Source organism: Kosakonia sp. H7A, assembly GCF_003028445.1.
GTDB lineage: Bacteria > Pseudomonadota > Gammaproteobacteria > Enterobacterales > Enterobacteriaceae > Kosakonia > Kosakonia radicincitans.
Window position 1 is genome coordinate 1 of sequence record NZ_PYTZ01000013.1, and the last position, 92810, is coordinate 92810.

The 92810-nt window shown below is 53.9% G+C and carries 82 protein-coding genes, 3 tRNA genes, 1 rRNA gene and 3 pseudogenes; 31 read left to right on the forward strand and 58 right to left on the reverse strand.

The features are described from left to right. Positions 1-267: 267 nt before the first annotated feature. Positions 268-801, forward strand: a complete 534-nt coding sequence (locus tag CWM66_RS25605) for a hypothetical protein (protein WP_107147582.1) — start codon at positions 268-270, stop codon at positions 799-801. A 232-nt stretch (positions 802-1033) separates the two neighbouring features. Here CWM66_RS25605 and CWM66_RS25610 read toward each other — a convergent pair whose 3' ends face one another. After that, positions 1034-1954, reverse strand: a complete 921-nt coding sequence (locus CWM66_RS25610) for an alpha/beta hydrolase (protein ID WP_107147584.1) — start codon at positions 1952-1954, stop codon at positions 1034-1036. 258 nt (positions 1955-2212) lie between these two features. Then, positions 2213-3205 (reverse strand): hypothetical protein, encoded by a 993-nt coding sequence (locus tag CWM66_RS25615; RefSeq protein WP_233218431.1) that lies wholly within the window; start codon positions 3203-3205, stop codon positions 2213-2215. A gap of 408 nt (positions 3206-3613) precedes the next feature. Between CWM66_RS25615 and CWM66_RS25620 the strand changes: the two genes are divergently transcribed. The 3 genes from CWM66_RS25620 (at position 3614) to CWM66_RS25630 (ending at position 5082) form a co-directional block, all read left to right on the forward strand. Continuing rightward, positions 3614-3892: a DUF596 domain-containing protein gene (locus CWM66_RS25620; RefSeq protein ID WP_233218432.1), complete on the forward strand. Its 279-nt coding sequence runs from the start codon at positions 3614-3616 to the stop codon at positions 3890-3892. Between the two features lie 312 nt (positions 3893-4204). Next, positions 4205-4561 carry a DUF596 domain-containing protein gene (locus CWM66_RS25625; RefSeq protein ID WP_107147586.1) on the forward strand — a complete coding sequence of 119 codons (357 nt, stop codon included), beginning with the start codon at positions 4205-4207 and terminating at the stop codon, positions 4559-4561. A 278-nt stretch (positions 4562-4839) separates the two neighbouring features. Continuing rightward, positions 4840-5082 (forward strand): hypothetical protein, encoded by a 243-nt coding sequence (locus CWM66_RS25630; protein ID WP_047370982.1) that lies wholly within the window; start codon positions 4840-4842, stop codon positions 5080-5082. 149 nt (positions 5083-5231) lie between these two features. Here CWM66_RS25630 and CWM66_RS25635 read toward each other — a convergent pair whose 3' ends face one another. After that, positions 5232-6050 (reverse strand): AraC family transcriptional regulator, encoded by an 819-nt coding sequence (locus CWM66_RS25635; RefSeq protein ID WP_107147588.1) that lies wholly within the window; start codon positions 6048-6050, stop codon positions 5232-5234. A gap of 239 nt (positions 6051-6289) precedes the next feature. Between CWM66_RS25635 and CWM66_RS25640 the strand changes: the two genes are divergently transcribed. The 3 genes from CWM66_RS25640 to CWM66_RS25650 are packed head-to-tail and all read left to right on the forward strand — an operon-like array spanning position 6290 to position 9871. Continuing rightward, positions 6290-7690, forward strand: a complete 1401-nt coding sequence (locus tag CWM66_RS25640) for an MFS transporter (protein WP_007373340.1) — start codon at positions 6290-6292, stop codon at positions 7688-7690. A gap of 10 nt (positions 7691-7700) precedes the next feature. After that, complete coding sequence (locus CWM66_RS25645; protein WP_035889448.1) at positions 7701-9656, forward strand: glycoside hydrolase family 127 protein; 1956 nt, start codon at positions 7701-7703, stop codon at positions 9654-9656. A 35-nt stretch (positions 9657-9691) separates the two neighbouring features. After that, positions 9692-9871, forward strand: a complete 180-nt coding sequence (locus CWM66_RS25650; RefSeq protein WP_071920263.1) for a hypothetical protein — start codon at positions 9692-9694, stop codon at positions 9869-9871. A 199-nt stretch (positions 9872-10070) separates the two neighbouring features. Here CWM66_RS25650 and CWM66_RS25655 read toward each other — a convergent pair whose 3' ends face one another. The 10 genes from CWM66_RS25655 to CWM66_RS25700 form a co-directional block, all read right to left on the reverse strand. After that, positions 10071-10946, reverse strand: a complete 876-nt coding sequence (locus CWM66_RS25655) for a GyrI-like domain-containing protein (protein WP_007373337.1) — start codon at positions 10944-10946, stop codon at positions 10071-10073. Positions 10947-11152: 206 nt separating this feature from the next. After that, on the reverse strand, positions 11153-11719 hold the full coding sequence (locus tag CWM66_RS25660; RefSeq protein ID WP_035889449.1) for a histidine phosphatase family protein: 567 nt from the start codon (positions 11717-11719) through the stop codon (positions 11153-11155). A gap of 4 nt (positions 11720-11723) precedes the next feature. Then, positions 11724-12488: a CbtA family protein gene (locus CWM66_RS25665; RefSeq protein WP_107147597.1), complete on the reverse strand. Its 765-nt coding sequence runs from the start codon at positions 12486-12488 to the stop codon at positions 11724-11726. Positions 12489-12498: 10 nt separating this feature from the next. After that, on the reverse strand, positions 12499-12708 hold the full coding sequence (locus tag CWM66_RS25670; protein WP_035889452.1) for a CbtB-domain containing protein: 210 nt from the start codon (positions 12706-12708) through the stop codon (positions 12499-12501). Between the two features lie 32 nt (positions 12709-12740). Then, entirely contained in the window at positions 12741-13175 is a 435-nt protein-coding gene (locus tag CWM66_RS25675) for a nitrile hydratase accessory protein (protein ID WP_107147599.1), read from the reverse strand. Continuing rightward, positions 13172-13831: a nitrile hydratase subunit beta gene (nthB, locus tag CWM66_RS25680; RefSeq protein WP_072438063.1), complete on the reverse strand. Its 660-nt coding sequence runs from the start codon at positions 13829-13831 to the stop codon at positions 13172-13174. Before nthB ends, CWM66_RS25675 begins: the two co-directional genes overlap by 4 nt. 36 nt (positions 13832-13867) lie before the next feature. Further along, positions 13868-14491 carry a nitrile hydratase subunit alpha gene (nthA, locus tag CWM66_RS25685; RefSeq protein WP_072438061.1) on the reverse strand — a complete coding sequence of 208 codons (624 nt, stop codon included), beginning with the start codon at positions 14489-14491 and terminating at the stop codon, positions 13868-13870. Between the two features lie 80 nt (positions 14492-14571). Beyond that, positions 14572-16086, reverse strand: a complete 1515-nt coding sequence (locus tag CWM66_RS25690) for an amidase (RefSeq protein ID WP_107147601.1) — start codon at positions 16084-16086, stop codon at positions 14572-14574. A 110-nt stretch (positions 16087-16196) separates the two neighbouring features. Then, positions 16197-17063, reverse strand: a complete 867-nt coding sequence (locus CWM66_RS25695) for a transporter (RefSeq protein ID WP_079516905.1) — start codon at positions 17061-17063, stop codon at positions 16197-16199. A 37-nt stretch (positions 17064-17100) separates the two neighbouring features. Then, on the reverse strand, positions 17101-18147 hold the full coding sequence (locus tag CWM66_RS25700) for a phenylacetaldoxime dehydratase family protein (protein ID WP_007373327.1): 1047 nt from the start codon (positions 18145-18147) through the stop codon (positions 17101-17103). A 299-nt stretch (positions 18148-18446) separates the two neighbouring features. On the opposite strand from CWM66_RS25700, the gene CWM66_RS25705 reads away from it, so the two are divergent. Further along, positions 18447-19418, forward strand: a complete 972-nt coding sequence (locus CWM66_RS25705; protein ID WP_107147603.1) for a helix-turn-helix domain-containing protein — start codon at positions 18447-18449, stop codon at positions 19416-19418. Here the strand turns inward: CWM66_RS25705 and CWM66_RS28830 are convergent. The 4 genes and pseudogenes from CWM66_RS28830 to CWM66_RS25715 form a co-directional block, all read right to left on the reverse strand. Continuing rightward, on the reverse strand, positions 19405-19590 hold the full coding sequence (locus CWM66_RS28830; RefSeq protein ID WP_139201273.1) for a hypothetical protein: 186 nt from the start codon (positions 19588-19590) through the stop codon (positions 19405-19407). The genes CWM66_RS25705 and CWM66_RS28830 overlap by 14 nt on opposite strands. Continuing rightward, positions 19577-19813 (reverse strand): annotated as a pseudogene (locus tag CWM66_RS25710) (transposase); the annotation flags it as partial. The pseudogene CWM66_RS25710 and the gene CWM66_RS28830, both read right to left, overlap by 14 nt. Further along, positions 19767-19898 carry a transposase gene (locus CWM66_RS29355; protein WP_227136066.1) on the reverse strand — a complete coding sequence of 44 codons (132 nt, stop codon included), beginning with the start codon at positions 19896-19898 and terminating at the stop codon, positions 19767-19769. The pseudogene CWM66_RS25710 and the gene CWM66_RS29355, both read right to left, overlap by 47 nt. A 104-nt stretch (positions 19899-20002) precedes the next feature. Beyond that, positions 20003-20078, reverse strand: a tRNA-Thr gene (locus CWM66_RS25715). Positions 20079-20651: 573 nt separating this feature from the next. Here CWM66_RS25715 and CWM66_RS25720 point away from each other — a divergent pair. After that, complete coding sequence (locus tag CWM66_RS25720; protein WP_107147605.1) at positions 20652-22442, forward strand: methyl-accepting chemotaxis protein; 1791 nt, start codon at positions 20652-20654, stop codon at positions 22440-22442. A 130-nt stretch (positions 22443-22572) separates the two neighbouring features. Here CWM66_RS25720 and proA read toward each other — a convergent pair whose 3' ends face one another. After that, entirely contained in the window at positions 22573-23826 is a 1254-nt protein-coding gene (gene proA / locus CWM66_RS25725) for a glutamate-5-semialdehyde dehydrogenase (protein WP_007373322.1), read from the reverse strand. Positions 23827-23837: 11 nt separating this feature from the next. After that, positions 23838-24941, reverse strand: a complete 1104-nt coding sequence (proB, locus tag CWM66_RS25730) for a glutamate 5-kinase (RefSeq protein ID WP_007373321.1) — start codon at positions 24939-24941, stop codon at positions 23838-23840. Positions 24942-25236: 295 nt separating this feature from the next. Here proB and phoE point away from each other — a divergent pair, with 295 nt between their 5' ends. Continuing rightward, a complete protein-coding gene (gene phoE, locus CWM66_RS25735; protein WP_007373319.1) occupies positions 25237-26307 on the forward strand; it encodes a phosphoporin PhoE in 1071 nt (356 codons plus the stop codon). Positions 26308-26448: 141 nt separating this feature from the next. On the opposite strand, the gene crl is transcribed toward phoE, so the two are convergent. The 3 genes from crl to gpt form a co-directional block, all read right to left on the reverse strand. Then, positions 26449-26847 carry a sigma factor-binding protein Crl gene (gene crl / locus CWM66_RS25740; protein WP_007373318.1) on the reverse strand — a complete coding sequence of 133 codons (399 nt, stop codon included), beginning with the start codon at positions 26845-26847 and terminating at the stop codon, positions 26449-26451. A 57-nt stretch (positions 26848-26904) separates the two neighbouring features. After that, positions 26905-28149: an esterase FrsA gene (frsA, locus tag CWM66_RS25745; RefSeq protein WP_035889463.1), complete on the reverse strand. Its 1245-nt coding sequence runs from the start codon at positions 28147-28149 to the stop codon at positions 26905-26907. Between the two features lie 104 nt (positions 28150-28253). Next, positions 28254-28712, reverse strand: a complete 459-nt coding sequence (gpt, locus tag CWM66_RS25750) for a xanthine phosphoribosyltransferase (RefSeq protein WP_003863205.1) — start codon at positions 28710-28712, stop codon at positions 28254-28256. A gap of 259 nt (positions 28713-28971) precedes the next feature. Here gpt and pepD point away from each other — a divergent pair, with 259 nt between their 5' ends. Continuing rightward, the gene (pepD, locus tag CWM66_RS25755) at positions 28972-30429 is read left to right on the forward strand and encodes a cytosol nonspecific dipeptidase (protein WP_043954830.1); all 1458 of its coding nucleotides are present in this window, start codon (positions 28972-28974) and stop codon (positions 30427-30429) included. A 35-nt stretch (positions 30430-30464) separates the two neighbouring features. Here the strand turns inward: pepD and dinB are convergent, their stop codons facing one another. After that, positions 30465-31520 (reverse strand): DNA polymerase IV, encoded by a 1056-nt coding sequence (gene dinB, locus CWM66_RS25760; RefSeq protein WP_107147617.1) that lies wholly within the window; start codon positions 31518-31520, stop codon positions 30465-30467. 351 nt (positions 31521-31871) lie between these two features. On the opposite strand from dinB, the gene dpaA reads away from it, so the two are divergent. Then, a complete protein-coding gene (gene dpaA, locus CWM66_RS25765; protein WP_007373314.1) occupies positions 31872-32609 on the forward strand; it encodes a peptidoglycan meso-diaminopimelic acid protein amidase in 738 nt (245 codons plus the stop codon). On the opposite strand, the gene CWM66_RS25770 is transcribed toward dpaA, so the two are convergent. Further along, complete coding sequence (locus tag CWM66_RS25770) at positions 32580-33347, reverse strand: class II glutamine amidotransferase (protein WP_007373313.1); 768 nt, start codon at positions 33345-33347, stop codon at positions 32580-32582. The genes dpaA and CWM66_RS25770 overlap by 30 nt on opposite strands. Positions 33348-33497: 150 nt before the next feature. Continuing rightward, positions 33498-34079, reverse strand: coding sequence for a D-sedoheptulose 7-phosphate isomerase (gene lpcA / locus CWM66_RS25775; RefSeq protein WP_007373312.1), 582 nt, complete (start codon positions 34077-34079; stop codon positions 33498-33500). A gap of 236 nt (positions 34080-34315) precedes the next feature. Here lpcA and fadE point away from each other — a divergent pair, with 236 nt between their 5' ends. After that, positions 34316-36763: an acyl-CoA dehydrogenase FadE gene (gene fadE, locus CWM66_RS25780; protein WP_107147607.1), complete on the forward strand. Its 2448-nt coding sequence runs from the start codon at positions 34316-34318 to the stop codon at positions 36761-36763. A 111-nt stretch (positions 36764-36874) separates the two neighbouring features. After that, entirely contained in the window at positions 36875-37645 is a 771-nt protein-coding gene (locus CWM66_RS25785) for an amidohydrolase (protein WP_007373310.1), read from the forward strand. 163 nt (positions 37646-37808) lie between these two features. Here CWM66_RS25785 and CWM66_RS25790 read toward each other — a convergent pair whose 3' ends face one another. From CWM66_RS25790 to cysJ, 11 genes are all read right to left on the reverse strand, one after another. Beyond that, positions 37809-39410 (reverse strand): gamma-glutamyltransferase family protein, encoded by a 1602-nt coding sequence (locus CWM66_RS25790; protein ID WP_035889473.1) that lies wholly within the window; start codon positions 39408-39410, stop codon positions 37809-37811. A 9-nt stretch (positions 39411-39419) separates the two neighbouring features. Beyond that, positions 39420-40295, reverse strand: coding sequence for an ABC transporter permease (locus tag CWM66_RS25795; protein WP_007373308.1), 876 nt, complete (start codon positions 40293-40295; stop codon positions 39420-39422). Next, positions 40295-41239 carry an ABC transporter permease gene (locus tag CWM66_RS25800; RefSeq protein WP_007373307.1) on the reverse strand — a complete coding sequence of 315 codons (945 nt, stop codon included), beginning with the start codon at positions 41237-41239 and terminating at the stop codon, positions 40295-40297. Before CWM66_RS25800 ends, CWM66_RS25795 begins: the two co-directional genes overlap by 1 nt. A 20-nt stretch (positions 41240-41259) precedes the next feature. Next, positions 41260-42774, reverse strand: coding sequence for an ABC transporter substrate-binding protein (locus CWM66_RS25805; protein WP_007373306.1), 1515 nt, complete (start codon positions 42772-42774; stop codon positions 41260-41262). A 12-nt stretch (positions 42775-42786) separates the two neighbouring features. Then, positions 42787-43854 carry an ABC transporter ATP-binding protein gene (locus CWM66_RS25810; RefSeq protein ID WP_071920246.1) on the reverse strand — a complete coding sequence of 356 codons (1068 nt, stop codon included), beginning with the start codon at positions 43852-43854 and terminating at the stop codon, positions 42787-42789. Beyond that, positions 43851-44864 (reverse strand): ABC transporter ATP-binding protein, encoded by a 1014-nt coding sequence (locus CWM66_RS25815; protein WP_072438051.1) that lies wholly within the window; start codon positions 44862-44864, stop codon positions 43851-43853. The genes CWM66_RS25810 and CWM66_RS25815 overlap by 4 nt, the downstream gene beginning before the upstream one ends. Then, complete coding sequence (locus CWM66_RS25820; RefSeq protein ID WP_072438049.1) at positions 44861-45577, reverse strand: FadR/GntR family transcriptional regulator; 717 nt, start codon at positions 45575-45577, stop codon at positions 44861-44863. The genes CWM66_RS25815 and CWM66_RS25820 overlap by 4 nt, the downstream gene beginning before the upstream one ends. 346 nt (positions 45578-45923) lie before the next feature. Further along, positions 45924-46802 (reverse strand): NAD(P)-dependent oxidoreductase, encoded by an 879-nt coding sequence (locus CWM66_RS25825; RefSeq protein ID WP_035889476.1) that lies wholly within the window; start codon positions 46800-46802, stop codon positions 45924-45926. A 95-nt stretch (positions 46803-46897) separates the two neighbouring features. Further along, positions 46898-47632, reverse strand: a complete 735-nt coding sequence (gene cysH, locus CWM66_RS25830) for a phosphoadenosine phosphosulfate reductase (RefSeq protein ID WP_007373300.1) — start codon at positions 47630-47632, stop codon at positions 46898-46900. Between the two features lie 108 nt (positions 47633-47740). Continuing rightward, positions 47741-49453 carry an assimilatory sulfite reductase (NADPH) hemoprotein subunit gene (cysI, locus tag CWM66_RS25835; protein WP_007373299.1) on the reverse strand — a complete coding sequence of 571 codons (1713 nt, stop codon included), beginning with the start codon at positions 49451-49453 and terminating at the stop codon, positions 47741-47743. Further along, positions 49453-51258 carry an NADPH-dependent assimilatory sulfite reductase flavoprotein subunit gene (gene cysJ / locus CWM66_RS25840; RefSeq protein WP_007373298.1) on the reverse strand — a complete coding sequence of 602 codons (1806 nt, stop codon included), beginning with the start codon at positions 51256-51258 and terminating at the stop codon, positions 49453-49455. The genes cysI and cysJ overlap by 1 nt, the downstream gene beginning before the upstream one ends. Before the next feature lie 359 nt (positions 51259-51617). Here cysJ and queD point away from each other — a divergent pair, with 359 nt between their 5' ends. Then, a complete protein-coding gene (gene queD, locus CWM66_RS25845) occupies positions 51618-51980 on the forward strand; it encodes a 6-carboxytetrahydropterin synthase QueD (protein WP_007373296.1) in 363 nt (120 codons plus the stop codon). 43 nt (positions 51981-52023) lie between these two features. Here queD and CWM66_RS29600 read toward each other — a convergent pair. Both CWM66_RS29600 and queE read right to left on the reverse strand, forming a co-directional pair. After that, positions 52024-52138 (reverse strand): annotated as a pseudogene (locus CWM66_RS29600) (oxidoreductase); the annotation flags it as partial. A gap of 197 nt (positions 52139-52335) precedes the next feature. Continuing rightward, on the reverse strand, positions 52336-53007 hold the full coding sequence (gene queE / locus CWM66_RS25855; RefSeq protein ID WP_007373294.1) for a 7-carboxy-7-deazaguanine synthase QueE: 672 nt from the start codon (positions 53005-53007) through the stop codon (positions 52336-52338). A gap of 383 nt (positions 53008-53390) precedes the next feature. Between queE and CWM66_RS25860 the strand changes: the two genes are divergently transcribed. Further along, a complete protein-coding gene (locus CWM66_RS25860; RefSeq protein WP_035889478.1) occupies positions 53391-54500 on the forward strand; it encodes an SDR family oxidoreductase in 1110 nt (369 codons plus the stop codon). A gap of 56 nt (positions 54501-54556) precedes the next feature. On the opposite strand, the gene eno is transcribed toward CWM66_RS25860, so the two are convergent. From eno to rlmD, 5 genes are all read right to left on the reverse strand, one after another. After that, positions 54557-55855, reverse strand: coding sequence for a phosphopyruvate hydratase (gene eno, locus CWM66_RS25865; RefSeq protein WP_035889481.1), 1299 nt, complete (start codon positions 55853-55855; stop codon positions 54557-54559). Between the two features lie 82 nt (positions 55856-55937). After that, positions 55938-57575, reverse strand: coding sequence for a glutamine hydrolyzing CTP synthase (pyrG, locus tag CWM66_RS25870; RefSeq protein ID WP_035889482.1), 1638 nt, complete (start codon positions 57573-57575; stop codon positions 55938-55940). A 352-nt stretch (positions 57576-57927) separates the two neighbouring features. Continuing rightward, positions 57928-58719 carry a nucleoside triphosphate pyrophosphohydrolase gene (gene mazG / locus CWM66_RS25875; RefSeq protein WP_007373289.1) on the reverse strand — a complete coding sequence of 264 codons (792 nt, stop codon included), beginning with the start codon at positions 58717-58719 and terminating at the stop codon, positions 57928-57930. A 63-nt stretch (positions 58720-58782) separates the two neighbouring features. Further along, positions 58783-61020 (reverse strand): GTP diphosphokinase, encoded by a 2238-nt coding sequence (gene relA / locus CWM66_RS25880; RefSeq protein ID WP_007373288.1) that lies wholly within the window; start codon positions 61018-61020, stop codon positions 58783-58785. A 52-nt stretch (positions 61021-61072) separates the two neighbouring features. Continuing rightward, positions 61073-62374 (reverse strand): 23S rRNA (uracil(1939)-C(5))-methyltransferase RlmD, encoded by a 1302-nt coding sequence (rlmD, locus tag CWM66_RS25885; RefSeq protein WP_007373287.1) that lies wholly within the window; start codon positions 62372-62374, stop codon positions 61073-61075. A gap of 57 nt (positions 62375-62431) precedes the next feature. On the opposite strand from rlmD, the gene barA reads away from it, so the two are divergent. Then, complete coding sequence (barA, locus tag CWM66_RS25890; RefSeq protein ID WP_007373286.1) at positions 62432-65197, forward strand: two-component sensor histidine kinase BarA; 2766 nt, start codon at positions 62432-62434, stop codon at positions 65195-65197. A gap of 140 nt (positions 65198-65337) precedes the next feature. Here barA and CWM66_RS25895 read toward each other — a convergent pair whose 3' ends face one another. From CWM66_RS25895 to syd, 8 genes are all read right to left on the reverse strand, one after another. Next, entirely contained in the window at positions 65338-66477 is a 1140-nt protein-coding gene (locus CWM66_RS25895; protein WP_007373284.1) for a glycerate kinase, read from the reverse strand. A gap of 87 nt (positions 66478-66564) precedes the next feature. Continuing rightward, positions 66565-67905: a glucarate dehydratase gene (gene gudD / locus CWM66_RS25900; protein WP_107147609.1), complete on the reverse strand. Its 1341-nt coding sequence runs from the start codon at positions 67903-67905 to the stop codon at positions 66565-66567. Positions 67906-67923: 18 nt separating this feature from the next. Continuing rightward, positions 67924-69264 carry an enolase C-terminal domain-like protein gene (locus tag CWM66_RS25905; RefSeq protein WP_007373282.1) on the reverse strand — a complete coding sequence of 447 codons (1341 nt, stop codon included), beginning with the start codon at positions 69262-69264 and terminating at the stop codon, positions 67924-67926. Next, on the reverse strand, positions 69264-70616 hold the full coding sequence (locus tag CWM66_RS25910; RefSeq protein WP_007373281.1) for an MFS transporter: 1353 nt from the start codon (positions 70614-70616) through the stop codon (positions 69264-69266). The genes CWM66_RS25905 and CWM66_RS25910 overlap by 1 nt, the downstream gene beginning before the upstream one ends. A 378-nt stretch (positions 70617-70994) precedes the next feature. Then, complete coding sequence (locus CWM66_RS25920) at positions 70995-71444, reverse strand: flavodoxin (RefSeq protein ID WP_007373280.1); 450 nt, start codon at positions 71442-71444, stop codon at positions 70995-70997. A gap of 5 nt (positions 71445-71449) precedes the next feature. Next, positions 71450-72244 (reverse strand): tRNA pseudouridine(65) synthase TruC, encoded by a 795-nt coding sequence (gene truC, locus CWM66_RS25925; protein ID WP_007373279.1) that lies wholly within the window; start codon positions 72242-72244, stop codon positions 71450-71452. Further along, positions 72244-72573: a YqcC family protein gene (locus CWM66_RS25930; protein ID WP_035889511.1), complete on the reverse strand. Its 330-nt coding sequence runs from the start codon at positions 72571-72573 to the stop codon at positions 72244-72246. The genes truC and CWM66_RS25930 overlap by 1 nt, the downstream gene beginning before the upstream one ends. Before the next feature lie 632 nt (positions 72574-73205). Further along, positions 73206-73751 carry a SecY-interacting protein gene (gene syd, locus CWM66_RS25935; protein WP_007373277.1) on the reverse strand — a complete coding sequence of 182 codons (546 nt, stop codon included), beginning with the start codon at positions 73749-73751 and terminating at the stop codon, positions 73206-73208. Between the two features lie 69 nt (positions 73752-73820). Here syd and queF point away from each other — a divergent pair, with 69 nt between their 5' ends. The 6 genes and pseudogenes from queF to CWM66_RS25965 all read left to right on the forward strand — a co-directional run. Next, positions 73821-74666 (forward strand): NADPH-dependent 7-cyano-7-deazaguanine reductase QueF, encoded by an 846-nt coding sequence (gene queF / locus CWM66_RS25940; RefSeq protein WP_007373276.1) that lies wholly within the window; start codon positions 73821-73823, stop codon positions 74664-74666. A gap of 87 nt (positions 74667-74753) precedes the next feature. Then, positions 74754-76118 (forward strand): nucleotide 5'-monophosphate nucleosidase PpnN, encoded by a 1365-nt coding sequence (gene ppnN, locus CWM66_RS25945; protein ID WP_007373275.1) that lies wholly within the window; start codon positions 74754-74756, stop codon positions 76116-76118. Between the two features lie 444 nt (positions 76119-76562). Then, the gene (locus tag CWM66_RS25950) at positions 76563-77852 is read left to right on the forward strand and encodes an HAAAP family serine/threonine permease (RefSeq protein WP_007373273.1); all 1290 of its coding nucleotides are present in this window, start codon (positions 76563-76565) and stop codon (positions 77850-77852) included. Between the two features lie 56 nt (positions 77853-77908). After that, positions 77909-79276 (forward strand): L-serine ammonia-lyase, encoded by a 1368-nt coding sequence (locus CWM66_RS25955; protein WP_007373272.1) that lies wholly within the window; start codon positions 77909-77911, stop codon positions 79274-79276. 90 nt (positions 79277-79366) lie between these two features. Beyond that, complete coding sequence (gene xni / locus CWM66_RS25960; protein ID WP_035889496.1) at positions 79367-80140, forward strand: flap endonuclease Xni; 774 nt, start codon at positions 79367-79369, stop codon at positions 80138-80140. A 187-nt stretch (positions 80141-80327) separates the two neighbouring features. Then, a pseudogene (locus tag CWM66_RS25965) lies at positions 80328-80468 on the forward strand (arginine/agmatine antiporter); the annotation flags it as partial. A 141-nt stretch (positions 80469-80609) separates the two neighbouring features. Here CWM66_RS25965 and CWM66_RS25970 read toward each other — a convergent pair. Then, positions 80610-80686 (reverse strand) — tRNA-Asp (locus tag CWM66_RS25970). 133 nt (positions 80687-80819) lie between these two features. Next, the gene (gene dnaQ / locus CWM66_RS25975; protein ID WP_090397556.1) at positions 80820-81551 is read right to left on the reverse strand and encodes a DNA polymerase III subunit epsilon; all 732 of its coding nucleotides are present in this window, start codon (positions 81549-81551) and stop codon (positions 80820-80822) included. Positions 81552-81603: 52 nt separating this feature from the next. Here dnaQ and rnhA point away from each other — a divergent pair, with 52 nt between their 5' ends. Then, positions 81604-82071: a ribonuclease HI gene (gene rnhA / locus CWM66_RS25980; RefSeq protein ID WP_035889499.1), complete on the forward strand. Its 468-nt coding sequence runs from the start codon at positions 81604-81606 to the stop codon at positions 82069-82071. Here the strand turns inward: rnhA and CWM66_RS25985 are convergent. After that, complete coding sequence (locus tag CWM66_RS25985) at positions 82068-82775, reverse strand: class I SAM-dependent methyltransferase (protein ID WP_007373268.1); 708 nt, start codon at positions 82773-82775, stop codon at positions 82068-82070. The genes rnhA and CWM66_RS25985 overlap by 4 nt on opposite strands. Positions 82776-82808: 33 nt before the next feature. On the opposite strand from CWM66_RS25985, the gene gloB reads away from it, so the two are divergent. Both gloB and mltD read left to right on the forward strand, forming a co-directional pair. After that, positions 82809-83564, forward strand: coding sequence for a hydroxyacylglutathione hydrolase (gloB, locus tag CWM66_RS25990; RefSeq protein ID WP_035889500.1), 756 nt, complete (start codon positions 82809-82811; stop codon positions 83562-83564). Positions 83565-83638: 74 nt separating this feature from the next. Next, entirely contained in the window at positions 83639-85009 is a 1371-nt protein-coding gene (mltD, locus tag CWM66_RS25995) for a murein transglycosylase D (protein WP_035889501.1), read from the forward strand. 60 nt (positions 85010-85069) lie between these two features. Here mltD and CWM66_RS26000 read toward each other — a convergent pair whose 3' ends face one another. Further along, on the reverse strand, positions 85070-85870 hold the full coding sequence (locus CWM66_RS26000; RefSeq protein WP_035889512.1) for an endonuclease/exonuclease/phosphatase family protein: 801 nt from the start codon (positions 85868-85870) through the stop codon (positions 85070-85072). Between the two features lie 228 nt (positions 85871-86098). Here CWM66_RS26000 and yafC point away from each other — a divergent pair, with 228 nt between their 5' ends. Further along, positions 86099-86998, forward strand: a complete 900-nt coding sequence (gene yafC, locus CWM66_RS26005) for a DNA-binding transcriptional regulator YafC (protein WP_071920239.1) — start codon at positions 86099-86101, stop codon at positions 86996-86998. Between the two features lie 33 nt (positions 86999-87031). Here the strand turns inward: yafC and dkgB are convergent, their stop codons facing one another. Next, positions 87032-87835: a 2,5-didehydrogluconate reductase DkgB gene (gene dkgB, locus CWM66_RS26010; RefSeq protein WP_007373263.1), complete on the reverse strand. Its 804-nt coding sequence runs from the start codon at positions 87833-87835 to the stop codon at positions 87032-87034. Between the two features lie 200 nt (positions 87836-88035). Between dkgB and CWM66_RS26015 the strand changes: the two genes are divergently transcribed. The 4 genes from CWM66_RS26015 to fabF are packed head-to-tail and all read left to right on the forward strand — an operon-like array spanning position 88036 to position 92473. After that, positions 88036-88590, forward strand: coding sequence for a helix-turn-helix domain-containing protein (locus CWM66_RS26015; RefSeq protein WP_035889502.1), 555 nt, complete (start codon positions 88036-88038; stop codon positions 88588-88590). Next, positions 88577-89620 (forward strand): HlyD family secretion protein, encoded by a 1044-nt coding sequence (locus CWM66_RS26020; protein WP_107147611.1) that lies wholly within the window; start codon positions 88577-88579, stop codon positions 89618-89620. Before CWM66_RS26015 ends, CWM66_RS26020 begins: the two co-directional genes overlap by 14 nt. After that, positions 89617-91179: a DHA2 family efflux MFS transporter permease subunit gene (locus CWM66_RS26025; RefSeq protein ID WP_107147613.1), complete on the forward strand. Its 1563-nt coding sequence runs from the start codon at positions 89617-89619 to the stop codon at positions 91177-91179. The genes CWM66_RS26020 and CWM66_RS26025 overlap by 4 nt, the downstream gene beginning before the upstream one ends. A 19-nt stretch (positions 91180-91198) precedes the next feature. Next, positions 91199-92473: a beta-ketoacyl-ACP synthase II gene (gene fabF / locus CWM66_RS26030; protein WP_007373259.1), complete on the forward strand. Its 1275-nt coding sequence runs from the start codon at positions 91199-91201 to the stop codon at positions 92471-92473. An 82-nt stretch (positions 92474-92555) separates the two neighbouring features. On the opposite strand, the gene CWM66_RS26035 is transcribed toward fabF, so the two are convergent. Further along, positions 92556-92632, reverse strand: a tRNA-Asp gene (locus CWM66_RS26035). A gap of 57 nt (positions 92633-92689) precedes the next feature. After that, positions 92690-92805: ribosomal RNA gene (rrf, locus tag CWM66_RS26040) — 5S ribosomal RNA — on the reverse strand. Positions 92806-92810: the final 5 nt, after the last annotated feature.

Genomic DNA, 92810 nt, shown 5'->3' on the forward strand with positions numbered 1-92810 from the left:
TTGCTTATATCTGTCCTGGATAATCGCCTTTTGTTCTGGTGTGTAGTAGATGCGAGTTCTTCGTTTCATGGCAACGTCCCCCTTCGATTAAGGATAGCGTTGCATCGACCTGTTGAACTCACAGCCAAGAGCGGACATTCCTAACCTATGGTGAATTAAAATATGTGAGCATGTCAGTCGTGGTAAATGACTGGCTCAATATCCGTTTAAAGTTTTATCCCTCTGAGTCGATAAGGTAAGGATCAACAAAAACGCAAGGTGATGCGCATGTATGGAAAACTGGTCATTACGGGAATAATGGTAACGTTGTTGAGTGGATGTACGGCGGGGTTTAGGCCTTCGCTGGAAGACTATAAAGGTTCAGATGCAGCGCGGATTCGTGCTGCATCTGATGGCAATACAGCTCTTCAATTTTACGAAAAACAGGCAAGTGGTTGTTATAAAAAAGTTTTAGAGCGCCGGGTTACTGCTGGTCTGGCTATTGTCGGTATTCCTGTCACAGGAAATAAAAAAATTGGAATGCCCGAGTCATCTAACAACAACGGCGTTTTCATCAATGAATTTACTATCAAGCCAGGGCAACTGGTGACGGTAATTCATTACTGGACCCAATCTGGATACAATCAAAATACAGAACGATCTGCCTCCTATAGATTCATTCCTCAGCCAAATCATGATTACGATATCATCGTTACCGGCTCAGAATTTTCCGGAGATAGCGTATCGGTAAAAGATTTGGATAAAAGCGCTAATATAGTGAGTTGGGAAGGCAAATACTGCCCCTCTGGTATGTTCGATTAATTGCATGACGCAGGCCTCTGTCTGTACGAACAAGAATCTGGTTTAAGCCCACCCAGTGGGTTTTTTCATGCGGTGCAGCGAACGAACAAAAAGGGACAGAATTAGCGGCGTGTCCAGCAAATGTCTGACGGGACAAAACGACGCCCCCAGTGTGCCAGGAGCGGAAGCTCATGCTATACATTCAAGTCCAAGAAGCAAGGAACTGCCTCATTAAATAAAGTTAATGGTGTAATCAGTTATGAGTCATAAATTGCGTAATGGCTTCAACTACCCCTGGAGCCAGTGGTAGAGATGCATTTGTATAAGCTGAATTATTCTCATACCTGTCGTCCGAGTTAACTTCTTTAAGAACGTGGTTTACATCTGGTAAAAGGACAAGGGTTGATTTCGTATTCGCTGACTTAAGCTTTCGGGCATCATTTTCTGTTACCTGGAGATCACGTTGCCCCTGTAATATAAGTACAGGTTTCGTAATACGGGCTATTAGATAGCTTGGGTTAAAGGAAAAAATATCTATAAGAAAACCTTGAACTGCTGGATGAAATATCCTTTGCAAAGCGGGGTGCATGTCCTGAACATTGGTACGTCTATTCTGCTCTAACTCATTGATAACGAAGAGTGCATCATCCAGCAGGACTGCATTTTCCGGATTGGACATAAACTGAGATCTTAACACTTCCCCCAGAGGGCGCGATGGTGTTGCAACCAGAATTAAACCATATACATCAGGTTCCCCCGCCGCGGCCAATGCAACGATGCCCCCCTCACTGTGACCGAGAAGCCAGATACACGGGCTTTCCAGATGTTGTTTCAATACCGTTATCCAGGAGCGAACATCTTCAACATAATCATTGATTGTCACAGCGTTTGCGTCCGTTACCGCCGCTGAGCTGGCAAACATTCCACGCTTGTCCACTCGCAACGTTGCGATGCCTTTTAACGCCAGATTTTCCGCAATAAGTCGATAAGTTGAAGCATTAACGCCAAGCGGATTATTGCCGTCCCGGTCAGTTGGCCCGGAACCCGGAATAATCAGAATGACATTTTCTGGATTCGGGCATGGGCTAAGTAGAGTGCCTTTGAGGGAGCCTTGCGGGCCTGGCGCCTCCAGAAATGTTTCATATGTATTGTTATGCATAGTTAAATGAACCATATAAATTATCTGTATGATAAATTACAGACTACATCATTTTAAGGTTTCAAATACATGGACTAAGCTATAGATATCCACTGTTATTTTTTCTTTATAATAAATCGAGCTTTTATTTAAAGCCTATGACGACATAATATGCCTTTCATATTGTCCTGGCATTAAGAATTGTAATGCCAAATTGTCACTGAATTTTGTTCAACTAACTCACGCAGAGTTCAAAAACGTCTGCTGTTCGCTCACAGCGGACCTTAAACTTCATTATGTTAAGAAGGTGACTGAACTCACTCGGCCTCGTAAGGAGCGTGAATAACGCCGTCGTAATTCCTGTGTTTCTCTCTGCCGTTCCGCGAGTGCATGTTTTGCTGCGCGTGATGCCCATTCATCAGATTGGTCCAGGTGTTCAATCTCGGCTTCTGCTATCGGCGTGACACGGATCAGCGGAACTGAGCCAAAAGGTAAATTATCAATCCTGCGGTCATCAAGGCTGAGAATGATTCGGGTCAATGGGTGATATTCGTCTGTAAGCGTACAAAACAGGATTGCGCCATATTTTTCAACATCGTCAGCAACCTGATACCCATCTGCAACGAGATCGCCCAGACTAATCAAGAGAGAAGCCCAGTCATCCATCGGGTGGCTGATGGTAGTATAAGCGTCTAATTCCATGAAAAGTTCGCAGCCTACGCCATTTTCCGGGTCAGCAATGCCGGCCCAGGGCGTCGAGAGTCCATCGGTGGCCAGCGTAAATGTCGTTTTGCTCTTAATGTTGAGCACTCGACGATGGGGCCCGAACCAGTTCGTCTGGTTGTGTACGTTTGCGTCATCTCGTTCAGCTATAAAGTCATCTGAGACACTGCCATACCTTTCCCAAAAGGCTCGTCTTGCCATAGAGGCGGCCTCATAAATCGGGTCTTGAGGGCCGCGCGGCACGATTGTCTTATCGAACAGTGTATCAACTGTAACGCGCCCGCGTATTAACGGTATTTTAGATCTTGTCCAGCGAACGATGACCTTATTAAAAGGCTGTAAATGTGATGCTTCAAGTTTCTCGACAACCTCCCGGACCGTTCGAAGGGCGTGGTTCCCCTCTGCAATGTGACTCCCATCTGCATACATGTAGCCTCCAGTTAGTGAGGAGACGCCAGCCTGTTCGGTTATAAAGAACCATTCTCCGTTCACAGCGCCAACGGGTGCCTTGCCTAAGGCCGGGCGTAAGTCTCTTGCCGCATCAGCGTTTGAATATGCTGTCATGTCTGTCCTTTAGCTTCACGTCTTAGGTATCTTTTGTAGTTTACATTCCAAGCCCTGCGCGCCAAAGTGGCGCGCAGGTAGTCGAGAACATGAATGAATGGCGACTGTTTATAAAAATACTCTCGTGGATGCAAAAGTACCAACGTCCGATTCTCGCTCACAGCGGACATCGATCTTCGCGCCGCTCCGCTTAGTGCCAAAGCAGACATTGATAACATTGAGATATGTTAATTTATGGGAAACAGGTCACAAACGGTAGCCAGATCGACCACTGATATTAAAAGCAATAATCAATTGGGTCAGTTAGCTAGGAAGTACAAAACAGGGGGGGGAAATCAAATTCAAGTGAATTCTATACTACATGATGCTGATTATGCTGGTCTTAATGAGGCACTGAAAGGCCGAAACCTGCAAGCTCTTTGGTGGGCAACAGAAGCGTTCTCTGCTGATTATGTTAGCAGAGTGGAAGTTTTCTTTAGTGTGCTGGAACGCCTTTTACGAGAAAAAATCAGGCTGGCTAAGCACGGTAATTTCCTTGAAGGAAGTGTTGATGAGCAGGTTGAGCGTTTCAGACGGGCGTTCCCCCTGACAGAACCCGAGATGGAGGATGGTATCTGGTTCTTTGATGAGGCATGTCCGGGGGGCGCAGTTTGGGTACTCGAGGATGGTTCACTTGAGTGGACTTAAATGTTATTGCCTTCATGGTAATTGCATCGGCATGAATAATTACCACCACAACTGCCGCGATACAGGCGGTCGCGCGCGGCGATATCAAATCTGTGCTGGCCGGGGCTGCGGCGCCGTATATTGCAGGGGGGACCTGCTCCCGTTAATTAACATAAACTGATTTAGCAGCATTCGCTCGTGCCAAGGGCGGACGTGACCAAAATCATCCTTTGTTAAATAAAGGGGAACAGGTCAGTTGGACTATTGATATACGGAATAGTCAAAAATCAGTGAATTAGGGAATAAGTATACGGGTGTGGAGATTAAATTTAAATGATTAGTGAGCTAAGTGAAAAGGAATATAAGGAACTGGCAGATGCGGCTGAGGGCCAAACTCTTGATGCAATTTTATGTTATGCAGTACCAGATCCCTGTCCACCTGGCTTTAGTTTTAGTGAACGAAGAGAATTATTTTTTTTGGTATTAAAACGGCTTTTGAATGATGGACGAATTAGACTTGCCAAGCATGGTAAGTTCCTTGAAGGAAGTGTTGAGGAGCAGGTTGAACGTTTCAGACGGGCGTTCCCCCTGACAGAATCCGAGATGGAGGATGGTATCTGGTTCTTTGATGAGGCATGTCCGGGAGGAGCAGTCTGGGTACTTGAGGATGGTTCACTGGAGTGGACCTAAATGTTATTGCCTTCATAGCAATTGCATCGGCATGAATAATCACCACCGCAACTGCCGCGATGCAGGTGCTGGCCGGGGCTGCGGCGCCGTATTTTGCAGGGGCGGCTACGGGTGAACTGGCCGGGATAATTGCCCTCGACGCGTGGGACATAAAATTTGTCAGGGTCACTTGAGACTAACGTGATCGGAATATTAACCCGCTGTATCCTGACCAAATTGTTTTTGATATCACTAATGCAAAATGTTTTGCGTCGTTGAAAAGAAGGAATTCGGATAATATGTCTAAAATTAAATTTGAACTGAGTCGTGGAAGCGACGTATTACGTGATGGCATGTTTCTGGAATTATCTGTCAGCGAGACATCTCCTTTACGGCAAATTGCTGAGGTTTTCTATTCTGACGTTACTCACGAATTCTTTTTGACCTGCTACGAAGAGAATATCCCTCTGGAAGCAGTGGAAAAACTGATTTCGGAGGCGAGGATATCTCTCCCGCCAGTAAAGCAAGAGCAATCCAAGTAGCACAGACCACATATCAATGTCTGCTCATCGCTCATTGCAGACCTCACATCCCCAAATTTCACCATCTCCATACCATAAGTGAAGCCTTCTTACGCCTGGGAATGAATTCTGGAGGAGCAGGTCAAGACGTCATTTATTTCTGCCCAGGACTACGAATTGACGTGCTCGCGACAGTAAAGACGTTTCCAGCCTGTGGGCGTCAGCCCGGTCAGTTTACGGAAGATCTGCCGAAAGTAACTGGTGTCATTGAATCCGCACTGGCTAGCGACTTCGGTTAGCGACAGCGAATTATTGATCAGCAACTTCTCCGCCATCAGTACGCGCTGGCGATGAATAGCTTCTGTCAGCGTCAGACGAAAAACACGGCGGTAGACGCGTCCCAGATAATCTGCGTTGCAGTGCAACTCCTTTGCCAGCGAAGACGTGGTGATCGGCAAATGGAATTGGGTGCGAATGAGCTGATGGGCCTTCCACGCCAGCGCCATTCCAGGGCTGTCATTGGTGCTTTCCTGCGGGCCGGGGGCGGCAATTTGTTGCAAGATCAGCAGCAAAATACACTCCATCGCCACGTTGCGGCGAATATTTTCCTGCTCGCTGAGAAACTGGCGAAACAGGGAAATGACATACTGTGGATCGCTCACCCGTGTATATTGGGGGACGCTCAGCAGCGCAGCATACCCCCTTTCTTCGGCCACGCCTTGCAGCCAGTCAAAATGCAGCCAGTAGAATTTGAGATCGGCTGGAAAAGCGCCCTCGCCCACATGGCGATGCCCCGGGCGCAGCAGCAAACTCTCGCCCGCCTGTACAATAAACAGGTGATCGTCTTCACGGATTTGCAGCTCTCCGCGCTCCACAAAGATGACTTCCCATGAGGTCAGCGTGCGCGCGGGATGGCTCCCTATCCCGCGAGAAATGAACAATCCGCCATTTTGCACACGAACCGGAAACGCTATGGATAATTCAAGCATCGATAATCAATTTTCCGCTTTTTAAGTCATATTAATAGACCTTTCCATTTGATTATTAATCAAAAAATAGTTTACTGCCCGATCCAGCTCACACTTTATTAAACAGGTCGGAATCGCTCTCTTTTTATACTTTTCCCTTCTCTTGTTGAGCGCCGTATTCCGGGCAAAATAAATCCGTACCTGAAAATAAGCCCGTCCTGATGCGGGCAATGGACTCTGACCCTGATGAGGAGTTTATTATGACTGCTAGCCCGATTACGCAAACCGAACTGACGCAGCAGGACGCGAGCGATGCCCTTTCCCTGCGCGAGAAAATCGGTTACGGGCTGGGTGACGCCGGTGGCACGGTAATCACCTGCCTGATCATGAATTTCCTGACATTTTTCTACACCGATGTATTTGGTCTTACCCCGGCGCTGGTCGGGACGCTGTTTATGGCGTTGCGTGTGTTTGATGCAGTGTCCGATCCGATTATGGGCATTATGGCTGACCGTACGCAGAGCCGCTGGGGACGTTTCCGTCCATGGCAACTGTGGATTGCGGTGCCGATTGGCGTGATCGGCGTTCTGACCTTTACCACACCTGACGTCAGCATGAACATGAAGATCGTCTGGGCGTTCGGTACCTATCTGTTGCTTTCCGTCAGCTATACCGCGATCAACGTGCCCTATTGCGCACTGATCAACACCATGACCAGCCGCCACAGCGAAGTGATTGCCTGCCAGTCCTGGCGCTTTGTGCTGTGCGGCGTGGCGGGTTTTTTGGTCTCTGTGGGCCTGCCCTGGCTGGTATCTGTACTGGGCAAAGGCAACACCGCGCAGGGTTATCAACTGGGCGTCGGGCTTCTGTGTAGCGTGGCGGTGGTGATGTTTCTGTGCTGTTTTTTCTGGGTACGCGAGCGCGTCTCACTGGACAGCCTGGGGAAATTTACCCTGCGTGAGCATCTGGCTGGGTTGCGCCGAAATGACCAGCTACTGCTGATGCTGCTGATGTCGTTCCTGCTGATCAATGTGTTCAACATTCGGGGTGGAGGCTATATGTACTTCATCACCTATGTCTTGCAGGGCAGTACTGCTTACACCTCGCTGTTTTTTACCATGGTGACGTTTGCCTCGATTCTTGGCTCGGTGCTGGTCAGCCCGCTTTCCAAACGCGTGGATACCGTCAGATTGTATTACTGGACCAACATCGTCCTGGCTGCGCTGGCAATCGTGATGTGGTTCTTGCCTACAAGCCCGGCGTGGCAGACCTTCTGGCTGGTGGTGATTTTTGGCAACGGTATTATTCTCGGCTTCACCCTGCCGCTGCATTTTGCATTGATGGCTTTCGCCGATGACTACGGTGAGTGGAAAACCCGCGTGCGCTCCTCGGGGATGAACTTCGCCTTTAATCTCTTCTGCATCAAACTGGCCTGGGCCTCAAGCGCCGGGATCATCAGCCTGGTGTTTATCTTTGTCGCTTATCACCCAGGCGCAGGGCACCAGACGACGGCATCGCTGCATGGCATTACCAGCATGGAAACCCTGCTGCCTGCTTTATTCCACTTGCTGCTGGCGTTCACTATTCTCGCCTGCAAACTCAACAATCCACTCATGGCGCGCATAGCCAGCGAGTTGCGTGTTCGCCATGCTCCGGTCTGAGGAGAACATTATGTCTGTGATGGAAGTCGATCTGCATAAGCTGAAAATTAACGATCCCTTTCTGGGTCAGTATCAGCAACTGGTAAGGGATGTCGTCATTCCTTATCAATGGGATGCGCTGAACGATCGGATCGCCGAGGCGGATCCCAGCCATGCAATTGAAAATTTCCGTATCGCCGCCGGGCTACAGCAGGGAGAATTTTACGGCATGGTGTTTCAGGACAGTGACGTGGCGAAGTGGCTGGAAGCCGTCGCCTGGTCGCTGTGCCAACAACCGGATGCGGAACTGGAAAAAACCGCCGATGAGGTGATTGAACTGGTGGCTGCCGCCCAGTGTGAAGACGGCTATCTCAACACCTATTTCACCGTCAAAGCCCCCAGCGAGCGCTGGACTAACCTTGCGGAATGTCATGAGCTGTATTGCGCCGGGCATATGATCGAGGCCGGAGTGGCCTTCTTTCAGGCCACTGGTAAGCGCCGTCTGTTAGAGGTGGTGTGTAAACTTGCCGACCATATCGACAGCGTGTTCGGGCCTGGTGAGACACAGTTGCACGGTTATCCCGGGCATCCCGAAATCGAGCTGGCGCTAATGCGCCTGCATGACGTAACGCAGGAGCCGCGTTATCTGGCGCTGGTGAATTACTTCGTCGAGCAGCGCGGAACGCAGCCGCATTTTTACGATATCGAATATGAAAAGCGTGGCAAAACATCTTACTGGAACACCTATGGCCCGGCGTGGATGGTAAAGGACAAAGCCTACAGCCAGGCGCATCAACCCATTGCCGGGCAGCAAACCGCTATCGGTCACGCGGTACGTTTTGTTTATTTGATGACCGGCGTGGCGCACCTGGCCCGGCTCAGCAATGATGAGGCGAAACGGCAAGACTGCCTGCGTTTATGGCATAACATGGCCCAGCGCCAGCTCTATATTACGGGCGGTATCGGTTCGCAAAGCAGCGGTGAAGCGTTCAGCAGCGATTACGATTTGCCGAACGACAGCGTGTATGCCGAAAGCTGCGCGTCCATTGGCCTGATGATGTTCGCCCGCCGTATGCTGGAGATGGAAGCGGACAGCCAGTATGCCGATGTGATGGAACGAGCGCTGTATAACACCGTGCTGGGCGGCATGGCGCTGGATGGTAAACACTTCTTTTACGTTAACCCGCTGGAGGTTCACCCGAAAACGCTCCGCTTTAATCATATCTATGATCACGTTAAACCGGTTCGCCAGCGCTGGTTCGGTTGCGCCTGCTGCCCCCCTAATATCGCGCGTTTGCTGACCTCGCTCGGTCATTACATTTATACCCCACACCAGGATGCGCTCTATATCAACCTTTATGTCGGCAACAGCATTGAAGTGCCCGTCGGGGATAAGGTTCTGCGGCTGCGTGTCAGCGGTAATTTCCCGTGGCAGGAAAAGGTGATGATTGCGGTTGAGTCGCCGTTGCCGGTGCAGCATACCCTTGCTTTACGCATGCCTGACTGGTGCGATGCGCCACAGGTCACGCTCAACGGCGTTGCGGTGGAAAAAGCGGTTCACAAAGGTTACCTGCATATTCACCGACTCTGGCAGGAAGGCGATACGTTAACCCTGACCTTGCCGATGCCGGTACGTCGAATATACGGTAATCCGCTGGTGCGGCACGTTGCCGGAAAAGTGGCGATTCAGCGGGGGCCACTGGTGTATTGCCTTGAACAGGCCGATAACGGTGAGGAACTGCATAACCTGTGGTTACCGCAAACCGCAACCTTCAAAACGACTGAAGGCAAGGGCCTGTTCTCGCACAAAGTTTTAATTCAGGCCGAGGGCATTAAACGCACGTCAGCGAATCCCGAACAAGCGTTGCTCTGGCACTATGACCATTCGCCATCAACCAGGCAGCCGCAGACATTAACCTTTATTCCGTGGTTTTGCTGGGCCAACAGAGGAGAAGGAGAGATGAGGATCTGGGTCAACGAAGAGTAAATCTTCTTTCCGCCGCCAGATTCAGTGGCGGTTTCATGATAGGCGGTAACATTATTATCCGCAGCGGTCTGATTTTTATGGGGGCAACTGCGGATGATTACCTGCGGGCCTTTGATGAGAAAACTGGCAAAGAGTCTTTGGACAACCTTAGCGCCGGGTTCCTTAAAGGAGTGACACCGTTCTACACTCCGCTATGTTATGAGCAAAAATGGTGAACCAGGTATCATGAAGCCATAGCCGTTGTTGTCGCTGTGCTTACGTATGTAGCTGACAGGGAAAAGAGCAATACTGCACCAATCCCGCAGAGCGTGCGCTGCGAATTCTGCACAGATCTCCCCCTGAGAAAAAACGCGCCAGGACGCTTCCCGGCGCGTCTCACACCTGAGGCGACTGTAAACATGACGCTGAATCAGTTTATTTCAACGGCAAATAGATATCCGTGAGTAATTCATGTTCCGCTACCTCATGCACAAAGTTGTGGTAATGAAAGAAAAGCGGGAAGTCGCGAAGTTCCTCGCCACTCTCAGGCAACCAGTCACGATACAGAGTTTTAGCCAACCCGGTTAATGCATCATGCGATCCCTGATGGCGCAACACCGCACATCGACCAGCAGGGATGTCACTATTTATCACCCCGAAGCGATTGTCCTCCGCAATGGGTGACGTTACTGTCCCGCAAATATGGAACTCAAATTCATCGGGCGGTGTTAAGTCCGGATCGTGTGGTGCAATACCGTATGTCTGGCTGCTGGCAACAGGCGAATAACCCGTGGTTTTTCGCCATTCAATAAAGCGGGCCGCAGTTTCGTTTATTAGCTCCGGTTGTCCATAATGAGTCAGCATTGCGACTGATGTCGCGGGAAAATGGATGATCTTGATCTGGCCTTGCATCGTTTGTCTCCTGGCTTTATAAGGTTCGGATATGCGCTTATGCCAATCGACCCAAGGGGGCTGCTGGCGAAATTGCGTCGGTGAGAGACCAAACATTTGTCTGAAAGCACGGCTAAATGATTCAGAATGCTGGAAACCGGCGTCGAACGCGATATCAGTGATTTTCTCTAACGGATTAAAAGCCAGCCGATAAGATGCGCGTTTTAAGCGCATCATCTGGATGTAACGACCAGGTGGCATCCCACAATAACTACAAAACTGACGATGGAAGTGAAATGGCGAGAAGTGAGCCACTTCACTGAGTTTCTCCAGTAATAATGTGTCATCGAGATGACAGTCAATATAATCAAAGACCTGTTTAAAACGTCTGGCGTAACTATCGGTTTTGTTATCACACATGGCTTCCTCCGTGCTGCTTAATATGCTCGAAGGCGATTCAGTTTGCCTGACCGATCTTGCCCAAAGAACGTCCGCAGAAACATTGACGAATAAAAACGTGCCAGAGCGCGTTTGAGCCGCTTATTGCAGCTTTTCCATAGATGGCTGTTTGATGAGTTGTGGCCTCACGTTGCCGGATAATGCCTGAGCACTGAGATATTCAGGATTCACACAGCCATCCTTCTTCCCAGACAGCTAAGATGCCAGCGTTTTCCATTACTACTCAGTTGCGTCATGCTTAGCGGTTGAATATCAAGCAGTTGAAAAGAACTGGCAGGCGCATCGAGCAATTGAATCACTATCGCCCTGATAACCGTAGAGGAAACAATCGCACACTGACACCCTCGCTCTGCAACTCTCAGCGAGAGCCACCTTCCTGTGCGCGCCATTACTTGCACAATATTTTCTCCTCCCGGTGGCGCGTCCCCGGAAAGCCAACACTGAAATGCGCCATGCTCCTGCTCAATAACCTTTTTAATCGGGATGCCCGCCCAACGGCCATATCCGGGTTCAGCGAGTTCCGCAACGGACTCACCACACAGCCCTAGCGCAGATGTTGTCTGCCGTGCAGGTAGATCCGGAGCGGTCCAGACTTTACTGAATGGCCCGACGCACTCCTTTAGCTGACGCAGTTGGTTCACGGAAGTTTCGGTAAGAGGATCGTCAAACGGGAACCGCGAGTTCCTGTTTGCCAGGGTTTCCCCCTGGCAAATCAGTTGCATCACGAAGGCCATGCCGTCAGCATCCTTCGGCCGGATAACGATGCCCGGGCTTGCGCAGCGTCCTTTCGGCAAATGTGCCAAACAATAGCCCCGTTGCGCACCACATCGTTAACTGAGTGCCGAAAGCACTCAGGCGAAAACGCCACAGCAGATCGGCGGAGAAACCCTCCGGAACCTCATTCACTGCGGGCATCAGCATGCAGATAGCAATCAGCATCGCCAGCCCCACCAGCCCTCCCCACAGCGCGGCATTCCACCCGCCCAGCTTCTGTCTCAGTTGATGGGCGCTCCAGGCTGCGGTCACGACAATCACCACGGAAACCAGCAACATGCTGAAGTAGAGCGCAGTCCGATAGCCAATTGTTGAAGGATCTCCCACCGCAGGAGGGTTAGGAGGATATTTCAGCCCCGGAATCATGCTCATTATCAGGAACCCGCCCAGCGACAATGACAGCGCCAGCGCTCTTGCTCCTCGCGGTCCTGTGCGTTGCCAGCACAACGACCAGACAAGGGCCAGAGCACCACCCATCGCCGCACTGAAGAGGATCATTCCGCTCAGCAGACCCGCACCAGACTGTGTTTTCCGGCTAAAAACTTCGCCGCCAGCGTCACCCTCGTGGTGATGCCCACCTTCCCCACTTAACTGCTTGTGGGAAAGGGTTTCTTCAAATGAAATCGCACTATCGACCTGCGGCTCCCCGAAGAAACGGGCGAAGCTAAAGGCGATAATGCCGGCGAGGAGCCCGGCCATCATCCCCTGTAACAGCAGTTTTCCCGTCATGGTTTTATCCTCAGTGGCAGGGGAATCCCAGCAGATGCCGGGCATCATGGAAGTATTCGTGTACCTGATTGCCGGAAAAAACGGCAGTGGCCCCCTGCTCTGCCCCGATAAAATAGACAGACAGCATCACCATCAGCGTGATAAATGCAATCCACGGCAATATGGCATTAAGCGGAATCGGCGCCTGCACGACTTCGATTTTATTAACGGTATGTTCCATTTTTCTTCCTCATAACGGGCTGTGGATAATATTCATGGTTTCATTCTGGCGGATGCCGGGCTGACCGCCACGGGAACACGAAGAGCCGGATGGTGATGATTATGGGCTGGCGCGCAGGTCGCGCTGGCCAGTACAACCGGCATCCCGTGCGGAGTATTCAGATAAGCCTGACGCCATTCATTGGTTCGCCGGGTAATATCTTCCTTTCCTGTCAGTTCCAGCGACAGGAGCATTTTTTCTGCGGCTGAGACCCACTGCCGGTAATAGGCGTCGTTGATGCTTTCGCCTTTCTGAAGCGGGCTGGCTTTTATTTCCGTGCTGAAAACATCCACCCACGCCTTCCAGCTGAACTGCCCGGCCTGATGAAGATAAACGATCAGCGAAAAAACCTGCGCCTGCCACGGATGTTCAAATGGGGCGCTCTCTTCAACAGAGGGAGCAGAGATTGTCCGGATTTCTGAACTCATAGCGCCTCCAGATAGTCGTCCCACAGATCAATTCGCACTGTGTCTTTAGGCGGTGCTTTCTCGCCCCATAGCTCAGTTGCGGCAAAGCTCACGCTGTAAACATGCTGAGGATGTTCGCCCAGGTCATGGGCCGCTGTATCCGGGGTGATAAATACGCCATGGTCAATCACAATCGTACCGATTTTGCCACGGGCATAGCGCGGCAGGCGGGTATGCCCGGCAGGATTGATATTTTTGGTTCTGACCAGGTCGCCAGGCTTAAAGCTGGCCGGCACATCCATCGCTACCCGTGCAGATCCCCCGGTACTGACAACCGCCTGCACCATATCCAGACGCAGCACCGGTGTTTCCGGCGAGGCTGCCAGCGGCTTAACCGCACCGGAAAGCTCATCCGCAGTAATAACACCCCTCTCAAGCAGAAGTGTTTCGAAAGCATGCATCCAGTGTTCGTAGTAGCTCTCTTCGAGATAATGCGCCGGTTTCATGCGCTCAATGGCATGCCGGAACATATCAACGTTGAAGTGACCTCCAACGAACAGAGAGGCAAAAAGCGAAAAGGTACGCCTCTCCCATTCATGATGGAAAGGAGGCTCGTTTTCTTCAGTGATGACGGCGCCCATACCATGCATGCCGCCCAGATCGTGTATCCCGTTCATCTGATTCTCCAAAAAAGTTGAAAGAAATACCGTGTGTTACTTATCACCCGGCTGGAGTGCCACACCCGTACCAATCATGGAATCACGGGTTACCAGTTCGACCAGTTGCTCTTCACTCCAGCCCTCAGTCCCGGCAGGTCTTTCCGGCAGAACCAGATAGCGCAACTCAGCGCTGCTGTCCCACACCCGAATTTCCCTGTCCTCGCTGATGTTGAGACCAAACTCGGCCAGAACACCGCGGGGCTCAATGACAATACGCGATCGGTATGGAGCTGATTTGTACCAGGCAGGAGGAAGGCCAAGTGTTGGCCAGGGATAACATGAGCAAAGCGTACAGACCGTTACGTTATGAACCTCGGGAGTATTTTCAACCACCATCATGTCTTCCCCCTGCACACCTGAAAAACCCAGTTCCGCAATGGCCCCGGTACCATCGGCAAGAAGACGAGCCTTATAATCAGGGTCGGTCCAGGCTTTTGCCACGACAAGCGCGCCGTTCCTCGGACCAATTCGGTGTTCATACGTGTCGATAAGCTCATCCAGCGCAGCGGGATCTACGAGGCCTTTTTCTGTCAGCAGGGACTCCAGCGCCTTCACGCGAAGCGCAATTTCCTCAGGTGGTTCAGTATGGTCATGAGGGTGTTCGTGGTCGTGTGCCATGTTAAGTCTCCGGAAAGTTTAATGTCATTGCCGGGCTCCTGGTCCGGCGGTATCGCCCTGAACAGACGGGCTACAAACGTTTACATCTCCTGCCAGTTACCACTCGCTTCCAGCGCGGCGGCGGCCTGATAGATAGTGCTTTCAGCGTAGTGCCGCCCAATCAGCATCATGCCCACCGGTAGCCCGTCAACCAGCCCGCAGGGCACAGACATGGCCGGATGGCCTGTCACGTCCTGTGCTGACGTGTTGCCAATCATCTCGAATGCTCTGGAGATATACTCGGTAATTGAACAACCCGCTTCTGGCAGCGGCTGGGCCGTCACCGGAACTGTCGGCATGACTAAAAGATCGAAATCACCGAACGCGCGGTCATAGTCCGCCCGGGCCCGACGGGCCAGGTTCTGTGCCTTCGCGTAATAACGTCCCTTATAGCGCGTCAGTCCATACTGGCCGATGAGCATGCAGATTTTGAGAGAGGGAGAAAGTGTGTCCGCGCTGTCACGCCAGGCCGCATGTTTGTCCAGCAGGGATATGTCGTAGAGTCCTTCCCAGTTAAAACCCATCCCATTGCCATGCATCATCTGCATGGTGAGCCCTTCACAACCAATAGGTGACCACAGCGCGGCGGCAAGCTGATGACCGGGCACAGAGACTTCCCCAACGACTGCGCCAAGACTTTCCAGCCGCGCCACCGCGCTACGGACCTTTTCAGCAAGCAGGGGCTGGAGATTGGGCAACTGGAATCCTTCCGTTACCACCCCGATTTTCAGCCCCCTGACCCCTTTATCAAGTGCCGCGGTATAGTTGCCCCCCCGCGAGGTGTACTGCCGCGGATCAAGCCCGTCCGGTCCAGCCATTACCTCCAGCATCAGAGCATTGTCCTTCACAGTTGCGGTAATCGGCCCGGCATGATCGAGGGTGGCTTCAATTGGCATAATTCCGGTATAGGGAACCAACCCATGGGTCGGCTTCATGCCGTAAGCGCCACAAAAAGCGGCCGGAATACGGATGGAGCCTCCCTGGTCGCAGCCTATCGCCATATCCACTTCCCCGGCGGCAACCAGCGCCGCACTACCCGATGAAGAGCCTCCCGCGCTGTACCCTCTGCGCCAGGGATTATGTACCGGAGCGGGATCTGACGTATGGCTGCCGCCTGAGAGGCAGAAATGTTCACAGGTGGCTTTACCAAGAATGGTGGCACCGGCATCAAGGAGACGCGTTACCACGGTGGCATCAAAAGCGGGTACATGGCCCTCAAGCGATGTTGCGCCGTTCATCATCGGGACGCCGGCCAGGGAAATATTGTCCTTAAGCACCACGGTTTTCCCTGCAAGCCTGCCTTCCGGTGTCCCCTGCACCTCGCTTTTGTAATACCAGGCATTCAGCGGATTTTCTTCGCCCTCAGGGCGGTATCCTTTTTTACGCGGATATTCAACTGAGGGGATCTCATCCCTTAGCCCGTCAATCAGGTCGTAGGCGTCGAGATTGGGCTGCATAAGGGCAAGATATTCTGCCGCCTCACTCTCAGAAATCTGCATATGAAGCTCTCTTGCAATCTGCTGCAACTGGCTGGCGTCGGGACGTTCAATGGACATATTTATTCCTTCTATCAAGAATGACTGACTGGATCCTGATCTGAACATATCGCACTGGCACTGCCTCGACCTGGCTGAGACGGACAGTGACATGGTCAGGAAGGACAGCGTCAGAAAACGCGTGCATAGCGGAGATTTAGCCTGAAATTCTCTTCTGCGCCGTTTTCTACGCGCAGGTCCCTGCCCAGCTGTATCTGGAACTGATCGCGGGGGGTAACAAATTTCGTGGCTGTGATACGGACGTTAGTGGTCTGTGCCGGGTTATCTTGCTTGTCACCGTCAATAGTGGTTTCACCGCCCCAGGTCTGACCAAAACCCAGGCCGAACGCCAGGGTAGGATCGGGCATGTAACGTCCCATAATCTGGGCTGCCCATGCATTGTCCTGCTGAAGGCGGGATGAGGTGGGCCCGTAATCGTTATTGTCACCGTACCAGATGGCGTCGCCGACCACGTCCAGCGCCCATTTATCAGTGAAATATTTCACCCAGGCCGCCTGCAGGTCGACTTTCCAGCGGTTCTCCCCCAGATTTAGCGCATCGTTGTGGTCATAATTGCCGCTCGGCACATAGAGATAGGGAGCAAAGCCGAAAATATCGCCCCCACTGTTAAGTTTTACCTTCAAAGGCACGGTAAGGATCAGGTCACCGGTACCGCTCGCTGAGCCGAGAGAAGACGCGTCGCCACCGCCTGATATCCGGCCAAAAGGCAGCAGGAATTGCGGGTCGAGCGTAGCTGACTCACTGATCTGCAACGTGTGTAGCAGGCGCAGCATGCCAATATCAGAGGTCAGGTTGTAGTCAGAGCTGATTTTGTCACCGCGGGAGTGCGCAGAACCGGTTGAAGCATGCTGATAATAAAGTAGCCCCACGGTGGTGCCGTCGGGAAATTGACTATAGTCGCCGGGAGCTACCTCAACGGCGAGTGCAGGCGCAGAACCAAGCAGTATGGCGGGCAGGAAAAAGCGTAGTGCGTGCATAATTTATCCCCGGAGAATTAAGTGATAGTCGTGTTGTTCAGCGTTGAGCATCACGCAGCATCCCGGTCATCGGATGGCAGTTGATATATTCGAAGGTCTGAAACCGGGCATCTGAAACAGAAACCTCGTGGTAAAGCCGCAGTTTCTGCAATCCGGTTACCACCCGGAAAAAGGTGGTGAAGATGCGAAGATGTGTGGGATGTGATTCCGCCCAGCGCTCGAGCCGGTCAAGTGAACGCCAGAAGCCGATATCGTAGGCAATATCCAGCAGATTTCCGTTGATATCCACGTTACGAACAAAGCGGTTGCTGTAACAACCCAGCGACTGACCTTCATCCCGAAGAAAATCCATACCCGCCTGCAAAGGAGGGAGCATTTCTGTGAAGTAAAGCTGACGTTCTGGCTCTTCCGCTTCCATCCAGTCCTGCCCTGAACGAATGAGCGTAATGTTGTCATGTCCTTGCACTACAACCCTGCCGCCAGCATCAGGATCGCCAGAAATAATGCGCAGTTCATTGTCAGGCTGCATCCAGTCATTCTGGGATGCAGGGATGCGGTCACGCACAGACCCCCAGTAACCATGTTCCTGGATCTCACCACTGATATTATCCATCACCGCGCCGACGCCCGGCAGATCATCCTTAAAGGCATACAGAGTCTCAAACTGTTCTGCCCGCGGGGCGATAATTTCGCGGAAATAACCGACGCCATCCTGCAGACGCTCATCTGAAGACCACCAGTTTTCGATCTCCGGCTGACGGACCCAGCGACAGTACGCAGCCGGAACCCGCCAGTACCCCACCACGATGAAATTACCGTAGCCCTGGTTGTCGGTATGAAAAGAGATGTCATGATTGCCGGGCCCGTTACTCAGGCTAAAGGTCGATACTATGTGCTGCATTGCCCGGACCGCGTTCTCACGATCCTCTTCACGAAATTGCACCCCCAGATAAGCCATAACGACCTGTGTCAGATCATCGCTGGCCCGTCCGACAAACATAGGGAAAGGTGGCTGATAGCCGTCGTGAACCCGGCGTGAAAGTGTGCGGGGGCATTGCAGGTGTTTATCAATGGCAGATTCCATAAAGTCTCCCGGATATAGAGTTTCAGCGATGGGTAAATTCCCTACTGATACTCAGGGAGAAAACTACGGGATACCTGGCTCAACCGGACATTCGCATGGTCAGGAAGGACACATCGATATTTATCATTGCGGGGGAGTCGTGATGAAATAAAACAGTGCAGCTTTGCCCGTTAATAGTGCACCGCCTCACGTTTAACACATCTGAATATATACATTACCCATGAAATATCTCTCAAAATTGTCATGGCGCAAATATTGCCTTCAGTTTGAAATAATTCATTCTGCTATGAGGTGTCGCCGTGAACAGTCATTCCACTTCCCGGGATATACGCTATTCCACCGAGCATGTTTCAGCGCATCACCGTTTCGAATACTGGAATGATGTTATTCTTCGTCACTGCATTCCTTCGGATGGTAAACCGCTCGCTGATGGCAGTTTTGACGGAGAACTTGCCGTAAGAGAAGTGGGGCTGGTGGATGTATGCACTCTCACTTCAACGCTTCACCACTGGGAGAGAAAACCACGCCATCTGAGAACAGGACCGGACGACGATTTATGGCTCGGTTATTTTCGGGGAGGATATGGACAACTGGAACAGGGAGGACGAAAAGCATGTCTGTCGTCCAATGATTTAGTTCTTTATGATGCGGCACAAACGTTTCGCTTCAGTCTGGGGGGCGAAAATAACCATCTCATACGAATACCCCGGCATCTGCTCGCAGGAAAAGTCCCCGCCAGCGAGACCCTGACCGCCACTATTCTTGATGATACCCGTCCGGGTATTATTCCGCTGCGTGAGATGATTAGCCAGGCAGCTCAAACGCCTGTGCTGATGAGTAATCCGGCTGTGGCCAGTCGCTTTTCACAAACGATGCTGGATCTACTGATTCTGAGCCTGGAGTTGCAGGATCATAATACAGCGGCTTCAGAACGCGATTTATATGCAAAAATGAGAAGCTATATCAGCAGAAATCTGACTAACCCTGAGCTTAGCGTAGAGAATATTGCTGTCGCTCATCACGTATCCGTGCGTACCGTTACCCGGACCTTTGCCCGCCATCAGAAAACGCCAGCAGCCGTTATCTGGCAAGAGCGACTTCAGGCCAGCCGTGATGCACTTGAACAGGGGCGAGTGCGCAGCGTATCTGAGGCGGCGCTTGAGTACGGATTCTCTGATTTTACTCATTTCAGCCATGCATTCCGTAAAGCATTTGGCGTCACACCGAGCTCGGTCATGAAACAACAACGTCAGTTTTTTATACTGGACTGACTCCGCCCGGTCGTGAGAACAGAAAACAACCAGAATCTATGATCTCATTCATCATTCCAACAGCGGCTTCTGCACCTTCAATTTCTTTTTTTTCTATCTCACTGCCATTGCTTTCAAAATTAATTCCTTTTCGTTCATTCCCTGTAAGCACACCCGTTTTAGTTCCACGCACTTTTTGAGGTTTCCAGGGGTTCAGCCATCAGCCGGTACTCTTCCGGCGTCAGGTTATTCAGGGGTTCATAAGCCGTTCGCTGTTATCGTTCCGCCAGCCAGCTTTCCGTGATTTCCCGCGCTTCATTCAGGGTTCTGAACAGATAAAAATTCAGAATTTCTGTCCGGTACGTCCGGTTAAACCGTTCGATAAAAGCATTCTGCGTTAGCTTTCCCGGTTTCACGGCAGACATCCTTAACGGTACGTTCGGCTTCAACAGACTTCAGAACGGCAATGAACTGATGTCTGGTGAATCGGGCTTTACGCATGGTGATCTCCTCAGGAGGAGATAATCTGTATGCCGGAAGATCGCTAAAAGTGAATGGGCCGGTTTGCAGGGATGCTTACAGGTAGATCTGAGAAGAGTTTGAAATGGTGCCGATAATAGGAGTCGAACCTACGACCTTCGCATTACGAATGCGCTGCTCTACCAACTGAGCTATATCGGCCCTGCGATGCGTTCACGAATGTGAATCACGGAGTAGAAGGTTAAAACTAAGCGAGTGATGCGTCAATGCCCTTGGGAATCAAACGGCTACTTTTGCACCACCCTGCTTCATTTGTGCGCGGTGGAGCGTGCTGTCGCAGGTAGATTGCTGGCATTTCCAGCACTCGCACCGTTTCTGTGTACCGTCATCGCGACCCTGTTTTAGCCAGGTTAAATGAACTAAAAGTATGAACAGATATATTTATATAATTTACGCAAATTATTCGTGAGTTTATTATAAATATTGCTCATCAATTATAAGTATCATTTCATTTAAAGCCGTTGTTTAAGTAAAGATAATTCTCTTAATTCACTACATTCTTATATATTAAGTAGAATCCTATAAAACATTTAAATAGGTTAAGACGATATCCCCTTATTTCTACACTTCTTTTTATTCATCAGCATGATTAGCCACATAAAAGCGCTGTATTCAACCTATATGAAGTCTTCCTTTGCTGATTGAGTAAAGTATTATATATGGGTTATTACCCCATTACGCTTAGTTGTATTCCTCGAGACACAAGGACGCTTTATGCTCTCATCTTTTCGGAATCGAATATTATTTATCGTGGTCGCAATTCTGGTGCTATCACTTTCTTTGAACACCGCAATTAACTATTTTATCAGTAATAATGCGACGACAAAGTCCATCAACTCAACCCTGACTTCCTTAGCGGAAAGTAACACTACAACAATAGAACAGTGGGTTACCACGCGAATTGCGCAAATATCAAATCTTACACCTTACGTTAATCACCCGGACCCGGTAGCACTGCTTAAGCAAGTTGCCGCAGCCGGAAACTTCTTAAATGTCGACATTGCATTTACTGACAAGCATGTTTTATCTTCCGACCCTTCAGGTATTCCTGAAGGATATGATCCTACCAGCCGGCCATGGTATATCGAGGCTAACAATGCCAGAACAACCATCATTACTGAGCCTTATCAGGATATTTCTTCCCGACGTTTGACGATGACTATCGCCACGCCTGCTTTCAACAATAATGCATTGCAAGCGGTAATCGAAGGCGATATTGCGATGGATGAAATTATTAAAAATGTCCGGGCGATACATCCAACGCCACGCAGTTTTGGCATGCTTATCGATGCGCAAGGGCAAATCATTGCGCATCCCAATGATGATCTCACCATGAAGCAGCTAAGTTCTGTCAGCCCGAATCTTAATTTATCCAAACTACTCGCTTCCGCTACTCCAGTTGAAGCAAGCATTTCCGGGGCAGATGCCTATCTGCTGGCTCGCCCGATTAAAGGTACGGCGTGGTATATCGTTGTAGCGATTGATAAAAACGAAGTCAGAAGCGGGATGAATACCTTACTGCAAACATCAGCCATTTCGCTGCTTGTCCTGATCTGTTTATCTGTGCTGACCGTCGGCTACATTACGCAGAAGAGCGTTGCGCCCCTGATTAAGATCCGTGAAGCGATGGACGAGTTCTTCTCTTCCGATAAAGGCGATCTGACGCAACGTTTACCGGTACACGGCAAAGATGAAATCGCACAAATCGCCATAGCCTTCAACGGCTTCACCGACAAACTGGTCGAAGCGATGACCAGCATCCGCAACAATAGCGGGCAGGTACGCGCCGCGGCGATAGAAATGTCATCACGAAACGATGACCTGGCTCTGCGCACGGAAGAGTCTGCTGCCAGCCTGCAACAGACGTCAGTATCGCTTGAGGAGATCTCTGCCAGCGTAGCCCACTCGTCGGCCACCTCTCGCGAGGCGAATACGGCCGCCGTTGACGCGGCAAGTGACGCACAGCAAGGCATTGATTCTGTTCATTATCTCATTAAGACAATGAAAGAGATTGAAGCCGCATCGTCGCAAATTAGCGTGATTACCAGCGTTATCAACGGTATCGCTTTCCAGACGAACATCCTGGCGCTCAATGCCTCGGTAGAAGCGGCGCGCGCTGGCGAACAGGGGCGTGGATTTGCCGTTGTCGCCAATGAAGTGCGGCAGTTGGCCAGCCGTAGCGCAGAGGCGGCGAAAGAGATCAGCAACCTCATCGATACCACGGTAAGCAGCGTCGCCTCTGGCGTACAGCAAGTAGATAATACCAGTACGACGATGCAAAAAATCGTCGGTAGCGTCTCCTCAGTAACCACCATGATTGCTGAAATCAGCCTGGCGACAGAGGAACAAACCAAAGGCATCAATGAAATCAGCAAAGCAGTGACGCAACTCGAAACCACCGTGCAGCGTAACGTGCAATTGACGGAAGAGTCCAAAAGCACCGCTTCAGGGCTGTTGCAGCAGGCAAACGAGCTTATGGATGCCATCCGGCGCTATAAAATGTAAGGCTTCGCGCCTGTAAACAGGCCGATTGTTGAAGTTATTCGCGAGAGGAATTTGCAGGCGCGCAGAAAGAGTCAGAACCAGAAATAACCAACGGGCGGTACATCCCATTCTGATGTACCGCCCGTTTTATTTATGCGCGAACGGTATTGTCGCCAAAACCAATCCACTTATAAGTGGTCAGCGCTTCTAAGCCCATCGGGCCGCGCGCGTGCAGTTTCTGCGTGCTGACAGCCACTTCCGCGCCAAGGCCAAACTGACCGCCATCGGTAAAGCGCGTGGAGGCGTTCACATACACCGCCGAAGAATCCACTTCATTGATAAAGCGATCCGCATTGCGCAGCGAACGGGTCAGGATCGCGTCGGAGTGCTGTGTGCCGTGCTGGCGAATATGATCGATAGCCGCATCGAGATCGGCCACGATTTTCACATTCAGATCCAGCGACAGAAACTCGTCGTCGTACTGCTCCGCTTTCACTGCTTCCACTTTTGCCGGGCCGTTTTTCAGCAGCACCAGCGCCTGTTCATCGGCGTGGAGCGTCACGCCGCTTTCCGCCATCTGTTTGCTCAGCGCAGGCAGGAAAGTCGCGGCAATCCCCTGATGCACCAGCAGGGTTTCGACGGTGTTGCAGGTGCTTGGGCGCTGCGTTTTGGCATTGACGATCACCTTCAGCGCCGGTTCGATCTCGGCAGACTCATCCACCACGATATGACAGACGCCAATACCACCGGTGATGACCGGGATCGTTGACTGCTCGCGGCACAGCTTGTGCAGGCCAGCGCCGCCGCGCGGAATCAGCATGTCGATGTATTTATCCATGCGCAGCATTTGATTGACCAGTTCGCGCTCCGGGCTTTCAATCGCCTGTACCGCACCGGCAGGCAGGCCGCACTCTTCCAGCGCCTGTTGAATCACTTTTACCGTGGCCGCATTGGTGCGCCAGGTTTCTTTGCCACCGCGCAGGATTGCCGCATTACCGGTTTTCAGGCACAGCGAAGCCACATCAACGGTCACGTTCGGGCGCGCTTCATAAATCACGCCGATAACGCCCAGCGGGACGCGACGGCGCTCAATGCGCAGGCCGCTGTCCAGCAAACCGCCGTCGATCACCTGGCCGACCGGATCGGCCAGTTTGCAAACCTGACGAACATCGTCGGCGATCCCTTTTAAGCGCGCCGGGTTCAGCGCCAGACGGTCGAGCATCGCTTCGCTCAGGCCGTTACGGCGGGCTTCCAGCAGATCCTGTTCATTCGCCAGCAGGATCTCTTGCGACTGCGCTTCCAGATAATCGGCGATTTTTTCCAGCACGCGATTTTTCTCGCGGCTGGAGAGCAATGCCAGTTTGTATGATGCTGCTTTCGCAGCAATGCCCATTTGTTCCAGCATACTTCTGCTCCTTAACGGGTAATCATGTCGTCGCGGTGAACGGCGACAGGGCCATATTCATAGCCCAGAATGGCATCGATTTGCTGCGAGTGATGCCCGGCAATACGGCGCAGCGCATCGCTGTTATAGCGGGTAACGCCATGGGCAATATCGCGCCCCTGCAAATTACAGATGCGGATCACTTCACCACGGGAGAAGTTGCCTGTCACGCTTTTAATGCCTTTCGGCAACAGTGAACTGCCACGTTCAAGGATCGCGGCGGTAGCGCCTTCATCAACGGCGATCTCACCCGCTGGCGGTGCACCGAAGATCCAGCGTTTGCGGTTTTCCAGCGGCGAAGCTTGCGCGTGGAAACGCGTTCCCACGGAGATCCCCTCCATCACATCTCCAATCACGCCCGGTTTGCTGCCTGCGGCGATAATAGTGTCGATCCCGGCGCGGCAGGCGACATCGGCAGCCTGCAATTTGGTGCCCATTCCGCCAGTGCCAAGGCCAGAAACGCTATCGCCCGCAATCGCGCGCAGGGCATCATCGATACCGTAAACATCTGTAATCAGTTCCGCATCCGGGTTGTTACGCGGATCCGCAGTGAACAGCCCCTGCTGATCGGTCAGCAGCAGCAGTTTATCCGCACCGGCCAGAATCGCTGCCAGCGCAGAAAGGTTATCGTTGTCGCCGACTTTGATTTCCGCCGTCGCGACCGCGTCATTCTCGTTAATCACCGGCACGATATTGTTATCAAGCAGCGCACGCAGCGTGTCGCGAGCGTTAAGGAAGCGCTCTCTGTCTTCCATATCCGCGCGGGTCAGCAACATCTGCCCGACGTGAATACCGTAAATAGAAAACAGCTGTTCCCATAACTGAATCAAACGGCTCTGCCCGACCGCCGCCAGCAACTGTTTCGAAGCGATGGTGGCTGGTAATTCCGGGTAGCCCAGGTGTTCGCGCCCGGCGGCAATCGCCCCGGAAGTCACAATTACAATACGATGCCCGGCGGCGTGCTGCTGCGCGCACTGGCGCACCAGTTCCACAATATGGGCGCGGTTCAGGCGGCGGGAACCGCCCGTTAAAACACTGGTGCCGAGTTTTACCACCAGCGTCTGGCTGTCACTCATGATTCTCTGCCGTTTTTAAGAAAAAATAAGAAATATCGATAGTCGTCAGACGTTGTAACAGGAGTCGCGGCGATTGCCAACCGTCAGTGCAATCAGGCCACTTTTTTGTTGCGCGGGATCAGCAAGCGTAACGGTAAATTTTGACGTTTTTATTGCAAACACACTAAAACACAACTTTTTAAAATTATTCTCAATTTGTCATAAATATTTAATTTCAGAGCGATAAAACCCTTCCTGTTTTTCACGGGGCATATGCCCAGCGAATATTAGCGCGTTAGTTAAATCAGGAATCAAAATGAAAAAGAGCACTCTGGCATTAATGGTAATGAGCGTTGTCGCTTCTGCATCCGTTCACGCAGCGGAAGTTTATAACAAGAACGGCAACAAGCTGGATGTGTACGGCAAAGTGAAAGCCATGCACTACTTCAGCGACGATACCAGCAACGACGGTGATAAAACTTATGTTCGTTTCGGTTTCAAAGGCGAAACGCAGATTAACGATCAACTGACCGGTTATGGTCGTTGGGAAGCCGAATTTGCCGGTAACAACGACGAAGCCACCTCTGGTCAGAAAACCCGTCTGGCGTTTGCTGGCCTGAAAATGAAAGACTTTGGTTCTGTCGACTACGGTCGTAACCTGGGCGTGCTGTACGACGTGGCTGCCGTAACCGATATGTTCCCGGAATTCGGTGGCGACGGTCTGGCCCGTACCGATAACTTCATGACCAAACGCACCACGGGCGTTGCAACTTACCGCAACACCGACTTCTTCGGTCTGGTTGACGGTCTGGATATGTCCCTGCAATACCAGGGTAAAAACGAAAACGGCCGCAGCAGCGTCATCAAACAGAACGGTGACGGCTGGGGTACTTCTCTGGCGTACGATTTCGGCGGCAGCCCGGTTACGCTGATCGGCGCTTATGCCAACTCTGACCGTACTAACGCACAGAATACTTCTCTGGCGCTGGGCCGCGGCGAGAAAGCAGAAGCCTGGGCAACTGGCGTGAAATATGACGCGAACAACCTGTACATCGCCACCATGTACGGCGTGTCTTACAACATGACGCCGATCTCTTCCAGCACCGGTTTTGCGAATAAAGCGCAGGACTTTGAAGCGGTGATCCAGTACCAGTTCGACTTCGGTCTGCGTCCGTCCCTGGGCTATGTGCTGACCAAAGGGAAAGACATCGAAAACGGTATCGGCGACGAAGATCTGGTTAACTACATCGACGTTGGCGCAACTTACTACTTCAACAAAAACATCTCTGCGATGGTGGATTACAAAATCAACCAGATCAAAGATGACAACAAACTGGGCATCAGCAGCGACGATATCGTAGCCGTTGCCGTAACCTACCAGTTCTAAGTTTTTGAACCCGCAACACCCTCGTTATATTAATGCCCTCGGCTGAGGGCATTTCTTTAACCTGATTCAGGTTACAAGCTGGCCAGTGCCAGAAACCCGATACGTGAAAGGCGATCGGGCTTTTTTTATTCAGGGGGGAATTTACGCGGTGAGTTTCAACGACTCTTTGAAATTATCGGCAGGTTCCAGCTTCAGCTCTAAGGACGCCAGCATCGTACGCGCCCGTTCGTGGAAATCACGTAGCGTCTGTTCGAGGCGATCGACCACTTCCTGGTCTTTAATTGCCGTCGGCTTCCAGTGCCCTTCTTTATCAAACAGACCAAACTGATAACGATAGGTAAAACGTGTTTCCTGCGCTTCCATTTCCATCCACCATCCCCAAAACTCGCGTTTCTCCGGCGCTGGTTTTACGTTGACGCAAACAGCCAGGCAATCAAAGAAAAAGCGGTTATCTTCGCACTGCTCTTCGCGGATATAAGGCCCAAGCGCAGTAAATTTTTTAACCAGTCTGCTTTTCGGATGTCCACTCGGTAACGTCATTGCGATCTCCTTTTGTGAAGCAACTGTTTTACCAAATCAATAGAATTTATCAATCTATTAACGGAAATGATGGTTGATCCAACCGGTTATTTGCTCCAACGCCTTATCAAAATTGCGATAGACCGGATTGAAGGGGATCTCCAACAGTTTGCCCTCACTCGATGACGTACTGATTAAACGCGACTCCTCTTCCGGGCTGAACGGATCGTTTTGCCAGAAGCCGGAAAGCATCGGCGTTGGACAACGCCGTCCGAGCAGACCCTGAGTTTTCAGGGAGTAGCGGTTCAACTCAACGCGCAACGCTTCATCGGAAGCATCATGCATCCCCAGACGGCTGGCCAGCACATCAAGATACATTTCCGGCACCCGCCCCTGGCGTAACGGCTCGTTAAGCAGCGAATGCACCACCGGCCCCAGACACGCCACCGCTTTCAGGCGCGGCGCTTCCAGATAAGCCAGGCGTACCGCCACGTTTGCGCCAAAACGGAAGCCAAACGCCGCTACTCGCGTATGATCGACCCACGGAATATTCGGCAGCGCTTTCAAAACATGCTGATGCAGCAGGCTCGAATCCTGGGTTAATTTCCATTTCGACGAAAAGCCGACAGAAGGCATATCCAGCGTCAACATCGCCATCCCCTGCGGAGCGAAGTAACGCTCATAGAGGGTGTAGTAATCGATTTGCAGGCCATCCAGCCCACCACACATTAATACCGTCGGGAAAGGGCCGTCGCCTGGCGGCATATGCAAAAAGCCGGTCACCGGCGAACCGCCCGGAATGCTGAACTGCATCTCTTTGAGCGCCCCAGGCAGACGCTGCGCCGCCTCTTCATAGGCGCGATTCGCCAGCGCCTGCGCCTGCTCGGCCAGAACATCGCCTTTGATGTGCGGATAAGCCGCCAGGCTGTACAGGCTGGAGGCATGCAGCCAGTGGCGACCGCTCTGCGTCGCGTCCTGCTCCTGCATCGCCTTTTGCTGCCAGAGCATCGCCTGCGTGGACCATTCGTAGATCCAGTTACCGCTGCGGTAACCCACCACCGTATCGTACAGTTCCGGATCGGTGTGCTCGGCCTGGCTTATCACAATGCGCGACTGCACTTCGAGGATCTCGCGGGCATCAATACCGCGCCAAATCCACATTAAGCGGTTGAGCATGCGATACCAGTGCGGGACGTTTTTACCATCCAGCGTTGATAAGACCTGCGGCTGCGTGCCAGCGTTGAACCGACGTACCAGCGTTGATGTTTCCGGATGCTTGAAACGGGGTTTGAACAGGGTTTCGCTAAGATTGGCTTGTGACATCGCGCAGCCTCCATGTATCTATCACTGGAGGTTATTGTAACCTGAGGTGCTACAAAATGAACAACGCCCGGTAGAACCGGGCGTTAGCAGAACGTGCGGGGGGATTAGCGGCCGCTGATAGGCGGAACAAAAACCACGCCCATATCCCACGGCTGTTCAATCCAGGTATCCTGCGGGATATCAATAACATAATCGTCAACCAGCGGACGACCTGCCGGTTTGGCGAAGATGGTGACGAAGTGCGCTTTCGGATACATTTCACGAATTGCCACCGCTGTACCGCCGGTATCGACCAGATCGTCAATCACGATAAAGCCTTCACCATCGCCTTCCGCACGTTTCAGCACTTTCAATTCGCGCTGGTTATCGTGGTCGTAGCTGGAAATGCAAACGGTATCAACATGACGAATGCCCAACTCACGCGCCAGTAATGCGCCCGGTACCAGACCGCCGCGGCTTACGGCGATAATGCCTTTCCATTGTTCTGAAGGCATCAGTCGGGCGGCCAGTTTGCGTGCGTGAATCTGCAACATGTCCCAGGTGACGACGTATTTTTCGCTCATGTGAAGTGTCCCAGCCCGTGTTTTACGGCTTAAAAAGTATTCCAGGGGAAAATAGGTTGCGCGAGATTATAGAGATCTGCGGCACTAAAAACCAGTATTACCCGGCATTAGCGGCGCTTTTTCCACGTTTACAGGCTCGCAGTCTGGCAAGAAAGTGTTATTCTCAACGCCATCTCGCAAGGCGCTCTTGCGATGCCTGTTTATTTAACCCAGTGACCTGCAAGGTAAGTTTCGCAGGCTCTTTGTAAGGAGACTCATCGTGTCTGAACTGTCTCAACTATCGCCACAGCCGCTGTGGGATATTTTTGCCAAAATCTGTTCTATTCCGCACCCGTCCTACCATGAAGAACAACTCGCCGAACATATTATGGGCTGGGCGAAGGAAAAAGGTCTCCACGCAGAGCGCGACCAGGTGGGCAACATCCTGATCCGCAAGCCGGCCACCGCCGGCATGGAAAATCGCAAACCGGTCGTATTGCAGGCGCACCTGGACATGGTGCCGCAGAAAAATAACGACACCGTTCACGACTTCACCACCGATCCGATTCGCCCTTATATCGATGGTGAATGGGTTAAAGCGCGCGGCACCACGCTCGGCGCGGATAACGGCATCGGTATGGCCTCTGCGCTGGCCGTGCTGGCCGATTCCACCGTGCAACACGGCCCGCTGGAAGTGCTGCTGACCATGACCGAAGAAGCGGGTATGGACGGCGCGTTTGGTTTGCAGGCCAACTGGCTGCAGGCAGACATTCTGATTAACACCGACTCTGAAGAAGAGGGTGAAATCTACATGGGCTGCGCGGGCGGGATCGATTTTATCACCACCCTGCCGCTGACCCGCGAAGCCGTACCGGCCGGTTATGAAACCTTCAAACTGACGCTGAAAGGCCTGAAAGGCGGCCACTCCGGCGCAGAAATTCATGTCGGTCTGGGCAACGCCAACAAACTGCTGGCGCGCTTCCTGGCCGGACACGCAGCGGAACTGGATCTGCGTCTGCTTGATTTTACCGGCGGCACCCTGCGCAATGCGATCCCGCGCGAAGCAATTGCCGTAGTTGCTGTTCCGGCCGCTAACGCCGCGCAGCTCAAAACGCTGGCCAGCACGTACCAGGCAATCCTGAAAAACGAGCTGGAGATGAAAGAGAAGAACCTGGTGGTGCTGCTGGAAAGCGCAAGCAGCGATAAAGCCGCACTGACCACCGCTTCCCGCGACACGTTTGTTCGCCTGCTGAACGCCACGCCAAACGGCGTCATTCGTAACTCCGACGTGGCAAAAGGCGTGGTTGAAACCTCGCTGAACGTCGGCGTGGTTACCCTGCAGGACGACAGCGCGGAAATCATCTGCCTGATCCGTTCGCTGGTCGATAGCGGTAAAGATTACGTGGTGAGCATGCTGGAATCGCTGGGCGCGCTGGCTGGCGCGAAAACGGCGCCGAAAGGCGGCTACCCAGGCTGGCAGCCAGACGCGCATTCGCCGGTAATGGCGCTGGTGCGTGAGACTTATCAGCGTTTGTTCAACAAAACGCCGAACATTCAGGTGATCCACGCAGGTCTGGAGTGCGGTCTGTTCAAAAAACCGTACCCGAACATGGACATGGTCTCCATTGGGCCAACCATCACTGGCCCGCACTCTCCGGATGAGCAAGTGCATATCGAAAGCGTGGGCCACTACTGGACGCTGCTGACCGAGCTGCTGAAAGCGATTCCGGCAAAATAAGCCCGCTGTCCGCGCCACCCGGCGCGGACATTCATTTATAACCCCAGCACCAGTTGCCGCTCCAGTTGCGGATCCAGTAACGTCACATGCAGCCCTACCAGCCGCACACCGCGCCCGCCGCGACGCTCATCCCACGTTTTCCGCGCCGTTATCAGTAGATCCTCTTTATTTAAGCGTGGCCAGACATGTTCCTGGGTGGTGAGCTGAAAATCATTAAACTTCAGCTTTACGCCCTGGCGGGCAATCAGCAAATCCGGCTTCACTTTTGCCAGCCGTCGCTCCAGCTCCGGGTATAAATGCTCAATAATCGCTTCGCACTCTTCCCAGTGGTGAATATCGTCTGCCAGCGTGCGCTCCACGCCGACCGATTTACGTAACCGCTCACTACTGATTTCCCGCTCATCAATCCCCTGGCTGCGCTCCCACAAAATACGGCCAAATTTACCAAAGCGTTTAAGCAACATCGCCAGATCGCTGCGCTGAACATCTTCACAGGTGCGCAGCCCCAGCGTCTCCAGTTTTGCCGCCGACACTTTGCCGACGCCCGGGATCTTGCTTAGCGGCAGCGTGCGGAGAAATTGCGGAGCGTCCGCTGGCGTAATCACGTACTGGCCGTTGGGTTTATTGAGATCGGAGGCAATTTTGGCGAGAAACTTCACCGGCGCCACGCCCGCCGAAGCCGTCAGTTGTGTTTCATTAAAAATAGTCTGACGGATCTCCTGCGCCATCAGCGTTGCCGAACCGTGGCAGTGCGGGCTGTCGGTAACATCCAGATAGGCTTCATCCAGCGAAAGCGGTTCAATCAACGTCGTGTAGCGGGAAAAGATCTCGCGGATCTGATTTGACGCTTCTTTATAAGCATCAAAACGGCCGGGCAGAAGAGTAAGGTGAGGACAAAGTTTCAGCGCCATCGCTGTGGGCATTGCGCTGCGCACGCCAAATTTACGCGCCGGATAATTGGCGGTGCTGATAACGCCACGCTTAACGCGGCTGCCGCCAATGGCGATGGGGATGTCGCGCAGGGCGGGGTTATCGCGCATCTCGACCGCCGCGAAAAAGCAATCCATATCGACATGTATGATTTTGCGCATGCGTACGCCCTCACAGAACACTGGATAAGTATACAGCATATTCCATTGAAATGAGAAGCCAGTGCGTAAAACCGCCGAAAAGAGGGTAATTTGATGGTTACTTCTGCCGTTTTAGTTTCATAATAACCCCAGCTAAACGGCCAGGTGTTTGAAACGCAAAACAGAACACAATTTGCGCGATGGCGAAAATATCGCCAAAAAAAGATGAAGCGTGAAAGATGAACTCTATTCTGGCTTGCGAAAAAATGCCGTAATGCTAATGTGGGCGCACCGAAACAGATTAGTCTGAATTTTGGGCATCTTTTGCCGTCCTGGCAATGTGGTACTCGCTTTATCAAGGAAACAAGTTGTATGCGCAAAATCGCATTGTTTATTGCGATGCTTCTGATCCCGTGCGTCTCGTTCGCTGGCTTAATGGGCAGCAACAGTTCAATTACGCCGGTAAGCAAAGAATATAAGCAGCAGTTAATGGGGTCGCCGGTTTATATCCAAATCTTCAAAGAAGAGCGCACCCTTGATCTCTACGTCAAAATGGGCGAGCAATACCAACTGCTCGACAGCTATAAAATCTGCAATTACTCCGGCGGTCTCGGCCCGAAACAGCGCCAGGGTGATTTTAAAAGCCCGGAAGGGTTTTACTCCATTCAGCGTAATCAGTTGAAGCCGGACAGCCGCTTCTACAAAGCGATCAACATTGGTTTTCCGAATACCTATGACCGCGCCCACGGCTATGAAGGCAAGTACCTGATGATCCACGGTGCCTGCGTCTCGATTGGTTGCTATGCCATGACGGATTCGAACATTGATGAGATCTTCCAGTTTGTGACCGCCGCGCTGGTCTTTGGGCAGCCGAACGTGCAACTGAGCATCTATCCGTTCCGCATGACCGACGCCAATATGCAGCGTCACAAATATTCGACCTATGCGGATTTCTGGAAACAGCTGAAGCCGGGTTACGACTATTTTGCCACCACCCACCAGCCGCCGGTTGTCTCGGTTGTGGATGGTCGCTATGTCGTCAGCAAGCCGCTGAACACCGCAGTTCAGCCACAGCTGGCGTCAAACTACGCGCTCCCCCAGGCAAAATAATGCCCACTCGCCTGGCATAATCTTTTGCCAGGTTTCGTTGCCGGTTAACGGCTGGGTGGCAATCACGGTAACCACATCGTTCGGTGTGGTTTCCCGCTGAAAATCAATTTCAACATCCTGATCCAGCAGCTTCGCCACACCAAACGGCGCACGCCGGGTGATCCAGAACAGATTCGTCGAGCAGAACGCCATCACGTAGCGCCCGTCCGATAACAGCATGTTGAAAACGCCCTTCTCGCGCAGTTGCGTTGCCAGCGAGGCAATGTACTTAAACACCGCCGTCATATTGCCCGGCGTACGCGGATAGCGTTCCGTAAGCTTATGCAGCAACCAGCAGAACGCTTTTTCGCTGTCGGTTTCGCCAATCGGACGAAAATTGCCAGTCTCCAGCGATTTATAGCCGCTCAGTTGACCGTTGTGTGCGTAAGTCCAGTTGCGGCCCCACAGCTCACGAGTGAACGGATGGGTATTTTCCAGCGCCACTTCGCCACGGTTAGCCTGGCGAATATGTGCCACTACCGAGCGGGACTTGATCGGATAGTCCTGCACCAGCTTCGCGATCGGGGAGTTAAAACTCGGTTGCGGATCCTTGAACGTGCGACAGCCCTTGCCCTCATAAAAAGTGATGCCCCAGCCGTCTTTATGCGGCCCGGTTCCACCACCGCGCTGGACAAGCCCGGTAAAACTAAAACAGATATCGGTCGGCACATTGGCGCTCATACCGAGCAGTTCGCACATACTCACCCCCAAAAACGCCTTAATTCTGGGAAGGCGTAATTGTTGCAGCCAGTTTGAACACGGACAGCGCGGAAAAACCGGAGCGTACACGAAGTACGGGAGGATTTTGAGCACTGCCCAGGTTCAAAATGGCAAATAAAATAGCCGTCCTTAAGCCTTAACCATCTCTTTTTCAATCAGTTGAATCAGGATATGAATCACTTTGATATGGATCTCCTGAATACGATCAGCATAACCGAAATGCGGTACACGAATTTCAACATCCGCTGTACCCGCCATCTTGCCACCATCTTTACCGGTCAGGGTGATGACTTTCATCCCCTTCTCACGCGCTGCCGCTACCGCTTTGATCACGTTGCCGGAGTTGCCAGAAGTGGAAATACCCAGCAGTACGTCGCCTTCACGGCCCACGGCTTCCACATAGCGGGAGAAGACGTAGTCATAACCGAAGTCGTTGCTTACGCAGGAGAGATGGCTGACGTCGGAGATAGCAATCGCCGGATAGCCAGGACGGTTTTCACGGTAGCGACCGGTTAACTCTTCCGCAAAATGCATGGCATCGCAGTGAGAGCCGCCGTTACCGCAGGACAACACTTTACCACCCGCTTTGAAACTGTCCGCCAACAGCACCGCCGCGCGCTGAATCGCGTGAATATTGGCTTCATCTTTCAAGAAATTCGCCAGCGTTTCCGCCGCTTCATTCAGTTCGTTACGAATCAGATCCTGGTACATGAGGATATCCTTCAGCATAGATGTAAATAACACTGCGCAGTGTACCGGATAGGATCCGGAGCGAGAAGCTAAAGCCACAGCACCTGCGCGTTTTCGTTTTCCGTGCGCAAAATCCCCCCAACAATGTGAACCAGGTTGTAATTATTTTGTAAACACATTGCTAAAAGAAATCTCATCCACTACAACCATAACATCACAAGTGGTCAGACCTCCTACAAGACAGGGAGCTTTTTTCTATGATGATTTTGAGCCTTATCGCAACAGTCGTTCTCCTCGGTGTGCTGTTTTATCACCGGGTCAATCTGCTCCTGAGCAGCGTGATTTTACTGGCGTGGACTGCCGCGCTGGGCGTTATGGGGCTGTGGTCCATCTGGGTGCTGCTGCCGCTGGCGATCATTCTGGTGCCGTTCAACCTGCCGCCGATGCGCAAGGCACTGATTTCCGCGCCGGTATTTCGCGGTTTCCGCAAAGTGATGCCGCCGATGTCGCGTACCGAGAAAGAAGCGATCGACGCGGGTACGACCTGGTGGGAAGGCGATCTGTTCCGCGGTAACCCGGACTGGAAAAAGCTGCACAACTATCCGCAGCCGCGCCTGACCGCGGAAGAACAAGCCTTTATCGATGGCCCGGTGGAAGAAGCCTGCCGCATGGCGAACGATTTTCAGATCACCCATGAAATGGCCGATCTGCCGCCGGAGCTGTGGGCGTTCTTAAAAGAACACCGCTTCTTCGCGATGATCATCAAGAAAGAGTACGGCGGGCTGGAATTCTCTGCTTATGCGCAGTCCCGCGTGTTGCAAAAACTCTCCGGCGTCTCAGGTATTCTTGCCATCACCGTCGGCGTGCCGAACTCGTTAGGCCCTGGCGAACTGCTGCAACACTACGGCACGGAAGAGCAAAAAAATCATTATCTGCCGCGCCTGGCGCGTGGCCTGGAGATCCCCTGCTTTGCGCTGACCAGCCCGGAAGCGGGTTCCGATGCGGGCGCAATCCCCGATACCGGCGTAGTCTGCATGGGCGAATGGCAGGGTGAGCAGGTACTCGGCATGCGTCTGAGCTGGAACAAACGCTATATCACGCTGGCGCCGATTGCCACCGTACTCGGCCTGGCTTTTAAACTTTCGGATCCGGAAAAACTGCTGGGCGGCGAAGAAGAGCTGGGTATCACCTGTGCGCTAATCCCGACATCAACGCCGGGCGTGGAAATTGGCCGTCGTCACTTCCCGCTGAACGTTCCGTTCCAGAACGGGCCAACCCGCGGCGACGATATCTTTGTGCCAATTGATTACATTATTGGCGGGCCAAAAATGGCCGGTCAGGGCTGGCGTATGCTGGTGGAATGTCTGTCGGTTGGTCGCGGTATTACCCTGCCGTCTAACTCTACCGGCGGCCTGAAATCTGTCGCGATGGGGATTGGCGCTTACGCCCATATTCGCCGCCAGTTCAAAGTGCCAATCGGCAAAATGGAAGGTATCGAAGAGCCGCTGGCGCGCATCGGCGGTAACGCTTATGTGATGGATGCAGCCGCCTCGCTCATCACCTACGGCATTATGCTCGGCGAAAAACCAGCGGTGCTTTCCGCTATCGTGAAATATCACTGCACCCACCGCGGCCAGCAATCCATTATTGATGCGATGGATATTGCCGGCGGTAAAGGCATTATGCTCGGCGAAGGCAACTTCCTGGCACGTGCCTACCAGGGCGCGCCAATTGCCATTACCGTCGAAGGCGCGAACATCCTGACCCGCAGCATGATGATCTTCGGCCAGGGCGCGATCCGCTGCCATCCGTATGTGCTGGAAGAGATGGCCGCCGCGCAGAATAATGATGTGGACGCTTTCGATAAACTGCTGTTTAAACACATCGGCCATGTCGGCAGTAATAAAATGCGCAGCCTGTGGCTTGGCCTGACGCGCGGTTTAACCAGCGCCACGCCGACCCGCGACGCCACCAAACGTTACTACCAGCATCTGAACCGCCTGAGCGCCAACCTTGCGCTGCTGTCTGATGTCTCAATGGCAGTGCTGGGCGGCAGCCTGAAACGCCGCGAGCGTATCTCCGCCCGTCTGGGGGATATTCTCAGCCAGCTGTTCCTCGCCTCTGCAGCGCTGAAACGTTATGACGATGAAGGCCGTCAGGAAGCGGATCTGCCGCTGGTCCACTGGGGCGTTCAGGACGCGCTGTATCAGGCGGAACAGGCGATGAGCGATCTGCTGGAGAACTTCCCGAACCGCTTCGTCGCGGGCGCATTAAGCCTGGTGATTTTCCCGACCGGTCGCCATTACCGCGCGCCGTCGGATAAGCTGGACCACAAAGTGGCGAAGATTCTGCAAACGCCGAGCGCCACCCGCTCCCGCATCGGGCGCGGTCAGTATCTGACGCCGAGCGAGCACAACCCGGTGGGCCTGCTGGAAGAGGCGCTGGTCGATGTGATGGCGGCCGATCCGGTTCACCAACGCATCTGCAAAGCGCTGGGCAAAAACCTGCCGTTTACCCGCCTCAACGATCTCGCCCAGCAGGCGCTGGCAAGCGGGTTGATCACTGCGGAAGAAGCGGCGCTGCTGAGCAAAGCGGAAGTCAGCCGCCTGCGCAGCATCAGCGTTGATGACTTTGCGCCAGAGGCGCTGGCAACGCAGCCGGTAGTCAAGGCGCCGGAAAAGCTGCGTAAACCGGAAGCGGCCTGATGCGGTAATCGCCTGAAAGCATTCTTCCCTTACCAAAACCCGCAACTGCGGGTTTTTTTCTGTCTTTGCATGCTACAGTGTGCAAATGCTGTCTTACGGGGAGTCAACACTGTGCCTGGTTTGAAAATTACACTGTTACAACAACCGTTAGTCTGGATGGATGGACCCGCGAATCTGCGCCATTTCGACATCCAGCTGGAGGGCGTTACCGGCCGGGATGTCATCGTCCTGCCCGAAATGTTCACTACCGGCTTTGCGATGGAAGCGGCAAAACAGTCCATGTCGCAGGACGAGGTAGTGGCATGGATGCAAAGTAAAGCCCGCCAGACCAATGCGCTGATTGCGGGCAGCGCCGCGCTGCAAACCGACCGCGGGCCGGTAAACCGTTTTCTGCTGATTGAGCCAGAAGGCAAAGTGCATTTTTACGATAAGCGCCATCTGTTCCGCATGGCCGAAGAGCACCATCACTACGAAGCAGGAAATGAGCGCGTGGTATTTGAGTGGCGCGGCTGGCGCATTCTGCCGCTGGTTTGCTACGACCTGCGTTTCCCGGTGTGGTCGCGCAACCGCAACGATTACGATCTGCTGCTCTATGTTGCTAACTGGCCTGCGCCGCGCTCGCTGCACTGGCAGTCGCTGCTGGTGGCGCGCGCCATTGAAAACCAGGCGTGGGTGGCGGGCTGCAACCGCGTCGGCACTGACGGCAATGGTCATCACTACCGTGGCGACAGCCGGGTGATCAGCCCGCAGGGCGAGATTATCGCCACCGCCGAGCCGCACCTGGCAACCCGCATCGACGCCGAAATGTCGCTCAGCGCATTGCAGGAGTATCGTGCGCAGTTCCCGGCCTGGCAGGATGCCGATCCGTTTACACTCGATTAACGCAAGGGTTGTAGTTTTGCAGGCCGGGTAAGCGAAGCGCTATCCGGCCTTTTTATTTACCGCGAGGTTCTGCCCGGTGGCGCGATGCTTACCGGGCCTACGGTCTGAAGATCGAAGAGAATCACAGGCCGGATAAGCCAGGCGCCATCCGGCATGATGCCCTTTAACTGACTAACGCTTGTCCATCTTTGCGGCTTTCAGTCGCCGCAACGTAGTGCCCTTCCGGCAGGCGATAGATCACCTGCGCGCCACCGAAATGATAGCCTTCCAGCGGATCTTCCACCGTAATCCGGTGTCCCCGCGCGCGCAGCCCGGCAATCAGATTGCGTTCAAACGTAGCTTCCACCACCACGTCCCTGCCCTTCACCACGCGCCAGCGCGGCGCATCGATCGCCGCCTGCGGGTTCTGCCCGTGCAACATAATGCGCAGCGCCATCTGCATATGGCCTTGCGCCTGCATCGGCCCGCCCATTACGCCGAAAGACATCAGCGGTTTGCCGTCTGCTCCCATCGCAAAGCCAGGGATAATGGTATGCAACGGACGCTTGCCGCCTGCCAGCGCATTCGGGTGTTGCGGATCGAGCACAAAACCACAGCCGCGGTTTTGCAGGCTGATACCCGTTTCGGGCACCACGACGCCGGAACCAAAGCCCATATAGTTGGACTGAATAAACGACACCATCATACCGCTGGCATCCGCCGTGGAGAGGTACACCGTGCCGCTTTGCGTCGGCGAACCGTAAACAAAATCGGAGGCCTTATCCGGGTCGATCAACGCCGCGCGGGCTTTTAAATAGTCGTCGCTGAGCAGCAAGTCGGCGGCGAATTCCAGATGATCGGTATCAGCGACGTAACGATCGAGATCGGCCAGCGCCAGCTTCATCGCTTCAATCGACAGATGCAGTGACTGCACCGAATCCGGGTCATAGCGGCCAATATCGCAGTGCTCAAGAATGCCGAGCGCAATCAGCGTCGCAATCCCCTGCCCGTTCGGTGGCAGCTCCTGTACTGAACCACCGGCAAACGCCTTCGAGAGCAGCGGAACCCAGTCGGCTTTATGGTTTGCCAGATCCGCTTCGCTCAGGTGCGCCCCATGCTCTTTCGCGAAAGCGGCGATTTTCTGTGCCAGTTCACCGCGATAAAACGCTTCGCCATTGGTCTGCGCAATCAACTCCAGCGTTTTCGCCTGCGCCGGGTTACGGAAGATTTCGCCGATCTTCGGCGCGCGCCCTTCCGGCGCAAAACAGGCGCTAAAACCCGGTTGATCTTTTAACCTGTTATAGCCGCGCTGCCAGAGCTCACCAATCAGCGGCGAAACAGGAAAACCGTTACGGGCATACTCGATCGCCGGCTGCGCCAGCGTGGTCAGCGGCAGCGAACCGAAACGTTCGGCCAGCGCCACCCAGCCGGAAACCGCGCCCGGTACGGTAACGGCATTCCAGCCGAGCTCCGGCACCGCATCAAGACCGGCAAACATATCCGCATTCCAGCTTGCCGGTGAGCGACCGGACGCATTCAAACCGTGCAGTTCTTTGCCATCCCAGACAATGGCAAACGCATCGCTACCAATGCCGCAGCCGGTTGGCTCCACTACCGTCAACGCCATCGCCGTGGCAATCGCCGCATCCACCGCGTTCCCCCCGAGCGCCAGCATGCGCATGCCGGCCTGCGCCGCCAGCGGCTGGGAGGTGGCTACTGCGTTGTGTCCCATCATCGGTGCGCGGTATGAGGCATAACCTACTTTAAAATCAATCGCTTTCGTCATCGAGACTCCTTAGTCGTGGCGTGGATCGAGCGCATCGCGCAGCCCGTCGCCGAGTAAATTAAATCCCTGTACGGTGAGAAAAATCGCCACACCGGGGAAAACAGACATCCAGGGCGCCTGCTCCAGAAAACCTTTGGCGGTATTCAGCATCGCGCCCCAGGAGGGATACGGCGGCTGCTGGCCGAGGCCGAGAAAAGAGAGGCTGGCTTCGGTGATGATCGCCGAGGCAATCGCCAGCGTCGCCTGAACGAGGATCGGCGACATCACATTGGGCAGCACATAGCGCAGGATTATCCAGCGATCCGGCAGGCCAATCGCCCGCGCCCCGTCGATATACTCTTCGTTGCGAATGGCGATCACCTGGCCGCGCGTCAGACGGGCGAAGATCGGCATCGCCGACAGGCCAATGGCGATCATTGCATTACTCAGGCTTGGGCCAAGAAACGCGCCGAGGGCGATCGCCATGATCAAAAACGGACAGGCCAGCAGCGCTTCGATAAAGCGTGAAATCACGCCATCCCAAATCCCCTGGAAATAACCGGCCAGCAGGCCAAGCGGCACGCCAATCACCACCGCAATCAGTACTGAGATACAACCGGCCAGCAACGAGGTGCGCGCTCCCCAGACCATACGCGACAGAATATCGCGCCCCAGTTCGTCGGTGCCGAACCAGTACAACTCAGAGGGGGGTTTACGTACCGCCAGAAAGTTCGCTTTTACCGGATCGAACGGTGCGATCCACGGCGCCAGCAAAGCGATCAGCACAAAGATGCCGACAATCACCGCGCCAATCACCGCACTTTTGTTGGCGAGGAATTTCTTCAGTACCCGGTTTTCCGTACGTGGCAGCGACGCCGCCACGCCCGTAGTGGTCAGTTCTGCCATTATTCGCTCCGCATTTTCGGGTTAATCAGCACGTACAGCACATCGGCCAACAGGTTGAGCAACAGGAAGCCAATCGCCACCACCAGCACCACGCCCTGCACCACCGCGTAATCACGGTTAAACACGGAATCGACAATCATTTTGCCAAAGCCGGGAATGGTAAATACCTGCTCGGTCAGCACCGCGCCGCCCAGCAGTTCACCAAACAGCAACGTGGTCAGGGTGATCACCGGCACCAGCGCATTACGAAATGCGTGCTTCATGATCACCGTTTTCGGCAGCAAACCCTTTGCCCTGGCGGTACGGATGTAATCTGCTTTCAGAACAGCAATCATGGATGCGCGGGTGTGGCGCATTAAGGTGGCCGCCAGCCCGGTGCCAAGCACCAGAGAAGGCAACAGCAAGGTGCGCAGGTTCTGCAGCGGATCTTCGCTGAAGGGGACAAAGCCCGACGCGGGCAGCCATTGCAGATTGACGGAGAAAATCAGGATCAACAAAATCCCCAGCCAGAAGTGCGGCACCGAGATGCCGGAGATGGCGACAAAGTTAGTGCCGTGATCGATCCAGCTATTCCGGTTCACCGCCGCCATAATCCCCATGCTGATGCCGAACAGCAGCGCGAAGATCATCGCCAGCAAAGACATCTCCAGCGTAACGGGCAGTTTGGTGGCGATCAGATGCGTCACCGTCTCCTGAGTGCGTAAGGAGACGCCAAGATCCCCCTGCAAGGCGCGGGTAAGCCAGTGGAAATATTGCACCGGGATCGGCGCATCCAGATTCAGCTCCGCGCGTAGCTGGGCGATCACTGCCGGATCGCGCTCTTCCCCGAGCATGGCCGTCAGCGGATCGCCGGGCAGCAGCTTTTGCAACCCGAAGACCATCATACTGACCATCAGCAACGTCGGGATGGCGAGCAGCAGGCGTTTGCATATCAATTCCAGCATGGTATCTCCTTACAACTCCGTTACTTCGCGAACGTCATACCTGCCAGGCGCACAATGCCATCCGGGTAAGGTTTAAAGCCCTCTACTTTTTTATTCAGCCCAAAAATGCGCGGCTCGAAGTAGAGATACGCAATCGGCATATCCGTTTGCAATTGTTTAACAACGTTCTCATACAGCCCTTTACGGGTAGCCGGATCGTTATGCAGACGCGCCTGGGTCAGCCAGTCATCGACCTGCGCATTGCTGTAGCGGCCATCGTTGAGGGTGCCTTTGCTGTGAATAAAGCCGAAGATGCTGCCGTCTGGATCCGGGCGGCCAGACCAGCCGGAGTAGCTGAGCTGGAAGTCGCCGTTTTGCTGGCGATCCAGCAGCGTGGCGAATTCGGTCATTTGCAGATTGACGTTAAAACCGGCTTCGGCGGTCATCGCCTGTAATACCTGCGCCACCTGCTGCGAAGTCGGGTTATTCGGCACCAGCAGCGAAACGGTGATCGGTGTCTGCACGCCTGCCGCTTTCAGCAGCGCTTTGGCTTTTTCGACATCGCGCGGCGGCACCGGCAGGTTAATGTGATACGGGCTGACCGGTGAGAACGCCTGGTTCGCCGGTGTGAAGAGGCCTTCGAATACCACCTGGTTTAACGCCTCGCGGTCAATTGCCTGCGAGAACGCTTCGCGCACGCGCGCATCTTTAAACGGATCGTTAGCCGGGACTTTGCCGTTGTTGATGTTAAAGGTGATGCCCTGATACCCCAGCCCGGTCACCTTCGCCAGTTTTAATTTGCCGTCGTTCTCCACCGTTTTCACATCGCTTGGCACAATGCCTTCGCTCAGATCCAGATCGCCCGCGCGCAGGTTCGCCAGACGCACCGAGGCATCCGGGATCGGCAGATAAATCACTTTGTCGAAGTGGTAAGCGCCTTTGTTCCAGTAGTTGTCAAAGCGCGAAAGTACGATGCGATCCTGCGAGACGCGGCTGTCAAACTTGTATGGTCCGGAGCAGACCGGATGCGCGGCGAAGTCAGGTTTTTTCGCTGCTTCTGGCGCCAGCATCGCGCCTGCGCGATCGGTAAGCTGCATCAGCAGCGCCGAATCCGGCGTTTTCAGATGCAGGGTGATTTGCATCGGCCCGGTCACTTCCACGGATTCTACCGAGGAGATCTCGCTTTTGCGCAGCGAGCCAGGCAGTGTCAGGGCGCGATCGAGGCTGAATTTCGCGGCGGCAGCGTCAAATTTCTCGCCATCGTGGAACGTCACACCCTCACGCAGGTTCATGGTCAGAGTTTTGCCGTCTTCGCTCCACGACCACTCTTTCGCCAGACCCGGCACCACTTTCAGGTTTTCATCGACGTCCACCAGCCGATCGCACAGTGAGGCGAAGACAAAGCGGCCATAGTAGGTGCGCGCCAGGTGCGGATCGAGCATGTCCGGATCCGCGCCTAAACCAATACGCAGCACACTTTCAGCCTGGGCCGGCAGCGCCGCGCCCAGCAACATAACACTTCCCAGAACGGTCAAAAGAGAATTACGCACAATCATTATTTTTTTCCTTTAAAGGGATGAGTGAGAGGCCGCGTGTTCGAACAGAGCACGGCGTCGCAGGAACGCGGCGGAGGGTGGAGCAATCTGGATGATCGTGCGGTCACGGTTGAGCTCCTGCCAGCGATGGCAGGAGACCTGGCGGCCGCCTTCAAGTACCTGAGCGATCGGTTCGCGTTGCCGACACTCATCGGTGACATGCGGGCAACGGGTGTGAAAACGACAGCCCTGCGGCGGGCTGGCCGGATTGGGTAAATCCCCCTGCAACAGCGGCATTTCACGCTTGAGGCCGGGCTGGGTTTGCGGCGCAGAGGCGATCAGCGCCTGCGTGTACGGGTGCAGCGGCGCATCGAAGATCTCATCGACGGTCGCCATTTCGACGATCTGCCCGAGGTACATCACCGCCACGCGATCGCTCATATGGCGGATCACCGCCAGCCCGTGCGCGACGATGATCATTGTCAGCCCAAGTTGCTGCTTCAGGTTTTCCAGCAGGTTCACCACCTGCGCCTGCACCGAGACATCCAGCGCGGACACCGGTTCATCGCCCAGCAGCAACTTCGGCCCGGAAGCCAGCGCGCGGGCAATGCCAATACGCTGGCGCTGGCCACCGGAGAATTCATGCGGGAAACGCCGCGCCCAGGCCGCAGGCAAACCAACGGTCGAGAGCAGTTCGGCGACGCGCGCCTGGCGATCCGCTTTGCCCATTTTCAGATGCAGCCACAGCGGTTCACCGACGATCTGCTCCACGGTCATGCGCGGGTTCAGCGAGGCGAAGGGATCCTGAAAGATAATTTGCAGTTCGCGGCGCAACTGGTTTAACCGCGCACCGCTGGCGTGAGTGATCTCTTCGCCCTGGTAGTAAACGCGCCCTTCGGACGCCGTCAACAGACGTAACAGCAGGCGGCCCAGCGTCGATTTACCGGAACCGGACTCGCCCACAATCGCCAGCGTTTCACCGGGGTAAACGGCGAGCGAAATGCGATCGACTGCCGTGACAAAGCGTTTTGGCGCGAACAGGCGCGTCGCGCCGACAAAGCGTTTGCTGAGATCGTGGGCCTCAAGGATCGGTGTGCTCATGCGGTTTCTCCCAGCGCAATATGTTGTTCAAGGGGCACGCGGAAACAGGCCGCCTGATGACCGCGGCCCAGCGGCTGTAGCGGCGGTTTTTCCGCGTGGCAGCGGCTCTGCGCAAACGGGCAGCGCGTGGCGAAACGGCAGCCTTTTGGCATCGCTTCCGGTAACGGTACGGCGCCGGGAATGGTGGAAAGCTGGCCTTTGCGTGCGCCCAGCGAGGGAATCGAGCCCATCAGGCCGATGGTGTACGGATGCTGCGGATCGGCAAAAATCGCCTCCACGCTGCCCTGCTCGACCACTTGCCCGGCGTACATTACGGCGACTTGCTGGGCGACTTCCGCCACCACGCCAAGATCGTGGGTGATCATCAATACTGCCGTGCCGGTGTCGGCTTTCAGGGTGTTGAGCAGAGCCAGGATCTGCGCCTGAATAGTGACATCCAGCGCGGTTGTCGGTTCGTCGGCAATCAGCAGACGCGGGTTGTTAATCAGCGCCATGGCAATCATCACGCGCTGGCGCATACCGCCGGAAAGCTGGTGCGGGTACGCTTTCAGGCGCATCTCCGCCGCCGGGATTTGTACCTTTTCGAGGATCCGCAGCGCGATATCCCGCGCGGCCTGGCGGGAGACATGCTGGTGGCGCATCACCGTTTCACTCAGTTGATCGCCAAGGGTGAACGAGGGGTTCAGCGAGGTCATCGGCTCCTGAAAAATCATTGCCAGTTCATTACCGCGCAGATCCGCATATTCCCTCGGCGAAAGCAGGCGCAGATTGTGGCTGCGAAACTGCATTTCGCCGCTGAGGATCTGCGCGCTGTTGGGCAACAGCCCCATCAACGCCAGCGAGGTAATGCTTTTACCGCAGCCAGATTCCCCCACCAGCGCCAGTGTTTCCCCGCTTTTTATGGTCAGCGAAATACCGTCCAGTACGCTGACCGGGCTACCGGCGAACTGGACCTTCAGGTTGTGCAGACGCAGGACGGGCGCGGGATCGTGAAAAGGAATGGTGGTCATGGCGTATCGTCCTCGAGATGAATGGCCTGGATCAGGGCATGTTGCAGGTCGAGCAGATGTTCACGCATCGCCAGGAAGGACTCCTGCGGCTGACGCTGCCGGATGGCGTGCATAATGCGGTGGTGGTGATCGTTATAACGATCGACCTTCGCCGGAGTACGCGCCAGCTCCCGCAAATGGTGCCAGGCGGGTTCGCGACGCACGGCGTCAATGGCATCAAAAAGACCGAGCATCAAACGGTTTCCCGCCGCTTCAGCGATGGCCCGGTGAAAAGCGCTGTCCCATAGCTCATTAAGATCCGGATCGTCCGGATTGACGTTATCGATGCGTTCCAGCATGCGCTGCATCAGCGCCAGGTTTTCCGGGTTGGCGCGAAGTGCCGCCAGCCGCGCAAGTCCCGGCTCAACCTGCAAGCGCGCTTCCATCACTTCCAGCATATTGGTTTGTTGCACCAGTCCCTGGAGTGCCAGCGGCGCGACCGGCGCAGCGGGGCCAATAAACGTGCCTTTACCCTGCTTACGCCAGATCCGCCCCTCTTCCTCCAGTACGTCCAGCGCGCGGCGTACTTCTCGCCGCCCAACGCCTAAGCGTTCCGCCAGTTCACGTTCCGTGGGCAGTGGAGTCCCTGGTGTTGACTCATGTTGGTGAATAAGCCCACGAAGTTGTTCAAGCGCCGTACTGGAATTTGCCAGATAGCGTGACGGTTTTTCCATATTGGTTCATCCGTATTTCGCGTTATCTTTTTCTTTAATTACATGAAGTTAATTATTTAATCCGCGATGTGTCGCCCTTATAACTAAGCAATTACCGAACCAATTAGGTATTGGTTCGGTCATATTTTTGAAATTTTTGTTAATACTTTGATTTATTAATGTTTATTTTTTACGGGCGAAACGGAGGTCTGGAAGGGCTGTGGTTCACTGAGCAGATAATGCACAATTTTAGTGCAAGGAATGCACTAAAACGGGAGGAATTGCCCGGTGGAGTTGGCGCTTACCGGCTTACATTGTTGGCTGTGGTGTAAGCCGGATAAGGCGGAGCTGCCATCCGGCAGGTTTGCTAAAGTTGTCCGGCGCGGCGGGCGGCGGTACGCGCCAGCGCGGCCCAGTCCAGATGCCCTTCATCATGGGCCAGGCTTTCGACATGCGCTGCGCGCAGCGTACCGGCAATCGCCATTGGCACATTCACCCGCTCGGCGGCATCCTGCGCCAGACGCACATCTTTCAACCCCAGAGCCAGCTTAAAGCCGGCTGGCTCGAAGGTATCGCTGGCAATCGCCTGGCCGTAACCTTTATAGACCGGCGCGGCAAACAGCGTGGAGGTGATTAAATCAATGAAATCGGTTTTACTGACCTCATGCCCCTGCACCAGCGCAACCGCCTCCCCCATCGTGCCAATGGCGCTGGCGATCATAAAGTTGACCGCCAGCTTCGCGGCATTCGCCTGCTCCGGCCGCGCACCAAGATACCAGGTCTTCTGACCGAGCACATCCAGCAGCGGCTGCACCTTTGCCAGCAGCGCGCTGTCGCCAGCCGCCAGAATATTTAACTGCCCCGCTTCGGCAACATTTACCCGCCCCAGTACCGGCGCGGCAAGATAACCGATATTACGCGCCTGGTGCAGTTGCGCCAGTTCTACCGCCAGATCGACAGAGATAGTCGCCATATTCAGGTGGATAGCCCCGGGTTTCAGCGTTGCCAGCACATTGCCCTCCAGCACGACGCTGCGCGTGGCGTTATCGTCCGCCAGAATGGAAATAACCACATCAGCATCCCTCACCGCTTCTGCGGCCGTTTCCGCTGCGGTGGCGCCCAGCGATGCCAGTTTCTCGCGCGGCCCGGCAGAGCGGTTCCAGCCCTGAACCTGATAACCGGCTTTGATTAGATTCGCGGCCATTGGCAACCCCATGGTGCCAAGCCCCAGAAACGCAATCTTCATCACAATGCTCCTGTTGTTAGGTGACTGTGTTTAACTATAAAAAAGGCAGGGATTCCTCCCTGCCTCATTGTGTTTCAAAGTTTGATGCTGCTCTGTCAGCCTTCGTGCAGCCCGCATTCGCGTTTCAATCCGAAGAAGCGCGTCTCTTCTTCCGCCATGCCCGGCTCCCATTTGCGGGTGGTGTGCGTGTCGCCTACGGACAGATAACCCTGATCCCACAGCGGGTGATAATTCAGGCCGTGCTTTTGCAGGTACTGATATACCGTGCGGTTGTCCCAGTCGATAATCGGCAGCACTTTAAATACGCCGCGCTGGATAGCCAGCACCGGCAGATTGGCGCGGCTGCCGGATTGTTCACGGCGCAGACCGGCAAACCAGGTTTGCGCGTTCAGCTCGGCAAGAGCGCGATTCATAGGTTCAACTTTGTTGATTTCATTGTATTTTTCAATGCCTTCAACGCCCTGTTCCCATAACTTACCGTAACGCGCTTCCTGCCACGCCGGGCTTTGCTCTGCCCGGAATACTTTCAGGTTCAGCTTGAGCTTGTCCGTCAGCTCGTCAATAAACTGGTAGGTTTCCGGAAACAGGTAGCCGGTATCAGTCAGGATCACCGGAATGTTCGGCTGAACCTGGTTGACCAGATGCAGGCTTACTGCCGCCTGGATACCGAAGCTGGAGGAGAGCACATACTCGCCCGGCAGGTTTTCCAGCGCCCAGCCGACGCGCTCTTCGGCGTTCAGCTTTTCGAGTTGCGCATTGGTTTCAGCAAGCTGAAGCACACGTTCAACTTTCGGCAGTTCATTCAGCGCATTCAGATCGAGTCTGGACATAAGTTCCTCACCGTGTTTATTACCTGATGGCACTTCACTTATCAGGCCTACAAATTACGCCAACCCCAGGCCGGATAACGCGTTTACGCCGCCATCCGGTATTATGCATTATTCCCAGAAATCGCGCGCCGGATCGAGTACCGGACGGACGATCCCGGCACGAATGGTGAAATCGCCAAAGCCTTCACCCTCTTCGCGCTCGCTTGCCCAGCGTGCGACCAGTTCATCAAGCGTCGCCAGAATTTCCGTTTCGGTGATATTTTCCCGGAACATACGCGGAATACGCGTCCCGATGCGGTTACCGCCAAGATGCAGGTTGTAGCGGCCCGGCGCTTTACCGACCAGACCCACTTCCGCCAGCATCGCGCGGCCGCAGCCGTTCGGGCAACCCGTGACGCGCAGCACGATATGATCGTCGCCAACGCCATGTTTCTCCATCACCGCTTCCACTTTATCCACAAATGAAGGCAGGAAACGTTCGGCTTCGGCCATGGCCAGCGGGCAGGTCGGGAACGACACGCAGGCCATAGAATTTTCACGCTGCGGTTTCACCGCATCCATTAAGCCGTGACTGCGCGCCAGTTTTTCGATTTTCGCTTTCTGGCTTTCCGGCACGCCGGCCACAATCAGATTCTGGTTCGCCGTTAAACGGAAGTCGCCTTTATGGATCTTAGCAATTTCCAGCAGGCCGGTTTTCAGCGGACGGCCCGGATAATCCAGAATACGGCCATTTTCAATAAACAGCGTCAGGTGCCATTTATTATCGATACCTTTCACCCAGCCAATGCGATCGCCGCGACCGGTGAATTCGTACGGGCGAATCGGTTCGAATTTGATCCCCGCGCGGCGTTCCACTTCCGCTTTGAAGGTGTCGACGCCAACGCGTTCCAGCGTGTATTTGGTTTTGGCATTTTTACGGTCAGTACGGTTACCCCAGTCGCGCTGGGTCGTCACCACTGCTTCCGCCACCGCCAGCGTATGTTCCAGCGGCAGATAACCAAACTCGCTCGCGGTGCGGGCGTAGGTTTTCTTATTGCCATGTTCAATGGAAAGCCCACCGCCCACCAGCAGGTTAAAACCGACCAGCTTGCCGTTTTCCGCGACCGCCACAAAGTTCATGTCGTTGGCGTGCAGATCCACGTCGTTCTGCGGCGGAATGACCACCGTGGTTTTGAACTTACGCGGCAGGTAAGTTTTCCCCAAGATAGGCTCTTCGTCCGTAGTCGCCACTTTCTCGGCGTCGTGCCAGATCTCCGCATAAGCGCGAGTGCGCGGCAACAGATGTTCGGAGAGCTTTTTCGCCCACTCGTAGGCTTCTGCATGCAGTTCCGACTCAACCGGGTTCGACGTACACAGCACATTACGGTTAACGTCGTTGGCGGTCGCCAGCGCGTCCAGACCAACTTCGTGCAGCATCTGGTGTGCCGGTTTGACGTTCTTTTTCAGAATGCCGTGGAACTGGAACGTCTGGCGGTTGGTCAGGCGAATGCTGCCGTAGATCGTCTTATCGTCGGCAAATTTATCGATCGACAGCCACTGTTTCGGTGTAATGATGCCGCCCGGCAAACGGCAGCGCAGCATCATCGCGTGGCGCGGCTCCAGCTTCTGCTCGGCGCGTTCGGCACGAATATCGCGGTCGTCCTGCTGATACATGCCGTGAAAACGGATCAGCAGGAAGTTATCGCCGTTGAAACCGCCGGTCAGGCCGTCGTGCAGATCTTCTGCAATCGTGCCACGCAGATAGTTGCTTTCGAGCTTCAGACGCTCGGCGTCGGCCAGTTTACCTTCGACCACCAGTGGGCCGGGATGTTTTTCACTCATTAGTAGACATCTCGCTGATAACGGCGCTCAACGCGCAGCTCACTTAAAAATTCATCCGCCGCTTCGGTATCCATGCCACCGAATTCGGCAATCACGTCCAGTAAAGCCTGCTCGACATCTTTCGCCATGCGATTGGCGTCGCCGCAGACATAAATGTGCGCACCGTCATTGATCCAGCGCCACAGTTCTGCGCCCTGTTCGCGCAGTTTGTCTTGTACGTAGACTTTTTCTTTTTGATCGCGGGACCAGGCCAAATCAATGCGATTCAGCACGCCCTCTTTAACGTAACGCTGCCACTCCACCTGATAGAGGAAATCTTCGGTGAAGTGTGGGTTGCCAAAGAACAGCCAGTTTTTACCCGGCGCTTCATCGGCCGCGCGTTGTTGAATAAAGGCGCGGAACGGCGCAATGCCCGTGCCCGGGCCAATCATAATCACCGGCGTTTCCGGGTTGGCTGGCAGGCGGAAGTTATCGTTGTGCTCAATGAACACCCGCACTTCGCCCTCTTCTTCCACGCGATCCGCAAGGAAACTGGAAGCACCACCCGCACGCGCACGCCCTTCCACTTCGTAACGCACCACGCCGACGGTGATATGCACTTCGTTTTCCACTTCCGCCTGCGAAGAGGCAATGGAATAGAGCCGCGGCGTCAGCGGACGCAGCAGACCAATCAGCGCTTGCGCATCAAGCTGTGCCGGGGAGAAACGCACCATATCAACAATCGGCGTTGTCGCAGCATAGTGCTGCAACCGGGCTTTATCACCCACCAGCGGCAACAACGTTTCGCTGCGCGTCAGCGTGGCGTAATTTTCCACGATGTTGGCGGTGTTGACCGTCAGCTCGAAGTGCCACTGCAACGCTTCAGCGAGCGGCTGTGTTTTGCCGTCAACCGTAACCGGCTCATCGCCTTTCAACCACAGCAGTTCCACCAGTTCTTTCACCAGGGCCGGATCGTTCTGATACCAGACGCCCAGCGCGTCACCCGGCTGGTAGCGCAGCCCTGAATCCCCGAGATCGATTTCGATATGGCGAACATCTTTTTCGGAATGACGACCGGTGATTTTTTGGTTCACGGACAAACTCGCCGTCAACGGCGCTTCTTTAGTATAGGGGCTGGAGAAAACCTCGTTCACCGCGCCCGTCGCGCTCGCCACCGCCTGCGCCGGAGAGTCTTTCGGTACGCGGGCTTTCAACACTTCGACAATGCGCGCACGCCATTCGGCAGCCGCAGCCTGATACTCGACATCAGCGTCAACGCGATCCAGCAAGCGCTCCGCGCCCAGCTCAGCAAGTTTGCTGTCGAAGTCTTTCCCCGCCTGGCAGAAGAATTCATACGACGTATCGCCAAGGCCGAACACCGCAAAGGCAGTGCCATCCAGTTTTGGCGCTTTTTTCGAGAACAGGAACTTATGCAGCGCAACAGCTTCTTCCGGCGCTTCGCCCTCGCCCTGAGTGGAGGCCACCACCACCAGTAATTTTTCGTTAGCGATCTGTTTGAACTTATAGTCACCGGCGTTAACCAGGTTGACGTTAAGTTTCGCTGCCAGTAGATCGTCGCGCAGCGCTTCCGCCACGCGGCGAGCGTTGCCGGTTTGCGACGCGGAAATTAGCGTAATTGCCGGGATCTCTGCGGCAGATGTCGGTACGGTAACTGCTGTTGCGGGCTGTTGGTTCAGTACGCCCCAGAAATAACCAGAAACCCAGGCTAACTGGGTGGGCGTCAAATCAGTGGTTGCGGCCTGAAGGCGCGCCAGTTGCTCCGGGTTTAGCGGCAGCAACGCGGAAGGTGGAGCCTGAGTTGTCATGCGTTGTCATGTTCCAGTAGCGAAAATTCCCCTTCGTTTTGCAGACAGACTTTTTCGCGGTCAACAACGCAAAAACGATAAGGGGATATAATTTTAAAAAACGAAGTGAAACTAAGGTTAACGGCGGGATAATAACAATTAAAGAAAGGTTGGAAATAATAAATAACCAAAAGAACTAACCTGTTTTAGCTATAGTTAATAACACTAAAACTGGTTAATTAACTTATTGAATTGTAATAATAAAATAAATGCAGGTTAGTAGTATTCAGCGCGTAAACACTTTTAGCGATTTTAGTTAATGCTAAAAAAGGTCATTTCCGCTACTATGCGGCGGTTTTTTGTCAGTCTGAGAGTGCATTATGTCGACCACGTTGTTTAAAGATTTCACCTTTGAAGCCGCTCACCATTTACCGCATGTCCCGCAAGGGCATAAGTGCGGTCGTCTGCATGGCCACTCCTTTATGGTGCGCCTGGAGATCACCGGCGAGGTGGATCCTTATACCGGCTGGATCATGGACTTCGCCGAACTGAAAGCGGCGTTTAAGCCGTTGTATGACAGGCTGGATCACTACTATCTGAATGAGATCCCGGGCCTGGAAAACCCGACCAGCGAAGTGCTGGCGAAGTGGATCTGGGATCAGATGAAGCCGGTTGTGCCGCTGCTGAGCGCAGTCATGGTGAAAGAAACCTGTACCGCAGGTTGCGTCTATCGCGGCGAATAAGCGAGTCGGTCATTTCTTCCCGGAGATGACTGACCGATAGCCGTTAGTGAGTCAGGAAGCCGCCATCCACGGCCAGCATATGGCCGTTGGCAGAACCCGCTGCGCGGCTTGCAAGAAATCCCATCAAATCCTGCTTAATCTCCCCAGCGGTTCGCCGGACGTTTTGGCTTTACTGCGGGCGATTCGCGTCATATTCGCTGGATAATAGCCCGACACCATTAACCTGAATTATTTCTTGTTAATAAACGCAGAGAATGATTAATGACGGAACGGGCTTTGAAACGTGATATGCAGCGCAGTGAAAACTTCATCAGATATTGCGCGGAAAAAAAACCCGCCAGGGCGGGCTGATTTATCAGGCAATGTTCAGGTATTTATGTGTCTGCATCGAGAGCCGCCAGTTGCGGGCGATACAGGTTTCAATACACAGACGGGTTGCATCCTCTTTCTGGCTGATAGGCTGCAAGGCAATCACCCGCGGCTTGTCATCGGTTAACTGCGCCAGCAGCTCGTCCAGCGCTTCGATATCACGCATACGCCCGACCGGATGCTTAATTTCATCCGCACGCTCCAGCGCCGACAACAGCACATCGTAGCCGCCGCGCATATTCACCTTCGGCGATACCGTTACCCAGGTGGAATGGGAAGCGCGCACTTCATGCGTGCCGCTGGTTTCGATCTGGCAGCTAAAACCGTTCAGCTCAAGCAGGCTGGTGAGCGGCGTTAAATCATGGATGCAGGGTTCGCCGCCGGTGATCACCACATGGCGCGCCGTCCAGCCCTGGCGCGCAATAATCGCCAGCAGATCTTCACTACTGGCTGCGCCCCATTTATCGCTCTCTTTGGTTTTCGCAAGGATGCTGAACAGCGACACTTCCCGATCTGCAAGCTTATCCCAGGTGTGTTTGGTGTCGCACCAGGCGCAACCAACCGGGCATCCCTGTAAACGAATAAAAATGGCAGGAACGCCGGTAAAATAACCCTCGCCTTGCAGGGTCTGGAACATCTCGTTAATCGGGTACTGCATAGTCAACTCTGATCAGAAATAAACGCTAATTATTGCAGATCCTGGCTTAACCTTCATAGCCTTTCGCGGTATTGCGCTTTTTCTCCACTGGTGACAGCTAAAAATGATGTAACTATCTATGTTTTTTCTTACACTTCGACGCAAATTGTCGTCGCTATTTCACGCTGTCAATAAAAATATAAAGCATTCAAAATCAATTAGTTATTTTTTTAACGTTTCGTGCTGGAATTAATTGTTCACTGCCGTTGTCGAACGCCAATCCCCTTTCGTACTTTCCTTAAAACAAGCTTAAGAATCCCCCATTTCCCACTCAGCTTTATTGATATGGCGTTTAGCTTTCCGTGCCTACAATCCGCCCGAGCAACGCTGGAGAGATAGCACTCATGAATACATTATTAATAACGGGCGTGACGGGATTTCTGGGTGGAGCGGTATTGGAAAAAATCCTCCACGGCAGTGAAGCCATAAATTTACTGCTGTTGGTAAGGGCAGAAGACAAAGAGGCCGGACTTGAGCGCGTTAAAAGCAACATGCGCAAGTTTGGTCTGACGGATGCAGAACTTAACACACTTAATACTTCGCAAATCCTGCCAGGGGATTTGGGCGAACCGGAAGGCTTCATTAACGATCCGGCACTGGAAAGCGTCACTCACGTGCTGAACTGCGCGGCTGTTGCCTCTTTTGGCAATAACCCGCTGGTCTGGAAAGTGAATGTCGAAGGGACGCTGGCCTTTGCCCGCAGAATGTCGCAGGTGGCGGGCTTGCAGCGCTTTCTTCACGTCGGCACAGCGATGTCCTGCACGCCGGAACCAGATTCACTGGTGCCGGAAAGCGCAGAGTTTCACGAGAATGCTGAGCATCTGGTGGCCTATACGCGCTCCAAATCGACCATTGAGCAACTGATGCGCCTGGAGTGCCCGCAGATGCCGCTGGTGATTGCCCGCCCTTCTATCGTCGTCGGGCACACGCATCACGGATGTCTGCCATCAACCAGTATTTTCTGGGTCTTCAGTATGGGGCTGATGTTGCAGAAATTTATGTGCTCGCTGGAAGATCGCGTCGATGTGATCCCGGTCGATTACTGTGCCGATGCATTGCTGATGCTGCTTAAAGGTCCGGTCGCTCAGGGCGAAGTGGTGCATATTTCAGCCGGTGAAGAGAACAGCGTGCGTTTTGCTGATATCGATAAAGCCATGGCGCAAGCGCTGGAAAAAGCACCGGTGGGCGATAAATACGCGCAGGTCAGTTACGAGACGCTGGTGAAGATGCGCCGCGAGCTGAAGGGTATTTTCGGCCCCTGTAATGAGCGGTTGATGCTGAAAGCGATGCGTTTGTACGGTGCGTTCGCCATGCTCAACGTGCGTTTCAGCAACGATAAGCTGCTGAGTATGGGCATGCCGAAGCCGCCTCGCTTTACGGACTATATTGCCCGTTGCGTACAAACGACGCGCGGGCTGACAATCCCGCAGCAGATGGAAGTAGATTTCAAATAGCCAAAAAAAATGCCAGTCAGATGACTGGCATTTTTCTTTTCATCAAGGCTTAGCGATTACGCCTGACCTTTGATCTCTTTACGACCGTTGAACGGAGCTTGTTCACCCAGCGCTTCTTCGATACGAATCAGCTGGTTGTATTTAGCAACGCGGTCAGAACGGCTCATAGAACCAGTTTTGATCTGGCCAGCAGCGGTACCAACAGCCAGGTCAGCGATGGTAGCGTCTTCAGTTTCGCCAGAACGGTGAGAGATGACAGCGGTGTAGCCAGCGTCTTTCGCCATTTTGATCGCAGCCAGAGTTTCGGTCAGAGAACCGATCTGGTTGAATTTGATCAGGATGGAGTTAACGATGCCTTTTTCGATGCCTTCTTTCAGGATCTTGGTGTTGGTTACGAACAGATCGTCACCAACCAGCTGGATTTTGTCGCCCAGTACTTTGGTCTGGTATGCGAAGCCAGTCCAGTCAGATTCGTCCAGACCATCTTCGATAGAAACGATCGGATACTGTTTGGTCAGATCTTCCAGGAAGTGAGTGAACTCTTCGGAGGTGAACGCTTTGTTGCCTTCGCCAGCCAGAACGTATTTACCGTCTTTGTAGAATTCAGACGCTGCGCAGTCCATCGCCAGAGTGATGTCTTTGCCCAGTTCGTAGCCCGCAGCTTTTACCGCTTCAGCGATAACAGCCAGTGCTTCGGCGTTAGAACCCAGGTTCGGCGCGTAGCCGCCTTCGTCACCAACAGCAGTGTTCATGCCTTTGGATTTCAGAACTTTTGCCAGGTTATGGAACACTTCTGAACCCATACGTACAGCTTCTTTCAGGCTTTTCGCGCCAACCGGCTGAATCATGAATTCCTGAATGTCGACGTTGTTATCAGCGTGCTCACCACCGTTGATGATGTTCATCATCGGAACCGGCATGGAGTATTTGCCCGGGGTGCCGTTCAGTTCAGCAATGTGAGCGTACAGCGGCAGGCCTTTAGAAGCAGCAGCAGCTTTAGCAACAGCCAGAGACACGGCCAGGATTGCGTTTGCACCGAAGTTAGATTTGTTTTCGGTACCGTCCAGATCGATCATGATCTTATCGATGCCAGCCTGGTCTTTTGCATCTTTACCCAGGATTGCCTGAGCGATCGGGCCGTTTACCGCGCCAACCGCTTTCAGTACGCCTTTACCCATGAAACGGGATTTGTCGCCATCGCGCAGTTCCAGCGCTTCGCGGGAACCAGTAGAAGCACCTGACGGCGCAGCCGCCAGACCTACGAAACCACCTTCCAGGTGTACTTCGGCTTCAACAGTCGGGTTACCACGGGAGTCGATGATTTCACGACCGATGACTTTAACGATTTTGGACATTAGGTTTTCCTCAGTACAAGTTAAACTAAAACTCCAGACAAACAACGCGTACCAAAGGTACGCGTTGTCGTTGTAACTTTTTTTACTTCGCCTGACGCTTTTGATGCTCGCTGGCGGCTTTCACAAAGCCTGCAAACAGCGGATGTCCATCACGCGGCGTAGAAGTAAACTCCGGATGGAACTGACAGGCGACGAACCATGGATGATTCGGCACCTCGATGATCTCGACCAACTGATCATCCCCGGAACGGCCCGCAACACGCAGACCCGCAGCTTCAATTTGTTTCAACAGCATATTGTTGACTTCGTAACGGTGGCGATGGCGTTCAACGATAGTCGGTGCGCCGTAAAGCTGGCGAACCAGGCTGTCATCGCCAAGCTGGCACTGCTGTGCGCCAAGGCGCATCGTACCGCCGAGATCGCTCTTCTCAGAACGCTGCTCAACGTTGCCATCTTCATCACGCCACTCGGTAATCAACGCCACAACCGGGTATTTACAGTCTGGCACAAATTCCGTGGAGTTGGCGTTCTCCATCCCGACCACGTTACGTGCAAATTCAATCAACGCAACCTGCATACCCAGGCAAATTCCCAGGTAAGGAATATTGTTTTCACGCGCATAGCGTGCGGTGGCGATCTTGCCTTCCACACCGCGGTAACCGAAACCGCCCGGGATGAGGATTGCATCCAGATCTTTCAGAATTTCCACACCGCGCGTTTCAACATCCTGCGAATCAATCAGCTTGATGTTGACGGTGACACGGTTTTTCAGACCACCATGCTTCAGCGCTTCGATCACCGATTTGTAGGCATCCGGCAGTTCAATGTACTTACCGACCATACCGATGGTGACTTCACCTGACGGATTCGCTTCTTCATAGATAACCTGTTCCCATTCGGCCAGGTTTGCTTCCGGACAGTTCAAGCTGAATCGTTTACAAATATAATCGTCCAGCCCCTGGGATTTCAACAGGCCCGGGATTTTATAAATAGAATCGACGTCTTTCAGAGAAATCACTGCTTTTTCTGGAACGTTACAGAACAAAGCAATTTTCGCACGTTCGTTAGCAGGAACGGCACGATCGGAACGACAAATCAGGATATCCGGCTGAATACCGATGGAAAGCAGCTCTTTCACAGAGTGCTGTGTCGGCTTGGTTTTCACTTCACCCGAAGCGGCCATGTACGGCACCAGCGTCAGGTGCATGTAGAGTGTGCGCTCACGGCCCACTTCTACAGCCATCTGACGAATAGCTTCAAGGAACGGCAGGGATTCGATATCACCCACAGTACCGCCGATTTCAACCAGCGCGACATCGTGGCCTTCGCCACCTTCAATGATGCGCTCTTTGATAGCGTTAGTGATGTGCGGAATAACCTGTACGGTCGCGCCCAGATAGTCGCCACGACGCTCTTTACGCAGAACCTCGGAGTAAATGCGACCGGTGGTGAAGTTGTTGCGACGCGTCATTTTGGTGCGAATGAAGCGCTCGTAGTGACCCAAATCAAGATCGGTTTCAGCGCCATCTTCGGTAACGAACACTTCGCCATGCTGGATTGGGCTCATAGTCCCCGGATCGACGTTAATATACGGATCCAGTTTCATCATAGTGACGTTAAGGCCACGAGCTTCGAGAATGGCTGCCAGGGAGGCTGCGGCAATGCCTTTACCCAGAGAGGATACGACCCCGCCGGTCACAAAAATATAGTTCGTTGTCATGCTGAACCTGAGAAGTTAGGTTTAAAAGACGATGGAATAACCAGGACGGGAAAGCAGTATACCCGATCATGGCTGAGGCCACAAACTTTCATTCTCCCTCTCCTTCGTTCTTCAGGCCGCATCTGCCCTGGCTTCATTCGCCCATCCCGGACGCACGGCATGGCGATGCGCCCAGGGATTTTCTCAGTTGCCGCCTTGACGCGCCCCGAGTAAGTCGAAGAGGCGCTTCTCAAAGCGTTCTGGCAGATATAAGGAGTGTGAAAATAGCCGCTTTCAGGTAAATGTTTTTGACGTAAATCAAGCGCTTGTTATTTAAAAAATCACACAAATGGCGCTTACTGGAACAATTCCGTTAAAGATCATGTTCCTGGCGTTTTACCTGTTGCCAGACATTTTCCATTGTTTCCAGATCCACACCGGTCATTTCCAGTCCGCGCTCGCGGACAATTCGCTCCACCTCGCGGAAACGACGCTCAAATTTCAGGTTCGCTTTTTGCAGCGCGACTTCCGCTTTTACCCCCAGATGGCGCGACAGATTTACCGTAGCAAACAGTAAATCGCCGACCTCTTCTTCCAGTCTTGCCTCATCCACAACGGCCTGTTTCGCTTCGTCCATCACTTCATCGATCTCTTCATACACCTTATCGAGCACCGGGCCCAGCGACGTCCAGTCAAAGCCAACGCCGGAGCAGCGTTTCTGGATTTTATGCGCGCGCATCAGCGCAGGCAGGCTGTGGGGAATGTCGTCCAGCGCCGAGAGCTGCGCTTTCTCAGCACGTTCCTCGGTTTTGATTTGCTCCCAGCGCGCCAGCACTTCCGTGCTGTTTCCGGCAATGGCGTCGCCAAAAATATGCGGGTGACGGCGTTCCAGTTTGTCGCTAATCGCCGCGCAGACATCGTTAAAATCAAAGCGCCCCTCTTCCTGCGCCATCCGGGCGTAAAACACCACCTGGAACAGCAAATCGCCCAGTTCACCGCGCAGATCGTCAAAATCTTCCCGGTTGATAGCGTCCAGCACTTCGTACGTCTCTTCCAGCGTATAGGGTGCAATGGTGGTGTAGGTTTGTTCTTTGTCCCACGGGCAGCCGGTTTCCGGGTCGCGCAGGCGTTGCATAATCCCGAGCAGACGATCGATTTGAGTCATGAGTCTTCCTGGTAAAAAATGGGATCCTCTCCGCTGACGGGAGAGGATCGGATGAAGTGAAAATCAGCCACCGTGCAGACGACGGGCGTCGATAACGTCCGGCACCTGGTTGAGTTTGCCAAGCACGCGGCCCAGCACCTGCAGGTTGTAGATTTCGATATTCATATCGATGGTGGCAAGCTGTTCTTTGGTGTCGCTGCGGCTGGCAACGCCCAGCACGTTCACCTTCTCATTGGCGAGAATGGTGGTGATATCGCGCAGCAGGCCGCTACGGTCGTTTGCCGTCACGCGCACTACCAGCGAGTAACCCGCCGAGTAGCTCTCGCCCCAGACGGCATCCACGATGCGCTCCGGCGCAACGGTGCGCAGCTCTTCCAGTTGATCGCAGTCGGCGCGATGGATCGAGATCCCGCGTCCCTGAGTGATAAAGCCGACGATTTCATCGCCCGGAATCGGCTGGCAGCAGCGCGCAATGTGATGCATCAGATTACCAACGCCTTCCACCACCACACGACCATTGTCTTTGCTGCGGCTTTGCGGCGCATACGTTTTCTGCTGCAACTGTTTCAGCGCGGCGGCGTCCTGCTCTTCGGCGCTCGGTTTATTGAACTGCGATTGCAGGAAGTTCACCATCTGATTAAGACGGATATCGCCACCGCCAATCGCCGCCAGCAACTCTTCCAGTTCGTTAAAGTTGTAACGCGGCAGCAGATGTTTTTCCGCCTCTTTCAGGCTGATCCCCAGATGCGCCAGCTCATCGTCGAGGATCTGCCGTCCGGCAAGAATGTTTTTGTCACGATCCTGCTTGCGGAACCAGGCGTGGATCTTCGAACGCCCACGGCTGGTCGTCACATATCCGAGGTTTGGATTCAGCCAGTCGCGGCTTGGATTCGGCTGCTTCTGGGTGATAATTTCGACCTGGTCGCCCATCTGCAACTGATAGGTAAAAGGAACGATACGCCCGCCGATCTTCGCGCCAATGCAACGATGCCCTACGTCGCTATGAATGTGATAGGCAAAGTCCAGCGGCGTGGAGCCCGCAGGCAGATCGACCACATCGCCCTTCGGCGTAAACACATACACCCGATCGTCAAAGACCTGGCTGCGAACTTCATCCAGCATTTCGCCGGAATCGGCCATCTCTTCCTGCCAGGCGATCAGTTTACGCAGCCATGCGATCCTGTCTTCATGCGCTGAACGCGGGCTGCCAGCAACTGCCGTCCCCTCTTTATACTTCCAGTGCGCGGCGACGCCCAGTTCGGCATCTTCATGCATCTGGCGCGTACGAATCTGGATTTCAACGGTTTTCCCGCCCGGCCCCAGTACTACCGTATGAATAGACTGATAACCGTTTGGCTTCGGGTTGGCGACGTAATCGTCAAACTCATCCGGCAGGTGACGGTAATGGGTATGCACAATCCCCAGCGCGGCATAACAGTCCTGCAAGCGTTCAGCAACAATACGCACAGCGCGCACATCAAACAGTTCGTCAAAAGCGAGATGTTTTTTCTGCATCTTCCGCCAGATGCTGTAGATGTGCTTTGGCCGGCCGTAGACCTCAGCTTTGACGCCTTCGGTTTTCATTTCGGCGCGCAGATGGCCGACAAACTCGTCAATATAGTGTTCGCGATCGATACGGCGTTCATGCAGCAGCTTGGCAATGCGCTTGTATTCAGCCGGATGCAGGTAGCGGAAGCAGTAATCCTCCAACTCCCATTTCAGTTGCCCGATGCCCAGCCGGTTCGCCAGCGGCGCATAGATGTTGGTACACTCTTTCGCCGCCAGTACGCGTTCATCTTCTGGCGCATCTTTTACTTCACGCAGATGCGCGATACGTTCGGCCAGCTTAATAACCACGCAGCGGAAATCATCAACCATCGCCAGCAGCATGCGGCGAACGTTATCGACCTGTTCAGAAGAGACGGAATCCGTATGCGTGGCTTTCAACTGGCGGATGGCGGCCATATCACGCACGCCGTGGATCAGGTTGACCACCGAGGTGCCGACGCTTTCACTCAGCACCTCTTCGCTCACCACTTCGGCATCGGCCAGCGGGAACAGCAGCGCCGCGCGCAGCGTGTCGATATCCATACTCAGCATGGAGAGAATTTCTACCATCTCAATGCCGCGCCACAACACTACGCCAGCATCCGGATGCCCCTGCGTTTGTCGCAGACAATATTCCCAGGTTTCGGTTAAGCGTTCACACGACGGTTGACTGGTGATCCCCAGACTGGCAATCCATTTGGCTGGATCGAATTCACCCGCTTTGTTCAAATGAGCACTGCGTACCGCAACCATTGTCCTCTCCTTTCAGGGACCGGGCCTGCCGAATTCGACAAGCCGAAATTAATCATTTGTTTTTCACAAACAACACCATCGATTCCAGATGGCCAGTGTGTGGAAACATGTCCAGCATCGCCAGCCGCTGAATCTGGTAACCTGCATTTAATAGCGCTTCACTGTCACGGGCAAGCGTGGCGGGGTTACAGGAAACGTACACCACTCTGCCGGGAGACAATTTTATAATATGTCGCATCACCCCGGCAGCACCTGCACGCGCGGGATCGAGCAACACCTTATCAAATCCCTGGCTCGCCCAGGGTTGCTGAGTGACATCATCCTCCAGATTTTCATGAAAGAATGTCACATTCTGCAAGCCATTCTGTTGCGCATTCTCCTGCGCTTTCGCCACCAGATCGGCGACGCCTTCCACCCCAACGACACTTAACGCGCGCTGCGCCAGCGGCAGAGTGAAATTTCCCATACCGCAGAACAGATCCAGTACGCGGTCGCCGGGCTGGATATCAAGCCACGCCAGCGCATGGGCCACCATCTGCTGATTGACGCCATCGTTGACCTGAATAAAGTCCCGCGGGCTGAACATTAAGCGTAGCCCGTCGGAGCTGTACCAGGGGGATTCTCCGCTAACGTGTTCAAGTATCTCGCTTTGTGGCGCGAGGTACAGCGCAATCCCCTGAGAATGCGAAAAACGTTCCAGTTTTTCTTTATCCGTGTGACTTAATGGCGCCGTGTGCCGCAAAACCATCAGCGGGCCATTGTCGGCCTCCACCAGTTCGACGTGCCCCAGATGGCGCACGGCTCCAAGCCCCGCCAGACATTCACGCAGCGGCGCCAGCATTGCCTCAAGACGGGGCACCAGTACCGGGCAACGTGTCACATTGATAATGTCGCTGTCACCCGCTTTGCGAAACCCCATATCCAGACGCTGCGTTTTCGGTTGCCAACTGAGGCTCAAACGCGCCCGACGGCGATATCCCCAGGGCTGTGCGGCGATCACCTCGTCAACATCCTGTTTCATCAATCGCGCCAGCGCCGCGCTTTTACTGCGCTGTTGCAGGGCAACACTGGCATGTTGCTGCTGGCACCCGCCACAAACGCCAAAATGCGGACATTCCGGTTTCACGCGCTCCGGGCTGTCATTCAGGCGACGTTTTACTTCCCCACGGGCAAACTGACGTTTTTCCTCTTTGAGGGTAATTTCCGCCGTTTCCGCCGGTAATAGTCCGGGGATAAACAACGCTTTACCATTATGGCGAGCAACACCCTGACCAAAGGGATCGAGGTCAGTTACCGTGACGGTAATGCGCTCACGAGTCGTCACGCGTCGTTTTGCAGAGTAGAATTGCGCCATTGCAGTGAATATTCTCAATAACTGTGTAATGGCCTAATTCTCCCATAACGGAACTCCATGACCAACTACAGCTTGCGCGCACGCATGATGATTCTGATCCTGGCCCCCACTGTGCTTATCGGTGTGCTGCTCAGTATCTTTTTCGTCGTTCACCGCTATAACGATTTACAGCGTCAACTGGAAGACGCAGGCGCCAGTATTATTGAACCGCTGGCGGTTTCCAGCGAATACAGTATGGCGCTACAGGATCGCGAAGCCATTGGCCAGTTGATTAGTGTGCTTCACCGCCGACATTCTGACATCGTCCGCGCTATCACCATTTACGACGGGCGCAACGACGTGTTCGTTTCGTCCAATTTCCAGCTTGATGGCGACGATCTCAGGGTGCCAGAAGGACAGCCTTTCCCGCGCAAGCTGAGCGTTACCCGCCGTGGCGATACGATGGTGCTGCGCACGCCGATCCTGTCCGAGGGACTTGAACCGGCAAACACCGCTCTGCCTGCGGATAAAATCACCGGCAATATGCTCGGCTATGTGGCGCTACAGTTGGATCTGAAATCGGTACGCTTGCAGCAGTACAAGGAGATTTTTATCTCCAGCCTGATGATTTTTTTCTGTATTGGTATTGCGCTGATTTTTGGCTGGCGTCTGATGCGCGACGTGACCGGCCCCATTCGTAATATGGTGAATACCGTCGACCGTATCCGTCGCGGGCAGCTCGACAGCCGTGTTGAAGGTTTTATGCTCGGCGAGCTGGATATGCTGAAAAACGGCATCAATTCGATGGCCATGTCGCTGGCGGCCTACCACGAAGAGATGCAGCATAATATCGATCAATCCACCTCGGATTTGCGTGAAACGCTGGAGCAGATGGAGATCCAGAACGTTGAGCTGGACCTGGCGAAAAAGCGTGCGCAGGAAGCTGCGCGTATTAAATCTGAGTTCCTCGCCAATATGTCTCATGAGCTGCGCACACCGCTGAATGGCGTGATTGGCTTTACCCGTTTGACATTGAAATCTGAGCTGAATCCGACCCAGCGCGATCACCTGCTGACCATTGAGCGCTCGGCAAATAACCTGCTGGCGATCATTAACGATGTGCTGGACTTCTCCAAGCTGGAAGCGGGCAAACTGATCCTCGAAAGCATTCCATTCCCTTTACGCAACACGCTGGATGAGGTGGTGATCTTGCTGGCGCACTCAGCGCACGATAAGGGGCTTGAGCTGACGCTGAACATCAAAAATGATGTCCCGGATAATGTGATTGGCGACCCGCTGCGTCTGCAGCAGGTGATCACCAATCTGATCGGCAACGCCATCAAGTTTACTGAACACGGCAATATTGATGTGGTGGTTGAGAAACGCGCCATCAGTAATAACAAAGTGCAAATTGAGGTGCAGATCCGTGATACCGGCATCGGCATCCCGGAACGCGATCAGTCGCGCCTGTTCCAGGCATTTCGCCAGGCGGATGCCAGCATCTCTCGCCGTCACGGCGGTACTGGCCTGGGGTTGGTGATCACGCAACGGCTGGTGAATGAGATGGGCGGCGATATCTCTTTCCATAGCCAGCCAAACCGGGGTTCGACCTTCTGGTTCCATATTGATCTCGACCTCAATCCAAACGCCATCACCGAAGCGCCGACCACGGAAAGACTGGCCGGTAAACGTCTGGCATATGTCGAACCGAATGCTGCGGCGGCGCAAAGCACGCTGGAAGTGCTGAACAACACGCCGCTGGAGATAATTTACAGCCCGTCATTCTCGGCGCTCCCGCAAGGGCACTACGATATTTTGCTGTTGGCGGTGCCGGTAACCGTGCGCGAGCCGCTCAGTATGCAGCACGATCGCCTGGCGCGTGCGGCAGCCATGACCGACTACTTGCTGCTGGCGCTGCCGTGCCACGCGCAGGTGAATGCCGAAGAGCTGAAACAGGATGGCGCAGCGGCTTGTCTGCTTAAACCGCTGACGACCACCCGCCTGCTGCCCGCGTTGACCGAATACTGCCGCACGACGCAACTGGTTCTGGCCTCACATGCGGATGAAAGCAAACTGCCAATGAGCGTTATGGCGGTAGATGATAACCCGGCGAATCTGAAGCTGATTGGCGTTCTGCTTGAGGATCAGGTGCAGCACGTTGAGCTGTGCGAGAATGGTTTGCAGGCCATCGAGCGGGCCAAACAGATGCAGTTCGATCTGATTCTGATGGATATCCAGATGCCGGATATGGACGGTATTCGCGCCTGCGAGTTGATCCGCCAACTACCGCATCAACAGCAAACGCCAGTGGTCGCCGTGACCGCCCATGCGATGGCCGGGCAAAAAGAGAAGCTACTCAGCGCCGGGATGAACGATTATCTGGCCAAGCCAATCGAAGAAGATAAGCTGCATAACCTGCTGTTGCGCTACAAGCCCGGCCCGGAAACCAGTATCTGGCATACTCCGGAAACCGAAGAGATCCCGGTGGAACTGCCGATCAATCACGATGCCACACTCGACTGGCAACTGGCATTGCGCCAGGCGGCGGGAAAAACCGACCTTGCGCGCGAGATGCTGCATATGCTGGTCGAGTTTCTGCCGGAGATCCGCAATATGGTGGAAGAACAACTGGTTGGCGAAGCGCCGCAGGGGCTGCCGGAAGCGATCCACAAACTGCACGGCAGTTGCGGTTACAGCGGCGTTCCTCGGCTGAAAAACCTTTGCCAGCTCATTGAGCATCAACTGCGTAGCGGCGTCAGTGCCGACGAGCTGGAACCGGAGTTTCTGGAGTTGCTTGATGAAATGGATAACGTTACACGTGAAGCGCACCGCTTGATTGGGTAGCAATATTGAGAGTAACGGATGGCCTGAACGCCGGATGACTTGCATGCCGGATGGCAGCGACGCCTTATCCCGCCAGGGATAGCGCGAAATTTTGTCGCTTTGTAAGCCGGATAAGCGGCAGCGCTATCCGGCAAAAATAACTACAGTTGCTGCCCCGCTTTTAGCACCGCCGCCACATTGCGCGCCGTCATGCGGACGTTTTCGCCTGCATTTTCCAGCGCTTTTTCCAGCGTACAGATCGTATAGAGCACGCTGAAAACAGCATCAATGCCGTGATCGTGTACCACACCAACATCGGCGGTGAGGCTCCCGGCAATACCGATCACCGGAATATTGTAGCGTTTGGCCACTTTCGCTACGCCGACCGGCACCTTGCCATGCACCGTCTGGCTGTCGATGCGCCCTTCGCCGGTGATCACCAGATCCGCGCCCCTGACGTGTTTATCCAGCGCCAGCGCGTCGGTGACAATCTCGATCCCCTGGCGCAATTCCGCGCCGCAAAAGGCATATAACGCCGCGCCCATGCCGCCCGCTGCGCCGCCGCCCGCCAGGTTCAGTACGTCGATATCCAGATCGCGGGCAATGATCTCTGCATAGTGCTCCAGCGCCTTATCGAGCCGGGCAATCATCTCTGGCGTCGCGCCTTTCTGCGGGCCAAAAACTGCCGATGCCCCCGCTTCACCGGTTAATGGATTGGTCACGTCGCAGGCGACCTCAATGCGACAACCGGCAAGGCGTTTATCCAGCTCGCGGAGATCAATGCGCGCCAGCGATTCCAGCGCCGCACCGCCTGGCGCAATCTGTCGATCCTGCTCGTCGAGCAGCTTTGCGCCCAGCGCCTGCACCATGCCAGCGCCACCGTCATTGGTGGCGCTGCCGCCGATACCAATAATGATATGTTTAACGCCTGCATCCAGCGCATGGCGGATCAGTTCGCCGGTTCCCCACGAAGTGGTAATCAGCGGATCGCGCTTCGCCGGTGGCACCATTTCCAGCCCGCTGGCCGCCGCCATTTCAATGAACGCCGACTGCTCATCGCCGGAAATGCCATAAAATCCTTCCGCCTGTTCGCCCAGCGGGCCTTTCACCGCTACCTTAACAATACGACCGTTGGTCGCTGCAACCATGGCTTCTACCGTCCCTTCGCCACCGTCTGCAACCGGAATTTTTATATACTCCGCCGAGGGAAATATCTCGCGAAAACCACGCTCAATGGCCGTCGCAACTTCCAGGGCGCTTAAGCTTTCTTTGTAAGAGTCAGGAGCGATAACAATCTTCATAAGCCATCCTTATGCATATTCACAACAATAAGCATACACCCAGGAAAGGTACTGAAATGCCAGCCCCCGCAAGGACTGGCAATTTCATTAACGCACCATGCAGGGCCGTTTGTTATCAAACTTCCAGTCAGGGATCAGATACTGCATCCCCATAGCATCATCACGCGCGCCAAGGCCATGTTTCTGATATAGCTCGTTGGCTTTCATCACCTGATCCATATCCAGTTCAACGCCCAGACCCGGCGTGGTCGGAACCTGTACCATCCCGCCTTTGATTTCGAACGGCTGTTTGGTCAGGCGCTGATTGCCCTCCTGCCAGATCCAGTGTGTGTCGATAGCGGTAATGTTGCCAGGCGCAGCGGCAGCGACGTGAGTGAACATCGCCAGCGAAATATCAAAGTGGTTGTTGGAGTGCGAACCCCAGGTCAGGCCAAATTCGTGGCACATTTGCGCCACACGTACCGAGCCCTGCATCGTCCAGAAATGCGGATCCGCCAGCGGAATATCCACCGATTGCAGTGACAGCGTATGCCCCATCTGACGCCAGTCGGTGGCGATCATGTTGGTCGCCGTCGGCAGACCGGTCGCCCGGCGGAATTCCGCCATCACTTCACGACCGGAGAAACCCTGTTCAGCACCGCAGGGATCTTCCGCGTAAGCCAGCACACCTTGCAGATGCTTACCGATTTTGATGGCTTCATCCAGCGACCATGCGCCATTGGGATCCAGCGTGACACGCGCCTGCGGGAAGCGTTTTGCCAGCGCGGAAATGGCTTCCGCCTCTTCCATGCCCGCCAGAACGCCGCCTTTCAGTTTGAAATCGTTAAAGCCATATTTTTCATAAGCGGCTTCCGCCAGACGCACTACGCGATCCGGCGTCATTGCCTCTTCATGGCGCACGCGATACCAGTCGCATTTGTCATCCGGCTGACTCTGGTACGGCAGCGGCGTTTTTTTGCTGTCGCCGACGAAGAACAGGTAGCCCAGCATCTCCACTTCATTACGCTGCTGGCCTTCGCCCAGCAGGGAGGCGACGTTGACGCCAAGGTGCTGGCCTAACAGATCCAGCATCGCCGCTTCGATGCCCGTCACCACATGGATCGTGGTACGCAGATCGAAGGTTTGCAGGCCGCGGCCGCCTGCATCGCGATCGGCGAAAGTCTGGCGCACGCTGTTCAGCACGTTTTTGTATTCACCCAGCGTTTTACCAACCACCAGCGGAATCGCATCTTCCAGCGTTTTACGGATTTTCTCACCGCCCGGAATTTCCCCTACGCCGGTGTGCCCGGCGTTGTCTTTGATCACCACGATATTACGGGTGAAGAAAGGGGCATGCGCGCCGCTCAGATTCATCAGCATGCTGTCGTGCCCGGCAACCGGGATCACCTGCATGGATGCGACAACGGGGGTAGACGTATATGTGCTCATTTTTTATCCTTTTCTCTCTCAATGACGTCCAAAGACCGGGCGTTTTTTGTCAAACGTCCAGCCCGGGATGAGGTACTGCATCGGGCCTGCGTCATTGCGCGCGCCGCCAGGCAGTTTTTTATAGGCGGCATGCGCTTTCTCGATTTGATGCCAGTCGATCTCCACGCCGAGGCCAGGTGCATCCGGCACGGCAATTTTGCCCTGCCTGATTTCCAGCGGCTGTTGGGTCAGGCGGGCATCGCCCTCCTGCCAGATCCAGTGGGTGTCGATAGCGGTTGGCGTTCCCGGCGCAGCGGCGCCGACATGGGTAAACATCGCCAGTGAAATATCGAAATGATTGTTGGAGTGACAGCCCCAGGTCAGCCCCCAGTCGTCACACAACTGCGCAACCCGCACGGCGCCTGAGAGCGTCCAGAAGTGCGGATCCGCCAGCGGAATATCGACGGCATTCAGCATCACCGCATGGCCCATTTCTCGCCAGTTGGTGGCGATCATATTAGTGGCGACCGGCAGGCCGGTGGCGCGGCGGAACTCCGCCATCACTTCGCGGCCGGAGAAGCCCTGCTCGGCACCGCACGGATCTTCGGCGTAGGTCAGCACATCATTCAGCCCCTTACACAGGCTAATGGCTTCGTCCAGCAGCCAGGCGCCGTTCGGGTCCACCGTAATACGCGCATCCGGGAAGCGTTTTTTCAGCGCCTTCACGGTTTCAATCTCTTGCTCGCCGGGCAGGACACCGCCTTTCAGTTTGAAATCTTTGAAGCCGTAGCGATCCTGCGAGGCCTCCGCCAGACGTACCACCGCATCGCTGGTCATCGCTTCCTGATGACGCAGGCGATACCATTCGTGGCTGCCGGGCGTGGCATCCAGATAGGGAAGATCGGTTTTCGTGCGATCGCCGACATAGAACAGATAACCCAGTACCGTTACGGCATCGCGCTGTTTGCCGGGGCCAAGCAGTTCGCACACCGGTACGTTCAAAGCTTTACCGAGCAGATCGAGCAGCGCGGCTTCCAGTGCTGCAACCGCATTGACGCGCAGTTCAAAGGTCCATGCGCCTTTGCCGAAGGTGTCGAAATCCGCCGCCTGGTTGCCTTTATGCACGCGCTGCACCACTTTATTCAGCCGGGCAACTTCCTGCCCGACCACCATCGGAGTGGCATCGACCAGCGTTTTGTAGATCACTTCGCCGCCGGGCGCTTCACCGACGCCAGTATTCCCGGCGTTATCCGTCAGCACGACAATGTTGCGCGTGAAGTAGGCGTTATGCGCGCCGCCAATGTTCATCAGCATACTGTCATGCCCGGCTACGGGAATGACTTTCATCCCGGTGATAATCGGGCTGGCTTGTGTATTCATTACTCGCGTCCTGTAGGTTTCAGTACGATACGTTTGATATCGCCGACCAGTACCAGATAGCTCAGTACCGCCACCAGCGCATGGATACCGACATAAATCAGCGCGCCATTAAACGAACCGGTAGAGCCAACGATGTAGCCGATAGCAATGGGCGTCACGATACCGGAGATGTTACCGAACATATTGAACAGGCCGCCGCTCAGACCGCTGATCTCTTTCGGCGCGGTATCTGCCATCACCGCCCAGCCCAGCGCGCCAATCCCTTTACCGAAGAAGGCCAGCGACATAAAGCCGATGATCATCATTTCCGAGTTGGTGTAGTTACAAAAAACCATGCTCATCGACAGCAGCATACCCAGTACGATCGGTGTTTTGCGGGCCATATTCAGTGAGCCGTAGCGACGCATTAACCAGTCTGAAATGATGCCGCCAAGTACGCCGCCGACAAACCCGCAAATAGCCGGAATCGACGCCATAAAACCGGCCTTCAGAATCGACATGCCGCGCGCCTGTACCAGATACACCGGGAACCAGGTGATGAAGAAGTAAGTCAGGGCGTTAATGCAGTACTGCCCCAGGTAAACACCGATCATCATGCGCGAACCCAGCAGTTGCTTAATCTGCCCCCATTTTTCCGAGAACGGGACACTGTGAGTATTGTTCTTCTGATCCATGTTGATCAGCGCGCCGCCTTCGGCAATGTACTCCAGCTCCTTCTTGTTGACGCCAGGGTGCTGATTCGGCTCGTGGATCATTTTCTGCCACAGCAGACTGATGAAGATCCCTAAACCGCCCATGAAGAAGAAGACGTGCGACCAGCCCACTTCGTGCGTCAGCCAGCCCATGATCGGCGCAAAGATAACGGTCGCGAAATATTGTGCGGAGTTAAAAATCGCCACCGCCGTGCCCCTCTCTTGCGCCGGGAACCAGGCCGCAACGATACGACTGTTACCGGGGAAGGAGGGTGATTCGGCCAGACCGACCATAAAACGCAGAGTAAAGAGAGCCACGATGATGCCGAAGCCACTGAAGATATCGACAAAGCCCTGCAATAAGGTAAACAGTGACCAGGTAAAGATGGACCAGAAATAGACCCGTTTGGAGCCAAAGCGGTCAAGCAACCAGCCGCCCGGTATCTGGCCAATCACATAGGCCCAGGAAAATGCAGAAAAAACATAGCCCATGGCGACCGAATCAAGGCCGATGGCTTTGGACATCTCCGAACCGGCAATCGACAAAGTTGCGCGATCGCCGTAGTTGAAGGATGTGACGATAAACAGCATCACCACTATCCAGTAGCGGGCGTTAGTGCGCTTTTCAGCGCCGCTCGCCGCCTGGCTGAATGTACTCATGGTTGTACTCCCGAAGCATCAATGTTCTTTTGTACATTCATCCTGTACGGCACAACCGGTAGGGGAAGACAGGATGATGTAGTTGTGTTTTTTGCTGTTCCTGCCGGGGTTTTCCCCTTAGCGGAGCGCATTTTTTTACTGGCAGGAAAAGTATAAGAAGCGGCCTTTCAAGTCTCACCGTGCAACAACACAACATTCATCAGACCCGGCAAGTTGCTTTATTGCATTAGCCCAGGGTGATGGGGAGTACTTCACGGAAATAGAAACCGGGGATCGGCAAAGAGGGCCTGACGAGGGAAAGGATCGAAGAATGTGAAATGCGTCGCTTGACGCCGTAAAAAGAGGGAATTTTCCCTCCCCGGACGAGGAGGGAAAACATTATTTCAGCAGCGTTGCCCAGCGTTCAACCCACGGATTTGACACACTTTCCGGCTCCGGGTCTTCATTCGCGTCAATCAGCAGCATATCACCGATGCGCTGTGCGCCCTGCTCCTGCAACAACGCATCAAATTGTTTGCCGCCGCCGCAGAAATTGTCGTATGTGCTATCGCCCAGGGCAATCACACCATAATGTAAATCCGGCTGGTAACCCACAGTATCGCGCAGGTAATGGAACAACGGCGCAATGCTGTCCGGCAAATCGCCCTGCCCGGTCGTAGACGTTACCACCAGCGCGTAATGGCCTTTGTTGTTATCCCAGTCCGCCGCTGTAGGATCTTCAAACACCACTGCGCTATGGCCGTGTGCGTTTAAAATTTCCTGCGCTTCTTCCGCCACCAGCAGCGAATTACCGTAGATGGTGCCAACAAAAATTCCGACCTTCGCCATGCTCATCACTCCTTGTGTGATTCGAGATGGCCCTCATCCTGACCGTTCAGCGGCGCAAACTCAACCCTTTCATTCTCAGGGAGAAGCCCGCGCCAGCCGAAGCGCGACAGCGCCTGCATCCACACTTCATCCAGCCCGGCGCGCAGCGTTAAAGCTTCGCCGGTAAACGGGTGCGTGAGCGTTAACTGGCTGGCATGCAGCATCAACCGCTGACAACCAAAATGCTCTGCGGCGCTGCGGTTTTGCCGCAAATCGCCATGCTTGCTGTCGCCAATGATCGGATGACGTAAGTGCGCCAGATGGCGACGTAACTGATGTTTGCGGCCGGTTTTCGGTTCCAGTTCAACCAGCCCATAACGGGTGGTCGGGAATTTACTGGTCGCTACGGGCATTTCGGTGGTCGCCAGCCCTCGATAATGGGTTACCGCTGGCTGCGGCTCTTTATTCGCGCGGGCGAATTTGTCGGCGACTTTGTCCAGTTCCTCCACCAGCGGGTAATCAAGCAGCGCCTCTTCCATCAACCAACCGCGCACAATCGCGTGATAGCGTTTCTGGATTTGATGCTGCTCAAACTGCTGCGCCAGGCGGCGGCCCGCTTCGCTGGAAAGCCCCATCAATAAAACGCCGGACGTTGGCCTGTCGAGACGATGCGCGGTAAAAACGTGCTGGCCGATTTGGTCGCGCACGGTTTGCATTACTACCACTTTTTCATCGCGATCCAGCCAGCTACGGTGTACCAGCCAGCCGGAGGGTTTGTTCACCGCCACCAGCCATTCGTCCTGGTAAATAATCTCCAGCATTAGTCAGCTTCGCTGGCGAACAGCGCGTCAAGCTGCTGAAGATGAACCAGCATCACCTCACGGGAGGGGTGCGTGGCGTCAACAGCGATTTCATAATAGGGCGCGATGGCAAACGCCTGCGGCAGCGGCTGCTGGCTGTCCAGCAGCGCGTGCATACGCGGAATTAATACCCATTGCAGCCACTCGAACGGCTCAAGGGTATCCATACAGAAGGGTTGCGTGCTTTCAAAGGCATCCGACGCTGGCGCCGCGCTTTGCCACAGATTTTGCTCGCGCAGTTGCGCTTCGAGTTGATGAAGTTGCTCGCGCACTTGTTGATGCAGAGTCATAAAACCCCCAGTAGAAAACAGACTGGCGCGCAGCATAGCAAAGACCAGAGCAAATAAAAAAAGGGAGCACTGTAAAAACAGTGCTCCCGGTTCGTTTCGTAGCAATCCGGCTACTCGTTGTGCTCCCTGCTCATCCTTGAAAACTTTTCCTGTGGTCTCCTGACCGGTTCATCCGTGAACTGTGCATCATGCTCACACCACCCCGATGTGACTTAGCCTCATCCTTAATGCGTGTCCCTGATCATCCTGATCTGTCGGGCATCCTGACCGACTCTCATTCTCCTTCCTGGAGGTGTCCCTTAGCGCAATCCTGCGTTGTCCTGCTGCTTCATCCTGAAGCCTTTCCCTGTAGCACCTTCCCGGTGTGTCCCTGAAGCAACATCATCCTGATGTACGCTTCGTTGTCAGACTCCCTGTCGACAGAAACAGAATTACCCATTCCGCGGCCCCTTACAAGAACGCCTAACGCAAATTTTCTTTTGAATGAAACCCTTTAGGTATAAGGGTTAAAGCGTAACGTTATGAAATTAAATAGTTATAGGGGGAATAGCACAATAACGGTAGGGCAAATGTCCTGGCGATCTCTCACAGGTCGTGTGAGAGATCTCGCACACGCAGAGTAGCATTGAGGACTACACGACAGGTTCGAGGCGGTTGAGAAAATCCGCAAGGCTGGGGGCCAGAACGGTACGCTGACGGGTACCCAGCGTCTCTTGCACCACTTCACCGCTCAGATTACACAGCGAAATGACATCCAGCTCACTATCAAGCGTGGCGATAAACAACGTCGGCGAAAGCTTTAACCGTTTCTGCGTGACAAGGTGACCAATCAGGTTTTCCTGTACGCGCAGAAAATCTTCTTCGCTCCAGGTTTGCAGCAGCGTCAGCGGCAGTGCGCCAAGGCGCGCGTGCATATCGCCGGCGAATTGCGTGGTATAAAACGTATGAACTGGCGTTTGTACCACAATCTCCATTGCCTGCTCAATCGGGTTTACGTTCGGCTGCGCAGAAAATGGCTGAGGTTGCCAGATCACATACTCAGCGGTTGAAGAGATAATGCAGGGCGATGGAATGCCGTGCAGCTCCTCGCTTTGTGGCCAGGTGCCGCGCGCTGCGTGCCACGCGTCGCAATAACGTTCAGTAAAAGCTTTCAGCGCAATGGCCGTCTCGTTTTCCACCGATTTCTCTCTTCACATAAGCCAGGATAAACTCTGCGTATTAGTTTACCTGCAAAATGGCGATGAAACATGTCTTCTTACGATAACCACCAGGCTCTGGCTGGCCTGACGCTTGGCAAAACCACTGATTACCGCGATACCTATGACGCCAGCCTGTTGCAGGGCGTTCCCCGTTCATTAAATCGCGATCCGCTGGGTCTGACGGCCGGGAATCTTCCTTTTCACGGGACGGATATCTGGACGCTTTATGAACTCTCCTGGCTGAATGCCAAAGGTTTGCCGCAGGTTGCGGTAGGCCATGTCGAACTGGACTACGCCAGCGTGAATCTGGTGGAATCGAAAAGCTTTAAACTCTATCTCAACAGTTTTAACCAGACGCGCTTCGCCAGTTGGGATGAGGTACGCGATACCCTGCAACGCGATTTGAGCGCCTGCGCGCAAGGCAGCGTCAGCGTGGCGCTGTACCGCATTGATGAACTGGAAGGTCAGCCGATCGCCCATTTCCATGGCACTTGCATTGACGAACAGGATATTGAAATCGAGAGCTACGCTTTTGACGCTGCGTGGCTGACGGATGCCGCCAGCGGCAAAGTGGTTGACGAGACGTTGGTCAGCCATCTGCTGAAATCAAACTGTCTGATTACCCACCAGCCGGACTGGGGCTCAGTGCAGATCCAGTACCGGGGACCAAAGATCGATCGCGAGAAACTGCTGCGTTATCTGGTCTCTTTCCGCCATCACAACGAGTTTCACGAACAGTGCGTTGAGCGCATTTTTACCGACATTCAGCGCTTCTGCCAGCCGGAAAAACTGAGCGTTTACGCACGCTATACGCGCCGTGGCGGGCTGGATATCAATCCGTGGCGTACCAATACCGATTTCATCCCCGCCACCGGGCGTCTGGTACGTCAGTAAAACATTTCCAGCCGGGTTGTTAAACGTCATAAGCCAGGGCTATTGTAATCAGTGGGAAGATAAATTCCGTCCCGTTAAGGAGTTCACTTGATTACACATATTAGCCCGCTTGGCTCAATGGATATGCTGTCGCAGCTGGAAGTCGATATGCTTAAACGCACGGCCAGCAGCGACCTTTATCAACTGTTTCGCAACTGCTCGCTCGCTGTACTGAACTCAGGGAGCCAGACGGACAGCAGCAAAGAGCTGCTTTCCCGCAATGTCGGTTTTGATATCAATGTGTTGCGCCGTGAACGCGGCGTAAAGCTGGAACTGATCAACCCGCCGGAAGAGGCCTTTGTCGACGGGCGGATCATCCGCTCGTTGCAGGCCAACTTATTCGCGGTCCTGCGCGATATCCTCTTCGTCAGTGGGCAAATTCATAATGCCGGGCGTTTCCAGCATTTAAATCTGGAAAGCTCTATCCATATTACTAACCTGGTCTTCTCCATTTTGCGTAACGCGCGCGCCCTGCACGTCGGCGAAGCGCCAAATATGGTGGTTTGCTGGGGCGGCCACTCGATCAACGAAACCGAATACCTTTACGCCCGACGTGTGGGTACGCAGTTAGGCCTGCGCGAGCTGAATATCTGCACCGGCTGCGGGCCGGGCGCAATGGAAGCGCCGATGAAAGGCGCCGCTGTTGGTCATGCGCAGCAACGCTATAAGGATGGCCGTTTTATCGGTATGACCGAGCCATCCATTATCGCCGCTGAGCCGCCGAATCCGCTGGTCAATGAGTTGATCATCATGCCGGATATTGAAAAACGGCTGGAAGCTTTTGTCCGCATCGCGCACGGGATCATTATCTTTCCTGGCGGCGTGGGCACGGCGGAAGAGCTGCTCTATCTGCTGGGGATCCTGATGAATCCGGCGAACAAAAATCAGGTTCTGCCGCTGATCCTGACCGGGCCGAAAGAGAGTGCGGACTACTTCCGCGTGCTGGACGAATTTATTGTCAATACGCTGGGCGAAGCCGCGCGTCGCCACTACACCATCATCATTAATGATGCGGCTGAAGTGGCGCGTCAGATGAAAAAAGCCATGCCGCTGGTGAAAGAGAACCGTCGCGATACCGGGGATGCCTACAGTTTCAACTGGTCAATTCGCATTGCGCCGGATCTGCAAGTGCCGTTCGAGCCGACCCATGAAAATATGGCAAACCTGAAACTCTACCCAGACCAACCGGTAGAAGTGCTGGCGGCGGATCTGCGCCGGGCCTTCTCGGGTATTGTGGCAGGTAACGTGAAAGAGCCAGGTATCCGCGCGATTGAAGCGTTTGGTCCCTATAAAATTCACGGCGATAGCGACATGATGCGCCGGATGGACGATCTGTTGCAGGGTTTTGTTGCCCAGCACCGTATGAAACTCCCCGGTTCCGCTTACATTCCGTGCTACGAAATTTGTGCCTGATTAACCTTTCCAGGGCGGAGTCATAATCCGCCCTTATACATTGCATTTAACCAACCATTTGCTGATCAGCAATTCATACATTACAACCGCTTTTAATATCGATAAATAACTGCAAAAACGTTGTTTTGCAGTGCTTTTATCATCTTCCATCACCCTGGATTTGATCGCATATCTTGCGGGTGTTAGCCTTTTCGCCCATAAATTTCATATGTTAATAATTAGCCAGATAAATGGTCTAAATATACACACATAAAAAGTAGATTATTGCATTTGAGATCCGCATCACTGATGTTGTCATAACTTATCTGTATCTTTCCGCCGCAAATAGTTACAGGGAGAAATTATAAAAAAACTGTAATTGGCCGACTTAAATATTGACGCTGACGTTTCCGACATTTGATTTGTCTGCAACGGCAGTATTTTGCTTCCCCAGGAGATGTATAAATGGAAACCATTCAGACTGGCGTAGGAACCTCCGTAGAAACACGCAGTTCATGGCGCAAAACCGACACCATGTGGATGTTGGGCCTTTACGGCACAGCCATCGGCGCAGGCGTTCTGTTTCTGCCGATTAACGCCGGTGTCGGCGGCCTGATCCCGCTCATCATCATGGCAATTCTTGCTTTCCCGATGACCTACTTCGCCCACCGTGGCCTGACCCGCTTTGTGTTGTCCGGTAAAAACCCGGGAGAAGACATTACTGAAGTGGTCGAAGAGCACTTCGGTATCGGCGCGGGTAAGTTGATTACCCTGCTTTATTTCTTCGCGATTTATCCGATCCTGCTTGTTTATAGCGTGGCGATCACCAACACCGTGGACAGCTTTATGACCCACCAGTTGGGCATGACCCCGCCGCCGCGCGCGATCCTGTCGCTGATCCTTATCGTAGGTATGATGACCATCGTGCGCTTCGGCGAGCAGATGATTGTGAAAGCGATGAGCATCCTGGTATTTCCGTTCGTTATCGCTCTGATGGTGCTGGCGGTGTACCTGATTCCGCAGTGGAACGGCGCCGTTCTGGAAACCCTGTCGCTGAGCAGTGCTTCCGCCACCGGCAATGGTCTGTGGATGACGCTGTGGCTGGCCATCCCGGTGATGGTGTTCTCGTTTAACCACTCGCCGATCATCTCCTCTTTTGCCGTTGCCAAGCGTGAAGAGTACGGCGCAGAAGCCGAGCGTAAATGCTCCCGCATCCTCGCCTTCGCGCATATCATGATGGTGATGACCGTTATGTTCTTTGTGTTTAGCTGTGTGCTGAGCCTGGCACCCGCCGATCTGGCTTCGGCAAAACAGCAGAACATCTCCATTCTCTCTTATCTGGCGAACCACTTTAATGCGCCGGTTATCGCCTGGATGGCACCGATCATTGCGATGATCGCCATCACCAAATCGTTCCTCGGCCACTACCTGGGCGCGCGTGAAGGCTTTAACGGTATGGTGATTAAGTCTCTGCGCAGCAAAGGCAAATCCATCGAAATCAACAAACTGAATAAAATTACCGCGCTGTTTATGCTGTTGACCACCTGGGCCGTTGCCACCTGGAACCCAAGCATTCTGGGGATGATCGAAACCCTGGGCGGGCCAATCATTGCGATGATTCTGTTCCTGATGCCGATGTACGCCATCGCGAAAGTACCGGCAATGCGCAAATACAGCGGCGCTATCAGCAACATCTTCGTCGTGATTATGGGTCTCATCGCCATCTCCGCGATCTTCTTCTCCCTGTTCAGTTAATCTTTTCGCGCCGTCCTGCCGGGCGGCGCATCCCCTATAGCAATGGATAATGCGTCATGATCAGCGTATTCGATATTTTTAAAATCGGTATCGGGCCGTCCAGCTCGCACACCGTGGGTCCAATGAAAGCCGGTAAACAGTTCACAGACGATCTGATTGCTCGTGGCATTTTGCGCGACGTAACCCGCGTTGTGGTGGATGTTTACGGCTCTCTCTCCCTGACCGGTAAAGGGCACCATACTGACATCGCGATTATTATGGGCCTGGCGGGGAATCTGCCGGATAGCGTCGATATTGATGCCATTCCGGGCTTTATTCAGGATGTTAATACTCATGGCCGCCTGCAACTGGCCAACGAAGCGCATGAAGTGGAGTTTCCGGTCGATCAATGCATGAATTTCCATGCGGATAACCTCTCGCTACATGAAAACGGCATGCGTATTACCGCGCTGGCAGGCGAACAGGTGCTCTACAGCCAGACCTATTACTCCATCGGCGGCGGGTTTATCGTCGATGAAGAACACTTTGGCCAGCCCACCAGCGCGCCGGTAGAAGTGCCCTACCCTTACCAAACCGCCGCCGATTTGCAGCGTCATTGCCAGGAGACCGGTTTATCGCTCTCCGGATTGATGATGAAAAACGAGCTGGCGCTGCACAGCAAAACCGAACTGGAGCAGCATCTCGCGCGCGTGTGGGAAGTAATGCAGAGCGGCATAGAGCGCGGCATCGCAACGGAAGGGGTATTACCTGGCAAACTACGCGTTCCCCGCCGTGCCGCTGCGCTGCGCCGTATGCTGGTCAGCAGCGATAAAACCAGCACCGACCCGATGGCCGTGGTTGACTGGATCAATATGTTCGCACTGGCGGTGAATGAAGAGAACGCCGCCGGTGGGCGCGTAGTGACGGCACCGACAAACGGCGCGTGCGGGATCGTGCCGGCGGTACTGGCGTATTACGATCGCTTTATCCGCCAGGTTAACGCCAATTCACTGGCGCGTTATCTGTTGGTCGCCAGCGCCATCGGCTCGCTGTATAAGATGAATGCCTCCATTTCCGGCGCGGAAGTGGGCTGCCAGGGGGAAGTCGGCGTCGCCTGCTCCATGGCGGCGGCCGGGCTGGCAGAATTGTTGGGCGGCAGCCCGGCGCAAGTCTGTATCGCGGCGGAAATCGGTATGGAGCACAACCTCGGTCTGACCTGCGACCCGGTGGCCGGACAGGTACAGGTGCCCTGTATCGAGCGTAACGCAATCGCTTCGGTGAAAGCAGTCAATGCGGCGCGAATGGCGCTGCGTCGCACCAGTGAACCGCGCGTCTGCCTCGATAAAGTTATCGAGACAATGTATGAAACCGGGAAAGATATGAACGCCAAATACCGTGAAACCTCTCGCGGCGGGCTGGCGATGAAGATCGTTTCCTGCGACTAATCCCGCATCAGATGCCTCATTTTGCGAGGCATCTTCCTGATTATTCCCTGCTTTATAGCCTCGCCAGGCCTGCGATGATACCCTTAGCGGATGATTTCAAGGAGGGTATCTGTGGCTCATCTGCTCATTGTTGACGCACTCAATCTGATTCGCCGTATCCATGCGGTGCAAGGTTCACCCTGCGTGGATACCTGCCTGCATGCGCTGGAGCAGTTGATTATCCATAGTCAGCCAACCCATGCCGTCGCGGTTTTTGATGATGAGGCCCGTAACCAGGGCTGGCGCCATCGGTTGCTGCCGGATTACAAAGCGGGCCGCCCTCCCATGCCGGATACCCTACAGACGGAAATGCCATTACTGCGCGCGGCTTTCGAACAACGCGGGATCCGCTGTTGGGCAACGCCTGGCAACGAAGCCGACGATCTTGCTGCGACGCTGGCAGTGAAAATGGCGCAGGCCGGACAACAGGCGACGATTGTCTCAACCGACAAAGGCTACTGTCAGTTACTCTCTCCGACGATCCGCATTCGCGACTACTTTCAGAAACGCTGGCTGGATGCGCCCTTTATTGCTCAGGAGTATGGGGTTACGCCAGAGCAATTACCGGATTACTGGGGGCTGGCGGGGATCAGCAGTTCGAAAGTGCCGGGTGTGGCAGGTATTGGTCCGAAAAGCGCAACGCAGTTGCTGAGCGAGTTTCCAACGCTGGAAGCACTATACGAAAACCTCGAAGCGGTACCGGAGAAGTGGCGGCAGAAACTGGAAACACACCGGGCGATGGCATTTACCTGCCGGGATGTGGCGCGGCTGCAAACCGATTTGCAACTTGATGGCAATTTACAACAGCTTCGCCTGACGCGCTGAACGCCAGCGGTATTGGTCGCTTAGCCGGTGAAGTGCTGGCAGAAACAACAATCTTCTGAACCATGATGCTCAGGCCTTTTGAACGCCAAATATCAGAATCAGCCATAAAATAATCCCCCTGGCGATTACCCCGCGGTGGCCATTTACTCTCCTTCACGTACCGCGTATTTAATATCGCATCCCACCTGTCTACTGCATCCGGGCCGTTATCGGCTCCAGCGCGAAAGAGGTGATGTGGTCGTTCGGCACGCTGATGATCAGCACCGCTTTCTATGTCCTGAACTACAACCACATTCATAAGAATCCTTATCCACTGGATAAGGCATGAGTTCAGAGAGTTATTCCATCAAAACTATCAACGTTAACGGTTGTATAAGAACGGGACCACCAGCCAGAGATTAAGAGTGATAGTGAGAAATGCAGAAACGACAAAGGCCTGAATCATTGCTGATTCAGGCCTTCTGAATAGTGGCGGAACGGACGGGACTCGAACCCGCGACCCCCTGCGTGACAGGCAGGTATTCTAACCGACTGAACTACCGCTCCACAGTGTTCCCGTCAGGGGAACGAGGCGCATATTACGTATTGCGCCTGGTGCCGTCAACGCTTTTTCTTCTGTTTCTAATCATTTGCTGCAAAAATCACCCATGCAGCAAATATTCACGCATAAGTGCCTGATTTAGCCGCGCCACAGGCAGCTTCCGCCCTTTTTCTGCACCAAATCCAGGCGCGATTCATGGGCTGCCAGCTCATCATCACTGGCTAAAACAACGCGCAGCTTACTGGCAGCGCGGACAACGCGTTGGATCCCCACTTCTCCCGTCTGAGACTGCCCTTCGCCTTCCATCGAAAATTTCATCGATGTCTGGCCGCCGGTCATCATCAGATACACATCAGCGAGGATCTGGGCATCGAGTAACGCCCCGTGCAGCGTACGTTTGCTGTTGTCGATTTCGTAACGGGAACAGAGCGCATCGAGGCTGTTGCGCTTGCCCGGAAACATTTTACGCGCCAGCGCCAGGCTATCGGTGACCTTACAGAACGTATCGGTCTTTGGGATCCCGCGATTCAGCTTGCCGAACTCATAGTCCATAAAGCCGATATCAAACGATGCGTTATGGATCACCAACTCTGCGCCGCGAATATAATCGATAAACTCATCGGCGATATCGGCGAACGTGGGTTTATCCAGCAGGAATTCATCGGCAATACCGTGAACGCCAAACGCTTCGGGATCGACCAGCCGATCGGGCTTCAGGTAGATATGATAGTTATTGCCGGTGAGTCGCCGGTTGACGACTTCTACCGCGCCGATTTCAATAATTTTGTGCCCTTCATAGTGGGCGCCGATCTGGTTCATACCGGTGGTTTCGGTATCGAGGACGATCTGTCGTGTAATTGCAGTGCTCATAGCGGCCATTTATGTCAGACTTGTCGTTTTCAACTCAGGAAGTCTACCAGAGATGCTTAAACAGGTAGAAATTTTCACCGACGGATCTTGTCTCGGTAACCCAGGTCCTGGCGGTTACGGCGCCATCTTACGCTATCGCCAGCATGAAAGAACCTTTAGCGCAGGTTACCGTCTGACGACTAACAACCGCATGGAATTGATGGCCGCTATAGTGGCGCTGGAAGCATTAAAAGAGCATTGCGAAATTGTGCTCAGCACTGACAGCCAGTATGTCCGCCAGGGGATCACCCAGTGGATCCATAACTGGAAAAAGCGCGGCTGGAAAACCGCAGAGAAAAAACCGGTGAAGAATGTTGATCTCTGGCAGCGGCTGGATGCAGCGCTCAGCCAGCATCAAATCAAATGGGAATGGGTCAAGGGCCATGCCGGGCACCCGGAAAACGAACGCTGCGATGAGCTGGCGCGAGCGGCAGCGATGAACCCGACACAGGAAGATGTTGGTTATCAGCCAGAAGCTTAAGACTGGCGCGTTGCGCCAACGGCCTGACGCACTGGGGTTTTGTTACGGCTCTGCTTCATCGGATTGAGCGTCAATGGAATGGTGCGTTTGCGGGCGACGATCAACTGCATGCACCCCAGCGCAGGTAAATGCGAACTAAGCAGTTTACCGCCCTGCTTCGTCCATGGCAGCACGCGAAAACGGCTATAATGTAACACTTCGAAATTGAGCAGTGATAACCAGTCGAACTGGCGCATCAGCGTAAACATGCGGCTTTTGACGGCTGGCGAGCGGCGGACAAACGGTACGGCCTTCGCCAGCCCGAGCAGGCTAATCGGATTAAAACCGCTCATCACCAGCCAGCCGTCGTCAATCAGTACACGATCAACTTCCTGCAATAAACGATGCGGATCGGTACACCAGGAAAGCGTGTGCGCCAGCAGGCAGGCATCAACGGATTTATCCGCAAAGGGCAGATGCAGCGGATCGGCACGAACCTGCATGGGCTCGCCAGCCAGGGAAACATTCACCTGATGGGAAACAGCGCAACTTTCGGCATTGATTTCTGCGCTGAGATTGCCGATTTTAAGCAAATGAAAACCATACATTTTTGCAAACCACGGCTTGAGTTCTCCTTCCAGCGCCTCACGGTAATATGCGCCTTTGGGTAAATCATTCCAGCTTACTGGTGCTACGAATGTCTGAGGAGTCCTTGCCGGTTTCATCACCACCTTCCGCTACGCTTTAAGAGGTATTTTATGAATCTTAACAGTATTCCCGCCTTCCAGGATAACTACATCTGGGTACTGAGCAATGATAACGGCCGCTGCCTGATTGTCGATCCAGGCGAAGCCGCGCCTGTGCTGCAAACTCTTGAAGAGAAACAATGGCAGCCGGAAGCCATCTTCTTAACACATCATCATAATGACCACGTTGGCGGCGTGAAAGAACTGCGCCAGCGGTATCCCGACGTCGTGGTGTATGGGCCCGCAGAGACGCAAGATAAAGGTGCTACGCACATCGTCGCTGATGGCCAGGTCATCTCTGTTTTGGGGCATGAATTTTCTGTATTCGCCACGCCCGGTCACACTTTAGGACATATCTGTTTCTTCAGCTTTCCTTATCTATTTTGCGGTGACACGCTCTTTTCCGGTGGATGCGGCAGACTTTTTGAAGGTACGGCAACCCAGATGTATCAATCGTTTTGTAAGATAAACGACCTTCCTGATGAGACGGTCATTTGTTGCGCACACGAATACACTTTAGGGAATATGAAGTTTGCAATCAGTATCCTGCCAGAGGATCCTGCACTTAACGAATACTATCGAGAAGTGAAGGAGTTACGTGCAAAAAATCAAAAAACACTACCCGTAATTCTGAAAAACGAGCGTCGAATTAATTTATTTTTACGAACCAAAGATATTGATTTAATTGATGTAATCAGCAAAGAAACAAATTTGCAACACCCTGAAGAGCGTTTCGCATGGTTACGGGCAAAGAAAGATAACTTCTGATATTTCCTGGTTGCCTTTTCTGAGCTGCGCCGTTATTATCGCTCGTCTTTTAAGCAACTACTATTGACACACACATGAAGGCAAAAGCGATATTATTCGCCTCTGTCCTGCTCGTGGGGTGCCAGGCGTCTAAGCACGACGGCACGGTCCAACAGCACGCACAGAGCCTTTCTGCAGCTGGTCAAGGGGAAGCAGGGAAGTTTACTAGTCAGGCGCGGTGGATGGACGATGGAACATTCGCCGCCCAGGATAACAGTGACTTGTGGACCTCCATTAGCGACGAGCTAAAGATGGGAATTCCGGAAAATGCCCGGATTCGCGAACAGAAACTGAAGTATTTAAGCAATAAGAGCTATCTCCACGATGTAACTTTACGGGCAGAGCCGTATATGTACTGGATAGCAGGGCAAGTTAAAAAACGTAACATGCCCATGGAACTGGTACTACTACCCATAGTGGAGAGCGCTTTTAACCCACACGCGACGTCTGGCGCCAATGCCGCAGGCATTTGGCAGATCATTCCGAGCACTGGGCGAAATTATGGTTTAAAACAGACACGCAATTACGATGCGCGTCGTGACATTGTGGCGTCTACAACAGCCGCACTCGACATGATGCAGCGTCTGAATCGTATGTTCGACGGCGACTGGTTACTGACCGTAGCCGCCTACAACAGCGGTGAAGGGCGTGTACTGAAGGCGATAAAAGCGAACAAAGCGCGTGGTAAATCCACTGATTTTTGGTCGCTCTCACTGCCGCAGGAAACCAAAATTTACGTGCCGAAAATGCTGGCATTGAGCGATATTCTCAAGAACAGCAAGCGTTATGGCGTTAATTTGCCAACGCCGGACGAAAGTCGCGCCCTGGCGCGAGTCAGATTGAGCAGCCCGGTTGAAGTTGCTCAGCTGGCGGAAATGGCTGGCATCTCGGTAAACAAGCTGAAAACGTTTAACGCAGGCGTTAAAGGTTCCACGCTCGGTTCCGTTGGGCCGCAGTACGTGATGGTACCGAAGAAACACGCCGATCAACTGCGTGAATCTCTGGCCTCCGGCGAAATCGCCGCTGTACAGCCAACCCTGGTGGCGGATAACACCCCGCTGACCAGTCGTAGCTACAAAGTTCGTTCAGGCGACACGCTTTCAGCGATTGCCTCACGCCTCGGCGTGACCACGAAGGATCTCCAGCAGTGGAATAATCTTCGCGGCGCAAACCTGAAAATCGGTCAGAACCTGACGGTTGGCGCAGGCAGCAGTGCGCAGCGTCTTGCCCGCAATAGCGACAGCATTACGTATCGCGTGCGCAAAGGTGATTCGCTATCGAGTATCGCAAAACGTCACGGCGTTAACATCCAGGATGTGATGCGCTGGAACAACGATACGGATAATTTGCAGCCTGGCGATCAACTGACGCTCTTTGTGAAAAACAGCGCCACGCCGGATTCCTGATTTAAGCCCATTAAAAAAGCACCGTTCCCCGCGGTGCTTTTTTTTGCCTTTTTCGCGGTGTCACTTCCCGGCTTTGCCAGGACTAAACTCCACCAGCAGTGGGTTATGATCCGACGCGCGGGTCACCAGGACTGAAGCTTCCTCCACGTTTAACCCGCGATAAAAGATAAAATCGAGCGGTCGACCAAAGGCACGCCGGCGATTGTCGTCGGTAAAGCGCACCTGCCGCAGAGACATATCCCGGGTGAAGCGGTACAGAGCATTCATGCGTGGACGGCTCCAGGCATTAAAATCGCCAGCCATGATCACCGGCCCGTTATGGCGCAATATCTGATCGCCAATCGGCAGTAATTGCTTGCTGTAAACGTCCACGCCAAGACTGAAATTCACTGCATGCACATTCACGACCATCAGATTGCGTAAATCAGGCAACGGATAAACCGTTACTAATGCCGATTTTGCCAGCCGCAAGATCGGCTCACGTTCACGTAACGGACAGCAATAAACCGGATGCGCCGAGGAAAGTGTCATTACTCCCGAGGGGTGCTGCGGTAAAACAAAGGCGGGCACCTGGTCAGCAGCAAGATAGTTAGTGGTCGCAAACCGGACCAGTTCCGGCGTGGTTTGCGCTTCCTGCAGTAAAACCAGATGCGCATCTTTACCAAAATTTTGCAGTACCGACAGCCACTCCGCGCGTTGCTGCTTGAAAATATTCCACACCAGAACGCGAATTTTTTCGTCGCTGCTTAGCGGAACGCCTGCGGGCAGCGCCTTGCCAATACTCGCGAAAGACCCCGGCGGTAAGATTCGCTCCGCGGGTTGTCCGGCAACATATCGCATGGCATAGGTATTTTTTGGCACTTTCGGCTTCAAACCTCTTTGATGTCCGCCCCAACATCGGGTGGTCATTCAGTTATAGGGATTTTAACACCGAGTTTCAACGTTCAATCACCAGAAAAACACCCTGTGCTGGTGAGTAAGTACTTAGTGACGTCACTAATGAATAGCCGTCGTGGCACCCTCTCTGACAACATGGTTAAATAACTTATGGATGAAAAATATCGTTGAAATGTTGCTACAGAGGCAATAATGAAAACCACTTCAGAAGAACTCGCGATTTTTGTTGCCGTTGTTGAAAGCGGCAGCTTCAGCCGGGCAGCGGAACGCCTGGGACAAGCCAATTCGGCCATCAGCCGCGCTGTGAAGAAGCTGGAAAATAAGCTTGGGGTTAATTTGCTTAATCGCACCACGCGCCAGCTCAGCCTGACCGAAGAAGGCGAGCGCTACTTTCGGCGCGTACAAAGCGTCTTGCAGGAGATGGCAGCAGCAGAAACCGAGATCATGGAGACCAACTCCACGCCCAGCGGTACGTTACGCATCGACGCCGCAACCCCTGTGGTGCTGCATTTTTTGATGCCGTTGATAAAACCGTTTCGCGAACGCTATCCGGAAATTAAACTGTCACTGGTCTCCAGTGAAACCTTTATCAACCTGATCGAACGTAAAGTGGATGTTGCGATCCGCGTAGGTAAACTGACCGATTCCAGCCTGCGCGCCCGTCCGCTGTTTAAAAGCTATCGCAAAATTATCGCTTCGCCGGAATATATTGCTCGCTACGGAAAACCGGAAACGGTGGAAGAGTTAAGCAACCACGTCTGCCTTGGTTTTACCGAACCGGTTTCGCTTAACGTCTGGCCCATTGCTGCTGCCGATGGACAACTGTATGAAGTGACACCAGATATTGCGTCGAACAGCGGTGAAACGCTGAAACATTTGTGCCTGAGCGGAAATGGCATTGCCAGCCTGTCGGACTATATGATCGACAAAGAACTGGCGAGTGGGGAACTGGTTGATTTGCTGGCGGATAAGCGTCTGCCGGTGGAAATGCCTTTCAGCGCTGTCTACTACAGCGACCGGGCAGTGAGTACCCGCATCCGCGCTTTTATCGATTTTGTCAGCGAGCATTTACCGCAGACGGTAGAGAAATAACAACGGGAGCGCAGGCTCCCGTTGTTCCATCGCTTAATCCCAGTTTGGCGCAAGCCCTTCCGGGCTGACCAGGCGGTCATTGCAATCCAACCCGGCAATTGCCGCTTTATCTGCTGCATCCAGTTTAAGTGTCTGCGACTGTAGGTTGCTGGCAAGGTTTTCACGCTTAGTGGAAGACGGGATCACCGCATAACCTTCACCCATCGCCCAGGCCAGGATAACCTGTGCCGGCGTAGCGTTATGTTTCTGCGCGATGCGGCCAATCACTTCATCTTTCAGCGCCTTACCATAAGCCAGTGTCATGTAAGAGGTGATGTGAATACCGTGCTGTTTCGCCCAGTCGACCACTTTGCGGTTTTGCAGATACGGCGAGAGTTCAATCTGGTTGGTCGCGATATTCTCTGCGCCCACCGCCGCAATCGCTTCTTCCATCAATGGGATGGTGAAGTTAGATACGCCAATCTGACGAGTCAGGCCCTGCGCTTTTGCCTTCATCAACTCCTGCATAGAGACTGCAACCGGTACTTCTGCCCCAGGAGACGGCCAGTGGATCAGCGTCAGATCAACATAATCGGTGCCCAGTTTCTTCAGGCTCTCTTTCAGGCTTGGGATCAGCTTTGCCTCACCCAGATTTTCCGTCCAGATCTTGGTGGTGATAAACAGCTCTTCACGCGCCACACCGCTTTCAGCAAGCGCTTTACCAATGGCTTCTTCATTACCGTAAATCTGTGCGGTATCAATCACGCGATAACCCAGTTCAAGGGCATTTTTTACCGAAGCGATCACCGCTTCATCCGTTAAACGGAAGGTACCCAGACCAAATGCAGGGATAGACATAAAAATTCCTCTTTCGTCGCTTACTAAGTCAGTGCGCAGATTATTACCAGGTGCCGGATAAGGAAAAAGAGCATAAAAAGCAGAGGATTTTTGCCTGAGAAGCAATAGTTCAGCGGGAACACGCGCACCGAGTGACTTGCATTTTGATAGTCACTATGTCACCGTGAGCACAATGACACAGCAAATTTCCAGGCCAGATAATGAAAAATGAACCGCTTTGCACTGCTCCCTGCCCCATCGCCCGCAGCCTGGGACGTATTGGTGATAGCTGGAGCATGATAATCCTGCGCGACGCGTTTGCCGGTTTCACGCGCTTTGATGAGTTCCAGAAAAGCACCAACGTTGCTCCGAATATTCTCTCTCGCCGTCTGAAAGAACTGGTGGATGACGGATTACTGGAAAAGGTGAGCTATAGCAGCACGCCACCTCGTTACGAATACCATTTGACGCAGCTCGGGCGCGACTTCCGCCCGGTGATCCTTGCGCTGGCTGAATGGGGAAATCGCCACTTCTCCCCGGAAGGGGCACAAATTCAGCTGGTTGAACGAGAAACACAGCGCGCGGTCCAGGCAATCCTGGTAGATAAAGAAACCGGTGAGCCAATCACACCGGAGAAATACACCCTGGTTCCAGGCCCTGCGGCATCGCCGATGATCCACTACCGCCATGACTATCTGCAACGAAAACGGGCAGGCGATAACACGCAGAAATTCGTACCGCAACACTATGCGAGCCGCGATCATGACGCTGAATAAAAAGAAAAAAACGCTGGTGCTGATAGCGCTGATGGCTGGATTGTTGGCGGGTGCAAGTTACGGCGTTTACTGGTGGCAAAGCGGGCGTTTTATTCAGTCGACTGATGATGCTTATGTCGGCGGCGATATCAGCGCCATTTCCAGTAAAGTTTCCGGCTATATCCAGCAGATCGCGGTACAGGACAATATGTCAGTGAAGCGAGGCGATCTGTTAATCCGTCTTGATGATCGCGACTACCAGGCCGCCGTTGAACAAGCCATCGGTGAAGTTGCCGCCCAGCAGGCCGCTCTTGCCGACATTGACGCCACTCGACAATTGCAACTGGCTACCATTGAAGGTTCGGCAGCTTCTCTGACGGCAGCCAGAGCCGTTACGGAAAAGTCCGCAAACGACAATCGCCGCTATAACGCGCTGGTGATGTCCAGTGCCGTTTCCGCCCAGGTGCGGGAAAATGCCTCTGCGGATTATCGTCGCGCCCGTGCGGAAGAGAGCAAAGCGCAGGCGGATACGACGGTCGCCGAACGCCAGTTATTAGTGTTGAATGCCAAAGAAAAACAGACGCAAGCCGCGCTGGTACAGGCACAGGCCAGCCTTGCAATGGCGCGATTAAATCTCAGTTATACCGAAATTCGGGCACCGTTTGATGGCGTGATCGGTAACCGTCGTGCGTGGTCCGGCTCCTTCGTCAACAGCGGAACGCAATTGCTTTCGCTGGTTCCCGCTGACGGTTTATGGATTGATGCCAATTTTAAAGAGAGCCAGTTAGCGCATATGCGCCCAGGGCAAAGCGCCACGATCGTAGCCGATGTTTTGCCGGGTCATACTTTCCATGGCCATGTTGCCAGCGTTTCACCGGCAACCGGCTCGCGGTTTAGCATTCTCCCGGCAGAAAATGCTACCGGAAATTTCACCAAAATCGTTCAGCGCGTCCCCGTACGTATCGCGCTGGAAGGTGATGCGGCAAAACTTGATGTATTGCGTCCGGGGCTTTCTGTCGTCGTCACTGTTGATGAAAAGAGCTCGCAATGAGCAGCACTGGCGCAGTACCGCTGCCACAAGGCGTTTCAATGCCGGTCAGTCAGAAAGTGTTTGCCTTCGCCACCATGTGCGTGGGCATGTTCATTGCGCTTATTGATATTCAGATTGTTTCAGCTTCATTGCGGGACATTGGCGGCGGGCTTTCTGCTGGTGACGATGAAACGGTGTGGGTGCAGACCAGTTACCTAATCGCAGAAATCATCATTATTCCTCTCTCCGGCTGGCTGGCGCGGGTTATGTCAACACGCTGGCTGTTTGCCGCTTCTGCGGCCGGTTTCACCGTGATGAGCCTGCTGTGCGGCTGGGCATGGAATATTCAAAGCATGATCGCTTTCCGCGCCTTGCAAGGCCTGGCGGGTGGTTCAATGATCCCACTGGTTTTCACGACAGCGTTTGCTTTTTTCCAGGGAAAACAACGTGTCATCGCAGCGGCAACGATCGGCGGCCTGGCATCGCTTGCACCGACTCTTGGCCCAACGGTCGGTGGGTGGATAACCGAAAATTTTAACTGGCACTGGCTTTTTTTTATCAACATTCTGCCCGGAATTTACATCACCATTGCGGTTCCGCTGTTAGTAAAAATCGATACGCCTGACCCTTCGCTTCTGCGCGGAGCTGATTACCTGAGCATTATTCTACTCGCCGTTTCACTGGGTTGCCTGGAGTACACACTTGAGGAAGGGCCACGCTGGGGTTGGTTTGATGATACAACGCTGGCGACTACCGGCTGGATAGCGTTGCTGTGCGGTATTGCTTTTATTGTGCGTACCCTCCGTCATGCGCAACCGGTGATGGATCTTCGGGCTTTGCAGGACAGAACCTTTACGCTGGGCTGCTATTTCTCGTTTATGGCAGGAGTCGGCATCTTTGCTACGATCTACCTGACTCCGCTGTTTCTTGGGACGGTTCGCGGTTACAGCGCGCTGGAAATCGGTCTGGCGGTTTTTTCTACTGGTCTGTTCCAGGTGCTCTCGATACCGTTTTATGCCTGGCTGGCCAACCGTGTCGATTTACGCTGGCTGTTAATGGCGGGGTTGCTGGGTTTTGCGGTTTCGATGTACAGCTTTATTCCTCTCACCCATGAATGGGGAGCGCAGGAACTGCTTTTGCCGCAGGCATTTCGCGGGCTGGCGCAGCAGTTTGCCGTCGCACCAACGGTCACACTTACGTTGGGTAGTCTGCCGCCCACACGCCTGAAACTGGCATCCGGGCTGTTTAATTTGATGCGCAACCTCGGTGGCGCCATTGGTATCGCCCTGTGCGGTACAGTGATCAATGACCGAACCAATTTTCACTATAGCCGCCTTGCCGATCATCTCAATAACGCCAGCCTTCCAGTGACGGATTTCATTCAAAACAGTACCAACCGGTTGATGAGCCAGGGAGTTTCGCCGGAAATAGCCAACAGTGCCGCCCTGAAAAACCTTTCGGCATTAGCGATGAGGGAGGCGCGGACACAGGCTTTCTCGGATGCATTCTGGTTAATTATGCTGGGTTTTTTGATTGCTGCGTTGCTTGTTCCATTTATGAAAAAGCCGCAGACACCATGATAGTTCAGGAGAAAGAGTTATGAGCGTTCCAACAAAACGCGTCGTCGTGACAGGAATGGGGATCGTCAGCCCGCTCGGCTGCGGAGTGTCACATGTCTGGCAAGCATTATTGCAGGGAAAATCCGGGATCTCCCGTCTTGATGAGGAGATCGTTGAAGATATTGCCTGTAAAGTTGCGGGACAGGTTCCTTCCATTGAAGACGATCCGTTACATGGATTCGATCCCTCAGTAGCGATCCCATCGAAGGAACGGAAAAAAATGGATCGTTTTATCGAATTTGCGATGGTGGCTGCGCAGGAAGCGCTCTCTCAGGCAGGTTGGTTTCCAGAAGATCCAGCTGAAAGAGAGCGCACCGCAACAGTGATCGCTACCGGTATTGGCGGTTTCAATGAGATAGCTAATGCCGTACGCACTACTGATACTCGCGGGCCGCGCCGTCTTTCCCCCTTTACCATCCCTTCCTTTCTCGCCAACCTGGCTGCTGGTCACGTTTCTATTGCCCACGGTTTTCGAGGTCCGATTGGCGCGCCTGTTACTGCCTGCGCAGCAGGAGCTCAGGCAATTGGCGATGCAGCACGAATGATTCGCGCCGGTGAAGCGGATATTGCACTGTGCGGTGGAAGCGAGGCCGCGATCCATCGGGTCAGTCTTGGCGGTTTTGCTGCAGCAAAAGCATTATCCAGCAATTTTAATGATCATCCCGAGGCGGCATCACGGCCTTTTGACCGCGATCGTGACGGTTTTGTGATGGGAGAAGGTGCAGGTCTCATCGTTATTGAATCGCTGGAGCACGCTCTGGCGCGGGGCGCTACGCCGCTGGCGGAATTGGTCGGATATGGTACCAGTGCCGATGCGCATCATCTTACTGCGGGGCCAGAAGATGGTAACGGCGCGCGTCGGGCGATGGAGGCGGCGATTAAGCAGGCAGGTATTAGCTCAGCAGATATTCAGCATATTAATGCTCATGCCACATCAACACAGGTTGGAGATAAAGGAGAACTGGCCGCGATTAAGAGCGTGTTTGGAACACATCGGGTAGCCGTTACTTCAACGAAATCAGCGACCGGCCACTTGCTCGGAGCGGCGGGAGGAATTGAAGCCATCTTCACCATTCAGGCATTGCGTGAGCAGGTTGTTCCACCAACGTTGAATCTGCATCACCCGGATGCTGATGCCGAGGGGCTCCATCTGGTTGCGCTTACCACGCAGCCTCAGCGCATGCACTATGCGTTATCGAATGGGTTTGGTTTTGGTGGCGTAAATGCCAGCTTACTGCTGAAACGCTGGGAATAACATAAAGGGCGTGATTGCCCTTTTTACGCGATCAACAGACGAAAAAAAACCGTATCTCTTATGAGATACGGTTCTAAATAAGTGGCGGAACGGACGGGACTCGAACCCGCGACCCCCTGCGTGACAGGCAGGTATTCTAACCGACTGAACTACCGCTCCACCGAATTTCTTTACAACCACCGGTTTGTTGCCCCGGTCTGACCTGCTTAATTTGATGCCTGGCAGTTCCCTACTCTCGCATGGGGAGACCCCACACTACCATCGGCGCTACGGCGTTTCACTTCTGAGTTCGGCATGGGGTCAGGTGGGACCACCGCGCTAGTGCCGCCAGGCAAAT

What these genes read in the sequence shown, in the direction of transcription:
- CWM66_RS25670 (WP_035889452.1), bottom strand. Translation starts at nt 12,708, where the DNA reads ATGGAACATACCGTTAATAAAATCGAAGTCGTGCAGGCGCCGATTCCG.
- CWM66_RS25665 (WP_107147597.1), bottom strand. Translation starts at nt 12,488, where the DNA reads ATGACGGGAAAACTGCTGTTACAGGGGATGATGGCCGGGCTCCTCGCC.
- proA (WP_007373322.1), bottom strand. Translation starts at nt 23,826, where the DNA reads ATGCTGGAACAAATGGGCATTGCTGCGAAAGCAGCATCATACAAACTG.
- gpt (WP_003863205.1), bottom strand. Translation starts at nt 28,712, where the DNA reads ATGAGCGAAAAATACGTCGTCACCTGGGACATGTTGCAGATTCACGCA.
- fadE (WP_107147607.1), top strand. Translation starts at nt 34,316, where the DNA reads ATGATGATTTTGAGCCTTATCGCAACAGTCGTTCTCCTCGGTGTGCTG.
- CWM66_RS25905 (WP_007373282.1), bottom strand. Translation starts at nt 69,264, where the DNA reads ATGAATACACAAGCCAGCCCGATTATCACCGGGATGAAAGTCATTCCC.
- CWM66_RS25650 (WP_071920263.1), top strand. Translation starts at nt 9,692, where the DNA reads ATGATAGGCGGTAACATTATTATCCGCAGCGGTCTGATTTTTATGGGG.
- nthB (WP_072438063.1), bottom strand. Translation starts at nt 13,831, where the DNA reads ATGAACGGGATACACGATCTGGGCGGCATGCATGGTATGGGCGCCGTC.
- CWM66_RS25795 (WP_007373308.1), bottom strand. Translation starts at nt 40,295, where the DNA reads ATGGCAGAACTGACCACTACGGGCGTGGCGGCGTCGCTGCCACGTACG.
- CWM66_RS25770 (WP_007373313.1), bottom strand. Translation starts at nt 33,347, where the DNA reads ATGTGCGAACTGCTCGGTATGAGCGCCAATGTGCCGACCGATATCTGT.
- pyrG (WP_035889482.1), bottom strand. Translation starts at nt 57,575, where the DNA reads ATGACAACGAACTATATTTTTGTGACCGGCGGGGTCGTATCCTCTCTG.
- CWM66_RS25820 (WP_072438049.1), bottom strand. Translation starts at nt 45,577, where the DNA reads ATGGAAAAACCGTCACGCTATCTGGCAAATTCCAGTACGGCGCTTGAA.
- CWM66_RS25640 (WP_007373340.1), top strand. Translation starts at nt 6,290, where the DNA reads ATGACTGCTAGCCCGATTACGCAAACCGAACTGACGCAGCAGGACGCG.
- CWM66_RS25810 (WP_071920246.1), bottom strand. Translation starts at nt 43,854, where the DNA reads ATGAGCACACCGATCCTTGAGGCCCACGATCTCAGCAAACGCTTTGTC.
- gudD (WP_107147609.1), bottom strand. Translation starts at nt 67,905, where the DNA reads ATGAGCACATATACGTCTACCCCCGTTGTCGCATCCATGCAGGTGATC.
- gloB (WP_035889500.1), top strand. Translation starts at nt 82,809, where the DNA reads ATGAATCTTAACAGTATTCCCGCCTTCCAGGATAACTACATCTGGGTA.
- dnaQ (WP_090397556.1), bottom strand. Translation starts at nt 81,551, where the DNA reads ATGAGCACTGCAATTACACGACAGATCGTCCTCGATACCGAAACCACC.
- crl (WP_007373318.1), bottom strand. Translation starts at nt 26,847, where the DNA reads ATGACGTTACCGAGTGGACATCCGAAAAGCAGACTGGTTAAAAAATTT.
- CWM66_RS25815 (WP_072438051.1), bottom strand. Translation starts at nt 44,864, where the DNA reads ATGACCACCATTCCTTTTCACGATCCCGCGCCCGTCCTGCGTCTGCAC.
- CWM66_RS25655 (WP_007373337.1), bottom strand. Translation starts at nt 10,946, where the DNA reads ATGTGTGATAACAAAACCGATAGTTACGCCAGACGTTTTAAACAGGTC.
- rlmD (WP_007373287.1), bottom strand. Translation starts at nt 62,374, where the DNA reads ATGGCGCAATTCTACTCTGCAAAACGACGCGTGACGACTCGTGAGCGC.
- CWM66_RS25630 (WP_047370982.1), top strand. Translation starts at nt 4,840, where the DNA reads ATGTCTAAAATTAAATTTGAACTGAGTCGTGGAAGCGACGTATTACGT.
- CWM66_RS25610 (WP_107147584.1), bottom strand. Translation starts at nt 1,954, where the DNA reads ATGGTTCATTTAACTATGCATAACAATACATATGAAACATTTCTGGAG.
- CWM66_RS25860 (WP_035889478.1), top strand. Translation starts at nt 53,391, where the DNA reads ATGAATACATTATTAATAACGGGCGTGACGGGATTTCTGGGTGGAGCG.
- cysJ (WP_007373298.1), bottom strand. Translation starts at nt 51,258, where the DNA reads ATGACAACTCAGGCTCCACCTTCCGCGTTGCTGCCGCTAAACCCGGAG.
- dpaA (WP_007373314.1), top strand. Translation starts at nt 31,872, where the DNA reads ATGCGCAAAATCGCATTGTTTATTGCGATGCTTCTGATCCCGTGCGTC.
- CWM66_RS25605 (WP_107147582.1), top strand. Translation starts at nt 268, where the DNA reads ATGTATGGAAAACTGGTCATTACGGGAATAATGGTAACGTTGTTGAGT.
- queF (WP_007373276.1), top strand. Translation starts at nt 73,821, where the DNA reads ATGTCTTCTTACGATAACCACCAGGCTCTGGCTGGCCTGACGCTTGGC.
- CWM66_RS25700 (WP_007373327.1), bottom strand. Translation starts at nt 18,147, where the DNA reads ATGGAATCTGCCATTGATAAACACCTGCAATGCCCCCGCACACTTTCA.
- truC (WP_007373279.1), bottom strand. Translation starts at nt 72,244, where the DNA reads ATGCTGGAGATTATTTACCAGGACGAATGGCTGGTGGCGGTGAACAAA.
- mltD (WP_035889501.1), top strand. Translation starts at nt 83,639, where the DNA reads ATGAAGGCAAAAGCGATATTATTCGCCTCTGTCCTGCTCGTGGGGTGC.
- CWM66_RS25805 (WP_007373306.1), bottom strand. Translation starts at nt 42,774, where the DNA reads ATGATTGTGCGTAATTCTCTTTTGACCGTTCTGGGAAGTGTTATGTTG.
- CWM66_RS25910 (WP_007373281.1), bottom strand. Translation starts at nt 70,616, where the DNA reads ATGAGTACATTCAGCCAGGCGGCGAGCGGCGCTGAAAAGCGCACTAAC.
- CWM66_RS25920 (WP_007373280.1), bottom strand. Translation starts at nt 71,444, where the DNA reads ATGGCGAAGGTCGGAATTTTTGTTGGCACCATCTACGGTAATTCGCTG.
- CWM66_RS25660 (WP_035889449.1), bottom strand. Translation starts at nt 11,719, where the DNA reads ATGGCCTTCGTGATGCAACTGATTTGCCAGGGGGAAACCCTGGCAAAC.
- CWM66_RS25695 (WP_079516905.1), bottom strand. Translation starts at nt 17,063, where the DNA reads ATGCACGCACTACGCTTTTTCCTGCCCGCCATACTGCTTGGTTCTGCG.
- CWM66_RS25720 (WP_107147605.1), top strand. Translation starts at nt 20,652, where the DNA reads ATGCTCTCATCTTTTCGGAATCGAATATTATTTATCGTGGTCGCAATT.
- CWM66_RS26020 (WP_107147611.1), top strand. Translation starts at nt 88,577, where the DNA reads ATGACGCTGAATAAAAAGAAAAAAACGCTGGTGCTGATAGCGCTGATG.
- proB (WP_007373321.1), bottom strand. Translation starts at nt 24,941, where the DNA reads ATGAGTGACAGCCAGACGCTGGTGGTAAAACTCGGCACCAGTGTTTTA.
- CWM66_RS25645 (WP_035889448.1), top strand. Translation starts at nt 7,701, where the DNA reads ATGTCTGTGATGGAAGTCGATCTGCATAAGCTGAAAATTAACGATCCC.
- CWM66_RS25895 (WP_007373284.1), bottom strand. Translation starts at nt 66,477, where the DNA reads ATGAAGATTGTTATCGCTCCTGACTCTTACAAAGAAAGCTTAAGCGCC.
- CWM66_RS25825 (WP_035889476.1), bottom strand. Translation starts at nt 46,802, where the DNA reads ATGAAGATTGCGTTTCTGGGGCTTGGCACCATGGGGTTGCCAATGGCC.
- CWM66_RS25985 (WP_007373268.1), bottom strand. Translation starts at nt 82,775, where the DNA reads ATGAAACCGGCAAGGACTCCTCAGACATTCGTAGCACCAGTAAGCTGG.
- mazG (WP_007373289.1), bottom strand. Translation starts at nt 58,719, where the DNA reads ATGACTCAAATCGATCGTCTGCTCGGGATTATGCAACGCCTGCGCGAC.
- relA (WP_007373288.1), bottom strand. Translation starts at nt 61,020, where the DNA reads ATGGTTGCGGTACGCAGTGCTCATTTGAACAAAGCGGGTGAATTCGAT.
- CWM66_RS25950 (WP_007373273.1), top strand. Translation starts at nt 76,563, where the DNA reads ATGGAAACCATTCAGACTGGCGTAGGAACCTCCGTAGAAACACGCAGT.
- rnhA (WP_035889499.1), top strand. Translation starts at nt 81,604, where the DNA reads ATGCTTAAACAGGTAGAAATTTTCACCGACGGATCTTGTCTCGGTAAC.
- CWM66_RS26025 (WP_107147613.1), top strand. Translation starts at nt 89,617, where the DNA reads ATGAGCAGCACTGGCGCAGTACCGCTGCCACAAGGCGTTTCAATGCCG.
- CWM66_RS25930 (WP_035889511.1), bottom strand. Translation starts at nt 72,573, where the DNA reads ATGACTCTGCATCAACAAGTGCGCGAGCAACTTCATCAACTCGAAGCG.
- queE (WP_007373294.1), bottom strand. Translation starts at nt 53,007, where the DNA reads ATGCAGTACCCGATTAACGAGATGTTCCAGACCCTGCAAGGCGAGGGT.
- xni (WP_035889496.1), top strand. Translation starts at nt 79,367, where the DNA reads ATGATTTCAAGGAGGGTATCTGTGGCTCATCTGCTCATTGTTGACGCA.
- queD (WP_007373296.1), top strand. Translation starts at nt 51,618, where the DNA reads ATGTCGACCACGTTGTTTAAAGATTTCACCTTTGAAGCCGCTCACCAT.
- cysH (WP_007373300.1), bottom strand. Translation starts at nt 47,632, where the DNA reads ATGTCCAGACTCGATCTGAATGCGCTGAATGAACTGCCGAAAGTTGAA.
- CWM66_RS25800 (WP_007373307.1), bottom strand. Translation starts at nt 41,239, where the DNA reads ATGCTGGAATTGATATGCAAACGCCTGCTGCTCGCCATCCCGACGTTG.
- CWM66_RS25955 (WP_007373272.1), top strand. Translation starts at nt 77,909, where the DNA reads ATGATCAGCGTATTCGATATTTTTAAAATCGGTATCGGGCCGTCCAGC.
- dinB (WP_107147617.1), bottom strand. Translation starts at nt 31,520, where the DNA reads ATGCGCAAAATCATACATGTCGATATGGATTGCTTTTTCGCGGCGGTC.
- lpcA (WP_007373312.1), bottom strand. Translation starts at nt 34,079, where the DNA reads ATGTACCAGGATCTGATTCGTAACGAACTGAATGAAGCGGCGGAAACG.
- phoE (WP_007373319.1), top strand. Translation starts at nt 25,237, where the DNA reads ATGAAAAAGAGCACTCTGGCATTAATGGTAATGAGCGTTGTCGCTTCT.
- CWM66_RS25635 (WP_107147588.1), bottom strand. Translation starts at nt 6,050, where the DNA reads ATGCTTGAATTATCCATAGCGTTTCCGGTTCGTGTGCAAAATGGCGGA.
- fabF (WP_007373259.1), top strand. Translation starts at nt 91,199, where the DNA reads ATGAGCGTTCCAACAAAACGCGTCGTCGTGACAGGAATGGGGATCGTC.
- frsA (WP_035889463.1), bottom strand. Translation starts at nt 28,149, where the DNA reads ATGTCACAAGCCAATCTTAGCGAAACCCTGTTCAAACCCCGTTTCAAG.
- yafC (WP_071920239.1), top strand. Translation starts at nt 86,099, where the DNA reads ATGAAAACCACTTCAGAAGAACTCGCGATTTTTGTTGCCGTTGTTGAA.
- CWM66_RS25790 (WP_035889473.1), bottom strand. Translation starts at nt 39,410, where the DNA reads ATGACGAAAGCGATTGATTTTAAAGTAGGTTATGCCTCATACCGCGCA.
- barA (WP_007373286.1), top strand. Translation starts at nt 62,432, where the DNA reads ATGACCAACTACAGCTTGCGCGCACGCATGATGATTCTGATCCTGGCC.
- CWM66_RS26015 (WP_035889502.1), top strand. Translation starts at nt 88,036, where the DNA reads ATGAAAAATGAACCGCTTTGCACTGCTCCCTGCCCCATCGCCCGCAGC.
- CWM66_RS25615 (WP_233218431.1), bottom strand. Translation starts at nt 3,205, where the DNA reads ATGACAGCATATTCAAACGCTGATGCGGCAAGAGACTTACGCCCGGCC.
- CWM66_RS25675 (WP_107147599.1), bottom strand. Translation starts at nt 13,175, where the DNA reads ATGAGTTCAGAAATCCGGACAATCTCTGCTCCCTCTGTTGAAGAGAGC.
- dkgB (WP_007373263.1), bottom strand. Translation starts at nt 87,835, where the DNA reads ATGTCTATCCCTGCATTTGGTCTGGGTACCTTCCGTTTAACGGATGAA.
- CWM66_RS29355 (WP_227136066.1), bottom strand. Translation starts at nt 19,898, where the DNA reads ATGCGTAAAGCCCGATTCACCAGACATCAGTTCATTGCCGTTCTGAAG.
- CWM66_RS25625 (WP_107147586.1), top strand. Translation starts at nt 4,205, where the DNA reads ATGATTAGTGAGCTAAGTGAAAAGGAATATAAGGAACTGGCAGATGCG.
- eno (WP_035889481.1), bottom strand. Translation starts at nt 55,855, where the DNA reads ATGTCCAAAATCGTTAAAGTCATCGGTCGTGAAATCATCGACTCCCGT.
- nthA (WP_072438061.1), bottom strand. Translation starts at nt 14,491, where the DNA reads ATGGCACACGACCACGAACACCCTCATGACCATACTGAACCACCTGAG.
- cysI (WP_007373299.1), bottom strand. Translation starts at nt 49,453, where the DNA reads ATGAGTGAAAAACATCCCGGCCCACTGGTGGTCGAAGGTAAACTGGCC.
- CWM66_RS25690 (WP_107147601.1), bottom strand. Translation starts at nt 16,086, where the DNA reads ATGTCCATTGAACGTCCCGACGCCAGCCAGTTGCAGCAGATTGCAAGA.